The following is a 115,343-nucleotide window of genomic DNA, read 5'->3' as shown; positions in this document are numbered from 1 at the left end:
GGCGGCAGCCGGTGACCCACCAGGGCGTAGAGCTGGGGCCGGTTCTGGCGGCCGATCTCGATCACGTCCTCGAAGCCGCGGTTCGTGACCAGGTGGACGCGGCTGCCCTTGCGCTCCAGCAGGGCGTTCGTGGCCACCGTGGAGCCATGGATCAGATGGAAGGGCTCCCCGACCGGAACGAGCGCCCGCACGCCGTCCAGGACGGCCTGGGCGGGATCGTGCGGGGTGGAGGGGACCTTCAGACGCTCCAGCCCGCCCCCACCGAGGGAGACCAGGTCGGTGAACGTGCCGCCGGTGTCGACGGCGACGATGCGCAGGCGGGGAGGCGAGGACACGGGCGGGCCGTCAGGCTGGACGGACGGTCAGCCCGCGAGCTCGTCGTAGAGGTGTGCCAGGGCGCGCGTGCCCTTCTCGAAGCTGTCGAGCGGGAACCATTCGTCCGGCGCGTGCATGTTGGCGCCCGGGAGCGCGAAGCCCAGGAGGAGCGCCGGGGCGCCCAGGATCTCCTCGAACTCCACCACGATGGGGATGGAGCCGCCTTCCCCCACGAGGACCGGCGGCTGGTCGAAGGATCGCGCCAGGGCGCGCGAGGCGGCGTCCACCAGGCGGCCTTCCACCTGGCCCTTCCAGGGCCGCCCGCCGTGCAGCTCCAGCACGTCCACCTCCACGCCGGCCGGGGCCACCTTCCGGACGTGGGCCCGGAACAGTTCGGCGACCCGCGCGGGGTCCTGATCGGGGACGAGCCGGAAGCTGACCTTGGCCATGGCCTTGGCCGGGAGCACCGTCTTGGCGCCCTCGCCCTGATAGCCGCTGGAGAGGCCGTTCACGTCACAGGTGGGACGGATCCAGAGCCGCTCCGGCACGCTCCACCCCGCCTCGCCGCCCAGGCTGCTGGCGCCCGTCTCGGCCAGGAAGGACGCCTCGTCGAACGGCAGCGCCCGGATCCCTTCGCGCGTGGCTTCCTCCCACTCCACCACGTCGTCGTAGAACCCGTCGATGGCGACGCGCCCCCGCTCGTCGTGGAGCGAGGCCAGGATGCGCGCCAGCGCGTTGGCCGGATTGACGACGGCCCCGCCATAGGCGCCCGAGTGCAGGTCTCCGCGAGGCCCGCGCACGCGCAGCTCGAAGTAGGCGAGCCCGCGGAGCGAGAACAGCAGGGACGGCTGGCCGGGCGCGAACATGGCCGAATCCGAGATGACCACGGCGTCGCAGGCCAGGCGGTCCTTCATGGCCTTCACGAACGGCACCAGGTTGGGCGAGCCGATCTCCTCCTCGCCTTCGGCCAGGACGACGACGTTCACCGGCAGGGAGCCGCGCGCGCGCAGGTGGGCCTCGATGGCCTTCACGTGCAGGTAGAGCTGGCCCTTGTCGTCGGCGGCGCCCCGGGCATGGATGCGGCCGTCCCGGACGGTGGGCTCGAACGGCGGCGAGCTCCACAGGTCGTCGGGGTCGGACGGCTGGACGTCATAGTGGCCGTAGACCAGGACGGTGGGGGCACCTTCGGGGGCACCCCGCCACTCCCCCAGCACCACGGGGTGGCGGGCCGTCTCGTGGAGGGACGCGGTGAGCCCCGCGGCCTCCATGCGCTCCTGCAACCAGGTCGCGGCGCGGCGGGTGTCGGCGTCGTGTGCGCTCGAGGCGCTGACGGAGGGGATGCGCAGGAACGCGAAGAGCTCGTCCTGGAAGCGGGCGAGCTCTCGGCCGATGTACTCCTGCGGGTCGGAGCTCAAGTGAGCCCCCGGACTCCCCAGCGATAGATGAACGTGAACAGGACGGCCAGGAAGAGGCCGCCCGCCATCCCGCCCAGGGAGAGCGCCCGCGGATCGAAGAAGTGGAAGATGCCCACGCCCAGCATCCCGCCGATGACCGCGGCGAAGGCGCCCAGGACGGCGATGACCGTGGCGTGTCCGGGCGTTTCGTCCTCGAGCTTGACGACTGCCTTCATCAGCAGGCCGATGACGGCGCCCATGACGATCCAGATCCCGATCCCGATCCAGTTTTCCATCGATGACCCTCGGGCCTTTATCTCAGCGAGACACGTGCTACCGCGGCGGGAATCTAGAAAGGCCGGGCGGGCTCGGCCACCGGGGCGGCCTCGGCCGCGTACCCGGGCCGGGCGGCCTGCGCCCTACCGCCCCATCCGGCGCTTCAGCTCCTCCAGCCGCTCCTCCACGCTCGGCTCCGGCGCCGAGCGGCCCAACGAGTCGAGCTCGGCCGCCAGGTCGTCGTAGCGGGGCCGCTCCCCGAGGGCGTCGGCCACCTCGTCCGCCGCGGCGGTCTCGTGGTCCGTGCCCTCGATCTTCGACTCCATGCGGTCCAGCTCCGCGAACAGGGCGTCCGCTTCGCCGAGCGACCCCCGGGCCTGGCTGCGACCGGCCGTGGCGGTGAGGCGCTCGCGCTGGGCGCGGGCCTCCTTGAACTTGACCGTCATCTCCTCGATCTCGGCCGTGCGCACCGTCCGCTCCTGCCGGAACGCGCTGAGCTTCTGCTCGAGGATCTCCACGTGGCGTGCGTGCTTCTGGGCGAACTGGAGCGCGATGGCCGCGGTCTCCTCGTCGCCGATCCCCTGGGCCATGGCCTGGCGCCGCAGCGCCGTCTTGGCCTGCTCCTCCTCGTGCGCCAGCCGCTTCTCGGCCACTTCGATGTCGGCGTCGAGCTTCTTCACGTAGGCACGCGTATCCGTCATCTCCTGCACCATCTGCTGGAGCAGGCGATCGACGACCTCGGGCACGTCCTCGCGTCCGAGCTCCTCCTTGAAGTTGGAGACGGCCTCGCGGAACGCGCGCCGGAGGTCCTCGAACATGGACATCCGGCGCGCGCTAGTTGAGGAAGGGCTCGATGCGCTGCGCGAAGGAGTTGCGCGCGCGATGCAACCGGCTCTTCACCGTGCCCAGGTTCACGCCGGTGATCTCGGCGATCTCCTCGTAGCTCTTCCCTTCCAGCTCCCGCAGACGGAAGACGAGGCGATGATGCTCCGGCAACGTCTCCACCGTGTCCTCGACCAGGCGACGCAGATAGCGCTTCCGGTAGAGGTCGTCGGGCCGGAGGCTCAGGTCCTGGAACTGGAGGGGGCGATGGTCCTCGTCCCAGTTGCTCGTGAGCTTCTGGAACAGCACCAGCGGCGAGCGCGAGCGATTCCGCAGCTCGTTCTTCGCCAGGTTGCTGGCGATGGTGTAGACCCAGGTCGAGAACTTCTTGGACGTGTCGAAGCGGTGCAGGTGACGCGTGACGCGGATGAACGCCTCCTGCACCAGGTCCTGCGCCCGGTCGGAGTCCCCGGTCTTCCGGGTGATGAAGTGGATGAGGCGGTCCCGGTAGCGGTCGTACAGCTCCTGGAACGCACCGGGGCGTCCCTCGAGGTGCGCTTCGACGAGGCCCTCGTCGGTCAGCTCCCCCAGGGGCACGAGGTCCCGAGGGGACTCCTCGTGTGCTTCGGTCGGATCGATCAGCCCCGCAGGGTGGCCGTCCGTGAGAACGCTAGGCATAATTCGGCGTCCGGGTTCAGTGGATCCGGATCCCCGTGACAACAGGGCCGCTGGCGTGACGCTTCGAGCGGCGCTCGAAGGTGCGCCGGACGACCCTGGTGCGGTCGTACCGTGGCGGGCCGGGTTACCGGCTACGGCGAACGGGAATATGGGGGAACAAACCGGGCACTTCAAGGGATAACTGACGGTTTTCCTTGAAATTAGGGCACTCTCGGCCCCGTGGGCCGGCCCTGCAGCGCGGCGAGCACCCCACCGCTACCGAAGCCTTCGTAGACCGCCGCGGTTCCCTCCGGCGCCCGCTCGCGGGAGCGGAGCGCCTCGTCCGCCGCCGCTTCGACCTCCGCGGTGGCTTCGGCCTCGACGGCCCGGAGCCGCTCCTCCGGCATCCCCAGGCGGGCCAGCACGGCCTCGTACATGCCCACCGGGTCGCGCTGCCCCCACCACTGGAACAGCTCGGCCGGGAAGGTCTCGCGGGCCTCGCGCTCGTCGTGGGTGGCGTGCCCGCCCATCCGGAAGGTGGTGGCCACCAGGGCGCGCGGGCCCTCTCCCCGGCGACAGGCCTCCGCGGCGAGCCGGGTGGCGACGTACATCTCCAGCAGGTTGTTGCCGTCGCAGGTCTCGCTCGGGATGCCGTACATGGCGGGCCAGGCCTCCAGCGACCCGGCGGTGTGTTGCTCTGCCCGGGTGCCCAGGGCCACCTGGTTGTTCTGCAACACGAAGATGACCGGGAGGTCCTGGACGGCGGCCAGGTTGGCGCCCTCGTGGGCCTCGCCGCTGCGCGACGCGCCGTCCCCCACCCAGGTGAGCGCCACGCGGGATTCGCCCCGGTTGCGGAAGGCCAGGGCCACCCCGGCCATCACGGGCACGTTGGTGCCCATGTGGGAGATGGGCTGGTAGACCCCCTTGGCGGGATCGCCCACGTGCAGGTCCCGCCCCCCGTTGGGTGAATCCGACGTGGCCAGGTAGGCGCGGAACAGGTCCGCGATCGGCAGGCCCATCAGGATGCACGCGCCGGCATTGCGGATCATGGGCATCACCACGTCCGTGCCGCGGTGCAGCGCGGCCACCGGGCCCACCGTGGCGGCCTCCTCGCCCGTGCCCAGCCAGGCCTTGGAGATCACGCCGGTGCGCACCCAGCGCTTCAGGCCGATGTCGTGCAGCCGGGTGCGGAGCAGTCCCCGGTAGAGCTCCAGGAGCTCGTCCGCCCCCAGGGCCGCCAGGATCCCACGGCGCTCCGGGGTGCGGCCCGCGCCGGCCAGGTGCTCGTCGACCAGCGCCGGATCGGCGCTCCAATCGAGGTATTCCGGGGGATCGAAGGCAGGGTAGCGTCGCATCAGGGACCCAAGTTAGCAGGTCGGGCTGGACGGGGAATATCTCCCATGCGTTGCCCTCGCGGGGAGCGCGCCCGAGATTGCGGCCCCCATCGTTGGGTCGCCTACCCCCCGGATGCTCGACCAGACGTGAATTCGCTACAGAGGCGCGTTTCGGCCGTGGTGGGGCTTTCCATCCTGGAAGCCATGCGCTCCCTGGACCGGCCGGAGGAATACCTCACGGAGGAGGATCCGACCGTCACGCTTCCCCGGCGGTTCGGGCTGAGTGACGTCATCGGGTCCCGGATCCGCTACTACGAGCAGGCCGTCCGCAAGAAGAGCCGGGTGGCCGGCGCGGAGATCAACGATCTCGTGGCGTTGGTGGTCCGCCGCCCGGACTCGGACCAGGTCTTCCGCTGGTCGGGACGCGCGCTCGTGGATCGCCTGGGCGGCCCGCGACGGTACCGGCGGGTGATGAAGAAGGGGCTGCTGGGTCGTCTGGCCCGTCGGCGCCTCTCCAAGGACCTGGCCCAGATGTTCGGCGGATCCATCGGGACCTTCGAGGCGGGATCGCTCACCTTCGTGAGCCGGGACCCGCTGTTCCTGGAGACCGATCCCGGAGGGGACCCCTGCAACCTGGTCTCCGGCGTCCTGGAGGCCATCCTGTCGCGCGACGCCGGGGAGCCGGTCAAGGTGAGCTACGTCCGCGAGGTGGGCGTGCACGGGCCCCAGTACCGCTGGTCGGTCCGGGACGCGCCGCCGCTCCCGCTTCCCGGCCCCGAGCCGGTCCCGGCGGCCCGCGCCGACCGCGGCACAGGGGTGCCGGCAGCCGATCCCGTGCCCGCGGCCGACCCGGTGGCCGCCGCGGAGCCCGTTCCCGCAGTGGACCCGGAGGAGGAATGATCGAGGAAGGCGACAAGGCACCCGCGTTCGCGCTCCCCGCCGACGACGGCACCACCGTCCGGCTCGCGGATCTCGAAGGACGCAAGGTGATCCTGTACTTCTATCCCAAGGACGACACGTCCGGCTGCACCGCCCAGGCCTGCGAGTTCCGCGACACGCGCACGCGGATCGACGAGGCCGGTGCCGTGGTGCTCGGCGTCTCGCCCGACCCGGTCGCGTCGCACCAGAAGTTCAAGAAGAAGTACGACCTGAACTTCCCCCTCCTGGCCGACACCGACCACAGCGTGGCGGAGGCCTACGGCGTGTGGAAGGAGAAGTCGATGTACGGCCGCACGTACATGGGCATCGAGCGCAGCACCTTCGTCATCGACGAGAAGGGGGTGGTGCGGAAGGCCATGCGGAAGGTGAAGGCGAAGGGCAACGCGGCCGAGGCCCTGGCGGCGCTGGACTGATCGGTTCGGCGTGGAAGGGGGCGTGCGCGGTCGGTGCCCGCCTCCCGGCCCGCCGAGGGTTCCCCCCCCGATCCCTACCGCTCCGCCGCCGGGCGGGGCGCGGTCTCGTGCAGGGCGCGGTGGGCCTTGTAGAAGCAGAGATCCTGCACCACGGTCAGCCCGGCCGCCCGCGCCGCCGCGGCGGCCACGTCCGCGCGGATCCCCTCCTGCAGCCAGATCACCGGGCGCTCGCTGCGGGCCGCGGCGACGTCGACGATCCGGCGCGCTTCCTCGGAGGGCCGGAAGACCACGACCATGTCCACCGGCTCCGGCACGTCCCGCAGCGACGGACGCGCTTCGCGTCCCAGCAGCCGGTCCGCGTGCGGGTTGACCGGGATGATCTCGTAGCCCTTCGCGGCCATGTACGAGGGCACGCGACGGGCCGCCTTGGTGGGGTCACGACTCAGCCCCACGACCGCCACCCGGTGGACGCGGTCGATGATCCCGGCCACCGCTTCCGCGTCGGGATTGGCGGGATCGCTGGAGCTGGCCAGCACGGCGCGCAGGCGTTCGATCGGATCCATGCTCGTCGGGGACGGGGGGCGGGTGGCCGGAGGTTACCGCGCCGGCAGGGATGGAAGCAAGCGGTTCCGGTCGGTAGAATGGGGCCATGACGCTCAATCTCTGGCTCGCCATCGTTGCGGGCGTGGTCTTCGGCTTCCTGGGCTGGATGCTGGGTCGCGGTGCGGGACGCGCCCAGTTGGTCGCGGCGCTGCGACGGTACGCCGCGGATGTCTCCGCGGGCGCGCCCGCCCGGCCCGACGCTCCCGAGGTGGTGGAGCTCGACCGTGCGATCCGCACCCACTGGACCCCACGGGGCACCGAGTTCCGGGAGGCCGCGTCCCGGGCCCTGGACCGGGTCACCGCCTACCTGCACCACAACGTGGAGCGGCCGCTGGCGCTCGCCGCCGGCGGACCTCCCGCCGTGCTCAAGGACGGCGTGGAGGAGGCACTGGGCGCGCTGGCCGACCTCGAGTTCTTCGCGGCGGTGCCTTCGGCGGACGTGGAGACGCTCGACCTGGGGCGGGTCGTGTCCGAAGTGGCCGCCGAATACAAGGACGATTCCGGCGCGGACCTGCGGGTCCACGAGCCCGGACGCGCGGTGCGGGTGCTGGGAAATGGGGAGCGGCTCAAGGACGCGCTCTTCCTGGTGCTGCACAACGCCGGGCACTTCGGTGCCGGGGAGCCGGTCGAGCTGCGCATGGGCGAGCACGACGGCAACGGTCGCGTGATCGTGTCCGACCGCGGACCCGGCTTCACGGCCGAGGCGCTCTCGAAAGCCTACGACCCCTTCTACACGACCGTTCCCTCCGGTCTGGGGTTGGGCCTGACCCACGCCCGCCGCCTGGTGGAGGCGATGGGGGGCGGCATCCATCTGCGCAACCGGGACGGTGGCGGCGCCGAGGTGGAGATCGGCCTGCCGTCCGCCTGACGGGGTGCCGGGCTGCGGCGCGTCCCTACACCCAGCCGTACACGTGGTACAGCATCACGTAGACGACCAGACCCGTGACCGAGACGTAGAGCCACATCGGATACGTCCAGCGCGCCAGGCGCCGGTGCTCCGGGAAGCGCTGCCTGCGGGCCAGGAACAGCAAGCGCAGCACCAGCGGTACGATGACCACCGCCAGGACCATGTGTGAGAACAGGATGGTCAGGTAGGCCGTGCGCGCGAAGCCCGTTCCCGCGAACTGGTGCGTGCCCGTGAGCGAGAACCGCAGCACGTAGAACACCAGGAAGAGCGCGGAGGCGGTGACGGCGCCCAGCATGGCCCTGCGATGCGCCTCGATCCGCCGGCCGCGGATCAGCACGAAGCCCGCCACGAGGAAGCAGGCGCTCGAGAGGTTCAGGAGCGCGTTGAGGGGGGCGAGCAGGTCCCCCAGCCGTTCCGGATCCATGTGGACGATCGGGCGCGCGTGGGTGGATCAGGCGTGCGTGAGCGCCCGCTCGGGCGGGGTCGCCACGGCGGGCGCGTCGCGGTCGACCGTCGTGGCCGCCGTCCCCACCAGGGTGGCGAGCAGACCGGCCGCGACCACGGTGTGGAGCGACACCGGCACCACGGCCAGGAAGGTGTGGACCGACAGGAAGCCGAGGCCCACCTGCGTGAGCACCAGGACCGACGCCAAGGTCATCCCCCCGGCGGCGCCGCGCGCGTGCGCGCGCCAGACCCGCGCCGTCCCGTACAGGATGAAGACGGCGGTCAGGACGGCGACCAGGCGGTGGGTCCAGTGCAGCGCGATGGGCCACTGGTCCAGCGGAGGGACCCACTCGCCGATGCAGAGGGGGATGTCGGGGCAGGCCAGCCCCGAATCGGTGTGCCGGACGGCGGCCCCGAGCAGCGATTGCACGAACACGAGCGCCGCGCCCGTCAGGGCCACGAAACGGACCTCCCGGCGGGCCTCGGGGAGAACCCCGGTGCCGCCGGAGCGCGAGACGACCGCCAGCCAGGTGGCCAGCGACAGGAACAGGAACGCCAGACCCAGGTGCGTGGTGCTGACGGCGTCCGGTAGCTTGAACAGGACCGTGAGGCCGCCGAACACGGATTGCACCAGGAGGAGCCCCAGACCCGCCACGGCGCCCGACCGGACCGCGCGGGACACGCCAGGCTCGCGGAACGCGAACCAGGTTCCCGCCCCCCACAGGAGCAGCAGCCCACCGGCCACCAGCCGGTGCAGGTGCTCCCAGAAGATGCCCCCCTCCATGACCGGGACCATGGTCCCGTAGCAGGTCGGCCAGTCGGGGCACGCCAGGCTGGATTCCGTGGCGTGCACGACGCTGCCCAGCAGCAACAGCCCGAGCGTCCAAGGCAACGAAAGGACGAAGGCGCGACGATGCAGACGTGGAGACATGGCAGCAGCCGGTACCCAGGCGCTCAGGCCCCGTTCCTCGCGTGGGCCCCCCGGGCGTCCCACCTGTGCAGCGCTTCCTGAGGGGGTAGCTTCGTGGAGATGCAGGAGAGCAAGCGGAAACTGACGGCCCGGGAGACCCTGGGGTTCATCCGCCGCGTGATGCCGCGGGTGCGGCCCTACCGGCGCGCCTTCTGGGGCGTGGCGTTGCTGCTTCCCCTGTCCACCGCGATCGGGCTGGTCTTCCCGCTGATCGTGCGCGGCCTGCTCGATGCCGCGTTCATCGCGCGGGACGGCGCGCTGCTGAACCGCGTCGCGATCGGGCTCATCGTCCTCTTCGCGATCCAGTCGGTCCTCAACTTCGGGCAGAGCTACCTGTCGGCCTCGGTGGCCGAGCGGGTCGTGGCCGATCTGCGTCGCGACATCTTCAACCACCTCGTGCTCCAGTCGCCCGGTTGGTTCGCCACGCGTCGCGTCGGGGAGCTGAGCTCGCGGCTGGCCTCCGACGCGGGGCTGGTGCAGGGCGTGATCCGCTTCGGTGTGCCCGAGATCGTCCGGCAGGGCGTCTTCCTGGTGGGCGCGCTCGTGCTGCTCACGCTGACCCATCCCGGCCTGACCCTGATCACGCTGGTGGCCGTGCCCTTCGCGGCCGTGGTGGGATGGCTCTTCGGGCGGCGCGTCCGCAGCATCAGCGCGCGGATCCAGGACCGCCTCGCGGACGCCATCGCGCGCGCCGAGCAGGTGTTCACGCAGATCTACACCGTCCAGAGCTACACGCGCGAACGGTGGGAGATCGCGCGCTTCCAGGAGGACGTGGACGCCACGCGGGACCAGGGCCTGGAGCGCGCCGTGGCGCGCGCCGCGCTGACGGGCGCCGTGACGTTCTCGGCCTCGGTGGCCATCGTCGCCGTGGTGTGGCAGGGCGGTCGTCTGGTGCTCCAGGACGCGCTGACGCCGGGCACCCTGGTGGCCTTCCTGCTCTACGTGGTCACGATCGCGGGGGCCGTCACCTCGCTGGCCGGCTTCTGGGCCAACCTGCAGGAGGCGGCCGGCGCGGCGGGCCGGATCTTCGAACTCCTCGACGAGCCGCGCGAGCTGAACGATCCGTCCGCTCCGGCGCCGCTGCCCGCGCCGCTCGAGGGGGTCGTGCGCTACCAGGGTGTGTGGTTCCGGTACGGGGACGACCTGCCGTTCGTGCTGCGGGGCATCGACCTGGAGGTGGGCGCGGGCGAGCACGTCGCGCTCGTGGGATCCTCCGGGGCGGGCAAGACGACCATGTTGTCGTTGCTCCCCCGCTTCCACGATGTCGTGGGGGGCCAGGTGCTGCTCGATGGTGTGGACGTGCGCGAGTTCGGCCTCGCCGACCTGCGCGGCGCCGTCGGGGTCGTGCCGCAGGAGCCCATGCTGTTCGCGGGCACCGTGCGCGAGAACCTGCGCTACGGAAATCTGGAGGCCACCGACGAGGAGGTGGAGGAGGCCGCGCGCGCCGCCCATGCCCACGAGTTCATCGCCGGCTTCCCCGACGGGTACGGACAGACGATCGGGGAGCGCGGCGTCACGCTGAGCGCCGGACAGCGGCAGCGGATGGCCATCGCCCGCGTGATGCTCAAGCGTCCCTCCGTCCTGATCCTGGACGAGGCCTCGGCGTCGCTCGACTCGGAGAGCGAGGCGCTCGTCCAGGATGCCCTCGAGCGTCTCATGGAGGGGCGTACGACGCTGGTCATCGCGCATCGTCTGAGCACGGTGATGCGCGCGCACCGGATCGTGGTCCTGGACGGCGGCCGCATCGTGGACGAGGGCACCCACCTGGAGCTGCTCGATCGCTCGGAGGTGTACGCCCGGCTCTACAAGCGGCAGTTCGATCAGGTGTCGGGCGCGGCCTGAGGCCGCGCCGGCCGCCGGCAGGCTCCGACCCGCCCTTCACCCCGCGACGGCCTCTTCGCGGATCAGGGTGAAGGAGGCGAGAGCGCTCCCGGCCGCCAACGCCGCTCCGACCCATGCGGCCGAAGCGAAGCCCGCCACGAGATCGACGTCCGCCTCCCCCGCACCCACCAGGACCAGACCCAGGAGCGCCGTGGCGATCAGACCCGCGGTGCGGGAGATGGCGTTGTTCACCCCGGCTGCGATGCCCACGTAGTCCTGCTCGACGGCGTTCATGACGGCGGTGGTCAACGGCGCGACGCTGATGGCCATGCCGGAGGCCATGACGAGGAGGCCTGGCAGGATCCCGCTCCAGTAGGTCATGCCCGGTCCAGCCAGGACCGCGAACAGCATGAAGCCCGCGGCGACGAGCAGCGGACCGACGGTCAGGGTGGTGCGGATGCCGATGCGGACGGCCCATCCACCGGCGCTGCGCGACAGCGTTCCCATGATGAGCGGGAACGGAAGCATCGCCGCTCCGGCGCCGGTCGCGGAGAATCCGAGGCTCGTGATGAGCACGTAGGGCAGCAGGACCAGCACCCCTCCGAGCGCGCCGTAGAGCAGCAAGGTCAGGATCGAGATCCCCGAGAAGCTGCCCGACCCGAAGATCCCGAGCGGCATCATGGCCTCCTGCCGCTTGCGCCGTTCCACGATCAGGAACGCGGCCCCGAACGCCAGGCCGGCCACCGCGGCAGCGAGGACCCGCGGGTCGCGCCACCCGGCCGCCGGAAAGCGGATCAGGGCATAGACGAGCGTGGCCAGCGTCAAGGTCGCCAGGAGCGCGCCCTGCAGATCGGGCGGGGTCCGCTCCTCTCCGGGTTCCTTGGACTCGCGGATGCTGCGCTGCCCGACGATTCCGGCCGCGAGCGCGGGCGGGACGACGATGGCGAAGGCCCAGCGCCAATCGAGCGCGTCGATCAGCAGTCCTCCAAGGAGGGGCGCGGCCGCCCCCGCGATGGCGCCTGCCGCGGCCCAGGTGCCCACGGCCTCGCCGCGCTCCTCACCGGAGAAGCCGTCCGCGAGGATGGCCAGGCTGTTGGGCGCGAGCAGCGCAGCGCCGATGCCCTGGAGGAAGCGGAATCCGAGGAGGATCGGTAGCGTCGGGGCCAGCGCGCAGCCCAGCGTGGCCAGCGTGAACCCGAGCAAGCCGAGCATGAAGAGGCGCTTGCGGCCGAAGCGGTCCCCGAGGGCCCCACCCACCAGGACCAGCGCCGAGAGCGGAAGCAGGTACGCGTTGACGATCCACTGCACCCCGGTGGCGTCCACGGCGAAATGCCGCTGCATGGAGGGGAGTGCCACGTTGATGATCGATCCCACCACGAACGCGAGGCTGGAACCGAGGATGGTCGCCACCAGGGTGCCGTTCTTCGATGGGCACCGGCTCGCGCCCGGCGGTCGGGCCCGCGTCTCGTCACATGGCGGAGGGATCGCGGTTGCCACGAGGCGGCTTCCTGTTCGAGGGAGTCTTCGCAGGCGGGTGCGGCCGGCGGATCCGTCCGTCCCCGGTACCGCGCGAGATCGCCGCTCGGGAGGCCCGGGGGGTGAGGGCGGGCGGCCGACGCGGACCCCGGGCCCCGGACCGGTCAGGCCCGAAGCCGCGGGGCCGGCCCCACCTTCGCGGGGCTACCGCTTCGGGCGGAAGGCGCCGCGCAACGTACCGGCATCGAAGCCGGCGGGCGCCTCACCGGTGGTGGCGTAGCGGTACAGCGCGGCCGAGTACACCGTCGACAGCGCCGAGCTGACCAGCGAGGCCAGGAGGATGGCGCCGATCAGCGATACCACGGCGGCGATGGCCAGCGCAGGGGAGATCGAGGCGGCGCCGATGATGCCGAGCACGCCGACGACCGCGATGACGATGAATACCGGGACGAAGACCAGCGCGATGCTGGCGCTGCCGGCGACCTGCTCCCCCCAGGTGCGACGGAACAGGGCCGCACTCTCCTTCACGGCCTCCAGCGGATCGACGTCCTTGCTCACCAGGACCGGGACGGCGAGGTAGGTGGCCACCGACCAGGCGCTCCCCACCAGGCCGGTCAGCAGACGGCCCAGCACGCCCACCCGCTCCGCGATCATGCGGATGACCATCCCCACCGTGGCGGCCAGGACCGCGTAGCCCAGGATGGTGCCGATCCGTTCCGTGGCGATCCGGAACCCGTCCGCGATGGTGGGATCGCCGCCGTCGAGCCGGATCAGAGCCGCACCCACCAGCGCCGAGTTGAAGAAGAAGATGATGGTGTAGCTCACCACGTAGAACAACACCGCCAGGATGCCACTCAGGGCGCTCCCGCCGTCGCTCGCGACCGACGACTGCAGGTCCGTGAGCACTCCGGCTCCGAAGAAGCTCGCGCCGACCACGGCCAGCGCCAGCCCGGAGAGAGCGGGGAAGATCAGGAGCTCGGGGTCCTGGGTCAGCACGCGGCCGCTGGCCTTCACGAGGGTCCAGCTGTTCCGGAGCCGGCTCAACATTCGCAGTCCTCCAGGGCGGGGGTTCCAGGGCGGGCGCACGACCGGGCGTCCTCCCTTCGCTGTACGCAAACCACGGGCCGGTCCTTCACGGGGGGTCCAAGGCGCGGGCGGCCCGGCCGGCGCGGGTCACCGCCCTTCGTCCGTGGCCGCCGCGGGTGCCTTCAGCCAGCGCTCGTACCATTCCAGGATCCGCTCGTGGTAGTCGCGCACCGCCGCCTCGTCCGTGCGCGGCATTCCGTGCCCCCCGTCGACGTAGCTCACCCACTCCACCGTCTTCCCCAGCCGCCGCAGGGCGTAGTACATCTCCATGGTCGTGCGCTCGGGCACGTTGTGGTCCTGGCCCCCGGTCATGAGCAGGAGCGGCGTTTCGATCCGGTCGGCGGCCATGATGGCCGAGTGCGCGATGTACTTCTGGGGCTGCTCCCACAGCGTGGCGCCCAACCGGTCCTGGCTGTTCTCCGGTGCGTGGATGTTGCGGACGCCGAGCCGGGGGCTGTCCGTGTAGAAGCTGATCATGTCCACCTTGCCGGAGATGTTGATCGCGGCTGCGAAGCGGTCCGTCTGTGTCACCAACAGATTCGTGGCATACCCGCCATAGCTGGTGCCGTGCACGCCCAGCCGCTCGGGGTCGGCGATGCCGCGATCGATCAGCGCGTTGGCGGCGGCGCTGACCCCCTTCAGCCACGCTTCCCCCGGATAGCCGGTCTCCAGGTCCACCGACGGTTGCAGGACTGCGTAGCCCTGGGCGTTCAGCAGCGCGATGGTCGAGTTGAAGCGATCGTCGAAGAAGGTCTCGTAGACGATCAACACGGTGGGGACGGGACCGGCGCTCCGGGTCCCGGCCGGGTGGTAGAGCACGCCGTGCATCCGGTCGCCGTCGACGTCGCGATACTCGATCAGCTCGGTGGTGCCCAGCGCCCGCTCCGCCAGCCACGGATTGGATTCCACGAGGCGGACCGGCCTCGTGAGGTCGGCATCGGCAGCCCACACGTCGTAGGGTCGGTTGCCGCTGGCCGCCTCCCAGACGAGCGTGCTCCCGTCCTCGGAGAGTTGGACGGATCCCTGCAGGTCGGGACCCATGCGCAGCTCGGTGCGGGTGTCGGCCTCGACGTCGTAGCGGACGAGCCCGCGCTCCCAGGCCGTGCGCGAGGCGTAGCGGAAGTAGAGCGCCTCGCCGTCGGGGCTCCAGCCCACCAGGTCCCAGGAGGGGGCGCGCTCCGCTTCGTCCTCGTCCGTGGGACGTTCGACGATGCGCCTCCGGCTCCCATCGGCCGCGTCGATCAGCCACAGCCCGCTGCGGCTCGACGCCAGCACGTGCGTGCCGCCGGGCGCCACGCCCTGCACCGTGTACCGTTCGGGGCCGTCGGCGGAATCCCCGGCGGCCCGGGCGCTGGAATCGGCGGCCACCTCGGGCGTGAGCGGCCGGGCCTCGCCTCCCGACAGGTCCCCGAGGAACACCCGACCCTTGTCCGCCCAGGCGTGGTGGGTGTGACCGTCCGACCAGACCAGCCTGCGGTCTTCGGGCACGCGCGTCACCGTCCGGGCCGCGGTGTCGCCAGGGGCCTGCACGCGGACCTCCACGGTCGCCCCGAAGATCACCTCGTAACTGGTGCGCTCGGTCACGTCGGCGTCGAAGACCACTGTGTCGCCCACGAGCTCGAATCCGCCTCGTCCCAGCGTCGTGGCGTCCAGGCGGTCGGTGGCCCGACGTGTGCCCGGATCCCACTCGAGCAGCTCCACCTCGCTGCCCATGCGGCGCAGGCGCTCCCAATCGAGGAACGGGTCTTCGCCCTTGTAGACGGTGATGGGACCCTGCGTGAGTCGTCGGAACTCCGCCCGTGCCTCCTCCAGCCAGCCGGCGCGCCGGACCGGGAGCACGAGGGTGCCGCGGGACGACCAGCGCGGGGCGAACCCGCTCTCGCCCGCGAGGCGACGTCCCTCCGGCAGCGCTTGCCAGCGCAGCCGGCGCGCCGCGATGTCGTAGAGGCCGAGGCGGAACCCGTCGTCTTCGTGGACGATCAAGGCGAGCTGCCCACCATCGGGGGAGAAGCGCGCCGTCACGAGGTTCACGCGGGTGCCGAACACGTCGTGGAGCGCCCCGCTACGTGTGTCGACCAGGTCGATCCGCTCCGCGGCGGGCGCCGTGTAGGTGGGATCGCCGGTGCGGTAGGAGTCCACACCCAGGCGGTCCGCCAACGAAGCGCGCGCGACGACCAGCCAGCGGCCGTCGCGGCTGAGATCGACGACGTCGGCGCTGGCCACCCGCAGCACATCGTCGACCGTGAAGGCGGACTGCGCGACGGCCGCAGCGGCGGACGCCAGCAGCACCGGAGGCGCGGGAAGGGCGGCCAGCAGGACCGCGGCCAGCCGGGAGCGGGATCGGAGCATGGGTCGCCTCGCAGCGGGAGTCGGTGCCTGAATGTGCGACCGTCCCCGGGTCGCGGCCACCGGTGCGGGCGTCCCGCGCGGAGCGTCAGGCCCGGGGCAGACGCGTCCAGGCCGACACCGTCGGCCAGAGCACCCGGAACCCCCCCTCCGACAGGGCCTCCTCCCGCAGGCGCGCCTCCAGCGTGTCGAGCGGCTCGAGCGGATCGGTGGACAGACCGGCCGCGGCGGCCTGGGGGGCCATGCTGCGCACGCTCTCGACCATGTAGCGGTCGAGCGGGCTGTCGGGCCCTCCCTCCAGCCGGGCCTCCAGCCTCAGCGTGGGCCGGGGCAGGCCGGCCTCGACGAAGACCTCGCCCAGGCGCAGCCCCGCTTCGGTGTCGGCACCGGCGCTCGCGATGACGCGGGTCTTCCACTCCACGACCGCCCGGTACAGCGGGGCGTCGGGGCGGGACTGCAGGCCGTCGCGCAACGTGACCGCGGAGGACTCCACGAACGCCACCAGCGCACCCGGACGCAGCAGCGGCAAGAGGGTGCGCAGCATGAGCGCCGGGTCGGCCTGATGCATCAGGATGAAGCGACCCACCAGCGCGTCGAAGGGTGCCTCGTCGAGCTGCGTTCCGGCCGCGGCGGTCTGGAAGTGGACATGGTGGAGGCCGGCCGCCGCCGTGCGTGCGCGCGCCGTCTCCACGCTGCCCGCGTCGCGATCGATCCCGAGCACGTAGCCGGTGGAGCCCACCATCCGTCCCGCGAGACGGCTCACGTCGCCCGAGCCGCACCCGACGTCCAGCACACGCATACCCGTCTCCAGGCCGGCGTCCCCGAAACAGCGTTCCGTGGTGTCGCGGTAGAGCAGGCCCTGCAGGTCCAGACGATCCAGCTCACGGCCGGTGTGCCCCAGCACATACGTGTGCGCCATCAGTGCTGCTCCTCGAACAGGGTGCGGAGATCCGGCTTGACCACCTTGCCCATCGCATTGCGCGGCAGGTCCGCGGTGACGACCAGCGCGCGCGGGATCTTGTAGGGTGCGAGACGCTCCTTGGCCCAGGCGCGCAGCGTCTCCAGCTCCAGGCCCTCGCTGCCCGTGGTCACGACCGCCGCCGCCACGCGTTCGCCCCACTCGGGGTCGGGCAGGCCCACCACCGCACACTCCGCGATCCGCTCGTGCTCGCGCAGCACGGCTTCGATCTCCAACGCGGAGATCTTGTACCCGCCCGACTTGATGATGTCCACGCTCTGCCGTCCGAGGATGCGGAAGTAGCCGTCCTCGACGATCGCTTCGTCCCCGGTGCGGAACCACCCGTCGTGGAACGCAGCCCGGGTGGCGTCGGCACGCTGCCAGTATTCGCGGAAAAGCTGTGGACCCCGGATCTCGATCTGTCCCGGGCTGCCTTCGTCCAGCGGCAGGCCGTGTTCATCCACGAGGCGTGCCGCCACGCCCGGCAGGGGCATCCCCACGGTGCCGGGTCGGCGTTCGCCGTGCAGCGGGTTGGAGAGCCCCATCCCGATCTCGGTCATGCCGTAGCGCTCGAGGAGGACGTGACCCGTCATCTCCTGCCAGCGCTCCAGCACCGGGACGGGCAGCGCGGCGGATCCGGAGACCATGAGGCGCAGCGAGGCGGCCCCCTCGGACCAACGGCGCCGCCGCTCGGGCGGCGCCGCCTCCCAGGCGTGGATCAGGCGTCGGTAGATCGTCGGGACCGCCATGAAGAGCGTGATATCCCCCTCCGTCAGGCGATCCCAGACGCGGTCGGCGTCGAAGGGGTGGGCGAACGCACAGGACGCGCCGGCACCCAGCGCGCAGGACAGCGCATTGATGATCCCGTGCACGTGGTGCAGCGGGAGCACGTGCAGGATGCGGTCGTCCGGCGTCCAGCCCCATGCATCGATGAGCGCGTCCACCTGGGCCCGGATCGCACCGTGGGTGCTGACCACGCCCTTGGGTCGGTTGGTGGTACCGCTCGTGTAGAGGATCATCGCGGCCCGTTCCGCGACCAGCGCGCTCGGGGCGTCCCCTGCGGGCGGAGCGGCCCCGTCGTCGAGGGTCACGAGCGGCAACCCGCGGCTCGCGCACAGGGACCTCAGGCGGGCGCCGTGGGCCGCGTCCACCAGCACGGCGCTCGGGCGTGCGTCCTCGAGCACGTACGCGAGCTCCCGCTCCGGATGCGACACCGCCAGCGGGACCCAGACGCCTCCTGCCCGCCAGGTCCCCCACTGCGCGGCCACCCAGCGGGGGCCGGGCGCCAGGAGGGCGCAGACCCGCGGCTCGGGCTCACCGCCCCCCAGCAGGGGGATCAGGCGCGCGCGGACGGCCTCGGCGGCCTGGTGCAGCTCGCCATAGGTCCAGACGGTCCCGTCGTCGAGCAGCGCGGTGCGCTCGGGGCGTCCGCGTCCGCGCTCGACCAGAAGGGCTCCCACCGGTACGACTCCTCGCTCGGGGCGCTGTAGGTCCCGCAACCTCCAGCGGACGGCCGTGTCCCGGCAAGGGAGCCTTTCGTCTTCCCGCCTCTGCTTGCGGCCCGCGCGCCGAGGCTTGACGATGGTCCATGGTCTGGCAGCGCTTCGCCGCGGATGCGCTGGTCGTCGTGCACCTCGCGTTCGTGGGCTTCGTCCTCCTGGGCGCCCTGCTGGTGGCCCGATGGCCCCGATGGGCGTGGGTCCACCTGCCGTCCGCCGCCTGGGGCGTGTGGATCGAGCTGAGCGGCGGGGTCTGCCCGCTCACCCCGCTCGAGAACCGACTCCGGCGCGCGGCGGGGGGAGGTGGGTACGAGGGCGGCTTCGTGGAGCACTACCTCCTGCCGGTGCTCTATCCATCCGGCCTGACGCCCGACGTGCAGACCGTCCTGGGCCTTCTCGTGCTCCTGCTCAATGCCACCCTCTACGCGTGGGTGCTGTGGCGCCACCGCGCCTCGCGGAGCGCCGTGTGACCGGCCGGGGCGGGACCGGGCTCGCCGTGTGCGGGGCCGAGGCGCTCCCGGCGCCGTGCTGCGCGGCGTCGCGACCGGGTGGTCCGGAGTAGGCGGATTCCCCACTGGCGCGGAGGAGAACGCCGGATCGAAGCTGCGGAAGAGGGTCCCGAACTTCAGTGCAGATCACCTGCGGAAAGGGACACTCCGATGCGCACGACACTGCTGCTCGCCCTGGGGCTCCTGCTGAACGGCTGCGGCATCGCCATCCGGGCCGGGGCAGACTACCGGCCGGGGACTTCGCTCGAGACGTATCGTACGTTCGGCTGGGGTCCGGCCGACGACATGCCCACCGGCGACGCGCGCCTCGACAACAACACCTTCTTCCACGAACGGATCAAGCAGGCGATCGCGGAGGAGATGACGCGCCGCGGCTTCACGTATTCCGAACGGGCGCCCGATCTCCTCCTGCACTACCACGCGTCCGTCCGGGAGCGCGTCGACGTGTACGCGGCGGACGAGGAGCTGGGGTACAGCAGCGAGTACGGCCGCGGCACCCAGGTGGTGCAGTACGACGAAGGGACCCTGCTCGTCGACATTGCACGGGCGGATGGCATGCACATCATCTGGCGCGGCTGGGCGCAGGGGGATCTCGGAAGCGTCATCGACGATCCGGAGGCGCTGCAGGAGCAGATCCGGGAGTCGGTGCGCCTGATGTTCGACCGCCTGCCCACCTGAGCCGGCGGTCGCGTCCAGGCGGGACGGCGTCGCGCGGTACTCAGCGGGGCGGAGGGAGCCGGCCCGTCGTGTCGCGGGCTGCCTCCCGCGCCCGGGCATGCGCCACGACGTCTTCGATCCGGTCCGCGAGCCGGGCCAGGGCGCGACGCCGGCCCCCGACGATCCGACGGAAGATCGTGCGCGCGGTCACGTAGGCGATCCCGACGGCGGTGAACGGTAGCATCCCGGTGAGCAGCGCCGATCCGATCGCCTGCCCGATGGCCACGCCGGCGCCGACGCCGAGGCCGACCCCTCCTCCGCCCACGATGCCGCCGAAGAGCGCGCCGGCGGTGTTCCCGAAGCGTTCCTCGATCCGCAGCCGGGTCTCCCCGTCGCGGCTGCTCACCATGATCTGCGTCATGCGCGGGTGCTGCCCACCCGCCGTGGACGAGAAGTTGAGCGTCCGGCCCACGAGCGACACCTGTCCGGTCGTGTTGGCCGCGGCATTGATCTCCGGCACCAGGCCTTCGAGCTCGTCCGGCGTGAGCGTGCCGGCGAACGTGCGCTCGATCAGCAGGGTCGGGCGCTCCCCCAGGAAGATCCTGGCGGCGCCGCCGGTGGGGGGATCGTGATCCAGCTCGTGGACCGCGCGGCGGACGAGGGCGGCGTCGATGCCGGCTTCGCGAGCGATGGACTCGAGCTCGGCCAGGGTCAATCCGTCTCGCGAGGGTGCCGCGGACTCGTGACGCTGCAGCTCCGTGGCCCGCTTGAGCAGTCGTGCCACCTCTTCGTCGCTGTAGCGCCGCGCGGGCAGGTCGGTCTCGCTCATGTCGGATGTACGGGGAAGGGGCCTGCGGCGTTCAGGTGCCTGGATCAGCGCGGCGCCGGCAACGTCTCCAGCAGCCGGCCCGCCTCCACCCAGGCCTCCTCCAGCGCCGCGTCGATCCGGTTGCGCTCACGCAGGAGGGATGTCTGCGCGGCGTGGTAGCGTCCGCTCTCCGGGGCCGCCTCCGCCAGGACCCGAGCAGGGGCCAGACCGGGCAACGGCCCGTCGGAGATGCCCGGATCGGGATGGTGGATCGAGCCGGGTACGTACAGCACCTGGTGGAGGGGCCGCAGGATGCGCACCAGCGCCAGGTCCACGGCGGGATCCGCGGACGCGGCGGTGAGCCGCTGTGCGATCTCGCCTGCCCGCTCGCGTAGACGCTCGAGCCGGGCCGCCGAACCCTCCAGCTCCAGTCGCCCCGTGGACGCGGCCGAGCGCAGCTCGAGCGCGCGCCGGAACTCGTCCATCTGGGCGATGAGGTCCACCGGGTAGAGCGGCGCGTTCAGCAGCGTGGCGAGGGTCGCGGCGTAGAGCCGGGTGTCCTCGAGGAGCACGTCCGGTCCGATCTTGTCGAACGTGTCCTCCGGTGTGTGCCACCACCAGTAGCCGCCTTCGGAGGCCGGGCGGGTCCGGTTGAGCTGCAGCAGGGGCAACGCGACGCCGTTGAAGCTCTGGTCGGAATCCCGCCCGGGGCGGCCGGGATCCACCTGCTGTCCCGCGAGGGACCCCAGGGTGGTGACGGCCAGCGGAGCCAGGGACGCCGTCGTGGTCGCACGCAGGTCGGTCGCCCCCATCTGCCCGATCCCGTCGACGTTCACATAGGCCAGGGCATGGTCGCGCAGCTCCATGAAGTGGGAGTCGGCGTACCACGTGGAGCCCGAGTAGCGGCCGGTCGAGTGGCCGGGCCACCAGGCCACGCGCAGCCCCCGCCGCAGCTCGGCGCGACGCGCGTGGAACTCCAGCGCGAGGGCGAGCATCGCCGCATTCGACGCGCCCTCGTCGGTGGCGCCCTGGTGCCACGCATCGATGTGGCCGCCGAAGAGCACGAACGGCGCGTCGGCGTCCCGCTCGGGAACGATGTGCGCCACCGGAAGCCGCAAGGTCGTCCAGCGCGTCCGCAACCAGGTGGAGAGCCGCACCTGCGTGTCGGGCTCGCGCGCGAGGAGCGCGCGGAGGGAGTCGCCGTCACTCCGCCGCACCTCCACCACCGGGATGCGTGGTAGACGGTGCACGTTCTGCAGCGAGGGATTTCCCCACGTGGTGGTGACGATCAGGTCGTTGAGTCGCTCCTCCGGCGCGACGAAGATCACCCCGACGGCGCCGAGGGACTGGAGCATGCGGGTGGGCACCCCGCGCGGTTGGCCGGTGACGAGCGCGATGCGACCGCGCACGCGTCCGAGCGGACCGGTCGTGTCGTACGGAGCGGGGAAGACGAGCTCACCGGTGCCCGTCTCCGGGCGCGGCAGGTCGTCGAGGGCACCCACGTCCACGAGCGACCCGGTGAGCGAGTCGGTGGCGACGGAGAAGGAGGGCGTGATGGCATAGGGACGGAAGGCGCTGCCCACGTGCTCGACCCGCGCCGAGTCGGGAGTGCTGATCAACCCGTCGAACTCCAACACCTCCGAGGGCACGCCGGCGGAGTCGAGCCGGGCCAGGATGTGCTCGATGGCCGCGGCCTCACCCGGACCGCCGGACGAGCGCTCCTGCGCGACGATCACGCGTGCGTCCTCCAGGAGTCCCTCGGCGGTGAGGGCCGCGGAGACGGACGCGCCCAGCTCGGAGCCGGACGGCAACGGAGGGCCCTGGGGTTCGGGCTCCGCGCAGGCAGCGATACCACAGAGGAGCGCGGCCGGCAGGGAGAGACGTCGGATGGCTGGCACCGTGCATCCTGCGGGGGGAGGACGTCGGAGGCGATCGGCGCCAATTGACCGTATGGCCCCGCCCCTGCGCCAGAGGCGGACCGTCGTCAGCGCGCCGCGGCTCCGATCGTGGGACGCATGCGACGCTCCGCTTCCTCCAGGGCATCCAGCGTGTCCACGTCGATCCAAGGCAAGCCCGTGACGTCGACGGCACGGGCCAGGCCGGCGCCCGCCAGCGTGCGGATGCCGTCGGACAACTGATACCGTCCGCGGCGCTGCGCCTCGTCCAGCGCGGTGACGACCCCGTGGGTGCAGAGGAACGCGCCCGTGTCCACGCCGTTCCAGTCGTCCAGCGTCTTGCCGATGGCGTCGAAGTGGTCGCCGCGGACCCGGACCTTGGTGGCGTCGTCCAGGTCGTGCACGGCGGCGGGGTCGAGGTCGACCGCGAGGGCCACCCCGCCCTTCGGCGGAGGAGACGCCGCGAGGGCCGCCAGCACGCCCGGCGCGACGATGTGGTCGCCCATCAGCAGATAGAAGTGGGACGCATCCGCCGCCCGCGCGGCAGCGTGGGCGCTCACGCCGTTGCCCTTCTCCCAATCGGGGGCGCGCACGCAGTCGATGGCGAGACCCAGAGCGTCGGCCGTCTCCCGCGCGTGCCGCTCCAGGAGGTCGGCCTCGTACCCGAGGGCGAAGACCACGCGTCCCACGCCGGCCTCCCCACACGTCTCGAGGACGCGGCGCAGCAGGGAGCGACCGGCGACCGCGGTCATCGGCTTGGGAACCCCGGAGCGGAGGCGCGCACCTCGACCGGCCGCGAGGATGACGGCCGGAAGCGGGTTGCGAACGGGGGTGGCGAAGGCGTAGTCCATGGCGTCACGGAACGGTAAGCGGTCCGTAACGTAACGGTCGACAGTCGGGATGAGAAACGTGACGGCACGCGCGGTCCTGTTCGGAACCCAGAGCTACGCCGTGGGGGTCCTGGCCCCGCTGGCGGACGCGCTGCGCCGGCGAGGGTCCGAGGTGGCCTGGCTCTTCGAAGGCCCGGGCGCCGAGCACGTCCCGCGCGGCGAGCACGTCCTGGAGGGCATGGCCGATGCGCGCCGTTGGGGCTCCGACGTCGCCTTCGTCTCCTCGGACAGCGTGCCCCACTTCCTGCCCGGGCTCAAGGTGGCCGTCTTCCACGGCCTCGATGCCCGCAAGCGTCCCGACGATCGGGGGCACTTCCGTATCCGCGGGTACTTCGACCTCTACTGCACGCACGGCCCGTCCACGACGGGACCGTTCCGGGCGCTGGCCGCGCGCCACGGGCACTTCGAGGTGGTCGAGACCGGCTTCCCGAAGCTCGACCCCGCGTTGCGCGCGCCAAAGCCCCGCACGACGTCCGAGCCCATCGTGCTCTACGCGCCCACCATGACGCCCGGCCTGAGCTCCGCGGACGCGTTGCTCCCCACGCTCGCGTCGCTCGCCGCGAAAGGACGGTGGCGCTGGCGGGTGAAGCTGCACGCCAAAGCCGAGCCGCGGCTCCGTGACGCGTACGGCGCACTCGTCGGCCCGCACCTCGAGCTCGTGGACGATCCCGACCTCGTGCGTGTCATGACCGACGCGCATGTCATGCTTTCGGATACGTCCTCGGCGCCCGTGGAGTTCGTCGTGCTCGGTCGACCCGCGGTCACCTTCCGACACCGGGAGCCGGGCCCGTGGTTCATCGACGTGCGGGAGCCCGCCGAGGTGGAGGGTGCGATCATCCGGGCTCTCGCCGATCCGCCGGATCTGCGCGCTGCCATGGAGCGCTTCGCCTCGGAGGTGCACCCGTGGCGGGACGGCCGTTCCGCCGATCGCGTCGTCGACGCAGCGCTGGATCTCCTCGGGCGCGGGACGGGTCACCTGCGGCGGAAGCCCCTCAACCTCTGGCGCAAGGTCCAGGCGCGCTGGCGGTGGCGCTGGTGGGGAGGGGCGGGCTGGTCTGGCTGATCGGCGCGCGACGCATCATCATGGTGCGTCAACAGAAGGAGCCGTGCCGGTGTACATCCGCTTTCGACGCCGTCCGCGCGCGCCACTCGGGCTCGCGGGACTGGCCATGCTCTACGCGCTCTGCGCGTCCTCCGCCTCCGCCCAGACCCCACCCGCCGCAGTCGCCAACGACCAGCTACCTCGCCCCGATCTGACCGCCGTGCGCGCCAGCACGCCGATCCGGCTGGATGGTCGGCTGGACGAGGAAGCCTGGGCGGCCGCCGAGCACGCCGTCGGTTTCGTGCAAGCCGAACCCCGCGAGGGCCAGGAAGCGTCGGAACGCACCGAAGTGACCGTGCTCTACGACGACGAGAACCTCTACGTCGGCGCCATGCTCTGGGACAGCGATCCGGCTGGGATGGTCGTCGGTGAGATCCGCAAGGATTTCAACGAGCAGGAGCAGGATCTCTTCGCCGTGGCGTTGGACACGTTCCACGACGGCCTGAACGGCTACGTGTTCATGACCAATCCGGAAGGCGCGCGGGGGGACCGGCAGGTCGCCGGCGAGGGACGGGAGGTCAACACCAGCTGGGACGCCGTGTGGGACGTGCGCACGCAGCGTCGGCCCGACGGATGGTCGCTGGAGATGTCGATCCCGTTCCGGGCGCTACGCTTCGACCCGGCGGCCGGCGACACGTGGGGACTCAACTTCATGCGGCTCATCCGCAGGAAGAACGAGATCGACTACTGGGCGCCCATCCCCCGGGCCCTGACGTTCAACCGCCTCACGCTTGCGGGTGAGCTGCACGGGCTACCGTCCGCGGGCGCCAGCAGGGACCTGCGGGTGAAGCCGTACGTTCTCGGCGGCGCCGTGCGTCCGGTTGCCGGAGCCGCCTACAGCCGCCAGACCGAGGCGGGCGTGGACGTGAAGTACGGACTGACCCAGGGCCTGACGCTCGACCTCACGGCCAACCCCGACTTCGCCCAGGTCGAAGCGGACGAGCAGCGTGTCAACCTCACGCAGTTCTCGTTGTTCTTCCAGGAGAAGCGCGAGTTCTTCCTGGAGAACTCCGGCCTGTTCTACGTCGGGGACGCAGCACGCAACACGCGTGTGCGCCTGACGCCGACCCCCGACGAGGACCTGTTGCTGTTCTACAGCCGCCGCATCGGGCTGTCCGGGGGGGCGGCCGTCCCGATCCTGGGCGGCGCCCGCCTCACAGGCCAGGCGGCGGGCATGTCCGTCGGTGCGCTCGCCATGCGCACGGACGGGCTCGGAGACGTGAGCGGGAACGACTACGCCGTGCTGCGGGTCCGCCGAACCGTATCCACGGGCTCGGACGTCGGCGGCATCTTCATGTTGCGTCGCGCCACCGAGGATGGGGCCACCGACTTCAATCGTGTGTACGGGGTCGACTCCTACATCCGCCTTCCGGGTGCGATCGACTGGAGCACGTACGTCGTACGCACGCAGACCTCCGGTCTGGTGCTCGACGGCGAGTCCGATCCCGGCACGTGGAACGGGCAGTATGCCTGGCGCACCTCCCTCAACCGTGAGGGCAACTTCCACCACATCAAGTTCGGTGCGATGCAGCTCGGCGAGAACTTCAACGCCGACCTGGGCTTCTTCCGCCGGACGGGAATCCGGAAGTACTTCATCGACTGGGGTCTGCGGCCGCGGCCCGAGGCGCTGCGGGCACGGGGTGTGCGCGAGATGCACCCACACATCGTGTGGAGTTACTACGAGGACCTCGACGGCCGGATGCGCGCCAAGAACCTCCACACCGGCTACACCTTCTTCCTCAACAACGGAGGGTTCTTCGAGCTGTCGGTGAACCCCGCGTCGGAACGCATCGACGCGCCCTTCCAGATCGACTCCCGCTACGCGCCGATCCCGGTGGGCAGCTACGACTGGACGACCGTGCAGCTGCGCGCCAACTCGGATGCCAGCCGGGCCTTCTCCGCCAACGCGACGCTGGTCACGGGTGGCCTGTGGAACGGGGATCAGAAGTCGGTGAACGCAGGGGTGACGTTCCGCCCGACCTACCAGTTTCGCGCGCAGGTCTCCGTGGATCGTACCTGGGCGGACCTGCCGATGCCCGACGCCCGCTTCACCACGACGTTCTGGACCGCGCGCACCAACTACTCGTTCAGCCGCGACATGTTCGTGGATGCGCTCGTCCAGTACGACCCCGTCAGCGAGCAGTTCAATTCGAACATCCGCTTCAACTTCATCCACCATCCGCTGTCCGACCTGTTCATCGTCTGGAACGAACAGCGGTTCTTCGATGGGACCGGCACGCTCCCGGGACGGAGCCTGCAGATCAAGGCGACCCAGATGGTCGCGTTCTGAGCTCAGCCCAGCCGTTCGTACCGGCGGCGGATCTTCTTGCGCGTGAAGACGTGGAAGTCTTCCGCGAAACGACGGCGGTCGTCGACCAGACGCTCGGTGAGGGCGCGCATGACCTCGCCCATGGCCACGAGCGCGCGTGGTGACCCGGCCAACTCTCCGGGAGAGCGGGCCAGCTCCATCAGCATCGCGTGGTGGACCCGCCGATCGTTGATGCTCCCGAGCCCGTCCTGGATGCGCTTGAGCTCCGCGATCACCTCGTCCACCAGCTCGGCGGGGTAGAGGTCACGGAAGAACTCCACGAGGTAGCGGAGCTTCTTGAACTCGATGCGCAGCCGGTGCAGGTCGGCCGCGGCGACGTCGGCGTCGATGCGGCCGCGGCGGCCGAAGATCCTGCGGACCTTGTGCCCGATCCGACCGTGGGCGACGTCCGCGACGGACCGACCCGCGTCCTCCGTGAGGGGGACGTAGGGAAGCGGCGCTGCCAGGAAGGCCTGCCACTCCCGCACGAGCATGCGGTAGCGGTCGCTCTCGAGCACGTCGACCAGATGGGCGTGCGCGTCGCGGCGGAGGGTGATCAGATGGCGTGAGATGTCGGGGAGGCCGCCGCGCAGATCCGCCGAGACCCAGGGAGCGTACCCTTCGAGCGCCTCGAGGAGCACGTCCAGGTCGCGGGTCCTCCCGGTCTCATCCGCCAGCCACCGGAACTCCAGGTCGAAGTGCCGCTGCACGTCCGCGAGCAGCACGCTCCGCAGCTGTCCCAGGAGGCTGCGCGTGCGCCGGACCGCGACGCGGAAGTCGTGGACGTGTTCGGGGTGCAGGTCCAGCACCACGCCGCTCTGGGCCGCCAGCAGCTTGCCGAGTTGATGCCGTCCCAGCAGTTGCAGGGCCTCGTCGGCGCGCATCTCGGGGACGAGGCGCGGCGCCGGCGGGGGCTGGAGCGGCTGATAGAACGTGCGGGAGCGGAGTCCGCGGCCGAGCGCGGCCTGACTGGAGCCGCCGTTGTCGCGACGGGCTGCCGTGAGGTCGTCTGTGGACATGCCGGGCTCGGATGGGTCAGGGGGACCGGGCACGCAACGTAACCGGACGGCGACGACGCGGACAACGCGCACCCCGTGATTGTTACGATCGCTGTTACATGTGACGCTGCGGGTCGGCCCGAACCTCTACCCGTTGAACGCGCCTCACCTCCGTGCGTGCTGGACCAGCTCTGCGAGGGTGAGCAGCACCACCAGCGTGTCGCGCCGAGCCAGCGTGCGCGCAGACCGATCCGCTTCGTTGTGCGTCAACACGAGGCGGAAGCGAGCCTGTCTTCCGTATCCGTAGCGGGTATGACGCAGCGCTTCGGAGACCCGCTCCAGCGCCGCGGTGGCGTCCGTGTCTCCCCAGGCCACGTCGCCGTAGCACACGGCGCCGTTCAACAGCGTCGCGGCCACGGGAAGATCGTACCCGTCGCCCCACAGGCCGCCGGCCTCCCGGACGGGGGCTCCCAGGATCGCCTCCGCATGGTTCGACACCGCGTCCTCCGCGAGGCGTGGAGCCGAGCCCTCCAGGTGGGCGGCGAGTGCAGGCCGGAGCGCGGCCAGCGCATCGTCGGCGCCCAGGAGACCGGTCCCGAGGTCGCTCCGGAGCGGCGCGACGACGCTCCACCAGAATGAGTCGAAGGGGTCCGACAGGCGGTAGCGTCGCTTCCGGCTGCGAACGGGGGCGTCCAGCGACCGCTGCACCTGGACGCGCCCGAGGTCGCGCAGCCGGGTGACATAGGGCGCCAGGGCATTGGCGGCGATCTCGTCCTGCAGCTCCTCGACGAAGTCGCGCCATTCGCTGCCCCCGTTCGCGAGCGCGCGCTCCAGCGCAGCATAGCGGGCCGGGCTCTGGAAGCGGGTCCGCAGCTCGCGCAGGGGACGATCCCACAGCGGGCCGTCGGGGTCGAGGACGAGCCGGCGCAGGTTGGTCACCGGTCGCACGGACGGATCGATCGCGGACAGCACCTCGTCGGAGGTGCCGAGGAGCGCCCAGCCCAGCGCCACGTCCGTGGGAGACCACGCCGCACACCGACGGGCGAGGGCGGCGAAGCCCGGGATGGACAGGGGCGCCCATCGCCCCGGCGGGCCCGCCAGATCGGGGCGGAGCGCCTCACTCGGGTGTCGGAAGGCTCCTCCCACGTCGCGCAGCGCGGCCAGCACCTGCGCATCGCGTTCCATCAGTACCAGCACGATGGGCGCCGAGGTGGTCCGGATGCGGCTCCAGTACCTCCCGACCTCGCGCCCCCACCGCTTCTCCGCATCCAGGAGAGCGGCGATCCCCAGGAAGGAGAGGACCAGGGGGCGGTCCTCGGGGAGGGCCGAGAGAAGCTGCTCCCAGGAGGCACCCGCGGCGCTCTCGCGGCCGAGCACGGCGTGCGCCTGACGGGCCCACAGCTCGCGGGCGTGCCGGTCCGGCAGGGAGGGCGCGGACAGGTGCAGCAGCGGCACCTCACCTGCCGCGTCGCGCAGCCGGGCGAGGGGGTCCATGCCCGCGTCGAAGGGCACCCACAGCAAGTGTGGGCCCCCGCTGGAGATCGCTTCGCGGAGCGCGTTTTCCATGACGCGGTGGATCCGGTTCGGAGGTCTGGAGGTGTCTCGGCCGCGCAACGGCGCGCGTCGACAATGAGCGTAAACAGGATTAGCAAAATAAAACTACGGCAAATTCAGGGTTCACGCCACTGCGAGGGAGGTGTACATTCGGCCACGCGAATGGGCTCCCCGCTCGGGGCTCCGCGCGCCACGCTCCCCCCTGGAGGAACCGCACACCATGAAGACCGCGTCCCGCTTCGACGCCCTCGCCGCCGCGCGCGGCTGGGCTGCCCCCGGCTCGGCCAACGGAGGGTCGGCTCCGGCCGACCCCGTCGAGATCTTCGGCTCGGACACCTTCGGCCTCAGCGAGATGAAGGCCCGTCTCCCTGCCCAGGTCTTCCAGCGGCTGCTGGGCACCATCGAAGAGGGGACCGAGCTCGACCCGACCGTGGCGGATGCGGTTGCGGGCGCGATGAAGGATTGGGCCATCGCGCGGGGCGCGAGCCACTTCACCCATTGGTTCCAGCCGCTCACCGGCCTGACCGCCGAGAAGCACGATTCCTTCCTGGTCGTCAAGGACGGGCGCGCGCTGTCCGAGTTCCGGGGCAAGGAGCTCATCCAGGGTGAGCCCGACGCCTCCTCGTTCCCCTCCGGCGGCCTGCGCGCCACCTTCGAAGCGCGCGGCTACACGGCCTGGGACCCCACGTCCCCCGCATTCCTGATCGAAGGACCGGGCGGCGCCACGCTCTGCATCCCCACCGCGTTCAGCTCCTGGACCGGCGACAGCCTCGACAAGAAGATCCCGCTTCTGCGCTCGATGGACGCGCTCGACCGCGTCACCCGTCGTGCGCTCGCCGTCTTCGGGGAGAGCAGCAGCCGGGTCACGGCCAACATGGGTCCCGAGCAGGAGTTCTTCCTGATCGACCAGGAGTTCTACTACCGCCGTCCCGATCTGGTCACCACCGGCCGCACCGTCCTGGGCGCCAAGCCGCCGCGGGGCCAGGAGCTGGAGGACCACTACTTCGGTTCGATCGACGAGCGGGTCCTGGCCTTCATGCAGTCGGTGGAGACGGACCTCTACAAGCTCGGCGTGCCCATGAAGACGCGCCACAACGAGGTGGCCCCGAACCAGTTCGAGATGGCGCCGGTGTACGAGCAGGCCAACCTCGCGGCCGACCACCAGCAGCTCATGATGCTCACGCTGCAGCGGAACGCGCGGAAGTTCGGGCTCGTCTGCCTGCTGCACGAGAAGCCGTTCGCCGGCGTGAACGGCAGCGGCAAGCATCTGAACTGGTCGTTCGGCACGGATCGGCACAACCTGCTCGAGCCGGGCGAGACGCCGCACGACAACCGGCTGTTCCTGTTCTTCTGCACGGCGGTGCTGCGTGCCGTCTACCGGCACCAGGACCTGCTGCGGGCATCGGTCGCCCATGCCGGCAACGACCACCGGCTGGGTGCGAACGAGGCGCCTCCGTCCATCATCTCGGTGTTCCTGGGTGACCAGCTCGAAGACATCTTCCGCCAGCTCGCCGAGTCCGGCACGGCGGCTTCGAGCAAGGGCGGTGGCCTCCTCGGCCTCGGTGTGAAGGTGCTGCCTCATCTCCCCCAGCACTCCGGGGACCGCAACCGCACCTCGCCGTTCGCCTTCACCGGCAACAAGTTCGAATTCCGCGCCCTGGGTGCTTCCCAGAGCGTCTCGTGGCCGGCCACCGTCCTGAACACCATCGTGGCCGAGGCGGTGGACGACATGACCACCGAGCTCGAGCAGGGGATCGCCAGTGGCACCGAGCTCACGGCAGCCCTGAGGGCGCTGTTGGCCAAGGAGATCAAGGAGCTCGGCCCCATCATCTTCAACGGGGACGGCTATTCGCAGGAGTGGCAGGACGAGGCGGCGCGGCGTGGGCTGCTCAACCTGCGCACCACGATCGACGCGCTGCCGACCATGACGTCGGCGAAGAACGAGAAGCTGTTCGAGAAGTACGGTGTGCTCTCGCCGCGGGAGCTCGAGTCCCGGCTCGAGGTCAAGATCGACCAGTACTTCCGCAAGATCAACATCGAGGGGGAGACCACCGCGCGTCTCGCTCGCACGCTGATCCTGCCCGCCGCGGCGCGCTATCTGACCGAGCTGGCACAGGCGGCGTCGGCGGCCCAGGCCGCCGTGCCGAGCCTCACCGGGCTGGGTGGCGAGGTCGAGCGCCTGGCGGGACTCGTCGACACCCTCGTGACGCGGCTCGTCGCCCTCGATGCGCAGAACGCGGAGCTGGGCGGCGACGACGTGCACTCGAAGGCGCTGCACATGCGGGACAACGTGATCCCGGCCATGAACGGCGTGCGCGAGGTCGCGGACCAGCTCGAGCGGATCCTGCCCGAGGACGCGTGGCCTCTGCCCACCTATCGGGACATGCTCTGGATCAAGTAGTCGATCGCGAGGATGGGGTCCGGGCGTCGGGCGGAAACTCCGCCCGACCCCGGAGATCCGAAGGGCTCCCGGTCACCGACCGGGAGCCCTTGTTCTTGTGTGCCCCATCCCCATGCACGCTCCGGCTCTCCGTCTGAGCTCCGGAGACCCCCCACGTCACGCGCTGGGCCACGGACGACGGATCCGGGATGCAGGCGACCGGTGTCCGCGATGTACCTGTCGACGGTGGTTTGTCCCATTGATCTGCTTCAACAGATCAATCCGCCGGAACGCCTCTCCGGCACAAGGATCCGCCAGCGTCGCGCGCCGCGGTCCGGGCAACGCCACGCGCCCCGGTCCCGGGCGACCCCGCCCCCCGGTCCGGGCACAGCCGTGCCCCGCTCCCGGGCACGGCTGCGGCCCGGCGGCCGGTCGAGGGCCCCTATTCGGCCCGCATGGCGGACGTGGGATCCACCCGGGTGGCCCGTCGTGCAGGGATCCAGGTGGCCAGGAACGCGCCGGCCATCAGCACCGGAACGGCCAGCAGGAAGGTCAGCGGATCGGTGCTTGCGACGCCGTAGAGCATGCTCCGGAGCGTGGAGCCCAGGGCGAGCGCCAACAGCACCCCGACGACCAGCCCGCCCGCGACCATGCCGAGGGCGTCCCGGATGACGAGGCGTCGGACCGCGGCGGTCCCCGCACCCAGGGCGATCCGCACACCCACCTCCCGCGTCCGCCGCGCGACCCGGTACGAGACGACCCCGTACAGACCGATCAGCGCGAGCAGGAGCGCCGTCGCCGCGAAAGCGCCGAGCAGCACGACGACGAAGCGACGCTGGCCCACCGAGTCACCGATCCGCGTGTCCAGCGACTCGATCCGGGGGGGCAGGTCGGGATCGAGCGCCCTGAGTGTCGTGCCCAGGACCTGCCCTGCCGCCGAGGCGTCTCCACCGACGCCGCGGGCCACGACAGTCGAGTAGGTCCGGGCCCGGTAGGGTCGCTGCGGCAGGTGGAAGTAGAAGGTGGGCTCCGCCGGCTGGGCCAGACCGCGATAGCGCACATCGCCCACCACGCCCACCACCGTGGCGAAGCTCGGCTGCTCCCAGTGGTCGTCCATGCCGCCGCCCGTGATCTGGCGGCCGATGGGGTTCTCCCCCGGCCACGCTTCCTCCGCGAACGAGCGGCTGACGAGCGCCACGTGCGGGGCGTTCGCGTGATCGCGGCCGTCGAACATGCGTCCCTCGAGGAGCGGGATGTCGAGGGCGGCGAAGTAGCCCGCGGTCGCCGTGACGTACCAGCCATAGGCCTCCCGGCTCATGTCGCCGTCGAGCTGGATGGTGCCGTTCCCCATGCCGCCGGACACCGGATAGGCGTTGGCGACTCCGACCGCCTCGATCGCGGGGTGATCGTCCAGCTCGCGCGCCAGCCGCTCGTACCACGCCACCACCTCGGGCATCGAGCTGTACCGGACCGGGTCCAGCGCCAACTGGGCCATGGCCACCCCGTCGCTCGAGACGCCCGTCTCCTGGCTCACCAGGGCGCCGAAGCTCCGGATCAGGAGACCGGAGCCCACGAGGAGGAGCAGGGCCAGCGCCACCTCGGCCCCGACGAGCAGCCGCCAGGTGCGTGCGCGCTGAGGCGATTCGCCCGCCCGCGTCCCACTCCGCGTCTCCGCGGCCAGGTCGTCCGAGGCCAGGCGCAGGGCCGGGAAGAGCCCGAACAGCAGCCCGGTGGCCACCGTGGCCAGCAGGGTGAAGCCGAGCACGCTGCCATCGAGGGAGACGTCCGCGAGGCCGGGTACGAATGCGGTGCCGTACCGGAGGACCGCTGCGAGGACGACCCAAGCCACTCCGATCCCCACCCCTCCCCCGACGGCCGCGAGGACCATGCTCTCGGTCGCCAGCTGTTGCACGAGGCGGGCGCGGGAGGCGCCCAGGGAAGAGCGGACCGCCAGCTCGGTGGCACGAGCGGCACCGCGGGCCAGGACTGTGCTGGCCAGGTTGACGCAGGCGATCAGCAGGATCAGGGCGGACGCGCCCAGGAGCACCAGCAGTGGCGTCCGGGTGGCACCGGTCAACGTCTCCTTGAGCGGGGTGACCACTCCGCCGACCGCGTCGTAGTCGTCCGCGGGCAGCTCCGCCGCCAACGCCGCCGCCAGTGCGTCCGCCTCACGATCGGCGTCGGCTGCCGTCTGACCGGGAGCCAACCGCCCGACCCCGCTCCAGTTGTGGGCCGTCCGGCTGTCGGACTGGGGAAGCAGCTCCATCGGGACCCAGATCTGCGCCTGCCGGGGGAAATCGAAGCCCTCCGGCAGGACGCCTACGATCTGCAGGGAGCGGCCGTAGATCTGGAGGGAGCGTTCTAGAACGTCCGGATCCTGTGCGAGCTGGTCCCGCCAGAACGAATGGGCCACCACCGCGACGGGCGCTGCGCCGGGGCGGTGGTCGTCCGGGAGCGTGGTGCGTCCCCGTTGGGCGGTGGCCCGGAAGGCCGGAAAGAAGTCCTCGCTGACGGGGGCGACCTCCGCCCGGACGGGCTCGGTCCCGCCGAGCACGGTGGTGGTTCCGCCGCCGTAGAGCGCGACCTGCTGCAAGGACCGCGAGCGGGCGCGCCAGTCCTGATAGTTGGGCCAGGGGATCGGGCCGGGCCGCCCGCCTTCGTGCTCCTCCGCCAACGTGACGAGGCCGTCCGGCTCGGCGTACGGGAGAGGCGCCAGCAGCACACCGTCGATGAGGCTGAAGATGGCCGTGTTCGCGCCGATGCCGAGAGCGAGCGTCCCCACGGCCAGTGCCGTGAAGCCAGGGCTCCGCGCGAGGCGCCGGACCGCATATCCGACGTCCTGCCGGATGGCCTGCCACCCGCGGGTCCGGCGGGTGGCGCGCCGCGTCTGGCGGGTGATCCGCTCGCAGTCCTCCTGCACGGCCCCGACTTCCCCGAACCGACGGAGCGCCTCGGCCCGCGCGCTCTCCGGGTCCCAACCCGCGCGGACCAGCTCCTCCTCCTCCGCGCGCAGATGGGCCTCGATCTCCTTGCGGACGTCCTCCGGGACGGGCAGCTCGTGGAGTCGTTCGCGCTTCCGACGCCCGGTTCCGCTCATCGGACCCCCTCGGGCGCCAGGGGCACCCGCTCCATCAGGTCCACGTAGCGCGACCACTCGGACTGGAGCCGGCGGAGGTGCGCCCTCCCCCCCGGCGTCAGCGAGTAGACCTTGGTGTCGCGCCCGGTGTCGGAGACCTCCCATGCCGACGCGAGGTGCCCCCCGGCCTCGAGGCGGCGAAGCGCGGGGTACAGGGCGCCCTGGGTGAGCTCGAGCACGTCTCCGGACCGCTCACGGATCCAGCGCGAGATGGCGTAGCCGTGCATCGGGCCCCAGCTCAGCGTGCGCAGGATGAGCAGGTCCAGCGTCCCTCGGATCAGTTCCACCCTTCCCCCTTCGGCCCCTGGTGGCGGGCACACCGTCTGGCTTCCTACAGGTAAGATGCTTACCTATGACGGCGCCGAGGGCTGGAAGGTTGGAACGGGGGGAAGCCCGGTCGGGCCCCGGGGGACCGCGACGGCATCCCCGCGGCAGGTCCCCACATCCGCGTCAGGACGTTCAGGCGGACAGGATCCACCACCCGATGAGAATCGCCACGCCCAGCGACAGGGCCAGGCCGGTGACCTGGAGGACGCGCAGCGTGGGGCCGCGCACGCTGGTCGGATCGGAGCGGGAGCGGGTGAGCCCATCCGACCCCACGTCGAAGATCCAGGCGAGCACGAGCGCAACCGGGAAGGCCGCGAGGATGGTGGCCACCAACGCCGTGTAGGCCCATTCGGGCACGGGAAGCGCCGGGAGGATCAGCTCCCCCACCTGGAGCAGGCCGAAGGAGGCTACGGCATACACGGCCGCCACGTTGAAGACCCGGCGCCGCTTCAGCTCCTGGAGGAAGCTCTGGAGCGCCGGGAGCTGTTCGACCGCCGCCTCCAGCGACTGGGTGCGGCCCCGGGCACCGCTGGCGCTCACGAGAACGTCGTCCGGCCGCTCGAGGTGGGCCACCAGGTCGGCCATCCGGGGTCGCTGCTCCGGCCGCTTGGCCAGACAGGCGGTGAGCAGGCGTGCCAGGGCCGGCGGCAGATCCGGACGGAGGGAGGACAGCGGGACCGCCTGCTCCCGGAGGTGGGCGGCCGCGATCCGCGCGGAACCCTGGGCCGCGTAGGGGCCCCGCCCGGCCAGGAGCTGATAGCCGACGATCCCCAGGGCATAGACGTCCGATGCGCCGGTGACGGGATCGCCCACGAGATGCTCGGGACTCGTGTACTGCGGATCCCCGAGCACCTGACCGGCGCGGGTCAGGCGGGTCGCCGCCTCGCCGCCGGTCTCGAGGACGCCGGCGATGCCGAAGTCGGTGAGCACGGCACGGCGGCGCCGGGGGTCCCAGAGGATGTTCGCAGGGCGGACATCGCGGTGCACGATACCCCGCTCATGCGCCGCGCCCAGGGCCGACGCGACGCCACGCAGGACCTCCCGGGCCATCCCGGCGTCCACGGTCCCGGCGTGCAGGGCGTCGGCCAGGTTCTGACCCTCGACGTACTCCATCACCAGATACGGACGGCCGTCGGGAAGAGCGGCGACGCGGTGCACCTCGACCACGTTGGGATGGGAGAGGCCTGCCGCCGAGCGGGCCTCCCGCTCGAACCGGGCGCGGGCCTCGGCGTCGCTGGCGAGCGTGTCCCGTACCACCTTGATGGCCACGAGACGGCCGAGCGCAGCCTCGCGCGCCAGGAACACCTCGGCCATGGCGCCCTCGCCCAATGGGCGAAGGAGCGTGAACTCGGGCTCCAGCCCGCTCAGGCCTGGGACATCCACGCGCACTCCCGGGGAAGGACGCACATACCTTCGGTGCCCGACCGGCTCCCAGCAAGACGGCTCCCTTGCTCCGGTCGCCGGTCGCGCCGTACCGTGCGTCAGGGCCTGAATCCCCCCTGAGGCCTTCCCCATGAGCTCCAACACCCCACCGGATCCGTCCGGGCAGACCATCGGTGCCTACCGGCTCATCCGGCCGCTGGGCGCGGGCGGGATGGGTGAAGTATTCCTGGCCCACGACGACCGGCTGGATCGGTCGGTCGCCATCAAGCGGGTGCGCTCGAGCGCGGCGGTCGATGAAGCCCAGCGCCAGCGCCTACGCCGGGAGGCGCGCGCGGTCGCCACCCTGAGCCATCCCGCCGTCGTGCAGATCTACGACATCGTCGAGGACGGCGCGGGCGACTCCATCGTGATGGAGTACGTGGACGGCACTCCGCTCTCCTCGCTGCTGGTGGACGGCGGGCTGACCGCCGAGGCGGGCCTGCGGATCCTCCTGCACGTCTGCGACGGCCTCGCCGCCGCGCATGAACGAGGGCTCGTGCATCGGGACCTCAAGAGCGAGAACATCGTGGTGACGCCGGACGGCGCCGCGAAGATCCTCGACTTCGGTCTCGCGCGCTCGTTCGATCCTTCCGCCGAAGACCCCGCGCTCACCGCCGCCGACGCCGCGGTGGGAACGTACCGCTCGATGGCTCCGGAGCAGTGTGAAGGGCGCGCGGTCGACCCGCGCACCGACCTCTGGGCGCTGGGCGTGGTGATGTACGAGATGCTCGCGGGCCGGACGCCCTTCCAGGGCCGGACCCCCTTGCACACGCTGGGCAACGTGGTGGGCTTCGATCCGCCCGCCGTGCGCGAGCTGAATCGCTCGGTCCCGGAGCCGCTGTCGCGCCTGGTGGCGGCACTGCTGACCAAGGATCCGGACGGGCGCCCCGGATCCGCCGCCGACGTGGCGGCGCGTCTCGAGGAGATGCAGGCGAAGCGCCTCCTCGGCGGCCTGGTGCTCCCGCGCCTGACTCCGACACCCGACTCCGGCATCGATCCGATCCGGGCGCTCGAACACGCTTCGGCGCCCGATCGCGGCCGGCGCCCGGGTCGGATCCGCCCCCCGCCCCGTCGCCGCGCCGCGGTGCTGCGCTCCGGCGCCGCGTTGCTGGTCCTCGCCGTGGCCGCCCTGGGGGGGCGGCACCTGTTGGGGCGAGGCGCGGCCGACCCGGGCGCGCCGACCCGCATCATGGTCTTCCCGCTCGTCTCCTCCCTCGCCTCCCAGGGCGGCGCCTCGGTGGGCGAGGACGTCGCGACCGTCATCGGTCATGCGCTCGACGGCGTCGAGCCCCTGCAGTGGTTGGATGGATGGCCACTCCTGGACGCCGAGGCCCGCAACGATCCCCGCCGGCTGGAGCTGGGTCGGATGGCCGAGCTCGCGCGCTCGCGTGGATGCAGCTTCTTCGTCTGGGGTCGGGTCATCCAGCAGGGGGACTCGGCGCGCGTTCTGCTCGGGCTGCACGGGGTCCGGGACGGCGACGCGATCGCCTCCGCCGACGCCGGAGCCGCGTTGGGGGACGCCTGGCGGGCCGGGCTCCGAGCGCTCAACGGACTCCTGCCCCGCCTCATCGAGACGGAGGTGCCCGACGTCGAGGCAGACCTGGGAAACCGCCCGCCCGAGGCCGTCGCCCGCTTCCTCCTCGGCGAAGCGGCGCTGCGGCGGGCGAAGTTCAGCGACGCGCTCGGCCACTTCCGCGAGGCGTTCGCCTTCGACTCCACGTTCGGCGTAGCCGGCATCCGCGGAGCCCAGGCGGCGAGCTGGATCCACGATCCGGCAGCGGCGTCCGCGCTGATCGACCGGGCGCTGACCCTGCCGCTGACCGGACGCGCCGAGAGCTTCGCGCGCGGGGTCCAGGCGTACGTGGCCAACGACGCGGAAGCCGCCGTCCGGCATCTCGAAGCGGCGCTGGCGGAGGATTCACTCTTCTCCGTGGCCTGGGCGCAGTTGGGGGAGACCTATCGGCATCTGGCGCCCCGCATGGTGCCCTCCTCCGCTCCCGGACCCTTCGAACGTGCGCAGGGCCTCGACTCGCTCGCCGGCTATGTCCTCTTCCACCGCCTCGAGGAGCTCACACGCGCGGGGGACCTGGAGCGGGCCCGCAGAGCGCGCCAGCAGTTCGTGGACGGTTCACCCGACGCCGCGTTGCAGGCGCAGATCGATCTCATGATCGGCTGCGCCGACGGAGGAGCGGCGACGCTCGACCCGGGCCCGCGGCTGCGGGAGTGGCCGTGGGAGGTGCTCTATGCGGCCGCCCAGCTCGGCATGGACGGCGACCAGCGCGCGTGCTCCGAGGTGCTCTACCATGCCCTCCTGGTCGGCGACACGGTGGCCGATCCCAACGCGGGGTACCGGAGCTGGAACGCCCTCGTGGGTCTGACCGGCTCCTTCCTGGTCGGCAACCGCGTCGAGGACGCCGGGCGGCTCCTGGAGGCGATGGCCGACGGCTTCGAATCCGTGCAGGCCCTTCTCGACGCCTCTGCAGCGGGCGCGTCCGGTGTGACCCTGGCGGCCGCCGCTCCTGCGTGGAGCAAGGGCCGACCGGCCTGGCGCGCCGCGCGGGAGGCCGAGCTCACGCGCTGGTCCGAGCTGGCGGTGCTGGTGGGCGCGCTGTACCCCCAGCTCGAATCGATCGGCCGGCGCGGGGCCGACGACATCGCGGCCGCGGCCGGCCCCGACCTGACCGGGATCGACTACCGCACGTCCTTGTGGCTGCTCGGGTTCTGGGCATCCCGCAACGAAGACGGCGCGACGGCGGAGCGCGCGCTCGAGCGACTGCGGGAGATCGCCGCGGGGCAGGATCCCCTCGACCAGGCCTACACGAGCAGCCTGGCCGACGCGTTGGCGGCACACATCACGTTGAGCACGGGGGACTCCACCGCCGCCCTCGAGCAGTTCCGCGCGCTCACGGCGCAGGCGCCCCCGTCGTTCCTGTATTGGGAGCTGCTGGCGCCGCTGAGCGTGGAGCGGCTGGTTCGAGCCCGACTCGAGCTGGAGGCCGGGGAGCCCGAGGTCGCCGACCGGCTCCTGCGGGGCTTCGCCGAGCCGAACGCACAGACCAATCCCGTCTTCCTTCCGCTGGCGCTCGAGAGTTGTCGGGTGGCCGCCGGAGGAGACGCTCGTCGGGCGGAATGCGCCCGCACGCTCGAACGGCTGGGCTGGCCCGGCCGCGGGCCCGCAGGCACAGACACGTCGATCGCACCGTCCTGACCTCAACCGAGGGTGGAAACCATGTGGAGCTACGAAGACGCTGGTCGTGAACTGGACGACTATCTGCACCGCCTCACGGACTTCCTCGACACGATCTGCGACCGCCTGGAGGCCCTGGAGGCGCAGGTGGGGACCGCGTCCGACGCCGAGGAGTGGGCGCAGGCCGACGACGAGGCGGACGGCTCCGGCTCCCGCGGCGCGGATCCCCGTTCGGGCAGCGGCGGCCGCGGTGCCGATCCGCGTTCAGGCAGCGGGGGCCGTGGTGCCGACCCGCGATCGGGCAGCGGCGGTCGCGGTGCCGACCCGCGTTCCGGCAGTGGGGGCCGCGGTGCCGACCCGCGCTCCGGCAGCGGGGGTCGCGGTGCCGATCCGCGCTCCGGCAGTGGCGGGCGGGGCGCCGACCCGCGCTCGGGCAGCGGGGGCCGTGGTGCCGACCCCCGCTCCGGCAGCGGCGGTCGGGGCGCCGATCCCCGTTCGGGTCGGGGTGGACGGGGTGGGCCCGGCTGGGCCGAGCACCGGAACGGCCAGGGTCCCTCCATCCTCGATCGGCTGGCGGCGCTCGAAGAGCGGCTCGGCTAGGAGCAGTCCATGACGTCGGATCCGCCGCGGGGCCGTCGCGCGCTCGTCATCGGCATCGATCGCTACGCGAGCGACAGCGTCGCCGATCTCTCCGGGTGCGTGAACGACGCGCGCCTGATGCGGGCGTTGCTCGAGGACAAGTACCGCATCCCGGCTGCGAACGTCCGCTTCCTGGCGGACGAGGACGCGACGCGCACGCGGATCCTGGAGGCGTTCGACGGCCTCATCGAGGAGACGTCCCCCGGGGACATGGTGGTGGTCTTCTACGCCGGCCACGGCTCGCGCGTGGCCGACCGCGACCTCGACGAGGCGGATGGCCACGACAGCACCATCGTACCGTCGGACGCGGTGCGCTGGTCACAGCCCGACGAGTTCGCGGATCACCCCGAGGTGCTCGACATCACGGACGACGAGATCCACGCGAAGCTGCTGCGGCTCGGCGAGCGGACGCACAACATCACGATGATCTTCGACTGTTGTCACTCGGGCACCATCTCGCGCGGCGGCGACCTCGTCGCGCGCGCGGTTCCCGCGGACCGGCGCCCCGCGCAACTGCTCGAACCGCTGCGGCTGTCGCCCGAGGACCGGGCGGCGCTGGAGCGGTCCCGCCAGCGCAGCGGGTCGGGGTGGCGCTCCCCGCAGGGTCACTACGTATTGATCGCCGGTTGTCGCGATACGGAGTTGTCGTACGAGCACGAAGTGGGCGGCCACAGCCCGCCCGTGAAGCACGGGGCGCTCACCTGGTTCCTGCATCAGGCGCTCCTGCACGCGGCGCCCGGCGCGACGTACCGCGACGTGTTCGACGAGGTGGCCGTGCAGGTCACCAGCGCGGCGCGGGCCAAGAGCGCGAGTCAGCATCCCCAGATCGAAGGCGCGGAGCATCGGCTGCTCTTCGACACCGAGGAGATCGAGCCGCTCGCGTTCGTGAAGGTGGCGGACCGGCAGGGGGCGCAGGTCACCCTGGCCGGAGGTGCCGCGCACGGGCTGCAGGTGGGGTCCGTGTGGGCCGTCCATCCGGCCGGTACGCGTGAGGCAACGGAGGCGTCGCAACTGGGCACGCTGCGCGTGACCCGCGTGGGTGCCGTGCAGTCGTTCGCCGACGTGGAGGGGGACGACGCGGGTGCCATCGCCGCCGGGGCCTGGGCCGTGGAGGTGGCGCGCGACTTCGGAGATCGCCGTCTGCGTGTGCGCATGCTGGGCGCGGGCCACGAGGATCCGGCCGCCTGGACCGAGATGGCGCGCAGGCTCGATCAGGAGCGGCGCCTGCTCGAGCGGGTGGAGGACGGCGAATCCGTGAAGGTGGTTCTGGTGGCGGGCGAGCCCCCCGCGGAGCTCTCCGGACTCCCCCGGCTGGACGGACCGCACTGGGTGGTGGTCTCCGAGGGAGGCGAGTTCATGATGCCGCCGAAGCCGGCGGACGAGCGTGGCGCCGCGCAGGTGGTGGAGAACCTCCGCCTCTGGTCGCGCTACCGCTTCACCCTCGCGATCGACAATCCGGGCAGTCGCGTCGCCCGGGAGGTCCGGGTCGATCTGGTGCGCCAGGCGGCGGACGGATCCTGGGCGCCCGTCGTGCCTGCGGACGGCGAGTCGTTGCCGGCCCTGACGGCCGGTGAGCGGATCGACATCCGCCTGGTGCACACGGGGGTGGAGAAGATCTGGGTGACCGGCTTCGACTTCCGGATGACCGGCGAGGTGGTCCCGATCCTGTCGGGCGTGTGGCTGCACCCCAGCAGCCCGCAGAACCCATGGGTTTCGTTGACGGCGGGCCAGGGCACGACCGTGAGCTGGGAGGACGGCTTCCCGTACGGCGCCAATCCATGGGTCGCCTCACCGCAGGAAGGCATCGAGGTCCTGAAGTTCTTCCTCACGCGGCAGGAGACCGACCTGGACGTCTCCCAGCGGGCCGCCAGCCGCGGCGGCACGAGCCCGTTGGCGGAGCTGCTGGCGTCGCCGGCGGCGGCGTCCCGTGGGCTCACGCTGGTCCCGGCCGACGACTGGGGCACCGTGTCGGTGGGATTCGTCCTGCGCGCTCCGGAGGAGAGTGCGGCGGAGCCCGTCGTGGAGGCTGCCCGGGTCCAGGCCGAGGCCGCGCCGGAGCCGGAGAGGGCGGAGCGCCCGACGAGCGGAGCGTCCGACACGACGACCGCCGCCGGTCCGTCCCCGTCGACGGCGTCGCCGCGACGTCAGAACGGAGCCACCTCGCCGTCCGCGTTTCCTCCGTCGGACAGTCCGGCGGGTCGCTTGCAGGCCTTGATGGCCGAGCACGGCTTCGTCTCGGCGGACCGCTTCCCGGTGGAGAGCGGGACGGGCAGCCGCGGGGCGCCGATCGAGTACGTCGCACCGGACGCGGAGGAGGGCTGGAGCGAGCTGCTGCTCACCACGGACGACCGGGGTCTGGTGCGCTGGCATCTCCCGGAGCCCGGACTGAGCAGCGCGCGGGGCGCGGACCCGGCGGCAGAGGGCACGCGCGGGCGTCGGTATCGGATCGCCGCACCTCCGCCGGCAGCGGTTCCCGAGGATGCGCGCGGAGCCGACGGCCGGGATGCGCGGGGAGCCGTCGGCGCGCTTGCGGGAAAGCTGCTCGTGGACCGGGTCCTCTTCCCTCTCGCCGAACCCCTGATCGGGAATGCGGTGGCGCGCTGGGAGACGCGCCGACGGCCGGGCCGCTGGATGTGGATGGACGCGGACGGAGACGCCGCGACGGTCCGGCCCGTCCAGGCAGAGGAGTGGCCGGTGCTCGGCGAGGGCCCGACGCTGGTGCTCCTGCACGGCGTGTTCGGCGGCGCGACCCGCACGGTCCGGGACCTGACCCCGGCCTTCCTGCAGGAGGTCGCGGGCCGGTATGCAGGACGGGTGATCGCCTTCGAGCACGCGACCCTGTCCCAGGACCCGGACCAGACCGTCGACGCGATGGTCGCGAGCCTGCCCGCCGGCCTCCGGCTCGACGTGGACGTGCTGGGCCATTCGCGCGGCGGCCTCGTGGGTCGGGCGCTCGCTGCACGGGGGCGCGCGAGCGAAGCGCCGCTGTCGGTGCGGCGGCTCGTGTGCGCGGGAAGCCCCGACGGGGGGACGCCCCTCGCGGACCTGGCGCACCTGGAGACCCTGCTCAGCGTGCTGACCAACCTGCTGGCGCTGGCCGATCCCACCGAGCTCGGAGGAACCGTCCTGGAGCTGATGAAGCGGCTCGCGGTCGGTGGCCTGGGCGAGCTGCGCGGCATCCAGGCGATGGCGCCGGGCTCCGCCTTCCTCTCCGGCCTGACCCCGCCACCGCCGTCTGTCGAGTGGTACGGGTTGGCCTCCGACATCACGTCGGCGACCCGCCCGGGGATCCTCCGTACGCTCCTGGATCGACAGATCGGGGATCTCTTCGGCGGCGCCAACGATCTGGTGGTGCCCGCCGCGTCGGTCGGTGCGGCGGCGGAGGAGTCGTGGACGTTGCGGGGAGGGGAGGCGGTCTCCCACCTCGGCTATCTGTCGCGGCCGGAGGCGCGCGGTCGGATCGCGACCTGGCTGCTGCGGGACGGGGCGCCGCTGCAGGTGACGACCGCGCCGACCGCCGGACGTGCGGAGACAGGCTCTCCGGTCCCGGCCGCTCCGGCGCCCGACGACGCCGCGCCGGAACCGCCCCGGGTCGAACGGGACGATCCCCCGGCCGCCGCGGACGCGGTCGAGCGTCCCGTCTCGACGCTCCAGACCCGGCCGCCGCGGCCTCCCGGGCCTCGGCCGCTCCGGCCGCCGCGGGCCCCGGGACGACCGCGATCGCCGTAGAGGGAGGCCCCTGCCCGAGCCGGCCGGGCCTCGGGACAGCCCCTCGATCGGACCCGGAGGCCGACCTTCAGCCGATCGGACCCTCGGTCAGCACGATCGTATCCCCTCCATGGCTGGGTAGCGCGCCATAGGAAGGGGTCTGCCGCGGCGCGCCCGCGCGCCGGGCATCGAGCGGGACGTGGCGGGCGAGATATCCGGCCAGCTCCAGCTCGAGGATGGGCCGCTGCAACGTGCTGTCCTCCGTCAGGCCGTGCAGGAGGCGTCCCGTGAAGATGGAGTGGTTGGGCCACAGGTCGCCCCCGTCCGCCACCTTCTGATTGGGCGCGCCGGCGGTGATCACCCGCCGCGCAAACCCGGGACGGCCGCCGCCCCCGCCGCCCGTGGTGGCCAGCCCGGAGAAGCACGAGTCGAAGATGAACAGGACGTGGCGCGCAGCCAGGTCGTCGGTCCACTCGCGCACGGTCGACATGCGCAGCAGCGCGGAGCGTCCCACGCGCGGCGCCTCCCAGGGCACCAGGAAGCCGATCTCCGCGTCGTCCTTGGCGCGGCGCTCGGTCTGGCCGTGTCCGGCGAAGAAGAGCACGACTAGGTCGTCGGCCTGCACCCGACCGCTCGCGCCCTTCCCCTCGACGAGCCCGCCGATGAACGCCTCCTCGATCGCCGTGCGGGTCGCTTCCTCGTCGTAGAGGGCCGTGGAGAGCGTGAAGCCGAAGCGATCCTGCAGCACGCCGGCAACGGCGGTGGCATCGCTCCGGGCGTTCTCGAGTCGATTCCAGTGACGGTAGCGATCGATGCCGATCACGAGCAGGTGGCGGGTGCGATAGGCGCCCGGGAGACGCTCCGGTTCGGTGTCGACGGCGACCTCGAGATCGAGGGCACGCAGGCGTGGGGCCGCGCCCCCGCCCTCGGCTGCGCGCGGCGCGGCGTCGCTCGTCGCGGCGTCGGCCTCCGCTTCGGCGGCCGGCGTCGGATCCGAGCGATCGGCCGCGTCGAGGCGCAGCACATCGGTTTCGAGCCCTTCATCCCGCGCGGCCTGCACCACGTACGCCTCGCGCGCCCTGCGCGCATCGCCGTCCCAGAAGGCGATCAGCGTGGCCCGCTCCTCGCGTCGGCCGGCGAGCTCCATCGCCCGATCCAGGGCGGCCGCGGCCGCGTGCATCCGCGCGGCCGCGGCGTCCAGCGGCCGTGTGTCGCTCAGCTCGATGAGGCTGCAGCGCTCATGGCCCACGACGGCATCGAAGCGCTCGCGCCAACGGGCATCGGGGAGATCCGCGCGGAAGAGCCGACGCGGATAGGGCAGGAGGATCTCCACCTCTCCGGAGCGCTCGAGCAGCAGCTCGGCGCAGACCAGGTCCGCGCCCGCCTCCCCGCAGCCGCAGCCGACCGCGATGTCGTGGCGCTCGAGCGCCTCGCGCAGGGCGCGGCGCACCCAACGCTCGCGCTCCAGCGGAAAACCCTCCTGTACGCGCAGTCCAGCGAAGACGCCGACGTGCCCGACGTCGAAGAGCTGTGCGAGCACGCGCGCGGTGTCGTCCGCCGACGGATCCTGCGATCCCTCGAGGATCAGCGGGATCTGTCGTCGCATGGAGACGAGTGCCCGCCGATTGCGCTGCTCGAGCGCTTGCACCACGGCGCTCTCGTACGCGCGGACCGCGGCGTCGTGATCGCCCAGGAGGAGGTGGGCCTCGCCCAGCGTGGCCTCGTCCCAGAAGTACAGGTCGTTCTCCGCGCTCAGCCGGTCGCGCAGGCGGGTCGCGAGGGCACGCGCCTCGTCCTCCTTGCCCAGCAGACGCGCCAGGGTGGCGGCGTTGATGCCCGGGTAGTAGTGGAGGGTACGCGCATAGGTGTCGCGGTACGTCTGGTAGGCACGGAGCAGCAGGGAGCGGCGGCGCTTCCCCAGGGCCAACCACTGCCGCTTGTAGACCCCCGCCAGGATCCCGCCCGTCCAGGCGTCCAACGGCTCGGCCCGCGACAGCGCCTCCAGCGCGTCGAGGGCTTCGTCCGTCCGTCCGAGCTCGGCCAGGGCCTCGCCGCGCGCGCGCTGCAGGCGCGCGAGATCCCGCGGCTCCATTCCGCGGTCCGCGGCCTCCAGCGCTTCGTCCAGCACCTCGAGCGCCCGCTCCGGGTCCGACGCCGCCATCAGGAGGCGGGCCGCCTCGACGGGCACGTCGCTTCCTCCGAGCCCGGTCTCGATCCAGCGGAGGGCCAGGGCGTGGATGGAGCGGGGATTGGACGGCTTCTTCCCGCCGCCCGCCCGGCGGACCTGCGTGAGGTCCTCCAGCATGGTGTCGACCAGGCCGCGCACGTCGCGCTGGGCGACGTCCGGCGCGGGTGTGCCGGGCCCGGCGGAGGGTGCAGCCGCGGACGTGGGCGCGTCCGGCGTCACCAGCCCGCGCAGGGACCGGGCGAGCGTCTCGACGGCGCCCCAGCTCGGAGCCGAGCGTCCGTCGAGGCTGAGGCGCAGCGGTGCCAGGTCGATGAGGGGAAGGCCGGCGAGTGCCGGCGGCAGTGGAGCCTCGTCCAGTCGGCCCACGGCCACCGTCAGCACCTCGGGCTTCTTGCGCGCCCGCCGCAGGAGGGGCTCCACGACGGGGAGTGGGTCCATCTCCCGGCTCCACTGGGCGCTGTGGAGGAGGACGGCCACGCGGACCGAGCGTGCAGCCGTCTTCACGGCGCCGGGGGACGGGTCCCCGAAGAGGATGTGGGGCTCGAGCTGCGCCTCGATCCCGAAGGTGCCGAGCCGGTGGAAGAGCGACTTCGCGAAGTCCTCGTCGGAGCCGCCGCGCGCTTCCACGGCCCGGTAGCTGAGCAGGACGCGGAGCGGGGCGGGAGGGGGGGGCGGCCGGTGAGCGGCCCCCTCGGTTCCAGGGGCCGGCCCCGGGGCAGGGGGGAGCGGCCGATCCGCGGAGGGCCGGTCCAGAACGGGTGCGGGAGCGCAGTCGATCAGGCCCAGGAACGAGCGCGTGGGATCGTTCGGATCCTCGATCGCGTCCACGGTGTGCCCGACCACCGCGCCATCCACCAGGACCGGGACCCCCGCATAGGGGTGGCCGGTGGTCAGCATGGCCTCCGCGAGCTCGGGCGCGTACACCAGGAGGCGACCGGGCCGCCGGCCCACCGACGGGTCGACCCGCACGACGGTCCCCTCCCTGGTGGGGCCCGGGGCGCCGGCGTACACGAAGGAGCACGGGCCGGGCCGGGCGGGCGCGACGGTCCACGGGTCCGCCCCGGGCAGCGGCCCGGCGAGCCGGAGCAGGGCCACGTGGGTCGTCGTGTCCAACCGCTCCAACGAGCCCGACACGCTGTGGGGTCCCCACACCAGGCGGGCCACCCCGGACGGGACGTCCGCCAGGTGCTGGACCACGTGCCCACACGCCACGGCCAGGTCCGGCTCCAGGAGCCAGGCCGTTCCCACGGCCGCGTCCACCTCCACCCGCCCACAGCGGAGGCGGAGGGCCGTCCCCACGGCCTCAAGCACGCTCGGCCTGCATCCGACCCTCCAGATCGGCGATGAGCGCCACCAGCCAGTCGGGGGCCGCGCCCTCCCGCGCCACCCAGGCATCGGCGATCAAGCGGAAGTTCCGCGTCGTGGTCTCGACCTGCCAGACCACATGGTGGGTGTCAAGGGCCGCGTCCATGGCCGAGCGGGCCTCGTCGGGGTTCCGATCGAGCACCGCGAGCTCCGCCCGGGTGGCGTGCACCCAGTACGCAAAGGCCGTCCGCACCGCGTCCGTCCAGGTCCCGCACTCCGCGGCCTTCCGACGTGCTGCGTCGCGAACCTGTTCGTGCAATCGGTCGCGCCACGCCGGCGCCCCGTCCAGGAACCCACTCAGTGTGAGCGCGTTCAGACCGGGGTAGGGATTGGCCGGATCGGCGTCGTGTCCGCGTCGATAGGTGGCGATGGCTTCGTCCAGGAGGCCGCGGGCAGCGGGATCGTCGGGATCGGTGGTCCGCGCCTCGTCCCAGGCATCCTTGTGGATCCGTCCCAGCTGACCGAGCGTCGAGGCTCGCGGCCCCTGCGTGCGCAGCAGGTCGCGCAGCTCCGCCTCCGCGCGGCCGCTCTGGCCGTCGCGGTGGAGCGCGAAGGCGTGCAGGCGCCGCACGATCGGCTGGCGGGCCAGGGCGGGAGGCATGCGGGCGATCAGCAGGTAGATCTCCGACCACGCCTGATGATCCCGGTAGGCGTGCAGCATCTCCACCGTGATCCGCCAGTCCATGCACGGCTGCGGTCCCAGCCGGTCGTGGAAGCGCCGGATCTCGTCGAGCCCGCGGTTGCGGGGATCCCGCAGGTCCCGGAGATGGCCCTCGATCTCGGACCCCCGCAGGAACGTGAAGCGCCGGAAGCAACGGGCGAACACACGCCCGTAGCGGCGCTTCCGGTAGATCCCCCAGGCGGTGAGGAGGAGCGCGAGCAGGAACAGCAGCCACCAGAGCCAGGGGGGCACCCCGCAGAGCGCACAGGTGGAGGTGCCACAGCAGGCCACCGAGAGCGTGTCCTGGAGCATGACCATGACCATCGCCTGGTTGTTGGTGGAATCCGCGTCGGCGGTGCTGCTGCGGACGCGCGCGTGCAGGGGCCCGCCCCCGTCCGCGCCGAACCGGATCCGCAGCGTGTCGGTCCGGGAGGCGCCGGGGGCAAGCGGGGTGGGGCTGCTCCATTCAGCGGGCCTGCGTCGGACGCGACCGGACGCGTCCAGCAGCCGTGCCTCGACGGGCAGTGAGACCGTCCAGGCCAGCCCGTCCGCGGAGCCCGATCCGCGGTTGGTGGTGACCAGCAGGAGCCGGGAAGGGCACTGATCCAGAACCAGAGCTCTGATGCTGATCTCGAGGTCGGGGATCGGGTCGCGCGAGACCACGATCGCGACGGAGTCGCGGTTGTTGTCGTATCGCCGCTCGGGGCTCGCCGAGGCCACCCGGGCATGCACCCAGAACGTGCTGTCCGGCGCGATCAGGAAGACCGAGTCCGTGCTGGTCTCGCGCGGCTCGAACCGGTCCCAGGGCGGCGTCCACTCCACCTGACCCCCCTGTGTGGAGGCCAGCCGGGGCGGCCGGGCCGAGCCCCGTTCGAAGGCCGCTCCCCCGGGGCGACGGGCGGACGTGACCATCCGGAGCGCCGGCACCTCGCCCAGGTTGTCCGAACGGACCAGGAGGGCCACGCGCTCGCCGGGCCGGACCACGGTGCGGTCGGCGGCGGTGAGGTCGACCGCCAGGTCGGTGGTATCCGTGGCGGGTGGAGGGGTCGGGCAGTCGGCGTCGATCCACCAGGTGGCGGAGGCCTGTCCTTCCGGCAGGGCGCGGCCCCGGTCCCGGGCCGCCACCCGGAAGGGCAGCTCGAAGTCGACGCGGCCCCGGACGCCGTCCGCGCACGGCACCGTCACCGCCACCCAGTCCCGCAGCGAGTCGCCGGGCGCCAGCGTCGCATGGAGGGGCCAGCGCACCGCCCCGTCCAGCTCCACTCCGGGCCGGGCGGAGGCCCCGGAGGGATCCAGCGACGCGGTCACGAAGCGGGGGAGGAGGCCCGTGGCCGTGCGCACGGTCCCGGGAACCGATCCCGTGAGGGCGACGTCGCTCGCGGGAGCCCTGCCTGCGTTCCAGGTGGTGACCTCGAACCAGATCGCCCGATCCGTGGTCCGGTCGGTCGAGACCGGGCGGGCCTGGATGCGGAGGTCGGGCAGCGGGTCGCCGTCGGTGTCGCCGCCCGGCCGGGGCCGGTTCCGCGGGTCGAGGCCGGGCCCGGGCGGATCCACGGGCGGAAGGTCCGGGCCCCCGTCGGAGCCGGGATCATCGTCCAGGACCGGCGGGGACGCGGTGTCCGGTGGCGTCGGAAGCGTGTCTTCGGTCCTCGGGGTCGTATCCGGCGGGATGGACCCGCATCCCGCTGCGTCCGCGCGCAGGTCCAGGGTGGCCCCGTCCTCGTTGTCCGACCGGTCCTCGGGCGTTCGGGTGGTCAAGACCGCCCGGACGTGGCCGGGGCTCACCTGACCGCACGACGCGCGCACCACCAGCGTGTCGACCCGCTCGGCGCCGCCGGGGAGCCGGGGCATCGTCCACCCCAGGCCCCCCGCGGCCCCGCCCAGGCTCCGGCTGGTGGAGAGCACCTCGAGCGAATCCACCCGGACCTCGAGCACGACGGCCTCGGCCGGCGCGGTGCCCTCGTTGCGGGTCACCACCCATACGGTGTCCAGGGTCTCGGAGACGCCCTGGGGCAGGACGTGGACGCTCAGGGCCGCCGGATCGGGCTCGTCCGCGCAGGCGCAGGCGGGATCGACGACCGGGATGACGGGCTCGGGCCCGAGCCCGAAGAGACCCTCATCGAAGCGGAAGCCGAGCTGGACGTAGAAGCCACGCGCGGTGCGCTCGTCCGCCACGGGGTCGCGGTCCCGGAACCCGAAGACGTTGTAGCCGGCCGCCACCCGGAGATCCCCGCGGATACGCAGGCCGAGCTCGGCGCCGAGCCCGTAGCGGACGCGGTCGGACAGGGACGCCAGCAGCGCCCGCCCGATCAGGCCCACGTCCAGACGGCGGGTGACATCCAGCGTGCCCCGGGCGCCCAACAGGTGGGCGGTCTCGGAGACGTCGAGGAGAGCGGTCTCGGCGCGGTTCCAGGTGCTCGACCAGTCCGCCCGCAGCAGCAGGTCGGGCCGGGGCAGCACGTTGACGTGGGCGGCGAAGACGTGGGCCAGGCTACGCTCTTCGAGGCCGTCCAGGTCGGGCGAGCGCTCGTAGTGATGCTCATACCGTCCGAGCGCGTTCCAGCGGTTGCGCCCGACGTCCCGCCAGGCCAGCCCGACGCGGGTGCGCTCGAACGAACGGGCCCCGCCGATTCCCACGCTGAAGACCGAGCTGCCCAACAGGGAGAGGCGCTCGTTCAGGCGGCGCGCGTAGCCGAGCGACCCCAGGAGGTTGTCTCCGCCTTCGGCGTCGTAGTACTCGGCGCGGGCGGTGGCCTTCCAGAGCGAGTCCGTGGTCAGCTCCAGCGCGCCCGTGATGGCCAGCGCGTCACCGCTCGATGACCCGCTCAAGGGGGCCAGGCGCTCGAACGATGTGTTGAGGCGCACACCGGGCGCCAGGCTCCACCGGTTGCGGAGCCCGATGGCCGCCTGGGCCTCCCGTCCGGCGAAGGCATCCCGGGCCCGGTACTCGGAGAAGAGCGCGGAGCCGGCCGGTCCGTCTCCCGCGATGCCCAGCACCGTGGTGTTGCGCTCCTGGCCGGCCGCGAGCCCGTACGGCCCCGTCAGGGAGGAGAGCAGCTCGTGCCGGGCGTACAGGCGCACGCCGCTCCGCACCCGCCAGTCCGCGCCCAGCTCCAGCCGGCGCCGCTCCGCGTCCACCACGTCCTGCTCGAACTCGGCGTGCACCCGCCCCGCGCCCTCCGCGAGCTCCGCGCCCAGACGCACGCCGAGGGCACGCACGGGGTCGGGGTCCCCCGCCGCCTCCGGAAGCGGATCCGCCACGGTCTCGTCGGCCACCCGGAAGCCCACCCGGGCCGTCCAGCGCGCCCCGAGGCGCTGTTCGAGCGCCAGCAGCCCGCCGCTCCGCTCCCCGCCCGTGGTGCGGTCCCGGGTCTGGATCCAGTCCGCGAGCGCCCGGGTCCGCTCACCGAGAGCCGTGACGGAGCGGAGGCCCGCCTCCCGGCGGCCGGCGCGGAAGACCGAGGTAGGGTTCTCGAAATCCGGATCGGTACCGACGAAGAACGCGTCGAGCGCCACGCGGTCACTCCGGTGACGGAGCTCCACGCGGCCGGCGTCGCCCTGCCGCCCGCTGGCGCCGCCGTCCCGCCGGGCCAGCTCACCGATCAGGTACGTGGCGTCCAGCACCTCCACGGCGGCGTTCACGCTGGCCAGGTCGAACCGGCCCACCGGATCGTCGTCGCGGATCCACCCGCCTCCGAGCTCGACGCGGTCGTGGGCGCGCACCTGCGCGAACCCGCCCACGGTCCAGAAGGCGTCGGTGTCGCCCTCCACCTCGTACCCGACCCGGAGCACGAGCGGATTGAGCGCCGCGTCCACGGCCGGGACCGGCCGCCGCAGCAGGAGGCGTCCCGTGAAGGGCTCGAGCGTGTAGTCCTGGAAGCGCTCCAGGCGCTCCACGGCGACGACGCGACCCGGCTGGTTGCGGTCGTAGGTGACGATCTCCACCAGCTCGCTGTGCAGGAGCCCGTCCGCGCGGCTCAGCGAATAGGGCCCGCTCACGCCGCGGGCGGGGATCTCGTCCACCACGCGCGAGGAGCGGCCGCGGCGGGCGAAGGCGTCGACCTGGACGCGCTCCGTCTCGAGGTGCTGGATCGCGCCGGTCAGGACCCGGTCGTAGGCCCCAAGCGCCACTCCGCCCGTCGCGAGCCCCGGACCCGTACGGAAGTCGCCGTAGGTGAGGGAGGAGGCGCCCCGCCGCACCTCGCCGAAGAAGCGGCTGGTGCTGCGCGCGCCGAAGCGGGACAGCGAGGCGTCCCCCCAGACCGGGTAGAAGGCGTCCGGCTCGATGTCGCGGAACACCCGGACGTCGGGGATGGGCTCGGTGTCGAGCCGGGCGGTGACCGTATACCCGTCCCCCAGCGCCCCGTGTGCGAAGAGCGAGCCTCGTGCTCCGGCCGTGCGCTCGTGGGTGTCGTCCGACCACGTGAGCCGCGTCAGGCGGTCCTGGAAGGCGTCGGCCCCGGCCAGGGCCACGCCGGACGACCGCAGGTCGATCCGGGCCTCGAGCAGGCCCGACAGCGCCAGCGGCTCGGGCGCGGGCAGATCCCGCTCGACCTCGGCCTGCACCGCACCGGGCACGGCGGTGGAATCGAGGCCGGCAGCCGCGGGCATCGCGGGGTCGGGCGGCGCGAGCGGGCCCGGCACACCCACGGGCCCCTCCGTGGCGGGCACCAGGGACCGGAAGGTGGTCCCGCGCACGAGCACCGGGGCGGGGGCGGGTAACGCCGAGGTGACCTGCGGCTGCCGACGCCGCGCTTCGATCTCACCGGCGAGCCTCTCCGAGCGGGTCACGCCGAAGTCCGCCCGGTGCATCTCCCCCCGCGTCAGATCCACGAGGGCGCTCACCCCGTCGTCCGAGTGCCGGTTGGAGAGGCGCACCAGGGCAGCACCGGCCGGCAGGGTGGACCGATCCACCCGCACGATCCAGTTCCGGGGCCGCAGCCCGTAGAGGCTGTAGCGGCCATCCGAGTCGGTGATGGCGGCCGTCCCGTCCTGCAGGTAGACCCGCACACCGGGGATGCCGGGCTCGCCGTCCAACTGGGCCGGGTCGCAGCCGCAGTCCAGGAAGACGGAGCCGACGATCACGCCCTCCTCCCGGAACGCGCCCCGGACACGCACCCGGGCCTCCGACTCCTCCGTCGTGGGGCCACCCCGGACGCGCACCCGGTTCACGCCTTCCCCGACCGGGGCCGACGGACCGATCTCGGCCCGGTAGGTCAGCGTCAGACGGAGGGTGCCGGTGACGGGATCGGTCGGGAACGTGCCGAAGTCGAGCCAGCCGCCGGCCGCGGGGGTCGGATCCGCCGCGATCGTGCCCCCGATCCGCGTGCTTCCCGGCACGTAGAGGAACCCAGGGGGCAGCAGGTCCTGCACGTCCACCCCGGGGACGCCCTCGGCCTCGACGTCGATCCGGTACTGGACCACGTCTCCGACCTGGGCCTCGCTCCGGCCGGCCTCCTTGGTCACCCGCAGTCGGGTCGAGCCCGTCGAGGCTCCCCCGGTCTCGGTGACGGCGGTGTCCGCGTCGTTGGTGGGGTCCGAGTCCGGCGTGGACGAGCGCACCGACGCGATGTCGGCGACCCGCGCCCCCGGGACGGGCAGCCGCAGCCGCACCTCGTAGACGACGCTGTCTCCGGGGCCCAACACCGGCAGCGCCGGCCATTCGATCACGGCGGGCGGGGTCGGATGGGCGCTCGGAGCGGGCGACGCCGAGACGAACTGCGCCAGGGCCGGGTCGGGGAGCGTGTCCGCCACCACGACGTCGAACGCGGACTGCGCACCCCGGTTGCGGGCCACGATGCGGTAGACGGCCACGGCCCCGGGATCGACGCGCGCAGGCCCCGACTTGCGTACCTCCAGATCCGTGGATCCGCCCGCCGAGCCCTGCACCCGGGTCTCCACGCGCGCCGTGTCGTTGGCGGGGTCGACATCCCCGGGCGTCGTGACGATCGCGATCCCCTCGAGGGTCCCCGTGCCGGGGGCCCGCACCGTGATCGTGAAGCGGAGCCGGCCTCCCACCGGAAGCACGGCGATGGGGGGCCAGGCGAGGAGGGCCCCGTTGAGGATGGCTCCACCGGACGCGGAGACGAACGCCGCGTTGGGGGGCAGCTGGAACTGGAGCGAGACCCCGCGCGCCGGCACCGACCGTGTGTTCACGACCTCCACGGTGTAGGTGACCAGGCCCCCGGCGGGAACGCTCAACGGGCCCGTCGCCGTCACCCCGACGTCGATCTCCGGCGGGACCGGGGGCTCCACCGTCGTGCGCACCGAGCTGGTGTCGTTGGTGGGGACGGGGTCCGACGTGCCGGAGCGGACCGTGGCCCGATTGGTGAGCTGGCTCGGCCCGGTCGGGGCCTGGAACTCGACCGTGAAGGTCCGTTGGGCGCCCGGCGCCAGGAGGGGGATCACGGGCCAACGGATCACGCCACCGGCGTGGGTGCCGCCGCCCGAGGCTCCGACGAAGCGGCCCGCGGAGGGCAGCACGTCCTCCACCACGACGTCGACCGCGGGGTCGGGGCCGCCGTTCCGGACGGTCAGCGCATACGTGAGCGTCCCTTCGCTGGCCACCACGGGGGGGCCCGTCTTGAGGATGCTCAGATCGGCACCCGACGGGGGAGGGGGAGGCGGAGGGCCCGCCGCCACCACGGTGGTGAAGGACGCCACCTTGGGCCCGTCCAGGTTCGGCTGGGCCGACAGCACCACGGCCGTGTTGGTCAGGGTGGCGGCGCCGGCGGGGGCCTGGACGGTGACGGTGAGCACCACGGGCGGTCCCCCGACCGGGAGGGACGCGATGGGCGGCCAGCGGATCACCCCACCGCTTTCGACCCCTCCTCCGGAGATGGCCACGACCGTGGCCTGGGCGGGCAGCGTGTCGACCACCACCACGTTCCGACGCGAGCGGGCCGCCGCGTTGCGGACGGTCACGGACCACGTGAACACCTCTCCGGCCGCGACGGTGGGCGGCCCGTCCACGGCGACGGTCACTCCGGACGGGACCTGCCCCACGGCACCCCGGGGAGCGGACAGGAGTCCCAGGAAGACGACGCCGAGGCCCATGGCCGCGCGAGCGTACGCCGCACACCCGGCCAGGCCATGGCGCGGGCGGGCCAGCCGGATCACTTCCGGGGAGCGCGAGGGGGAGCTGAGCGGTGCCACCGCCTTACCGGACCCTGGGGGGACGGCCCGCCGCGGAGGGCGGGTGGAGCATCATCCCGGGCGCGGACGAGCCGCGCAAGGAAGCCATTCCCGAGGCCATGACCGACCCGTTCCAGGGTGGTTGAGTCGTTGATCGGTGACGTCATCCAGCCCGCGCCCGGACGACCCTCGAATCAAGCCTGATCAGCCTTTCCGGGCAGGGCGTTCGCTCGAGGCTCCGCACCAGACGGGTGCTGCTGCATCACCGATCGGTGACGCGTCGGGATCGACGGCCGGGATTCACAACCATCGTCCGAAGCCCTAGCGTTCCCGTCATGGATCGCACGTGCGCGCTTCTCGTGATCGCGGGCGCCCTTTCGGCCGTCGGCTCCGGGGCTGCCGGTCAGACCCATCTCTACGACCGCGAGTACCCGGACATCCACTACCTGCGCTCGGAGGCGGCCGACCCGGTCGCTCGTCTCGGACGGCAGCTGGCCGTGGGGGAGCGCACCCTCGCCTGGGACACGGAACGGGGCTATCTGCCCGCCCTCCTGGACGCCCTGGGCATCCCCGTCTCCTCCCAGGTCCTCGTCTTCTCGCGTACCAGCCTCCAGGCCGACCACATCTCGGCGGCCACGCCGCGGGCCCTCTACTTCAGCGACGACGTCTACGTGGCCTGGGTCCCGGGCTCGGACGTCCTGGAGATCGCCGCCCTCGACCCGCGGCTGGGACCCGTCTTCTACCTCCTGCCGCAGCAACGGGAGGGCGGGGCGCGGGCTGCGCGCCAGAACGATCTCTGCCTGCAGTGCCACGACACCTATTCGCTGGGGGGCGGGGGGGTGCCACGCTTCCTGATCGGGTCCGGGCCCACGCTGCGCTCCGGGGTGAGCGCCGGACACGGCAGCTGGCTGCTGACCACGCCACGAACGCCGGTCGAGCACCGCTGGGGTGGGTGGTTCGTCACGGGGCGGGCGGAGGGCCTCCGCCACGGCGGGAACGTCGCCCGGGCGCCGACCGGCGAGGCGGTGTCCCTCCTGCCCTCCGCGCTCCCGCCGGACCTGACGGGCGGCCCCATGTCCGAGGTCCCGTACCTGGGCGCCCACAGTGACGTCGTGGCCCTCCTGGTCCTGGAGCATCAGCTGCACGTCCAGAACCTGATCACACGGGCTGCCTGGGAGGCGCGCGGGGGCGGTCCATCGGAGGCGCCGGCACGCCTGGATCGGGCGGTTCGCGAGCTCGTGGCGGCGCTCACGTTCACGGGGGATGCCGGACTGCCCGTCCCGGTGCAGGGCACGTCGGGCTTCGCGAGCGCGTTCGCAGGCCGCGGGCCCGCGGACGGGCAGGGACGCACCCTCCGGGCGCTGGATCTCGAGACGCGGGTCTTCCGCTATCCGCTGAGCTGGCAGATCCAGTCGGAGGCCTTCCGGGCGCTCCCGGATGGGATCCGCGACCGGGTCTACGCCGGGGTCACGGAAGCGCTCGAAGGCCGCGGGCCCGGCGCCGCCGACGCCGCTGTTGCCGCGCTGGAGGTCCTGTCCGCGACCTCGCCCGACTATCGGGATTGGAAAGGGCGGCAGCTCCGGTAGACCGCGGCTGGCCCGGACCGACCCCACGTACGCTGCTACCCTCTGCGGCGCCCTGCGCCGGGGTCAGGCCTGCAGATCCATCCCGTCCAGGGCGCGGTCCAGCTCGGCCTGGAGCTCCTTGGCGAGGTTCCGGCTGTCACCGTAGAGGGACAGCCACACCCCGAGGTGGAACCGGTCGCCGCCGGGCTCCAGCTCGAGGAACAGGAGCGCATCCTCCAGGTCCGGAACCAGCGCAGCCACGTGGATGCCGGGCGTGACCTGCCGGATCCGGGCTGCCGGGCCGCTCCAGATCCGCGCCGAGGCACGCACCGCGGCCTCCCCATCCGGGCGATCGGGCCCGCCCACCCCCTCGGAGAGCTCCAGCAGGCCATCCTTCCCCAGGATGCGGTCCCAGCATGCCTGGCGGCCGAGGGTGACGGGGCGGCGGGCCCAGACCATGGTGCGGTCCCGCCCCGGGTGGCGCTCCAGGGCGTGGGCCAGGTGGTCCAGGAAGTAGCGCCAGCCCGACACGAGCGTGTCCAGGTAGGCGTCCCAGGACTCGGCGTCGAAGCCGGCCTGGACCACCCGGACCACGGTGCCGCCGGCCCGCCCTTCCACGTGGAGGTCGACCGTGACCTCGACGTCCCCACCGTGGGACTCGATCCACCCGAGGCGGCGCCCCTCCTCCCAGGCGCCGAGCCGGGCCGTCCCCCTGGCGTCGGGCCCCCAGGCCAGCGTGATGGTCCCGGGATCGCCGGCGTCGATCGAGGCCTCGAGCGGGAACCAGCGCTCCAGGCCGCGGGCGGTGCTGATCGCCTCCCACGCACTCGCGGGGTCCGCCTGGATCTGCACGGCTACCTCCACCGACCGGGGTCGAGCCCCGTGGAGTGTGGCTCGCGAGGGGGCCGAGGTCGGGGCGGCGGACGGGCTGCGCTCGTCAGCGAACGGGGTGTGCTCCTCCGCGGACCGGCTGTGCTCGTCGGCGGATGCGCTGCTCTCGTCACCGGATGGGCTGCGCTCGCCGGCGGATGCGCTGTGCTCGGCGGCGGACGCGCCGCGCTCGTCCCGCAGGTCGTGGGGGTCGGTCATGGCACCTCCCGGGCGGCAGCGGTGTCGGCCGCGGCCGCCGTTGGGCGGGGGTAGGCGTGGGCCAGCACGCGGAACGGACGGCCACCAGGGGCGTCCGCGTCGTGGTGTCGGGCCACCAGGGCCGCGACGGCGTCCTGGAGCTCCCGGGCGAAGGCGGCCTGGCTCTCCGGGTCCCGGAAGCGGACGACAGTGTCGACCGTCAGTGTTGCGAGCTGCTTCCCCTGGGCGTCCGCCCGGTCGCGCAGGGCTCCCAGCTCAGTGAGGGTCCGCCCCGCGGTCGCCGCGAGGTACTGGGAGGAGAAGCGGTCGCGCAGACCTGATGGATCCAGCGCGGCCGGGCCCAGCACCCTGGGAGAGACGGCGTAGGCGGCTGCCGAGGACTGGAGGACCTGGGCCACGAAGTTGCCGGTCCGGCGCTCGGCGACGGTGTCGAGCAGGCCCTGCTCCTGGAGCGCCCGCACATGGTGCCCCACCTGCTGCCGCGGCAGCTCCAGCCAGCGGGCCACCCCGGCAGCGGTGTGCGGCTCCCGGAATCCGGCCAGGATCCGGGCCCGGAGCGGGTGGGTGAGGCCGGCCACCACCTCGGGAGCCTCCAAAACGGCGAACGGTGTCTGCATACGGGGATTGTACCATAGACAGAAACCTCTGTCTAGGAAGCGTATCATGTCTACACGACTCCCCCACCCGTCGAACGGGGGGGGCTATCGCGGCCCGGGGCGGCCCCGGGATCGATCCGAGCGACCCGCCGGGCGGGGCTACGCGCGCGCTCGACCTATCGACCCGCAGGCCAGACGCGCCGGGCGGGGCTGCGCTCGCTCGATCCATCGACCCTCGGGCCACACCCGCCAGGCGGGGCTACGCGCTCGCTCGATCCATCGACCCTCAGGCCAGACGCGCCGTGCGGGGCTCGCTCGCTCGATCCATTGACCCTCCGGCCAGAACTGCCGGCTGCATCCCAATCGGGTCCGGAGCCGCGCTCCCTCAACCCGCCGCACTGATCCCCAACTCCTCGCGCATCTGCACGACCTCCTCCCGCGTGCGTCGCTTCAGCGGCGGCACGACCGGGATGGGCTTTCCGGTCGGACCCCGGAAGGTGGCGCGCCCATCCGGCTCCAGTTCCACGCGCCAGCCCCCTTCGTGCAGCAGCCGGTGGTGCGTGCGACAGGTCAGGATCAGGTTGTCGAGCGCAGTGGGGCCGCCGTCGGCCCAATGCAGGATGTGATGTGCGTCTGTGAACCGCCTGCCGCAGCCGGGGAAGCGGCATCCCCGGTCTCGGGTCTCCAGCGCCCGTCGGATCGAGGCCGGGACGCTCCGGGTCCGCCGTCCCACATCCAGGACCCGTCCGACCGGGCTCTTCGTGATCGGCACCACGCCGGCGTCGCATGCGATGCGCCGAGCCGTTGCCGCGGCAACGCGAGTGCCGTCCTCCATCTCGGACAGGCCCGGCTCGGACTCGGCGCTGAGGGTCTCCGCCTCCACATGCAGCACCACCTGGTAGCGGCCGGCCCGCGTGCCGCTGATCGGGGCGTCCGGGCCGCCCCCCTCCTGGTCGAGGCCGGCCGCCAAGGCGCGCTCGGCCAGCAGGCCCACCGCGTCGGCACGCCGCTGCTCGGGGGTCACCCCCTCCTCGACGCCCTCCAGGTCGGGGCCCTTCCAGAAGAGCGCGTCCGCGGCTGCCTCCAGCGCTCGCATCAGCAGCACGCCCACCTCCGGGTCCAACCGGCCCTTCACGACGTACATGCCGTCCCCGTCGGGGAAGATCGCGAGCGCACGACTGCGATGACGCAGCCGCTCCCGTTCGGATTCGTCCAAACGGTCGTGTCGCTTCCAGCCGCGCACGACGCGTTCCAACTGATGGGCGGTCGAGCCGAGCGCGATCTCGAGCAACTCGGTCTCGTTGTCCGCATCGGCCACGCGCGTGAGCGCGCGGACCTTGGAGAACGACAGATCTCCCTGCTGCAGCGCGGCACTGATCTGCGGTAGCCCCGGCAGCGCGCGCGCCGCCCGCACCTTCTCGCGCGCAGAGCCCAGATCGATTCCCGTGCGCCACGCCAACCAGTGGGCGCACGTGATGTGACCCGACAGCTCCCAACCCCGTCGCTGGTCGAAGTCCGCGATCAGGGTGAGCTGGCGGTGCGTCGCGGAGTCGATCTGCGCGGCGAGCGACGCGATCTCGTCGCTCAGGTCTTCGAGCGCGTCCAGCTCGGCGTTGGACAGTTCGAAGGGCGAAGGATGGAGTGGAGGACCGACGTGTGCGGGCGCACCGGCGGGAGGAGTCGAGGGATGCTGCGCGAGGGCGTGCGGACGCGAGCGTCTGGAAGAAGAAGCTGGAGCGAAGCCCATGATGACACCCGAGGGACAAAGCGGAGGAACGGCGAGACGAGTCCGACGAGGCGCCGAGCGACTCGCAGGGTGCTCAAAGATAGGAGGGGGTTTCGCCGCTCTTCAGGCTGGCCTGTGGCGCACGAAGTCGCGCAAGAAGGATCGGCGCATCGGGTGGATGCGCCCAGGCGCGCGACACGCGCGGCCAAGCCGCTTCAACGCGATGCGAGCAGGCAGGGTGGGACTCCTGTCATCGCGCGCACCGTAGAGACGTCCATGGCAGAATGGGACAACATCACGCGCGGGCCAGCAGATCCGCCGAGGTGACGGGCGATGGCGTCGTGCGAGCGGTCCGTGCCGAGGCGGAAGCGCTCGGCGATCATCCTGCGTGTGTCATCATCGATCAACGAGAGATGGCGGGTCAGCCCGCACGTCGCCGCATCGATCAAGGAGAAGCGGCGGGTGAGCCTGCGTGTCGCCGCATCGATCGAGGCGCAGGAGAAGCGGCACGTCCGCCGGCGGAACGGGGGCCGCTTGCTCCTCACCCCCCGTCCGGTCGTAGCGGAATGACCTGCGGCACCCCCGCATCCGGCCCCGGCCCCGGATGGGGCTGCACGGTGAGCGGCCAGCGATAGACGGGCTGGAGGATCTCGTGTCGGACGACGTCCGACGGCGGGCCCTCCGCCACCACCCGTCCCCGGTCCAGCAGGACCAGCCGGTCCGCGTAGCGGGCGGCCAGGTTGAGGTTGTGGGTCACCATCAGCACGGTGACTCCTTCGGTCCGGCGGATGTCGTCGAGCAGGTCGAAGATGGCCATCTCGTGCCGCACGTCGAGCGCGGCGGTGGGCTCGTCCAGCACCAGGGTGGTGGGTTCCTGCGCGAGGGCCCGGGCGATCCGTGCCCGCTGGCGTTCGCCCCCCGACAGAGTGGCCACGGGTCGATCGACCAGGTCCGTCAGGTCGCAGCGCTCCAGGGCCGATCGGGTCGCCTGCCGGTCCTGGGGGCGCTCCGGTGACCACAGGCCCAGGTGGGGGTAGCGGCCCATCGCCACGAGCTCGCCCACGGTGACCGGGAAGGTCAGGGACTCGATCTGGGGGACCACGCCGATCCGGGCCGCCAGGTCCTTGCGGCTCCACGCCCCGACCGGCCGGCCTTCGTACCGCACCGTGCCCGATTCCGGCATCAGCGCGCCCAGCATGAGGCGCAACAGGGTGGATTTGCCCGCCCCGTTGGGCCCGACCAGCGCGACGATGGCCCCTGCGTCCACCCGGAAGCCCACGTCCTCCACCACGGGAGGACGATCCGGGCCGTACCGGAATCGTACGCCGTCGAGTGCGAAGGCGGGCCCGGTCACGGGCGCCCCCCGACGGGCCGGCTCGCAGCGGGCCCGGTCACGGGCGCCCCCGGACAGGCTGGCTCGCAGCGCGACCGCTCACGGGCGCCCCCCGAAGGGCCGGCCCGCACCCCGGCCGCTCACGGGCGCCCCCCGACCGGCCTGCTCGCACCCCGGCCGCTCACGTGCCCCTCCGGACCAGCAGCAGAAGGAAGACCGGCACGCCGATGAGGGCCGTGATGACGCCCGTGGGCAGCTCGACCGGGGAGACGAGCGTGCGTGCCACCGTGTCCGTGGCGATCAGGAAGGCCGCCCCGCCGAGCGCCGAGGCCGGCAGCAGCAGGCGGTGATCGCTCCCCCACAGCAGCCGGAACGCGTGCGGGATGACCAGACCCACGAAGCCGATGATCCCGCTCACGGCCACCGCTGCGCCCACCAGCACCGAGGTGACCGCCAGCGCAGCGGTACGGGTGCGCTCCACGGACACGCCGAGGTAGAGCGCGGGCTCCTCGCCCAGCGCCAGCAGGTTGAGCGGACGGGCCTGGGAGACGATCCACAACAGCGCCGGGGCGGCAAAGCCCGCCAGCATGCCGACGGCGCCCCAACTGGCCCCCGACAGGTTGCCCATCATCCAGTAGAGCGCCTGCCGGAGCCCCTCCGTGCTGGACAGGGCCAGCAGGAGCAGGATGATGGCGTTGAAGAAGGCGCTGACCACCACCCCGGCCAGGATCAGGACGCGGGGGCTGAGCGCCGGCCCCACCGCGCGGGCGATCCGGAGCACGGCGGCCGTGGCCGCCAGCGCGCCCACCGTCGCGGAGAGCGGGACCAGGCCGGGCACGAACGAGCCGCCCAACCCAATGGCCAGGACCGCACCCACCGCCGCCCCACCGGAGACGCCCAGCACGAACGGCTCGGCCAGCGGGTTGCGGAGCAGGGCCTGCAGGACCGCGCCGCTGATCCCGAGCGAGCCCCCCACCAGACCGGCGAGCACGACCCGCGGAGCCCGGATCCCCAGGAGGATGTCGCGGTCGATCCCGGTGGCGGTGCCCCGGAGGACATCCAGCACGCCGGCCAGGCCCAGCCCGCTCGCTCCGATCCCGAGTCCGAGTAGAGCGACGGCCGCGACCGCGACCGTCAGCGCCACCAGGCGGAAGATCACCGCTCCGGTTCCGGGTGCAGCGTCTGGAAGAGCGTCTGCGCGGCCTCACCGAGGCGGGGTCCGGGGCGACCGAACAGCGTCGGGTCCAGCGCCACCCGGCGGCCGCTCACCACGCTCCAGCCTCCGCTACGCAGGGCTGAGTCGATCCCCCCCGCGCTCGGGACCAGGACCACGTCCGGGCGCCCGCGGGCCACGGCCTCCATGCTCATCTGCGGCCAGGGCTGGGGGGCGGAGCCGAAGACGTTCCGGCCGCCGGCCACCGTCACCAGGCTGTCCACGAACGTCCCGGAGCCCGCGACGATCGGCGGCGCCGCGGAGGCGACGTAGACGACGCCCGGCCGCGCCTTGCCTTCCACGTCCCGACCGATGCGCGCGAAGGTGGAATCCAGCTCCGCGGCCCAGCGGTTGGCCTGGGGACGGGCGCCCAGCAGGGAGGCGACGCCGATGGCGTGGCGCCGGGCGTCGGCGATGGTCTCCACCCGGGCCTGATAGACGGTGATGCCCAGCTCCTCCAGCCGCGCCGCGACCGACCGATCCCCGACGTCGGGCCAGACGATGACCAGGTCGGGCTTGAGGAACACGATGCGCTCGACGCTGGGGTCCAGTCCGCCGCCCACGGAAGGGAGGTTGGCCAGGGTGGGATCCTCGTCGTAGCGGGTCCGGGCGATGATGCGCCCGCTCTCCCCGAAGGCCACGATGAAGTCCGTGATGGCCGGGACCAGCGAGATGACCCGGTCGCGGGCGCGCCCCATGCGGTGTTCGTAGCCCGCGTCGTCGGTCACGATGCGCCGGAGCGCCTCGATGTCGATGGGCTCATCGGGTGGGGGCGGCTCGGAGCACGCGCCGGCGAGCAGGGCCAGGGCCAGGGCGCGGATCGCGCGCCTTCCCCGGACGGATGGCAGCCTCATGGAGATCGGTCCTCTTTCCCGCGAAAGAGTGGTCACGCGTGCGGGCGGACAGGTCTCCTGGCTCGAGGCGGGTGCGTCCTCGCCTTCCCGGGGGCTCCTGCCCCCAGTGGCGTCTCCGAGGCCACCCGGCGGGGCCGGCGTCGAAGCGCCGGTCCGCTGCCTCTCACAGTGGCGGGGCCGCGCCGGATTCGCACCGGCTTCCGGGATGCCTCGCCCGCGTGGATGTCAGGCCGCAAGCTCAGCCGGCGGACGCACCGGGTCAATGGCACCCTTCGGGCCGGCCGGCCGGGGCGGTCGCGCCGGGAGGCGCCGCGCGCCTCCCGGTCCAGGACCCGGGCGTCAGGCGGCTCCCACGGGAGCGCCGGTCCGCGCGCCGGTGGGCGCGGGCGTCTCGGGCCGCTCCGTCAGGCTCTCCGTCACCCGCACCACGCCCTCTTCCAGCCAGACATAGCGGCCTTCCATGGCGCGCTGCGCCACCCGGTATGTGCCCGCGTCCGCGTTGCGGAAGACGTGCCGGAAGCGCTCTTCCACGCGTAGCCGCGCCAGGCGGCAGAACGCATCCGCCAGCTCCCGCGGTGACGTGTCGCTCGGGTCGTCCTGCACGCGCTTCTCGGCGTAGGCGCAGCTCGCCGCCATGGCGAAGAGCTCGGCGCCGATGTCCACCACGCGTCCCAGCACGGCCTGACGCCGCTCGAGGCCACCGCCGAAGCGCATCATGCAGTAGAAGAGGGAACGCGCAAGCCGGCGCGAGGCCCGGTCCACGTACCGCATGTGCGTGGCGTTGGACCCGAACTCCGCGTAGCGCGGCCAGCGTCCCCAGCCCATCCAGCGCGTGGGGTACCACCAGGCGTAATAGAGCCCCGCGCGCAGCGCAGCCGCGACGCGCTTGCCCATGGGTGCGCGGGCGTCGACCATGTCGCCCGCCACTTCGAGATGGTGGTCCACCGCCTCTCGCGCGATGAACAGGCGCATGATCTCGCTGGAGCCTTCGAAGATCAGGTTGATGCGCAGGTCGCGCAGCCAACGCTCCACGGGGACGGGCTCGTCTCCGCGGCGTGCCAGCGATTCCGCGGTCTCGTAGCCCCGGCCGCCGCGCACCTGGAGCGCATCGTTGACCACGTCCCAGGCGCGCTCCGAGTTCCACATCTTCGCGATGGCGGCTTCCAAGCGGATGTCGAAGGTCTTGGCGTCCGCCATGGCGGACGTGAGCGCGACGATGGCATTCATGGCGAACGTATCCGCCGCCATGCGTCCGACCTTCTGCGCGATGGCGTCGTGCTTGCCGATGGGCTGCCCCCACTGCACGCGCCGCGCGGCCCAGTCCCGCGAGATCTCCGTGCAGCCCTTGCCGGCCGCCGCGCAGAACGCGGGCAGGGCCAGGCGTCCCGTGTTGAGCGTGATGAGCGCGAGCTTGAGGCCCATGCCCTCGCCCCACAGCAGGTTCTCCTTCGGGACGCGCACGTTGGTGAAGTGGAGCACCCCGTTGGACAGCCCCTTCAGCCCCATGAAGTCGCAGGTGTGCGCGACCTCCACACCGGGCCAATCGGCTTCCACGATGAAGGCGCTGATGGGCTTGCGCTTCTTGCCCGGTGCGGCGGGTGTGCGCGCCATCACCACCATGAGCTCGGCCCGGGGGCCGTTGGTGGTCCAGAGCTTCTCGCCGTTCAGGATCCAGTGCGTGCCGTCTTCGCTGGGCACGGCTTCCGTGGACACGTTGGCGGGATCGGAGCCGACGTCCGGCTCCGTCAGCGCGAAGGCGGAGAGCGCACCCGCCGCCAGGCGCGGGAGGTATCTCTGCTTCTGCTCGTCCGTCCCGAACATCATCAGCGGCTGCGGGACACCGATGGACTGGTGCGCCGACAGGAAGGCGCCCGTGGCGCCGCAGCGGCTGGCGACGATCTCGAGCGCGCGGTTGTAGGTGGTCTGCGAGAACCCGAGGCCGCCGTATTCCTTGGGGATCTTGATGCCGAAGCAGCCGAGCTCGGCGAGACCGCGCAGGACCTCGTCCGGGACGTGGCCCTCGCGGTCGATGCGGTCCCCGTCGATGTGGTCGCGCGCGAAGGCGTGCACGCGCTCCAGGAAGGCGTCCGCGCCCTCCTCCTCGGCGCCCGCGCGGGCCATCAGCGGTTGGATGAGGCCCAGCTCCACGCGGCCGTCGAACAGGCCCCGGGCGAAGCTGGCGTGTTCCCAGTCCTTCTCGCGTGCGGCCTCGGCGACCTCGCGGGCCTCGCGCTCGCTGGCGAGCTTCTTCGGTTCGTTCATGGCTCCTCCGCTGCTCGGGACGGCACGGTCGACCGGGCGGCCGCCGCTCCGTCCTGCCGGCCGGGCACGAGGCCCGTCTCGGCGTCCTGCTAGACCCCCCGGCCGGGGGGGCGTTCCGGCCCTTCTCCTACCCCTCCAGGAAGCGGTCGATCTCGTCCGCGCGGGCCTCCCCGTCCTGTTCGCCGATCTCCATCAGCCGGTTCAGATACCCGGGCTGGAAGAGCAGGAGGCTCAACGAGTCGGGGCTGACGGTCCGGCGCGTGCCCAGGTTGCGGGTCAGGAAGCGGAAGGCGGACGGCAGCTCCGATTCGTAGTCCTTGGCCAGACGCCCCAGGTCCACGGAGGGCCGCACCAGCAGGAGCTGGACCGGGCGCAGGCCGTTGCGCTCGGCGGGCGGCACCTTCTCCAGCAGCCGGTTCATGCGTTCGAGGCGGTAGGCGTCCTGGTCCAGGAGGTCCAGGAACACGGAGTTCATCAGGACGCCCAGGACCTGCGCCGGCGGGGGGTACCCTTCGATCTGGGGCGCGCGGGCTTCCTGCCCGCTGCGGTCGTAGCGGGTGGAGATGGCGATGATACGGTCCGCCCCCAGGTGCAGGACGGGGGAGAGCGGGGCCACCAGCCGCATGCCGCCGTCCCCATACCACTCCTCGGCGATCCGGACCGCCGGGAAGAAGATGGGGATGGCGGCCGAGGCCATCACGTGCTCCACGGACAGGACGGTCTGGACCGAGATGCGGTTGGGCCGCTCCCACAGCTCGATCCCCTTGCCCTGGACGAACGTGACCGAGCGGCCGGTGGTGTAGCTGGCCGTGCTGAGCGCCACCGCCTTCAGCGCCCCCCGGGCCAGGTTGTAGGCGATGCCGGTCAGCTCGCCGTCCACCGCGTGGAGCACCTCCCCCAGGTAGCGGCGGAGCGGGTCGGTATCGAGGAGCGCCATCCCGCCCCCTTCGGTCTCCCGACCGGCGCCGAGGGCCAGGCGCATGCCCCAGCGCAGCACGTTCCGGCCGAGCGAGCCCGCGTCCACGCGGAAGACGTCATCCACGTGCAGATCCGACCAGAGGCCGGACAGCTCCTCCACGGACTGGCCGAAGGAGCCGTGGTGGGCGGCCAGGTGGGCCGCGTTGATGGCCCCGGCCGAGACCCCGGTGATGTAGGGCGTCGTCAGGTGCGGGTGCCGGCGGGCCAGGACCCGCAGGAAGCCCACCTGGTAGGCGGCTCGGGCGCCCCCACCCCCCATCATGAGGCCCAGCTCCCCTCGCGCGGTGCGAGGCGAATCGGCGGGTCCGGCGATGGCGGTGGTGGCGGTCATACGGTGGGGTCGGGGAACGGCGCGTCCGGGAGCGCGCCGCCCGAATGTGGCGTCCCAGCCGGAGGGCGTCCACCGCACTGTGACACCGCGGCGCTCGCTCCGGGGTAGCAGCCCGCCAATGCCGCTCCGGCGATTCCATCCCGAGGAGAGATCCGAATGAAAGCTCGCGCGTCCGTGTGGGGTGTCCTCCTGGCCGGATCCGCCTTGTGGGGTGTGGCGGTCGCCTGCTCCGACTCCTCGGTGGAGGTGGGCGGTGGGGAGCTGGCGATCACGCTGACCGTGACCCCCCAGTCCGTGGAGGTGGGGGACACGGTGTTCATCACCACCGAGGCGGTGGGCACCAGCCTGGCCGGGACGATCATCGACTACGGGAACGGCCGGTTGGACTCGCTGAACGCCTTCGGGGCCCAGACCCAGGACAACCGGATCCGGGACCACTTCTATTCGGCCGCGGGCACCTACACCATCCGGGCCACCGTGGTGGATCTGAGCCAGGGCACCCGTTCCGCCGAGGCGACCGTCCAGGTCTCGGATCCGTAGGCGGGCCGAGGCCGGGCCGGCTGACGTCGGTCCCGCTCCTTCGCAGCGGGTCCGCCCGGGCCGTCCCGCCCTCGGGCCACCTCCACCGCCCCCGGGCTCCCCCTACCCCGATGGGGGAGCACGACCGGAGACCAGCTCGACCCTTCAGGATCGGGGTCCCGCCCTCGTCGCGGGCCGCACCTCCACCGCCGTTTCCGCCCGCTCGCGCCATTTGACAAGCCTCAACCCCGCCCCCACTATGCCCCGGTTCAGGCACAGTAAGGCGTGAGGTGGGCGTGCGGCCGATAACCCCCGGCAGCGGCCACCTCGGCGTAGCGGGACGGTTCCTCCGACGACTCCGGAACCGTCCCCAGGCGTAGGAAGAAGGGGCCGTCCGAGCTGTCGGCGGTCAACTCTCAGGCGCAGTGGGCGGTCCCTTTCGAGGGGCCGTCCTTTCGCGTGGCCCCCTACCCGAGCCCGGCTGTGAGAGTCTTCAACGCTCGGAGGAGTACGCATGAACGTACCCATGTTCGCTTCGCAGGGGGCTCGGACCTTCGTCCGTTCCCTCGTGGCGGGCGGCCTCGCCCTGGGTCTGGTGCTGGGAGGCGCGCGCGACGCGGCTGCCCAGGCAACCGGAACCGTCACGGGGCGCGTGACCGACGCCGCCACGCAAGCGCCGATGGGGTCCACCCAGGTCTTCCTGGTCGGGACCGGCCTCGGCACCCTGACCTCCCAGAACGGGAGGTTCATCATCCTGAATGTTCCGGCCGGCACCCACACGCTGCGCGTCGAGCGCATCGGGTTCACGACCATCGACCGTCAGGTCACGGTCGGCGCCGGTCAGTCCGTCACCGAGGACTTCCAGCTCGCCACCGAGCCGCTCGGTCTCGACGAGATCGTCGTGACCGGCACCGCGGGTGCGGCGCGTCGGCGCGAGGTCGGCAACTCGATCTCGCAGGTGGACCTGTCGGACGTGAAGCAGCCCGCCCAGAACGTGGACGCGTTGCTGCAGGGCCGGATCACGGGCGCCACGATCTCCCCCAGCTCGGGTGGCATCGGCGGCGGATCGCAGATCCGCCTGCGCGGCAACGTGTCCGTGGCCATGTCCAACCAGCCGATCCTGTACGTGGACGGCGTGCGCGTGCGCAGCGACGGCTTCGCCAAGAACGTTCCGGCGTCCGGCTCTCAGCTGCGCTCCAACAACGACATCTCCAGCCCGCTCAACTCCATCGATCCCGCCGACATCGAGCGGATCGAGGTGATCAAGGGCTCGGCGGCGACGACGCTGTACGGCACCGAGGCCGCGGCTGGCGTCATCCAGATCTTCACCAAGCGCGGCCACACGGGTCAGGCCCAGTGGACGGCGCAGGTCGAGACCGGGGTGGCGCGCAACTGGGCGTTCGGGCCGGACCTGAGCAACGGCGTCCCGCAGAGTGAGGCGGGCGTGGACGGCAACGGCATGATCGAGTCCGGCGGTACGCCGGAGTTCATGTACATCGACCCGTGGCTCCGCGGGAACCTGCCGAGCTGCGACATCGCTACGCTCAAGCCCAACCAGCCCTGCGACAGCGGCCTCTTCAGTGACTGGGGCGCGCTGCAGCAGCGCTACTCGCTGTCCGTCTCCGGCGGTGGCGAGGCCTTGCGCTACTTCATGTCTGGATCGTGGGACAACGACGAGGGCGTGCTGCCGCTGGACAAGGAGAAGAAGTTCACGGTCCGCGGCAACTTTACGTTCAACCCGATCGAGAACCTGCAGCTGCAGTGGAACACGTCGTACACCAACGACGACCTGACGCAGACGCCCGCGGGCAACAACGCGCAGGGCATCACGCTCAACTCGTTCCGCCGCGATCGCAACTACGCCAACGACGACGACTTCGACGTCGTGAACACGATCGTCCGCAATGCGGACGGCTCGCCGGCGCAGAGCATCACGACCCAGATCGACCACATGATCACGGGTCTGACGGCCACCTATACGCCCCGGACGGGCTTCTCGAATCGGTTGACGGTCGGGTACGACCTGGCGCAGCAGGACAACCGCAACCTGCGGCCGTTCGGCTATCCGCAGCAGCCGGCGGGCGTGCTCAACAACGGCCGTTTCGAGTTCAGCAACCTGACATTCGACTACGTGGGCTCGCTGGACTTCCACCTGACGGAGGCCGTCCGCTCCAGCTTCTCCTGGGGCGGGCAGAGCGTGGCCACCGAGCGTCTGGAGACTCAGGCCTACGGAGAGAACTTCCCCGGTCCCGGTGAGCCGGACGTGGACGCCGCCGGTACGACGCTCGGCTTCGAGGAGCGTATCCGGGTGGTGAACGCCGGGTTCTTCGTGCAGAACCTGTTCGACATCAGCAACAAGTACTTCATCACCGCCGGTCTGCGGGTGGACGGCAACAGCGCCTTCGGTCAGGATCTGGGCCTCCAGGCCTACCCGAAGGTGTCTGCCTCCTGGGTCGTGTCCGACGAGGACTTCTGGAGCGACGACCTGGGCCAGCTCAAGCTGCGCGCCGCCTGGGGTCAGTCGGGCCGTGCGCCCGGCGCCTTCGACGCCGTCCGGACCTACGATCCGGTCGGCTGGGGCGGCAACCCGGCCTTCTTCCCGAACAACGTCGGCAACTCGGAGCTGGGCCCCGAGCGCACCACGGAGCTCGAGATGGGCTTCGACGCCTCGGTGTGGGACAGCCGTCTGTCGATCGAGTACACCTACTACAACCAGCTCACGACGGATGCGCTGTTCGACGTGCGCCAGATCCCATCGCTGGGCTTCCTGAGCTCGCAGCTCCAGAACGTGGGTGAGTTGAAGAACACCGGGCACGAGCTGGCCATCAACGCCACCGTGTTGCAGCGCGAGTCCTTCCAGTGGGACCTGGGCACGTCGGTCTTCACGAACAAGGGCGAGGTCTCCAGCCTCCCCTCGGACGTTCCGTCCTTCTCGCTCGGCAACTTCGGGTGGGTGGCGCAGGGTCAGCCGGTCCCGGTGATCCAGCCCAACTACTGCGTGACGAACCCGGACGAGATCGCCGCGCCCATCATCGAGAACCCGGTGGAGCGCTGCAGCCTCGGCCCCAACCTTCCCACGCTCACGCTGGGCGGGAACACCACGCTGTATCTGCCGGCGGGCCTGACGTTCACGGTCCGCGGCGAGTATCAGGGCGGCCACTACATCTCCAACGGTGCCGCTTCGGCAGCGCTGAGCCGCTCCGTCCGCTGGCCGGGCTGCTTCGAGGCCTATCGCCTCGAGGAGACCGGTGGCATCAACACGGTGCCGGCCAAGCTGCGCGCCATGTGCTTCGAGTCGCCGTTCCGGTCGGACTACACCATCGACAAGGCGGACTTCTTCAAGCTGCGCGAAGTCACGCTGAGCGTGCCGGTCCCGGATCGCTTCCTGTTCGGGGGTGCCCAGAGCGCCAACCTCACCCTGTCCGGCCGCAACGTCTGGCGCTGGGTGAACAGTGACTGGAACACGCTCGATCCCGAGATGGGCAACAACGACGGGTTCGACTCGGCGGTGCGCTCGCTGCTCGAGCACATCCCGGCGCCCGCCTACTACACGGCCGCTCTGCGGCTGACGTTCTGAGACGGAGACGAACGATGAACTTGACCAAGATCATTCGGATCGTCCCGGTCCTCGGCGTGGCTCTGCTGCCGCTGGCCTGCGACTTCGACGTGGTGAACCCGGGACCCGTCCAGGAGGCCTTCCTGGACGACCCGAGCTCCCAGCCGGCCCTCGTGGCCGGCGCGGGACGGGCCACGGCGCAGGCGCTGAACTACCTGGCCTACACCAGCGCTGCCATCGCCCGTGAGATCCACCCGGCCGGTTCGACCGGGAGCTTCGGGATCGACCAGCGCTGGCAGGACGGTGAGCTGCCGGACGACGTGGACAACACGCACTGGAACTGGTCGCAGCGTGCGCGCTGGTTGGCCGAGAAGGCCGTGGACGTGATCGAGGAGCAGGGCGGCGAGTCGCAGCCCGGCCTCCTGGCCCAGGCCTACCTCTGGGTGGGCTATGCGAACCGCATGAACGGCGAGCACATGTGCCAGGCCGTCATCGACGGGGCCGCGCCCACGTCCAACAACGAGTACCTCAACCGGGCGGAGGCCGCCTTCAGCCAGGCCTCCACGTTGGGGTCGGGGGCCGTGAAGGACGCGGCCATCGCGGGACGCGCCTCCGTGCGAGCCCAGCTCGGCAAGTGGGCCGAGGCGGCGGCGGATGCGGCCCAGATCTCCGATGGCTTCTCCTACATGATGCCGTACTACGACGGGTTCGGGGACGACCTGCGCAACCGGATCTACTGGGCCACGGGGAAGACGCCCTACAAGGCGCACAGCCAGTGGAACACGTGGATCGAGGGCTACGGTCTCAACCCCACCACCAACCCGAATGGCGACCCGCGGGTGGCCTACCGGGACGGCGGTGAGACGGGAGACGCGGCGGTGCAGGGCTGTCTGCCCTTCTGCCCGACCTCCCCCGGCCGGGTGCCGTGGTATCCGACCACCAAGTACACGAGCTCCGGGGACGACATCGAGCTGTCCTCCGGTCCCGAGATGCGTCTGATCGAAGCCGAGAAGATGCTGATGGACGGCGACTGGCAGGGCGCGATGGACAAGGTCAACGCGCTGCGCACCGCAGCGGGGATGTCGGCCGAGACGGCGACCAACCTGGCCGAGGCGTGGGGCTTCTTCAAGCGTGAGCACGCCATCGAGATGTGGCTGGAGGGGCGGCGTCTGCCGGCCCTGCGGCGGTGGAAGGATGCCGGGCTGACCGAGGACGACCTGCAGCCGCTCGAGAAGGTCTCGGGCAGCCGCGATCTGGGTTCGCACCTGGTCACGCGCGACTACTGCTTCCCGATCGCGCTGTCGGAGCAGCAGACCAACACCAACGTCGGGACGGGCGGCTGAGCCGCACACACCCCTGACGCTCCTTCGGGAGAAGGGCCCGGGTCGGCATGTGCCGGCCCGGGCCTCGTCGGTCATGTGAAGGCGTAACCCTCTGCCTCACATGCGATTGTGCGACGCGGGCCGGACGCCCGTTTGACAAAGCCGTCGGGCGGGGCCTACGCTGCCCCGTTCCCCTCCCCCCGGGGTCCGGGGGGATGTCCGGAGTGAAAGCCGGCGTCCTGCCATCAGGGCATCGACCGTGCTTCGGGCGCTTCCTTCGTACTTCTTGGACGAGGAGACGCCATGATCGTCCCCGTGTTCGTGCAGCGGGGGGCCCGGAATGCGTTCCGGAGCCTCCTGGCGTGCGGGCTCGCCGTGGGACTGGTGTTGGGCAGTGCGGGATCCGCAGCCGCCCAAAACACCGGAACCGTGACCGGCCGAGTGACCGACGCCGCCACCCAAGCCCCCATGGGATCCACCCAGGTGTTCCTGGTCGGGACCGGCCTGGGCACCCTCACCTCCCAGAACGGGCGGTTCATCATCCTGAACGTCCCCGCCGGCAGCCACACGCTGCGGGTGGAGCGCATCGGGTTCACCACCATCGAGCGCCAGATCACCGTCGGCGCCGGTCAGTCCGTCACCGAGGACTTCGCCCTGGTGACCGAGCCGCTCGGGCTCGATGAGATCGTCGTGACCGGCACGGCGGGTGCAGCCCGCCGTCGCGAGGTCGGGAACTCGATCTCCCAGGTGGACCTGAGTCAGGTGCAGGAACCGGTCGCCAACGTCGACGCGCTCCTCCAGGGGCGGGTGACCGGCGCCACCATCCTGCAGAGCACCGGCCAGGCGGGCGGAGGCGCGCAGATCCGCCTGCGCGGCAACGTATCCGTGGCCCAATCCAATCAGCCGATCATCTACATCGACGGCGTGCGGATGCGGAGTGACGGCTTCGCGCGCAACGTGCCGCCCACCGGCTCGTCGCTGCGGAGTGGCAACGACATCGCCAGCCCGCTCAACCTGATCGACCCCGCCGACATCGAGCGGATCGAGGTCATCAAGGGATCGGCGGCCACCACCTTGTATGGCACCGAGGCCGCTGCGGGCGTGATCCAGATCTTCACCAAGCGCGGGCACACGGGCCAGGCCCAGTGGACCGCCACGGTGGAGCAGGGCTTCGCGCGCGAGCTGCCCTTCGGGCCGGACATCACGACGCTACCGCCGAGCGAGGTGCAGGCGAGCGTGGACGGCGAGGGTACGCTCGCTTCGGGCGCGACCGCCGACTACATGTACATCAATCCCTGGCTGCGCGGGAACCTGCCGAGCTGCGATCTGGATTCACTCCAGCCCGGCCAGCCGTGCGACAGCGGTCTGTTCAGTGACTGGGGCGCCTGGCAGCAGCGTTACGCGCTGTCGGTCGCGGGTGGCGGCGAGAGCTTCCGCTACTTCATGTCGGGCTCCTGGGAGGACGACGAGAGCGTCCTGCCGCTCGACGAGGAACAGAAATTCTCCGTCCGCGGCAACTTCACGTTCAACCCGCTCGACAATCTCCAGGTGCAGTGGAACACGTCCTACACGGACGACGCCATCCAGAACACGCCGGCCGGCAACAACGCCCACGGGCTGACGCTCAACGCGTTCCGGCGCGACCGCAACTACCTGAACGACGAGTCCTTCAACGCCATCAACCCATTCGTGTTCGACGACCAGGGCAACCCGGCGTGGGCTCTCACGACGCAGATCGACCACCTGGTGACGGGCGTCACGGCCACGTATACGCCGATGACCAACTTCACCAACCGCGTCACGGTCGGATACGACATCGCGCAGCAGGAGAATCGCAATCTGCGCCCCTTCGGCCACATCCGCGCGCCGAACGGCATCATCTCCGACGGCCGCTACGAGTTCAGCAACCTCACATTCGACTACGTGGGGACGCTGAACTTCCCCCTCACCACCGACATCCGCTCCAGCTTCTCCTTCGGTGGCCAGAGCGTGACCACCGAGCGGCTGGAGACGCTGTCCTTCGGCGAGAACTTCCCCGGCCCGGGTGAGCCCACGGTCTCGTCCGCGGGGAACACCCTCGGATTCGAGAGCCGTGAGCGGGTGGTCAACGCCGGCTTCTTCGTGCAGAACCTCTTCGACATCAAGAACCGCTACTTCATCACGGCGGGTCTGCGGGTGGACGGCAACAGTGCCTTCGGGTCCGACCTGGGGCTGCAGGCCTACCCCAAGGTGTCTGCGTCCTGGGTGGTCTCGGACGAGTCCTTCTGGTCGGTGGACGGTAGCCAGTTGAAGCTGCGGGCCGCGTGGGGTCAGTCCGGTCGGGCGCCCGGCGCGTTCGACGCCGTGCGGACCTATGATCCAGTGGGCTGGTTGGGCGATCCGGCCTTCTTCCCGCGCAACGTCGGCAACGCCGAGTTGGGACCGGAGCGGACGTCCGAGTTGGAGTTCGGCTTCGACGGTTCGGTGTGGGACGGCCGCTTGTCGGTCGAGTACACGTACTACAACCAGCGAACCACGGATGCGCTCTTCGACGTCCGCCAGATCCCGTCCGAGGGCTTCGGCGGCTCCCAGCTCTTCAACGTGGGCGAGCTCGCCAACCGTGGACACGAGCTGGCGTTGAACGCCACCGTGCTGCAACGCGAGTCCTTCCAGTGGGACATCGGCGGGTCGCTGGCCACGAACGACTCCGAGGTCGCCGAGCTGCCGGACGAGGTGCCCGAGTTCTCGCTGGGCAACTTCGGGTGGGTGGTCGAGGGTGAGCCGGTTCCGGTCATCCGCTCCGACTGTGTGACGAATCCCGACCAGGTGGCCGAGCCGATCGTGGAGCGGGACTGCACCCACGGGCCCAACCTGCCCACCACGATCCTTGGTGTGAACACCACGCTGCACCTGCCCGCGGGCATCCAGCTGATCGCCCGCGGCGAGTACCAGGGTGGCCACTACATGTACGATGGGGCGGCCGCGGCGGCCCTGTCCCGCTCGGTGAAGTGGCCGGGCTGCTTCAACGCCTACAACACCATCGAGACCCAGGGCTACGACGCGCTGACGGCGATCGAGCGGGCCCGCTGCGGCGGTGCCTCCACATTCGAGTCGGACTACATGATCTATCCGGCCGACTTCTTCAAGATCCGCGAGCTGTCGTTGTCGATCCCGATCCCCGAGAACCTGCTGGTGGGCGGGATGCAGAGCGCGAACCTGACGCTCTCCGGCCGCAACATCTGGCGTTGGGTCAACGAGGACTTCATCACCTTCGAGCCGGAGATGGGCAACAACGACGGCTTCGACTCGACGGTCCGGTCCATCCTCGAGCACGTGCCTCCGCCGTCCATGTGGACTGCGGCGCTGCGTCTGACGTTCTGAGGAGGAGATCCGAGAGATGAAGCTGAACAAGAGAATCGTCTTGCCCGGGGTGCTGGCGCTGGCGCTCGCGCCTCTGGCCTGTGACTTCGATGTGACGAACCCCGGACCCGTCCAGTCCGACTTCCTGCTCGAGCCGGCGGCGCAGCCCGCCCTGGTGTCGGGCATGGGACGGGGTGTGGCCGAGGCGCTCAACTGGGTGGCGTACACGAGCGCAGCCGTGGCGCGTGAGATCCACCCGTCGGGCTCGACGGGGAGCTTTGGCATCACGGGGCTGCAGCAGAAGGGCACGCTGCGAGAGGACGAGGTCAACACGCAGTGGTTCAATGGGCAGCGGGCGCGGTTCCTCTCCGAGAGTGGCATCGCCATCATCGAGGACGAGGGCGAGTCCGAGCCGGGGCTGCTGGCTCAAGCGTATCTGTGGTCGGGATATGCGAATCGGCTGATGGGCGAGAACATGTGCCAGGCCGTCATCGACGGCGGCAGCCCGCAGCCGAGCACGGAGTTCCTCGATCGCGCCGAGGCCGCGTTTCGCCAGGCCGCGACGCTGGGGAGTGGCGACGTGCAGACGGCCGCGCAGGCGGGCCTGGCGTCCGTTCTGGCACAGCAGGGCCGCTGGTCCGAGGTGCCGAGCGTGGCGAGCCAGGTCCCCACGAGCTTCTCGTACGTGGTCGAGTACTCGAACGACTTCGGGGACGATACCCGCAACCGGCTCCAGTTCGCTTCGGCCGAGCAGCCCTACCGGGCGCACACCCAGTGGAACACCTGGGTCGAAGGCTACGGGCTGTCCGACGACAATCCGTCGGGCGATCCGCGTGTGCCCTACATGCTGACCAACAAGACCGGGGACGCGGCGGTGGAGTGCTGCGGTCAGGTCGACTGGTGGCCGCAGGACAAGTACCCGGATCCGGGAGCGGACGTAGAGCTCTCGTCGGGTGCGGAGATGCGCCTGCTGGAAGCCGAAGCCATGCTGATGGATGGCGACTGGCAGGGTGCCATGGCGATCGTGAACGATCTGCGTACCGCCGCCGGCATGCCTACCGAGACCGCAACGTCGGAAGCGGAGGCGTGGGGCTACTACAAGCGCGAGCACGCGATCGAGATGTGGCTCGAGGGGCGACGCCTCGGAGCGCTGCGTCGGTGGAACGACGCCGGTCTCACAGAGGACGACCTGCACCCGCTCGAGCAGGTGAGTGGGGACGTGGCGACCGGGTCGCACCTCGAGACGCGCGACTACTGCTTCCCGATCTCCGAGAGCGAGAGGCAGACCAACCCCAACGTGAGCTGATCGCGGGAGCGGATCGGCTCCGGACGTGAAAACGCCCGGGTCGGCTACGGCCGGCCCGGGCGCTTTCCTTCGAAGGGGCTCCCTACCAGGGGATCGGGATCCGGAAGGGGATCCGCATCTCCGATGGCGGCGGGATTCCCGGCGGACGCTCCCCGGCGCCGCCGTGGAGCTGCGAGACGAGCAGCGCCACGCCGCCTCCGAGCGCGATGCCGAGCAGCGCGCCCGTGCGGGACTGGCTGAGCTCGCGGACCTCGACCTCCAGGATGCGGTCGGGAGTGAGCTCCAGCCGCTGGCGTAGCGCGTCCCCGCCGCGCTCGACCGAGCTCACGACGGCGACATCCAGCGTCACGCCCTCGGCGCCAGCCTCGACCACCCGCCCGTCGAGCTCGCGCCGCTCACGGCCCCCGAGCACCTCGGCCAGTCGGGCGGCCTCCTGGGCCGAGACCCGGGCACGGATCTCGGTGTTGGGCCGGACCTCGGCCAGCTCCACCGGGCGGTAGGTGTAGCAGCCCGTCCCCAGCGCCGCGAGCGCGAGGGCGAGGCTTCGGACAGGGGGTGAGACCATGCCTCCTCCTTTGGAACGGAACGCGGAGATGGGTACCCCGCCCGGGCTTCCGTGATCGCTCACAGGGTGCTCTGGAAGACCCCGCGGCCGATGGACAGGATGCCGACCACGACGAGCACGAGGGCGATCGCGGTCCCCACCACATGGGGAACGAACGAGCGGGCCTCGGGCGGACGACGGCGCATCACGGACGGTGGCAGCTGGGCCACAACCGCCGCCAGCACCATCAGCAGGAAATGCAGGTAGATGCCCGGATAGAACCGTCCGCTGAAGAGCACCGCGAACCCGAGCACGATCTGAAGGTGCAGGGTGCCCGCGAAGGCCGTAGCCAGGATGCGCATGGGCTTGTCGTAGGGACGGCGGGTCACCATCCCGAACAGGGCATACACGAGGGCCAGGATCCCGAACAGCAGGGTCAGGTAGCGGATCCCGGAATGGGCGGCGAAGAACATGACGTCGTCGTCCGTGCGGTCGTCGAACGCGGAGATCCCTGGAGGGCCCGCACAGCGGTCCGGGCGCGTCGCAGCGATCTGCCGAGGGGTCGGCGGAACTTAGCAGGTCGTGCGGCGGGCGGGGTACCCCGCGCCGGCTCAGGCCGCGCGCGACAGCAGGACCCTTCGAGCGGTCGCCGGGGTCCTCAACACGGGTCCCCGCACCGCTCCTCTCCGCACCGTTCCGCCCGTGACCGACGTCGAGCTGCCTCCCGGTCTCACCGACCGGGACCGCACGCTGACCCTCGTTGCCATCCTGCTGGCCCTGTTCCTGGGCGCTCTGGACCAGACCATCGTCTCGACCGCCCTGCCGCGGATCGTGGAGGATCTGCAGGGCGTGGACCGGTATGCGTGGGTGGCCACGGCCTACCTGCTGGCCTCCACGTCCCTGGTGCCCATCTACGGCAAGCTGGCCGACACCTACAGCCGGCGCGCCATCGAGCTGGGGGCCATCGGGCTGTTCCTGACGGGCTCGGCCCTGTGCGGGCTGGCGGGCGAGTTCGGGTCGCTGCCGCTGCTCGGGGACGGCATGGACCAGCTGATCGCCTTCCGGGCCGTGCAGGGGCTGGGCGGCGCGGGCCTCTTCGCGATGGCCTTCATCGTGATCGCGGACCTCTATCCTCCGGCGCAGCGCGCCCGCTATCAGGGCTTCGTCGGCGCCGTCTTCGGGGTCGCCAGCGTGCTGGGCCCGCTCGTGGGCGGGCTGCTCACGGACCACGGCGGCGGGCTGATCCCGGGCGTCGAGGGGTGGCGCTGGGTCTTCTACGTGAACGTGCCGTTCGGCGCGCTGGCGGTGTGGTTCGTGACCACGCGCATGCCGCCGCTGCGTCCGCCCGACGCGGCCCGCACCCGCATCGACTGGGCCTCGGCCGCCTTCCTGGTGGCGGGCCTGTCCGCGGCCGTGCTGGGCCTGCAGATCGACAAGCGCCGCTTTCCCTGGCTGCCCGGCACCGTGCCGGGGGTCGACGGGTGGGCCGGCTGGGTCACCCTGGGTCTGGTGGCGCTGGGTCTGGCCGCGGTCACCGTCTTCGTGCTGCGCTCGCGCCGGGCCGCCAACCCGGTGCTGGACCTGTCCCTGTTCGGCAATGCGGTCTTCGCGCGCGCCAACGTGGCGTCCTTCCTCATGGGCGCCGTGTTCATCTGCGTCCTGATCTTCCTGCCCCTCTTCCTGGTCATGGTGGTGGGCGTGAGCGCCACGCGCGCCGGGGTGGCGCTCATCCCGCTCTCGCTGGGCCTGGTGACCGGCTCGGTGCTGTCCGGCCAGCTGGTGGCGCGCTTCGGGCACTACCGCCGTCTCCTCCTGGTCGGGATCGGCATCCTCCTGGTGGGGGTGGCGCTCCTGGCCCGCATGACCGCCGAGACGGGCTACTGGACGGTCACGGCCTACATGGTCCTGTGCGGGCTGGGGATCGGGCCGTCCCTGCCGCTCTACACCCTCGCCATCCAGAACGCCGTGGACGTCCGCCGGATCGGGCAGGCCACGAGCGCCAGCCAGTTCTTCCGGCAGATCGGCGGGACCGTGGGCTCCGCCGTGATGGGCACCGTGCTGGTGGTCACCCTGGTGTCGGCCCTCATGCGGTCGGGTGGAGCCCTCCCGGCCGAGGCGCTCGCGGGGGAGGGGTCGGGGGAGCTGCGCCTGGCCGCGAGTGGAGGGGGGGCGATCACCGACGCCATCCACGCCCGCTTCGCGCTCCTGCGGGCGCGGGTGCGCGAGGGCGAGATGGACGAAGGAGGGGCCGGAGGGAAGGAAGGCGAGGGCCTGCTCCCCGCCGCCGACCGTGAGCGCCTCATGGCGGCGCGGGCGCGTGGCGCCAGCCCCTCGGAGCTCGAGGCCATCCTGGACGCGGCGGAGCAGGAGGCCGTGCGGAGCGCCGAGGCGGCCGTGGCCGGTGCGTTCGCAGAGGCCGTGACGCGGATCTACCGGTTGCTGCTGGGTGTGATCGTGGCCGCGGCCCTGGTCACCGCGACCGTGCCCGAGCTGCCGCTCCGGCGGACGTTCCAGCCGCGGCCGCCGGTGGACTGAGAACCGAACTCGCGCGCCGGGGAGCTCGCTCAGGGCCCCCCGCTCCCGCTTCGCAGAAAGCGTTCCGCGGCCTCCCAGGCCGTCGCTGCCGCCACGGAGTCATACCGGAGCGTGCGTTCGGGCCCGAAGAGGATGTACTCGCGGGCGTCGATCCCCGGATCGAGCTCCGGCATGTCGAACCCGTGATGGGCGCCCGGGAACGTATGGGTCTGCGCGGCGTCTCCCCACCGCTCCACGAGCGGCGTGCAGGGGTCGGGCGGCGCCACGTTGTCGTCTCCGGCGAAGAGCCACAGCGTGGGGGCAGTCGGAGGTGCGCTCAGGGGCGGCAGGAGTCGTCGGCAATCGGGATACCAGAGGACCGCGCCCCGGACCTCGGCTGCGTAGGGCGACGTGCCGAGGAAATCGAGGACGGCCGTCCCGCCGCGGGACCAGCCCATCAGGAAGAGCCGGGTCGCATCCGTCCGGGGGAACCCGGCCATGCGTTCCCAGGAGAGCTCCAGGTAGCGTACGACCTCCTCGGACGAGGGGTGCTCTCCGCAGGCACGCTTGCGACCGTGCGCGCGGACGTAGTCCACCACCATGGTCGCATAGCCGAGACGGGCGAGCTCCGTGGCCACGTCCCGGTAGTGCGAGCGGCCCTCCACGATCGACGCGCCACCGCACCCCACGACCAGGAGGACGCCGGGTGCTCCGCGCTCCAGGGCGGAGGGGTCGGCGCCGACCGGCCACACCACCTCGAAACCGGCCGGCGCGGTGGCGTCGAATGTCCCGGCGGAGACACACGCGGCCATGAGGAGTGCCTGGGCGCCTAGGGCAGAGAGCGTGCGGCGACGGGCTCGGGGCATCGGATCTCCTGCGCGGCGATGGACGTACGGCAACGATGTACGTGCGTCGCCTGGCCCGCGATCGGGCAAACGGCCGATCTTGGGGCCAGGGGCGCCGATCCGGCACATGTTCGATGGACCGCTGAGCACGGGCAGAGGGGGGATCCGATGGAACGCACGAGAAGCCGGAGCGTCCGGGTTCTGATGGTCGCAGGTCTCCTCGCGTACGGCGTGACCCAGACCGTCGTCGACGCCCGCGCCGGCGTGTTCCGCCTTGCGATCGACCCGTCCGGGCCGGCGCTGCTGGTCCTGCTGGTCGCATGGATGGGCCTGGGGCGGGGGCGGCGGCGGCCCACGCCTCCGGGGGAGGGCCCGGGCGCCGCCCCGCCCCCTCTGGGAGCGCTCCTCGACTCCTGGGACCTGTCTCCCTCGGAGGCTGCCGTGGCGCACGGGCTGATCGAGGGCCGCTCGCTCGCCGAGATCGCGCAGCTTCGGCACCGGTCCCACCGGACGGTGCGACAGCAGGCCAGCGCGATCTATCGGAAGGTGGGCGTGGACTCGCGCGCGCAACTGGCGGCGCGGGTCATTGCACGCCTGTCCGGCTCCGCGCCGGGTGCGGCCGACCGCGCGCAGGACTGACCCCGGCTCGTGGTCGCCGCTGCGCGTCGTGCCTCGCCCGGCGCCGGGCGACGGCCCCGCTCGAGTGCCGCCCGGCCGTTCAGGCCGGGAGGAAGAAGAAAGCGATCCCGAGGACGATGTAGACCGCGAGGAGCTGCAGCCCCTCCATCCAGTGCGACTCCCCGTCCTGGGAGATCTGCCCGATCACCAGGACGGAGATGCCGACCGCCAGCACCTCGAACGTGGTGAAGAGCAGGTCCATGGGCTGCGGCCCCACCGCGTAGCTCAGGAACACCAGCAGAGGGGCCACGAACAGCGCGATCTGGATGGATGACCCCACCGCGATGTTGATGGCCAGGTCCATCTTGTTCTTCATGGCCATGAGCACGGCCGTGGAATGCTCGGCCGCGTTGCCCACGAGCGCGACCAGGATCACCCCCACGAACACCTCGCTCATGCCGAACGTGTGGGCGGCTTCCTCGGTGGCCCCCACGAGCAGCTCGCTCATCACGCCCACCATCGCCGCGGCGACCAGCAGGACCACCAGGGCCACGCCCGCCGGCCAGGGCTGGTGACCTCCGGCGTGCGGTTGCGGATCGGCGCTGTGCTCCTGTGCTTCGGAGCGGATGCCCAGGTACAGGTGGGAATGCGTCTTCAGCGTGAACCAGAGGCTGGCCAGGTAGGTGACCATCAGCACGATCGCGATGTCGAGCGACAGCCCGCGCTCCGAGGCCTGGAAGCCCGCGCCCACCACCAGGTGGAAGACGGCCGGGATCACGAGACCGACCGCGCTCAACAGGAGGAGCGTGGAGCCGTTGGCGGCCGCGACGCGGTTGAACTGCTGGCGCGGATGCTTGAGCCCGCCCAGGAAGGCCGACAGGCCGAACACGAGCAGGACGTTGCCGATGATGGACCCGGTGATGGACGCCTTGACCAGGTCGTAGAGCCCGGCTCGCAGCGCGATCACGGCGATGATCAGCTCGGCCGCGTTCCCGAACGTGGCGTTCAGCAGGGCGCCGGGACCCGCGCCGAGACGCTCCGCGAGGTGCTCCGTGGCGCGTCCCATCCAACCCGCCAGCGGCACGATGGCGAGCGCCGACGCGAGAAAGATCCAGGTCGCGTCTGCGTGGGCGCCGTACTCGAGGTACAGCGCAATCGGGACGAAGAGCAGGAGCAGGGAAAGCCAGTAGTCGGCGAGGAAGCGGCGCACGTCCATGTCAGCGCAACGCGTCCTCCAACGCCACCGCCGCGTCGGTGCCCGCGTCCCGGTACTTCACGATGACCGGCACGTAGAGCTGCACGCCGTGCGCGCGCGCGAAGTCCCCCTTCGCCGGACGGCTCCCGGGCACGACCACCGCACCGTCCGGGATCCGCGGGGAGGAGCCTTCCTCTGCCGCGATGACACGGCCATGCACCAGGTCGTACACGCGCGTGGCGCGGGTGAGGATGGTGCCCGGGGCCAGCACGGCCCGCGTGCCGATGATCCACCCCTCGTAGACGCCGCAGTTGCCGCCGACGAGCACGTCGTCCTCGACGATCACCGGGACCGCACCCACGGGTTCGAGCACGCCGCCGATCTGCGCCGCCGCCGACAGGTGGACGCGCTTGCCGATCTGGGCGCAGGAGCCCACGAGGGCGTGCGAGTCCACCATGGTGCCCTCGTCCACGTACGCGCCCACGTTGACGTACATGGGCGGCATGCACACCACGCCCGGCGCCACGTACGCGCCGCTGCGGATGGACGATCCGCCCGGTACGATGCGCACGCCTTCTCCCGCGTCCATGGCGCGCAGCGGATAGGTGTGCTTGTCGAAGAACGGGAAGCCGGCCGCCGTGAAGTCCTCGATGCGGCCCAACCGGAAGCCCAGCAGGATCCCCTGCTTGACCCACGTGTTGGCCTTCCACCCGTCCGGACCGGGAGAGGCGGAGCGCACCTCGCCCCGCGTCAACCGATCGCGCAGCTCCAGGAAGACGGCCTCGGCGTCCTGCGGCAGCTCGGCGGTGGGTACGCCGGCGAGCTCGCGGATGCGGTGCTCCAGCGCCTCGACGCTCCAGCCGGATGTTGCGCTCATCGGGTCACCCCCGCCTGCACCAGACGCAGGCGGCGCAGCTCGGCGTCCAGCGCCGGCCGGTTCTTCTCCTCCAGCGGGACCATGGGCAGACGGTAGCGCTCGGCGCAGTACCCCATCATGGCGACGGCGGCCTTCACGGGAATGGGGTTGGATTCGATGAAGCAGAGCGACATGAGGCGCGACAGCTCGTGATGCAGACGACGCGCTTCGTCCCAGTCGGAGGCACGGGCCGCGCCCACCAGCCGGCTCATGCGGTCGGGATCGATGTTGGAGACGACGGACACGACACCGAGGGCACCCAGCACCATCATGGGGAGCGTGAGCGAGTCGTCCCCGGAGAGCACACTGAAGCGCCGGGGCGCGTCGCGCAGGATGTGGCCCACCTGGTCCAGGTCGCCGGACGCCTCCTTCACGCCGCCGATGTTGGGATGCTCGGCCAGCGCGAGGGTCACGTCCGCAGGCATGTTGCGCGCGGTGCGGCCCGGCACGTTGTACAGCATCACCGGCGCCGGGGCCGCGTCCGCGAGCGCGCGGAAGTGGGCCAGCATGCCGGCGGGCGTGGGCTTGTTGTAGTACGGCACCACGCACAACACCGCATCCAGCTTGATCGGCTCGAGTCGCGAGAGGAACTCCAGCACGTCGGCCGTGGCGTTCCCCCCGGCACCGGCGGTGACGGCGACACGCCCGTCCGCTTCTTCCTGGACGATCTCGATGACCCGGATCTGCTCGTCGCGGGACAGCGTGGCGGCCTCTCCCGTCGTGCCGCAGGCCACGATGCCGCTCACGCCTCCATCGACCTGGCGACGCACCAGGGCGCGCAGCTCGGTTTCGTCCACCGAGCCGTCCGCGGCGAACGGGGTGACCAGCGCGGTATGGGTGCCGCGAAACGCGTCAGGCATGGGCTTCCTCTCCGAAAAGGGCGTCCTCGAACGAGAACACTCCGGTGCGTCCCTGGATCCACTCCGCCGCGAAGACCGCCCCTTCGGCGAATCCGCGCCGGCTCCTGGCCTCGTGCACCAGCACGATGCGGTCGACCTCGCCGTCGAATCCCACCTCGTGCGTGCCGAAGGCGTGTCCGGCGCGCACGCTGCTCACCTGCAGCGCGTCCTCCGCGATGCGGCCGGCCGGGTTGCCCTCCTGCAGGTGCTCCTTGCGCTCCATCGTGTCCAGCAACACGCGGGCGAGGGAGGCCGCGGTCCCGCTGGGCGCATCCGTCTTCATGCGGTGGTGGTACTCGAGCACGTAGGGGTCGTAGTCCGGGAAGCGATCGAACAGACGGCCCGCCTCGCGCACCAGGCGCGCGAAGAGAGTGGCGCCGATCGAGAAGTTGGCGCCGTGCAGCAGCGCACCCCCGGCCGTGCGCGTGCGCTCCTCCGCCTCGGGGAGGCGGTCGGCCCACCCCGTGGTTCCGATCACGAGGGGCACGCCCGCGCGCAGACACGCCTCCACGTTGACCAGCACGGCCTGCGCGACGCTGAAGTCGATGGTGGCCTGGGCGCGCTGGCTCGCGAGCCGGTCCGCCAGGTCCGCGGGGCCGTCCTCCGAGGCGTCGATGCGAGCCACGATCTCGTGCCCGCGGGCCTCGGCGGCCGACTCCACCATGCGGCCCATCCGCCCGTATCCGATCAGCGCGATCCTCATGCCGCCATCCGTCTTCTGGAGTCCAGGGTTCCCACCGCGGGAGCGCGTCTCACGCCCTCCGACTTCGCCCGCGTCTCAGGGGTGGAGCGCGCGAGCGCCGCTCAGCCCGTGATGAACGTGGTGTGCAACGTGCGAACTGCGCCCTCCCCGTCCGCTCCCGGCACCACCACCGACAGGCTGAGCGGAGACGACCCCTGTGCGATCATGCGGATGCCGGTCCCCACCAGCGCGCCCAGCGCGCGGGAGGGCACGTCGGGTGCGTCGGCGAGGCCGGCGCCGGCCACGGAGACGAGCGCGCAGCCGTCCTGTCGCTCCAGGCGTGCGGCCCCGCCGAGCTCTTCCAGGGCGCGCTGGCCCAGGGTGCCCGCTTCCGCGACCAGGGCCACGCTGCGCTCGCTGAGCAGGGCCAGCACCAGCGTGGCGTCGTGCCGGGCCAGCACGTCCAGCACCCAGCGCGCGAAGCCCTCCGTGGCCGGCCGCCCGGGCACCGGCGCGACCCTGAGATACGTCACGTTCCGGAGCAGCGCCACGGAGCGCACGCCGCTCGGGTCCGCCTCGCCCACCGCATCCAGGAGCGTGTCCCCGGCGTCCGGTGCGCGTGAGTCCAGGATGCGCACGGAGATGCCGCGCTCGGCGGCCGGTCGCACGGCGTCCGGATGGATGACGCGCGCGCCCAGATGGGCCAGCTCCTCCGCCTCGGCGAAGGAGACGCGCGGTAGCGTGCGCGCCTCGGGGACCACCCGGTTGTCCGCGGTGAGCATGCCGGCCACGTCCGTCCAGATCTGGATCTCCTCCGCTCCCAGGACCGCGCCCATCAGGGTGGCGGTGAAGTCCGAGGCCTCGAAGCCCATGGTGGTGGGCACGCCGTCGGGGGTGGCGCCGATGTAGCCCTGCAGCACGGGGACCCGACCGCCCTCCAGCACGGGACGGACGTGTCGGGCGGCCCGGCGTTCCAGCTCCGGCCGGTCGGGTCGCGCCCGGCCGAAGCGCGCGTCCGTGACCATGATGGCGAACGCGTCGAGCAGCACGGCGTCCACGTCGTGCGCCACCAGCGCCTCGGCGAGCAGGTGCGACGACATGCGCTCCCCGAACGTGGCGAGATGATCGCGGGTGCGGGGCGTGCATTCGCGAAGGACGTCGATGCCGCCGAGCAGACGGAAGAGCTCGGCCTCGAACGCGTCGATACGGGTGCGCACGGCGCCTTCGCGCGCGCCCAGCCCCAGGTCGTGCGCGATGCGGCGGTGGCGGTCCATGAGCGCGCCCAGCTCTGCTTCCGCGTCCGCCAGCGCGCCCCGCGCGGCCGTGGCGCCCAGCCCCACCAGCGTGGCCGTGGCGCGCGCGATGGCGGAGACCACGACCAGGGGAGCCCGCTCCCGCGCGCGGGTGACGATCCCCACCACGCGCAGGATGGCCGCGGCGTCCTCGACGGAGGTGCCGCCGAACTTCTGGACGATCACGGACGTGCGCCCAGCAGACCGCGTGCGGCCATCAGCTCGGCGTTGAGCACGGAGCCCGGGCCCGCGCCCCGGATCGTGTTGTGGCCGAGCAGGACCATCTTGTAGTGGAAGACGGGGCAGGGCCGGATCCGCCCCACGACGGTGGCCATCGAGCGCTCCACCGCGAGGTCGAGGAGCGGTTGCGGCCGGTCGCGCTCGTCCAGCACCACGATCGGGTGGTCGGGCGCGGACGGGAGGCCCATCTCCTGCGGGGCGGCCCGGAACGAACGGAGGGCCTCCTTCACGGCGTCCAGCCCCGGGTCCTCGACGAGCTCGACCGAGATCGCCTCGGTGTGGCCGTCCAGCACGGCGACGCGGTGCGTGTGGGCGGAGACGGCGATCGGCGCCGGCACGATGGCCCCGCCGTCCAGCGTGCCCAGCATCTTCTGGGTCTCGCTCTCCAGCTTCTCCTCCTCGCCGCCGATGAAAGGCACCACGTTCCCCAGGATCTCCATCGAGGAGACGCCGCGGTATCCCGCGCCCGACACGGCCTGCAGTGTCGCCACGAGCACGCGCCGGACGCCGAAGCGCTGGTGCAGCGGTGCCAGCGCCATGGTCAGGAAGGTGGCCGAGCAGTTGGCGTTGGTGACGATGCCGCCGTGGCCGGGGAAGCCGCGGGCCGCGCGCTGCGCAGGCAGGAGGTCCAGGTGCCCGGCGTTGACCTCGCTGATGACCAGGGGCACGTCGGGCGCCATGCGGTAGCTGCGCGCGTTGGAGAAGACCGCCACCCCGGCGCGGGCCCATTCGGGCTCGACCGTGTCGGCGACCGCGGCGTCCAGCGCGGAGAAGGCCAGGTCCACGTCCGCCGCGGGCGTCATGTCGCGGACCTCGAGGTCGGCCACGGCGCCCGGCAGGGGGGTCGGCAGCCGCCAGTCGCAGGCCTCGCGGTAGCTCCGGCCGGCCGAGCGCTCGGAGGCCGCGACGTGCGTGATGTCGAACCAGGGATGCCCCGCCAGGTGCTCGATGAGCCGCTGCCCGACGTTGCCCGTGGCACCCAGGATGGCCACCCGCTTGCGGGACACGCTCATGCCTGCACCAACCTCTCGACCAGTCGCTCGTAGGTGGATACCGCCTGCACCAGGTCGCGCTTGAGCACGTGCTCGCCGTCCGTATGCGCGACGTGGATGGAGCCCGGCCCCACCAGCAGGGGACGGCCCCACCGGCCCAGGTGGAAGAGATCGCTCCCGAACGCGACCGGTTGGGTCGGGAATCCCTCCGCGGTGTGACAATGTACCGCGTCGCTCGCGGACACGATCCGGACCCGCAGGGCGGGATCGCCGGCCACGAGCTCGTCCAGGCGCGCGCGCGCCTCGGCCGCGGGTCCCACCAGCCGGATCGCGACCGTGGCCCGGGCGGAGGGCGCGACGACGTTCATGGCCACGCCGCCCTCGATCCGCCCCACGTTGACGGTGGCCGCCCCGAGCACGGGGTCGTTGCCCCACGGCGCGGCGCGGATGCGCGCCAGCAGGTCCAGCAGCCGGTGGAGCGCGGAATCCCCCAGGTGGGGATAGGCCGAATGGGCCGCCCGGCCCGCGACCTCGACCTCGAAGGCCAGCATCCCCTTGTGGCCGCTGGCGAGCATCCCGTCCGTGGGCTCGCCCACGATCAGGAACTCGTTCGACGGGGCCACACCGTTGGCGGCGCGCGCCCCGGCGCTGTCGGTCTCCTCGCCCACCAGGAAGAGCAGTCCCACGTCCGTACGGCCGCGTGCGCGCAGGCGCTGGGCGGCCACGATCATGGTGGCCAGGATCCCCTTGGCGTCGCAGGAGCCCCGCCCATGGATGGCCGCGTCGTCCTCGCGGCTGGGGATGAAGGGCGCCACGGTGTCCATGTGCGTGCACAGCACCACGCGCGTCCCGTCGTCCGTGACCTGCACGTTGCGCCGGCCGTCCTCCACGGTCTGCGTCTGGGGGGCGAATCCGCGCGCTTCCAGCTCCTCCACCAGGAGACGACCGACCGGGCCTTCGTCCCCGGTGACGGAGGGGACGTCCACCAGGCGGCGCACCAGCCGGAACAGATCGGCTTCGTCCACGGCGGTGTCGGGGGTGGCGGGGGACGTCACGATGCCTCCGGGGGACCGGGGAGGGGGAGGGGCTCCTGTGTGGGATCGGGGACCGGGGCATGGAGCGCCTTCTCCACCGCGATCAGCACCTCGGGATCCATGTCCTCGGCGGACAGCATCCACACCAGGTAGTCGGACTCCTGGGCCGCGATGTCCTTCAGGCGGCGCCCCCGGTGCTTGCCGCGTCGGAACACGAGGGCGCCTTCGCCATCGCGTTCGAACCAGCGGTCGAACTCTGTTTCAAAGGGCGAGATGTCGTCGCAGTAGCGGTGGAGCCCGTCCAGATCCCGCGGCAGGTGGGTGTAGCGCAGCAGCTGTGCGGCGAACACGTCGGCGGAGGTGCGGATGTCCGCGAGCGCCGTATGCGCGTCCTCGGGTGTGCGTCCGAGGTAGAACTGCGCCGCCGCGGTGAGATCGCGCGGCTCCTCGCGGTGGAAGATGAGCTGCACGTCGATGAGGCGACGGCTGCGCACGTCGAACGTGATGCCGGCGCGGCGGAACTCGGTGATCAGCATCGGCAGGTCGAAGCGCCGGATGTTGAAGCCGGCCAGGTCGCACGGGTCCAGCACCTCCGCCAGCGCGCGGGCCCGCTGCCGGAACGGCGCTTCGTCCGCGACGTCCGCGTCCGTGATGCCGTGCACGCGGCTCGCCTCCGGCGGGATGGGCATCTCGGGATTGAACCGGCGTTCGCGCTCTTCGACGGTGCCGTCCGGATGGACGATCAGGACGGCCAGCTCCACGATGCGGTCGTGCTTGAGCGAGAGACCAGTGGTTTCCAGGTCCAGGAAGCAGACCGGCCGGTCGAGCGCGGAGCCCAGCGCCCCGTGCAGCGGATGTGCGCTCATCCGGCGCTGGCCGGGCGCGGCGGATTCAGCAGGGGCGGGATGGAGACGAGCGCCCACACCCCTTCGAGCAGGATGAAGCCCCAGCGATCGTCCACCACGGCCACCCAGCCGAGCAGCAGGGCGCCCACGAGGTTGATCAGGCTGTACAGGCGTTGCTGGGGGCCCAGCCACCCGCGCTGGTTGGCCACGTAGGCCGAGAGGATCAGGAAGGCTCCCACCAGGGAGACGATCTGCATGAGCATGTCGGCTCGGTCCTGCCGTGGGGATCGGGAGCGGGAGCCGCCCGGCCTTCGGGGCGACCCGGGATGCGGACGGTTCGCGTGGCGAAAGGTACCAAACCGGAGCGACTCCGGCAGGGTGTCGCGGGGCGCGCGCCGGACGCCTTGCGACGCCATTCGCGCCGCGCCTACGTTGCCTGCGCCGGCCCCCCGGCCCTCCCCGGCCCCCCGAACCCCAGGACATGTCCGCGCGCCTCTCCGAGCTCTGGCCCTGGCTGCTCGGCGCCCTCACGGTGGGCGCCACCCTGTGCGGGCTCCTCGTCCGGGCGCGCTCCACCCACCGGCTCCGCGCGCAGGAGGACGGCTTCCGCCGTCGGGCCCGCGCCGTGGAGGAGGGCTGGCTGCTGCGGCTCGAGAACGCCGCGGAATCCCATCGGACGGAGCTGGAGCAGGCGCGCGCCCGCGTCCAGGCCGTGACCACGGACCTGCAGGCCGAGCGTGGACGCGTGACCACCCTGCGCGACGATCTGGCCGAGCGCGACCGCGCGCTCGAGGCGGCCGCCGCGGAACGCGGCCTCCTGTGCGACAAGCTCGCGCTGCTCGACGAGCGGTTGGCCGCGGCCCTGGAGCGCTCCGACCGCTACGAGGTGGAGCTCCGCGCCACCCGGACCGAGCTGGACGGACTTCTCCAGGACCAGCGGGAGCTCTCCACGCGGCTGTCGCGGCGCGGCACACGGCTCCAGGAGCTGGAGCAGGCGCTCGGTCTGCGGGAGGCGCGCATCCTGGACCTCGAGCCGCTGGTCGACCAGGTGCGCGAGCGCACCGATCAGATCGATCTGCTCCGCCGCGAGCACGATGCGGAACGCCTGCGCCTCGAGTCGGCGCTGGGGGCGCTGCGGGAGCAGCGCGACCGACAGGTGTCCATCCTGGAAGCGCGCGTCGCCCAGCTGGAGCGCGCGGCCGTGGAGGACGGCAACGCCCTGGAGCTCCAGCGGCTGCGCAGACGGGTGGCGGAGCTGGAGCAGCGACCGCGCGCCACGCCGGACGACCTGCGCGCGATCCGCGGCGTAGGGCCGGCCATCGAGCGACGCCTGCACGCGTTGGGCGTGCGTGAATACCGGCAGATCGCGGCCTGGACGGTGGAGGACGTGCAGCGGATGAACGCCACGCTACAGGAGTATCCAGGCCGGATCCTGCGCGAGGATTGGGTGTCCCAGGCCAGGTCCCTGCATTCGGAGAAGTACGGCGAGGAGCGAATCGCATGAAACCTGGGCTGCTTTCCCTCCTGGCTCTCGGCGCGCTCGCGCCCGCGCTGGGGGCGCAGGACGTTCCGCCCGACACCGACCCGCGCATCTACGCGATCGTCGAAGGCGCTTCGGCCGAGCGCATCGAGGCGGACATCCGCACCCTCGTGGGCTTCGGCACGCGCAACACGCTGTCCGACACGGTCTCCACCACGCGCGGCATCGGCGCGGCCCGCCGCTGGATCAAGGCCGAGCTCGACCGCATCTCCGCTGCGTGCGGAGGGTGTCTGGAGGTGCGCTACGAGTCCTCCGTGATCCCGGCCAGCGAGCGGGTTCCGCGCGAGGTGCGCGTCGTCAACGTGGTGGCGATCCAGCGCGGGACGGCGCATCCGGATCGCTACATCATGATGTCCGGGGACATCGACTCGCGTGCGTCCAACACGTTGGACGGGGAGACCGACGCGCCGGGTGCCAACGACAACGCATCCGGGATGGCCGGCGTGCTGGAAGCGGCGCGCCTGCTGACCCAGCATCGCTTCCCGAGCTCGATCGTCTACATGGGTCTGTCGGGCGAAGAGCAGGGCCTGTGGGGCGGTCAGCACATGGCCGAGCTGGCGCGTGACCAGGGCTGGGACGTCGTGGGGGTGCTGAACAACGACATGATCGGCAACATCATGGGCATCGACGGTGTGATCGACAACAGCACGTTCCGGGTCTTCTCCGAGCCGACTCCCGTCACCGAGGACGAGCGGGCCCGCGCGCGCTACCGGATCTACGGCGGTGAGGTGGACGGTCCCTCCCGCCAGCTCGCCCGTTACGTGGACCGCGTCACCGAGACCTACTTCACCAACCTGGACGCCATCCTCGTCTACCGCCTCGATCGCTTCGGGCGGGGCGGCCACCATCGGCCCTTCAACGACGTGGGCTTCCCCGGCGTACGCATCATGGAGACGCACGAGAACTACGTCATGCAGCACCAGGACCTGCGGACCGAGAACGGCATCGCGTACGGGGACGTGATCGAAGGCGTCGACTTCGAGTACGCCGCCCGACTCACGGCCGTCAATGCGGCCACGATGGCCGCGATCGCGTGGGCCCCACCCGCGCCGACGGACGTGCGCATCGGCGGGGCCGTGCAGCCGTCCACCACGCTGGCGTGGACGCCGGTGGACTCACCCGTGCTCGCCGGCTACCGCATCTACTGGCGGGACACGACCGCGCCGCAGTGGCAGCACAGCCGCTTCGTGGGGCGCGTGAGCGAGTTCACGCTCGAGAACCTGGTGATCGACAACTATCTGTTCGGCGTGGCGGCCGTGGGCCAGGACGGGAACGAGAGCCCCGTGGCCTATCCGCAGGGGCTCATCCAGCGTCGCTAGCGGGTCGGAGCGGAGCGGAGTCGGTCGGGCTGTCCGCCCGCCGGTCTCCACCGCCTCCGACCGGCGGGCGCACCCTCCCGCAGGACCGGAACGACAACGGGGCACCCGCAGCCGCGGGTGCCCCGTTTCCGTCTGCACAGGCCGGAGCGCCGTCAGCGGCCCTCGACGACCAGCGCGTCGTGGATGAGACGTTGCTGCTCCGTCTGGTGGTCCTGCGCCTTTCCTTCCGCCGGCGAAGCCCGCTCCGGACGGGAGACGTGGCGCAACGGGATGGTGCGCGGCACCACGATGCGCAGGCGAGGTCCCACGAAGGAGAGGGCCCCCATGTTCCGGGGCTCCTCCTGCGCCCACACCACCTCCTCCAGGGCCGGATAGCGCCGGACCAGTTGGTCCAGCTCGTCCACGGGGAAGGGATAGAGCTGCTCCACCCGCGCCACGGCCACATCGGCGGCCTGCTTGCGGTGGTCCGACTCCGACAGGTCGTAGTAGAACTTCCCGCTGCACAGGACCAACCGCCGCACGCTGTCCCGCCGGCTCTCCGCGGTCGGGTCGTCCAGGACGGCCTGGAAGGCCCGGTCGGACAGCTCCGCCGCCGGAGACGAGGCCGCGGGCAGGCGCAGCAGGCTCTTGGGCGTCATGACCACGAGCGGGCGTTCGGGCACCGCGTGGGCCTGGCGTCGCAGGAGGTGGAAGTACTGCGCCGGGGTGGTCGGATAGGCCACCCGCATGTTCTCCTCGGCACACAGCTGCAGGAAGCGCTCGAGACGGGCGCTCGAGTGCTCGGGGCCCTGCCCTTCGTACCCGTGCGGGAGCAGCATGACCAGCCGGGCGTGCTGGCCCCACTTGGTGGCGCCGGAACTGATGAACTGGTCGAGGATGACCTGGGCCACGTTGACGAAGTCACCGAACTGCGCTTCCCACAGAACGAGGTCACGGTCCGCGACGACCGTGTAGCCGTACTCGAAGCCCAGAACGGCGGTCTCCGTGAGCGGCGAGTTGTAGACCTCGAAGCGGGCCTGCCCCACATGGTGCAGCGGGATGAACTCGTCGCCGGTCTCGGAGTCGTGCAGGACCAGGTGCCGCTGCGAGAACGTACCCCGCTCGGAGTCCTGTCCGGAGAGCCGCACGGGCACGCCTTCCTCGAGCAGGGTCGCGAAGGCCAGCGCCTCCGCATGGGCCCAATCCAGGCGCGCGTCGGGCCCGAAGTCGGCGACGCGCCGCTCCAACTGCTTGACCAGCTTGGAATGCACATGGAAGCCGTCGGGCCAGGAGAACGTCCGGCGGTTGAGCTCGACGAGCGCGTCGAAGCGGACGTCGGGGATCTCCACCGCGGCCGGGGCCTCCGCCTCCGCCTTGGGAGGTGTCGGCGCCTCGTCCGCCTTCAGGGCCTCCTGGGCGTTGCGCAACCGGGCCGTGTACTCGTCGCGCAGGGTATCGACCTCCGCCTCGGCGATCACCCCTTCCTGCACGAGGCGCTCCGCCCACAGCGTGCGGACCGTCGGATGGGAACGGACCCGGTCGTAGAGACGGGGCTGCGTGTAGGCGGGCTCGTCCCCTTCGTTGTGCCCGTGCCGTCGATAGCCGATCAGGTCGATCACGATGTCGTCCGCGAACCGGGCGCGGTACGCCATGGCCAGTCGGGTCGCGCCCAGACAGGCGGCGGGATCGTCCGCGTTCACGTGGATGACGGGGATGTCGTAGCCCTTGGCCACGTCGGACGAGTAGCGGGTGGAGCGGCCTTCGTGCGGCTCCGTGGTGAAGCCGATCTGGTTGTTGACGATGACGTGGATGGTGCCGCCCGTCGCGTAGCCCTTCAGCCGAGCCAGGTTGAGCGTCTCGGCCACGACGCCTTCCGCGGCGAAGGCCGCGTCCCCGTGGATGACGACGGGGACCACGCAGCGCAGATCCTGCTCGGCGTCCTGCTCCGGACCCTTGAACTGCTGCACACGGGCCATGCCCACCACCACCGGATTGACGAACTCCAGGTGGCTGGGGTTGGGCGCCAGCCGCACGGACACCTCGCCGCCGTCTTCCAGCAGATAGGTGCCGACCGCGCCATGATGGTACTTCACGTCGCCGGTGCCGGCCTCGACGGCTCCGATGGCCTTCCGGGGCGCGCCCTCGAACGAAGCCAGCATGCTCTCGTAGGGCACACCGACGATGTGGGCCAGCACGTTCAGGCGGCCCCGATGGGCCATCCCCAGCACCACCTTCTCCGCGCCGTCGCGCGCCCCCTCCCGGATGGCTTCGTCCAGGAGCGGCACCAGCATGTCCGTGCCTTCGAGCGAGAAGCGCTTCTGTCCCAGGTAGGTCCGATGCAGGAACTGCTCGAAGCCTTCGACCTCGGTCAGTCGCTCCAGCAGACCCCGCTTCTCCCGGTCGGAGAGCGGCTGGGTGTACTCGCGCGACTCCACCGCCTGCCAGAGCCACTGGGCGCGCCCGGGATCCTCCAGGTGCTCGAACTGGAAGCCCATGGATCCGCAGTAGACCTCGCGCAGCAGCCGGAGCCGCTCGGCCAGCGAGCCCTCCGCGCCGGGACCGAAGACCACGGACGACGGGATCCGCTCCAGCTCCTCCATCGAGGTCCCGAAGAACTCGGGGTCCAGCTGCGGATGACCGGGGGGCTCGCTGCCGAGCGGGTCCAGGTGCGCGAGCTGGTGCCCGTGGTCCCGGAACGCCTGCGCCAGCGCCGACCCGCGCGCCGCGAGCTGGAGCATGTGCTCGTCCACACCGGTCGGGGCGGCCCCTGCGGCGGCCGGCGCCGGGCTGGTCTTCCCGGGTGTCGCGGGGGCCGTCGCCGGAGTCGGCGCGGCCGGCAGCGTGGCGACCACCGTGGCGTGGTGGGCGTGGGCGGCGCGTCCATTGCCCCCGAGCGCTTCTGGCTCGATCAGCCCCGACGCCCGCGCCAGGTCGGCCTCCTTGAAGATCCGGCGCCATGCCTCGGGCACCGAATCCGGGTTCCGGGCGTACCGTTCGTACAGGTCCTGGGCGTACGCCGTGTTGGTGGCGTCGAAGAGGTTGTCGTTCATTCGGGGCCGGGATCGTCCGGTCACGTGGGGAGGTGGAAGCGGAGTCGTCTTCGCTAAACCTATTGTATTCCGCGAGCAAGGCGAGCGGTCCAGGACGCGCCGCCGGCTCCGTTGCGAGGAGTGAACGCATGATGCGAGCCAACGCCGGCGCCCTTCCGCTGCACTCCCTGCACGCCTGGGAGGAGCGCTGGCCCTGGGTGCAAGCCGGCATGACGGCCCGCGGAGACGACGACGCACCGTTCGACCTGCGCTGGTTCGGCGGCGAGCGGCCGGGCGCCCCCGACCGGTGGCGGCGGCTCCGCGAGGAGCTCGGCTTCGCCACAGTGGTCCACGCACCCCAGGTGCACGGCGCGGACGTGCTGTGGCACGCCGCCCTGCCCCCGGGCATCCTGCTGACCGACCCCGCCGACGGGCACGCCACCGACCGCTTCGGGACCCTGCTGACGGTGAGCGTGGCCGACTGCGTCCCGGTCTTCCTGCTCGCTCCCGAGCACAAGGCCATCGCGCTCCTGCACGCGGGCCGGATGGGGGTGGCGGCCGGAATCCTGTCCCGCGGGGTCCGGGCGGTGGGCGCGGTGGGCGCCGGGGCGGCGGACCTGCACGTCCACCTGGGGCCCTCCATCTGCGGGACCTGCTACGAGGTGGGGCCGGAGGTGCACGAGGCGTTGGGGCTGCCCCGGCCGGACGGGCCTCGGCCGGTGGACCTCCGGGACCGCCTGCGGGCCCAGGCCCTGGCGGCGGGCGTTCCGGCCGGGCAGGTGACGGTCTCGACGGAGTGCACGCGCTGCGCTCCGGCGGGCACCTGGTTCTCCCACCGCGGGGGCCACGCCGGACGGCAGGTGGGCTACCTGGGTCTGCGCGGCTGAGATGGGCGTTCCTCCCGGCCTGTGCGCGGCCTGCGTCCATCACCGCCAGATCGAGAGCCGGCGGGGATCGGAGTTCCACCTGTGCGAACGATCCCGCTCCGATCCCCGCTTTCCGCGCTATCCGCCCTTGCCGGTGTGGACGTGCGCGGGCTTCGAGCGCAGGATGGAGCAGCCGGGGTCCGCGGACTCGCCGCCCGACCCCGCACCCGATTCCCAGGAAGGACGAAGCGGATGAGCGAGCCCCTGTACGCGAGCCGGGCGCGGATCGCCAAGGTGGAGGGTGTGCACCGGCGTGCGCGCCTCGAGACGGGCACGACGGTGGAGATGGGCGTCCATGGGCCCATCAAGCGCCTGTTCGGCCTCGAGGACGCCGTCGACCTGCCTCTGCCGGTGGACTACATCGTGGCCGCCACCGGCGGCTGAATGCTGGGAACCCTCAACGGCGCACTGGAGGTGCGCGGGATCAAGCTGGCGCCCGACGCGATCGTGGCGGACGTGACGGGCATCAACGAGGAGCGGGACCGGATCCCCACGCTGGTGGAGATCCAGGTGGCCTACCGCCTGCGGATCCCGGCCGGGACCCGGGAGACTGTGGATCGCGCGCTGGAGCGCCACGCCACCAGGTGCCCGACCGCGCGCTCCCTCGAAGGGGCCGTGCGGGTGACCTGGAGCGCGGAGGTGGAGGAGGAGCAGGCCCCGGCGCCGTGACCGGGGCGCGGGCGCCGTGACCGGGGCGCGGCATGCCCGGGCCGCCCGGGCGACCGAGCGCGGGATCAGCGCGCCAGCGGGTGCTCCGCCAGGAAGGCCCGCACCAGCGCCAGCGACGCCTCCGGACGCTCCTCCGGCACCACGTGCCCACAGCGATCGAGGACCTCGAGGCGGGCCCGGGGCAGCGTCGCGGCGAGGCGCTGTCCGATCCCGACCGGGATCACGATGTCCTGCCGGCCCCAGAGCAGCAGCGTGGGCTGGGTCAGGCGGGGGTACCGGGTGACGACCTGCGCCAGATCGGTCGGCACGATCTGACGCGCGCTCTCCAACAGGGCGTAGCGTCCCCCCGGGCGGCCCAGGGGGTCGGCGTAGTTGGCCACCTGGGTGTCGGTGAGGCCGGCGGGATCGAACACGATGGAGGAGAGCGCCATCCGGATGACCCGCTCCGGAGAGAGCAGGTGGAGCGCCAGGGTGCCCAGGAGCGGTACCCGCGCCATCGAGATGAAGCGCGGGAGGGGCTGCGGGAACGCCGGCCCGGCGACCACCACCAGCCGCCGGACCCGCTCGCTTCCCCGGTCCAGGAGGCGCAGCGCCGTGAGCAGGGCCACCCCGCCCCCCAGGGAATGCCCGACCAGGGTGACGTCACGGAGGTCGCGCTCCTCCAACCAGGCGTCGATCAGGGCGGCCTGATCGGCCGGGGCGTACCGGCCGTCCCGGGGCCGGGGCGAGTCCCCGAAGCCCTTCAGGTCCACCGTGTAGACCTGGTGGTCCGCGGCCAGCTCGGGCGTCCAGAACCGCCAGGTGCTCTGGTTCCCCGCGAAGCCGTGCAGGAGCACGAGCGGAGGCCCCTGCTCCCCGTACCGCGTCCAGGCCAGGCCCGACGCGGGCGGGCTCACCAGAGCTCGACCTGCTCCCCGTCGCCCAGACGCAGGACGCGGGCGCCGAGCGTCTGCAGCCGGTCCGCCAGGTCGCGGTGGCAGGTGAAGACGAACACCTGGCGGCGGCGGGAGAGCTCCTTGAGCAGGCGCAGGCCCTGGTCGCGCCGCTCCGCGTCCCAGTTGACGAAGCTCTCGTCCAGGAAGAGCGGGAGCCGTTCGCGGCCGTGGTCGAGGTGGTCCACCACCGCCAGACGCAGGGCCAGGTAGATCTGCTCCTTGGTGCCCGTGCTCAACGGTCCGGTGACGTCGATGCCGGGGCCGCCGTTGTGCTTGACGTACAACATGGGCTCGCCCGGCCGGTCCCCGGTGGCCAGGGTGTGGTAGCGGCCGCTGGTGATCCGGGCCACGTACTGGGCTCCCCGCCGGACCACGTCCGGCTGGTGGCGCTCCCGGAAGCGACGGTCCGCCTCCGCCAGGATGCCCGCGAGCAGCATCTTGCGGTCGCGCTCCCGCTCCTGGCGCGCCCGCTCGACCCGCACGCTCTCGATCTCCCCGTCCACGTCCGCCACCGACGGGCCCGTGCGCAGGTGGGCGATGTCCTTCTCCAGGCCGGCCACCTCGCCCCGCAGGTCCTCGATGCGCTCGGCCCGCTCCTGCTGCTCGGCCCGGGCGCGCGCGAGCGCGGCGTCCTCGACCGGACCGACCTCCCGCACGTGCTCCTCGATGGCGTGCCGCAGGCGCTCGACGCTGCCGTGGCGCTCCCGGATCTCGTCCAGCAGCCGGCGGGACTCCGCGTCCTGCGCCTGGCTGCGCACGAACCGCTGCACGCCCGCGTCGGGGTCGCCGTCCCCGAGGCGGGCCAACCGCTCGTGCAGCGCACGCGCCGCCCCGGCGCTCCGCTGCGCGCGCTCCTGCAGACGGGTCCGCTCGGTGCGCAGGGCCTCGAGGGCCTCGTCCAGGGAGCGCGCCTCCGCGCTCCACTCCCGGGCCCGGCTGCGGAGCTGCTCCAGACCCTCCAGGGTGCGGGCCAGCCCCGCGCCCTCGAAGACCCCCAGGTCGGCGGCGAGGGCCTGGGCGTCCGCCTCCGCCTCCTCCACCCGCGCGCGCAGCTCGCCCTCGCGGGCGCGCAGGCGCTCCAGGGCGGCCGTGTGCTCCTCGGCGCGGGTCCGGGCCAGCGTGTGCTGCAGCCGGGCGTCGGCCGCCGTGCGGACCGCCCCGACGGCGCGCAGGGCCAGGGTCGCCGCCCCACCCAGCAGGAGGAAGGCGACGCCGTACGCGGGGAGCCCGCCGCCCAGCCCCGCCCAGACCAGGCAGACCAGCCCCGCCAGCGCCAGGGCGGCGGCCGCCTGAGCGGGGCGGACGGGGTCGGAGAGGGCGGCGGGCGCGGGCGCGTCGGCGGGCGTGGACTCCAGCCGGGCCCGTTCGCGCTCGACCGTGGCCCGCTCGCCGTCCGCAGCCAGAGCCGGCAGCGCCGTCACGCGCAGCCGGTCCAGGCGCTCCTCGGCGTCCATCACGGGACGGGCGCGGGTGCGCAGCTCGTCGCGCCGGGCCTCCAGCCGCTCGGCGCGGGCGCCCGCCTGGACCTCCTCCTCCGCCTGCTCGTCCGCCTCCCGGCGGAGCCGCGCCAACTCCCCCGCGGGGTCGAGGGGCAGCTCCGCCGTGGACGTCCGGGGGCGGACGGCCAGCTCGTCCAGGCGCGCCAGACGGTGCGCGTCCGGAAGCAGGCGCTCCAGCCGCTCGAGGCGCGTCAGCGCGTCGGCCCGCTCCGCCCGCAGCCCGGCGAGGGCCTCGCCGCGCTCGCCCAGCCGGCGGTCCAGGTCGCGCAGGCGCGCGTCGCGCTCGCTGGCCTCACGCCGCTGCTGCTGCAGGTCGCGCAGGGTCTCCGCGAGGGCACGGCTGCTCTGATGACCCCGCCGGTTGGGGCGCCAGAGCGCCCCCGCCTCGCCCACGAGCGTCTCGGCCACCTCACGGGCGGGCCGCACGTCGTCCGACAGCAGCGAGGCGATCATGCGGTCCTGGATGGTGGACCAGGTGGCGCCCTCCAGGTGCCCCAGCTCGGCGAGCGTGAGCGCGTACACCTGGGTGAAGACCGAGCGCGGCACGTGCTCGACGAACGGAAGCGGCCGATTGCGCAGGTCGGTCTCCGCCCCCTCGACCTCCAGGCGTCCCCAGGGGCTGCCCAGCAGCCTGCGGCGCAGGGCCAGGGAGGTGCCGTTGTCCAGGCGCAGCCGGGCCTCCCCTTCCATGGACGCGCCCGACCACGGCGTGTACGGATGCTTCTCCAGGGCGACCGGCGAGAAGCCGTACAGGAGCGTGGTGAGGAACGTGAAAAACGTGCTCTTCCCGCTCTCGTTGGGTCCGGTCACGACCGTCAGCGCGCCCAGCGCATCGGCCCCCGAATCGAAGGCCTCGAAGCGCCCGAAGGCGCCGATGGTGACCCGTTCGATCCTCACGGCTCCCGCTCCCGCTCCGGGAGGTGCATCCGGGCCAGCAGCTCCACCGGCGCCCCGGCCAGGAGCGAGCGCAGGTAGGCCTCGCGCGCGGGTCCGGCCGTCGTCTCGCCGCCGGCCAGCTCGTCGGGCGCGACCCGATTCCAGTCCTCCGCGCCGCTCTCCAGGCCCGCGACCAGCCGCAGGGCCTCGCCGAGCACGTCGTCCCGGTCCCGGAAGTGCTGCACGTCCAGGACGGGGTGCGTATCCGCGAGCACCTCGACCTCGAGCGCGCCCAGCGCACCCGCCAGCTCGTCTTCGAGGATCCGCAGGTCCTCCGGCTCGGCCAGCTCCGCCGCGAGCGGGCAGGGACCGCCCAGCTCGACGCGCAGCAGCCACTCGGTGCCCGGAAGCGCCCCGGCCCCACGGTCGGCCCAGCGGGCCGCCACCTCGCGGCACAGGGCATCGAGGGAGCGGCAGTCCTCCAGCCCGTCCACCGGTAGCGTCTCGAAGCGGAGGCGGGCCGTCTCGTGGAAGGTGACCCGCGGGGCTCCCGGCGCGGCCAGGTCGACGATCTGGACCCCGCGGGGTCCCGTCTCGTTGAACGTGCGGCCCTGCGGGTTGCCGCAATAGCTCACGAGCGGCGCCGCCGAGAGGATCTGCCGCCGGTGGACATGCCCCAGGGCCCACGCGTGGTATCCGCGGCGGAGGAGGCCTTCCAGGGTCGACGGCGCATACGCGTGATGGCGCTCCGCCGACTCGGCCCTCCGCACCTGGGTGTGGAGGACGGCGACCTCCGGGATGCCGTCGGCCGGGGCGTCGGGCAGGAGCGCGGACAGGTCCCGGGTCTCGCGGGCGGACGCGTGGCCGATGGCGGTGATGGCGCCCACCGGCGTGCCGTCCCGGTCGTGCACCACCCGACGCACGGGCTCGGCCCGCGCCACCACGGTGACGTGGTCGGGCCAGGGGAGCTCGAAGGCCCGCGAGCCGAGCTCGGGGGCGTCGTGGTTGCCCGTGGCGTAGACGACCGGGATGCCCGCCTCCCCCAGACGAGCCAGCTCCGCCAGCAGGAAGCGCTCGGAGTCGAAGGACAGGCGCTGCCCGTCGAAGAGGTCCCCCGCCACGACGACCGCGTGGACGTGCTCCGCCAGCGCCACGTCCACCGCCGCGTGCAGCGCGTCCCGCGAGGCCGCGCGCAGACGCGTGCGCACCACCTCCGTGCGGCCGGGCGACGGCGTGTCCAGGTGGACGTCGGCGAGGTGCAGGAAGCGCATGCGATAAGGTACGGCGCCGCTGCGACACCATGAAGGGCGCGCGGGGCGCTCGCGCGTCGCTTCCGGCCGGAATCGCCGCCATTTGCGTGGTGTGGGCCCGTACATAGCTTTGTGCGTCTCCGTGCTGCCCACCCGAAACGGTCCTCCCCGAAGCTCATGAGCCAGGCCACCGAGGCCACACTCACCGCCATCCGGGCCTCCTCGCCCGAGGCGGGCGCCGTCTGCGATCTCCTCCTGCAACGCGTGGCCGCCGACGAGGCGGGCCTGGCCATCCGCCTGGCCGAGCGCCTCTTCGCGAAGGCGCGCCCGGAGTTCGTGCGCGAGCGGCCGCCCGAGGCCCTCGCGCAACTGGTGCTGGGCGTGTTGCGCTTCCTGCAGAAGAGCCGCCCCGACCGGGTGGACGTGCAGGTGGTCAACCCCGACCAGGACAACGAAGAGGGTTGGTACGCTCCGGTCACGGTGATCCGCACCAACGTGTCCGAACGCCCCTTCGTGGTGGATACCCTGCGCGAGTTCCTGCATTCGCAGGGGATGGAGATCGAGAACTACGTGTACCCGCTCGTACACGTGAGCCGCACGCCCCAGGGACGTGTGTACGACGTGCGTCCCGCGGACGATCGGGAGCTGGAATCGATCATCCACTGCGAGGTGGCCCGCGTCACGGACCCGGACACGCTCGCGTTCCTGGAGCGCGAGATCCACCGTCGCCTGTCGGACGTCGTGGCGGCCACGGACGACTTCGACGACATGGTCGGCGCCGTGAACCGGGTGGTGGAACGACTGGATGCGTCCGCGGAGGAGCAGCCGGCGCTCGCGTCCGAGCTCGAGGAGATCGAGGAGTTCCTGCGCTGGCTGCGCGACGGCGGCTTCGTGTTCCTGGGCTACCGCGCGTACGCCATCCACGGCGATCCGAGCTCGCCCACGAAGACGGTGCAGGTGGAGGACGGGTCCGGATTGGGCATCCTGCGCGACGAATCGCGCTCCACGTTCTCGGAGCCGGTGTCCGTCGGCGACCTGCCGCAAGCCATGCGCGCGTTCGTGGACAGTGGCCCCACGCTGATCATCAGCAAGACCAACGCCGAGTCGACGGTGCACCGCCGCGCGCGGATGGACTACATCGGCGTCAAGCGGCTGGACGAACGAGGCCGGATCGTCGGCGAGGATCGGTTCCTGGGCCTGTTCACGTCCAAGGCCTTCGGTGAGGACGCGGCCCGGATCCCGATCCTGCGCACCAAGCTGCAGGAGATCCTCACGTCCTCCGGTGTGAGCAAGGGCTCCCACGACTACAAGGAGATCATCACGATCTTCAACTCGATGCCCAAGGAGGACCTGTTCCTCTCTCCGGCATCGGTGGTGGGCTCCGAGATCCAGACCATCCTCAAGGCCTACCACACCCACGAGGTGCGGGTGACCACGCGCGAGGATCGCCTGGGCCGGGGCGGAGTGGTGACGGTGATCCTCCCGCGGGAGCGCTTCTCGGCGGATGTGCGCAAGAGCGTGGAGGCGCTCCTGGTGGAGCGCTTCGCTGCCGAGGTCCTGAACTACCATCTGGCGCTGGGGTCCGGCGACCAGGCGCGGCTGCACTTCTCGCTGGCCGGTCCGGCGGAGCGGTTCCAGTCCGTCGATCGCGACGCGCTGGAGACCTCCATCCTGGCACTGATCGTCAGCTGGGCGGACCGGGTGGCGGAGGGACTGGCGCGCGTGCGTCCACCGGACGAGGCCCGGCGACTGGCGCAGTGGTACGGGGACGCGTTCAGCCGTGAGTATCGGGTCGCGACCGACGCCGAGACCGCGGTGCGGGAGATCCTCGAGGTCGAAGCGATGCGCGCCGACGAGCGCAGCGAATCGATCCTGTTGTGGAACCCGGACACCGAGGCCGAGGGGGAGCGCTGGACGTCGCTCAATCTCTATCTGCGCGGAAGCCGTCTGGTCCTGTCGGACTTCATGCCGATCCTGGACAATGCGCGCATCCGTGTGCTGGGCGTGACGCCGTTCGACGTGACCGATCTGGGCGGCACCAAGACGGTGATCTACGCGTTCCAGATCCAGGGCGCGGACGGAGAGCCCATCCCGGTCACCGACGTGGGGACGCTGCTCTCCGACCTCCTGCTGGCGGTGCGGGCGGGCGACGCCTCCAACGACAGCCTCAACGCGCTGGTGCTCAAGGCGCGCCTGACGTGGCGTGAGGTGGAGGTGCTGCGCGCCTACGCCACCTATGCGTTCCAACTGGGTGCCGTGCCCTCGCGCCAGATCCTGCCGGCGACGCTCGAGCGCTACCCCGAGCTGGCGGCGCTGCTGTTCGAGGCGTTCCGTACCGCGTTCGACCCCGAGGGCGCACCCGACCTGGAATCGCGCCAGACGGAGATCGCCGCGATCGAGAGCCGGTTCCGCACCGGCTTGCGGAGCGTGGATCTGCTGGCCGAGGACCGTGTCCTCCGGAACGCCTGGACGCTGCTCCGCGCGACCGTGCGGACCAACTACTACCGGCACGGCGGTCAGGCGGCCACGGGTCGCTCGGGCGGAGTGCCGTACATCTCGCTGAAGTTCGATTGCACGCGCATGCCCGACCTGGCCCGGCATCGCCTGCTGTACGAGGTGTGGGTGCGCTCGCCGCGCATGGAGGGTGTGCACCTGCGCGGAGCCAAGGTGGCGCGCGGCGGCATCCGCTGGAGCGATCGCCCCGACGATTTCCGTACCGAGATCCTGGGTCTGGTGAAGACCCAGATGGTCAAGAACGCGGTGATCGTGCCGGCGGGATCCAAAGGCGGCTTCGTGACCTTGCGACGCCTGCCGGACCGCGAGGCCCAGGCGGAGGAGGCCAAGGAGCAGTACCGCACCCTGATCCGGGGCCTGCTCGACCTCACCGACAACCTGGTGGACGGTCAGCCCGTGCCCCCGCCCGCGGTCTTCGCCCACGACGAGCCCGATCCCTACCTGGTGGTGGCGGCGGACAAGGGCACGGCCACCTTCTCGGACGTGGCCAACGCCATCGCCGCCGACTACGGCTTCTGGCTGGGGGACGCCTTCGCGTCCGGCGGCTCCAACGGGTACGACCACAAGGCGGTCGGCATCACGGCCCGCGGTGCCTGGGAGTGCGTGAAGCGTCACTTCCACGAGAAGGGGAAGGACATCCAGACCCAGCCGTTCACGGTCGTCGGGATCGGCGACATGAGCGGGGACGTGTTCGGCAACGGCATGTTGCTGTCCCGTCAGATCCGGCTGCTGGCCGCATTCGATCATCGGCACATCTTCATCGACCCCGATCCGGACCCGGAGCGTTCGTTCCGCGAGCGCGAGCGGGTGTTCCAGCTCGGACGCTCGAGCTGGGCCGACTACGACAAGACCGTCATGAGCACCGGCGCCATGCTCATCCCGCGCGGCGCCAAGGAAGTGGAGCTGACCGCGGAGGCGCGTACCGCGCTCGGGCTCGCCCCGGACGACGTGGTGGCCGACGGCGAGGCGCTGGTGCGCGCGATCCTGAAGGCGCCGGTCGAGCTTCTGTGGAACGGCGGCATCGGGACGTACGTGAAGGCCTCGACCGAGAGCCATGCGCATGCGGGCGATCCGCCGAACGATGCGGTGCGGATCGACGCGCCCGAGCTGCGGGTGGAGGTCGTGGGCGAGGGGGGCAACCTGGGCCTGACCCAGCGCGCCCGGATCGAGTACGCGCTACGGGGCGGACGGCTGAACACCGACGCCCTGGACAACTCGGGCGGCGTGGACCTGTCCGACCACGAGGTCAACCTCAAGATCCTGCTCAACGCGGTGGTGGCCAGCGGTGCGCTGTCCCTGGAGCAGCGCAACGCGCTGCTCGAGGAGCTCACCGACCAGGTGGCCGACGCGGTGCTGCAGGACAACTCGTCGCAGAGCCTCGCGGTGTCGTTGGACGAGCTGCGCTGTCCCGAGCAGCTGGACGACTTCCGTACCTTGATCTCCGGCCTCGAGCGCGAGGGATTCCTCGATCGTTCCGCGGAGACCCTGCCGAGCTGGGAGGAGCTGTCCGAGCGTCGGGAGCGCGGTCAGTTCCTGACCCGCCCCGAGCTGGCCGTCCTGCTGTCCTACGCGAAGATCTACGCGACGCGCGCGGCGCTCGACAGCGGTCTGCCGGACGATCCGGCCACGGCGGCCTACCTGGTGCGCTACTTCCCGCCGCGGGCGGTCCAGCAGGCCGGCCCGGAGATCCTGCACGACCACCGCCTGCGGCGCGAGATCATCGCGGGACAGCTCACGAACGACCTGGTGGACCTCATGGGGGCCACGTTCGTGTACCGCATGGTGTCGGAGACCGGCCGCAGCGCCGCCGAGGTCCTGCGGGCCTGGCTGATCACGGCCCGTCTGGCCGACCACCACCTGATCTTCCAGGCCCTGGACGGTCGGGCCGACCTGAGCGCCGCGGCCGCATACGCCTGGCGCCTTCGGCTGGCGCGCGTCTTCGAGCGCACCACGCGGTGGGTGCTGCAGAACGCGAGCCCGGACGAGGCGGTGGCCACCATCGCCGAGCGCAACGCCCAGCCGCTGCATGCGCTACGCAAGGCGTTCCCCGACGTCGTGCGCGGGCTGGACAAGGTCGTCTACGAGCAGCGCGTCGCCGAGGCGGTGGCGCAAGGCGCCGACCCGGCGTTCGCGCGCGACGCCATCACGCTCCGGTTCCTGGACCACCTCCTGGAGATCCTCGGCATCGCGCGCGGCACCGAGGCCGAGCCCATCGACGCGGCGCGCGCGTTCTACGGGGCGTCGGAGCTGATGCGCCTGCCCTGGCTGCGTCAGGAGATCTTCCGGGCCGCGGGGACGGGTCATTGGGAGCAGCGGGCGGCGCAGGCCCTCAGCGGAGACCTGGGCCGGGCGCACCGCCACGTGGTGGCCCACCTGATGGAGCGCGCGCACGCGAGCAGCGTGGACGCCGCGCTGGCCGAGCTGCAGCGGGCCGAGCGCCGGGGCGCCGTGCGCATCGCGAAGCTGGTGGAGGAGATCCAGAGCGAGAGCGCGCAGGGGTTGGCGCCGCTGTCGGTGGTGGTGCGCGAGGTGAGCACGCTGGCCGATCGCGTGGTGTCCGGCCAGGTCTAGAGGGAGCCCGACTACCGCGCCCGGACCTTCACCTTCAGGCCGAAGGTCTCCTCGAAGAGATTCTTCTTCTTGGCCAGCGCCCAGCGCTCGAGCAGCAGGTCCCCGCGGCCTTCGAGCTCGAGCTTGAGCACCATGCCGTCCACCCGCGCCCGCACCTCCTCCACCATCCCGGAGTGTTGGCGGTCGAGGGCGTCCGCCAGCCGTAGCAGCGACCCCAGCGCGGTGACCCGCATGCGGTCCTCGTGGGGAAGCTCCATGTAGTGCTCGTGATGGGGCGCCGGGCCGGACTTCCGGTGATACCGCGCCACGTTGGCCACCACCTTCATCTCCTCGGGTGAGAAGCCGGGCAGCTCCGAGCCCGTGAGGATGTACAGGGAATGGTGGTGGTGGCGCTTGTAGGAGATGAACAGCCCGATGTCGTGCAGGATGGACGCGGCCCTGAGGACGAGACGGTCGCGGGCATCCAGCCCGTGCAGGGCCTCGAGCTGGACGAACAGGGCGTCGGCGTGCCGGGCCACCGTGGTGCCGTGGGCCTCGTCGAACAGGAAGCGGCGCCCGAGTGCCACGGCGGCCGTGGTGACCTGCGCGAGCTGACGCTCCTCGTGCTGGCGGCTGGAGAGGATCTGGTCGACGAGGTCGAGCAGGATGCCTTCCTTCACACCGACGAACGGCACCTGGATCTCCTCCACCTGCGCGAGCTCGGCGACGCGGGCGTAGACCATGGCAGCGGGCAGGATGACGTCTGCCCGGTCCTCGCGCATGCCGAACTGCTCCTTCTTGTCGTGGAAGGAGAGCCGGGCCAGGAGCTCGATGGCCGACGTCAGGTCGTCCACCGTCAGCTGCGCCACACCCCGGTCGTCCGGAGCCGCGTACACGAAGTCCGCGAGCGCTTCGATGTTGCCGCCGGTGGCGATCAGTCCGGCCGGCTGCCAGTAGGCGGCCGCGGACGGCAGTCGGAGCACGGAGACGTACTCGCCGAGGAGCCGGCGGAAGCGACCGGGATCGTCCCCCGCTCCGGACAGCTCCTCCAGCAGCCGCACGGAGCCCATCGTGTGCGACTGCGACCACAACATGCCGACGTCGTCGGCCAGCGACACCTCCACCGATCCGCCGCCCACGTCCACGAGCAACCACTTGCTCTGGCTCATGTCGATCCGACTGGTCACGGCCAGGTGCACCAGCCGCGCCTCCTCGGAGCCGCTGATGGCCTCCAGCTCGATCCCCGTCTGCTGGCGGATGCGCTCGATGAGCGCCTCGCCGTTCTGGGCCTCGCGCACGGCGCTGGTGGCGACGGCGCGGAAGTGCTGGATCTCCAGGCGGTCCAGGTGCTCGCGGAACCCCGCGAAGGCCTCGACGCACGCATCCATCTGGGAAGACGCCAGCTTGCCGTTCAGGAAGACCTGATGACCCAGGCGGATGGGGACGCGCTCGTAGTGTACGGGATGCCAGCGGGTGGGGCTGAAGAAATCGGCAGCCAGGAAGCGGATGGCGTTGGACCCCGTGTCCACACAGGCCACGCGCACAGGGAAGGGACTTTCCTCCAGCAGCGCGGCGGTGCCGGTCCCGATGTCCGGGCTCGTCTCCATCAACGCCGCTCCACGGAGAGGGACACCGAGAGCGACGGCCCGTGCAGGTCGTCCGCGGACAGCCCGGCCAGGTCCTCCACGCCCCACACCATGCGGTAGGCCAGCGCGACGCCGCCGTGGAGGCGATCCTCCCACAGCGAGCGTCGGAGGCGCAGGGCGGGCTCCGAGACCACCAGGTTGTCCGCGCCCTGTTCGATCCCGACGAGGGCGTCGCGCAACCGGGCGCGGCCGGCGCCGACGAGCAGACCCACGTCGATGTCGAGCGTCGGTGTGGTCCAGGTCCGCACCCGGACCTGCAGCCCGCCGTACCCGAAGTCGAGTCGCTCGGGGTCCCGCCCGGGCCGGTCGAGCTCGAGGGCCGTGGGGAGGCCGGCGCCGCGGCCCCCGAGGAACAGACGGTCGCCCATCCAGATCCCGACGCCCAAGCCCCACAGGGGGCTCGCGGTGCCGGCGAGCGTGGATGCAGCCAGCGAGGCTTCCAGGGATCCCTCCACCCGGGTCGGTTCGTCCGTTCGGTCCTGCGCGGCGAGCCCGGAGGGCACGATCAGGGCGAGCACCTGGAGGGTGCAACGTGCGACCCGGGACATGCGGGGCCGGACCTCAGCCGGTGGGGTCCGGGCGCCCGAGCGGTCCGTACCCCCGCCTGGAATCTCGCGGTCCCTTCCGACCGCGCGCGGTCACGGCCCCGAAACGACTGGGATACGATCCTGGCATGACCGGCCTCCGGCTGGGCACATTGGGGGACGCCCCCCGAACGGGGCAAAGGTACCGACGCAGGTCGGTCGCGACCACGGCTCGCACCCCCACGCGGAGGCGTTCGTGCAGATGGAGGGACTGCCGGTCCCGACGGGTCGGAAGGGTCATGTCGGGGACACGCGGCGCGCGTTCCTGGCCCGGATGAGGGACTTCGCCGGCCTGCTGGCCCTGGGGTCGCTGCCCGGGTGCGGCCGGGAGCGCCCGGTGCGCCTGGGACTGGATCCATTCGGCCTCGGGGTGGCCTCGGGCGATCCCACCCCGGACGGCGTGGTGCTCTGGACGCGGCTCGTCGCCGACCCGCTTCAGGGCGAGCGCCTGCTGGAGGGCCCTCTGTCCGTGGGGTGGGAGCTGGCCACCGATCCGTCGTTCGGGCGCATCCTGCAGCACGGCACCGTCACCGCCATCCCCGAGCTGGCGCACGCCGTCCACCTGGAGGTGGCTGGCCTGGAGCCCGGGCGCGAGTACTGGTACCGCTTCTCGACGCGGGACGCGGAGAGCCCGGTCGGGCGGGCCGTCACCGCTCCGGCGCCGGGCGCGTTGCCGGAGCGCTACCGCTTCTCCTTCGTCTCCTGCCAGCACTGGGAGCAGGGGCTCTACACCGCCTACGAGCACCTCGCGCAGGAGGACATCGACCTCATCGTCCATCTGGGCGACTACATCTACGAGGACGGCACGGACGAGCGGGTCAGGGGCCACAACGGGCCGGAGATCGTCACGCTGGACGACTACCGACGCCGCCTGGCCCAGTACAAGAGCGACGAGCACCTGCGCGCGGCCCATGCGCACGTGCCGTTCGTAGCTACGTGGGACGACCACGAGGTGGACAACAACTACGCCGGGGCGGTCTCCGAGCGGAACGCGCCCCGGGACGAATTCCTGCTGCGGCGGGCTGCCGCCTATCAGGCCTACTACGAGCACATGCCGCTCCGCCGGGCCCAGATGCCCCGGGGACCGGACCTGCTGCTCTATCGGCGCCTCCAGCTCGGTGGCCTGATCGAGCTGAACGTGCTCGACACCCGGCAGTACCGCACCGACCAGCCGTGCGGAGACCGACGCCGTCCCCGCTGTGCGGAGGCCTACCTGGAAGACGCCACCATGATGGGTGCCGACCAGGAGCGCTGGCTTCTGGAGGGGATGGCGCGCTCGGAGGCGCGCTGGAACGTGCTCGCCAACCAGGTGATGCTGGCCGAGGTGCGCAGCCGGCTGGACGGCGAGCTCACCTACCCGCTGGACCAGTGGGCGGGGTACGTGGCCCCCCGTCAGCGGCTGACGGGCTTCCTGGCGGAGGCCAAGCCGGCCAACCCGGTGGTCCTGACCGGCGACATCCACACGCACTGGGTCGCGGACGTCAAGGTGGACTACGAGAGCGCGCGCGCGCCGACCGTCGCGACCGAGTTCGTCGGGACGTCCATCAGCTCGGGTGGAGACGGGCAGGACCGCTACGACTCCACGGCGGACATGCTGGCGCTCAATCCGCACGTGAAGCTGTTCAACGGCCAACGCGGCTGGGTGTCCTGCACGGTCTCTCCGACCGAATGGCGGGCCGACTACAAGGTGCTGGAGTACGTCTCGCGGCCCGGCTCGCCCGCGCACACGCGGGCGAGCTTCGTCGTGGAGGACGGGCGGCCGGGAGCGGTGGAGGTGTAGGGCCGGGACGCGCCCACGGGTCCCATCCCGTCGCGACGCGAAACCGGGCGGCCTCCGAAGAGACCGCCCGGTCCGTTGTCCAGCATCCGGACGGACCTACGAGCGAGAATTACCGCAGACCTGCTGGTAATTGTTGCCGTTGCCGACCACGCCCGGGCCGACGATGGAGCACCCATCGTTGGCACCGGTCCAGCCCACCATCGTGAGCTCCCGGAGGGACCCGAAGGCCTGTAGGACAGGCCGTTCGTACCGATTCTGCATCCGAACCACCAGGGGTGCAGTGACCCTGACACGGCCGGAGACTCCGGCCACCCGGACGCCACGGTCGCAGGGTACCCGCCGCCGCGCAAGAGGCGCCAGGTCCGTCCCCGCACATCAGGCGTCCGTGGCGCTCCGGACGGCGGTCAGCAGCTCCTCGCGGGAGACGGGCTTCAGCAGGACGGAGCGGAAGAGCTCGGCCGTCTCACCGATCCGGTCCTGCACCCGTCCCGTGAGCGCGATGCGGGGGATGTGGCGGGTCTCCTGTACGCCGTCCAGGTGTCGGGCCACCGCGATGCCATCCATGCGCGGGAGGCCCAGATCCGTGAGCACGGCTGCGGGCAAGGTGCGGATCGTGGCTGCGACCCCGGTCTCGCCACTGGCGGCCGTCATCACCTCGAAGCCCTCCTGCTCCAGGATCGCCTGGAACACGAAGGAGAGGTCTGCATCATCTTCGATGAGCACGAGGCGGACACGGCGCGGAGCGTGCCGCTGCAGCACACCGTCGGTGTCGGGGAGCGGATCCGTGGCGGTCTGGAGCGAAAGCGGGTCCACGGTCGGAGATTCGGAGCGGAGGAGGGGCGAGTCCGCCGAGTGCAGGCTCATGGGTCACCTCCGGGATGCAAAGGGCGCCCGTCGTCGTGGTGCGCCGCGGCGGCGGCGCCCTGCCGCGCGGGGGAGCCGAACGGTCGCAAGGCGGATGCCGACGGGAGGGTCCCCGCTCCCATCCAGCGTGCACAAGCCGTTGCCACCGTGTGTCTTGCCCTCCCGTCCCGGGAGCGGCCCACACGGTCCCGTGCAGCGCGCCGGCGGCCGCGAGTGCCCTCGAAACGAGGCAGGGACGTCGCGAAGCGGCTCAGAGGTCGGGCGGGCCCTCGCTCCCGAGGCTTCCCGGTGGTTGGCACACCGGGCAGAAGTAGGTCGAGCGCGCCTCCTCCCCCTGCCGTCGCATGCGGATCGGGGTGCCGCAGCGGCGGCACGGCTCCCCGCTCCGTCCGTACACCCAGAGTCTTCCCGGATCGAGCGAGCGCCGCGTGGTGCGCGGGCCTGGGCCCAGGTTGGCCAGCAGCAGCGTGCGCGCCTCGCGCGCGAGCAGACGCAGCGTTGCGCGCGGCAGGCCCCCGGTCTGCACGAAGGGATCGATCCCCAGCAGGAAGAGGAGCTCGGACTTGTAGACGTTGCCGATCCCCGCCGCGAGGCGTTGGCGCATGACCGCGACGCCGATCGGTAGCGACGGCTCCGATGCCCAGCGTGCCGCGACCCCGTCCGCGTCGAACTCCTCTGCGAGCAGGTCGGGCCCGAGGCGGGCATCGAGCTCCGCATCCAGACGACCACTCCGCTCGAGCTCGATGTCGGGCGCGTTGAAGCACACGGCGGTCCACGCGTCCGTCTCCAGGACCACCCGCGCGCGAGCGGCGGGTTTGCGCCACCGCTCTCCGGGTCGGTAGAGGTGCCAGGAACCCGTCATGCGCATGTGCGTGCGCAACGTCTGCCCGTCGTCCAGGTGGATGAGCAGGTGCTTCCCGCGTGCCTCGACCGCGGCCACGGTGCACCCGCTCAGCGCCGAGACGCGCGAGCCGAGGCCCGGCACGCCGCTCCGTGCCGCGACGACGCGCTGCCCCACGAGCGCGCGCGACAGCGTCCGCGCGGCCCGATGGATGGTGTCGCCTTCGGGCACCGCTATCCGCGTCGCTTCAGCCACCCACGTGTCGTGGGCGTGAAGCCGGCGGTCCGCAGGGGATCCGCGAGCGGGGAAGCGTCCGGCGTCTCGCCGTCCACACTGGTCAGCAGCAGAGCGCCACGACCCCGCCGGTCGGGCAGGTCGGAAAGCGCCTCCGCCAGAAGCCGCCACTCGTCGGGAGGCGCGTCGGCATCGAGGAACGTCAACACACGTTTGGCCGCGGGCGAGATCCACGCGGCGGCCCGGCCGCCGATCAGGATCACCTGGGCGCCGGCGGCGCGGGCCGGTCGTGCCCCGGGCCGCTCCGGCCAGGGGAGCTGCGCACCGTAGGGATTGGCGGGGTCGGTGGCCCACACCACGTCGACCCGCGCCTCGGCTCCCTCTTCGTCCCGGGAACGCCGCAAACGGTCCTCGACCCCGGCGCGCGCGAACTGGGCGCCGCCCAGGCCCTCGACGAAGTATCCGCGACGGAGGCGGCCGACCTCCTCCATGCTCCGCAGCACGGGATAGACGCCCGAGAAGCCGCCGCGCACGCTTTCGGCGCGCGCCACCTCGCGGGTCACGAGCGCGTGCCGTTCCAGGAGTTGCTCCACCAGGGCGGCGGCGCGCTCGGTCTCGGTGGGCCAGGGGTCGGGCTGCGGAAAGAGGGACCAGCGCCCGAGGGTGCCCGGCGGGAGGGCGCTCCCGCCCCGCGTGCGGCGCCCGCGTCGAGCGGCAGCGCGCGCCCGGCGCAGCGAGCGCAACGGAGCCAGCGTGTCGTTGGTCACCTCACCGGCCCAGACCATCCGCCAGAGGGCAGCGATGACCTCGGGCTTGAATCCGCCGCACAGGGCATGCAGCTCGGGGAAGAACAGCGCGCCCCGTTGGATCAGCGCCGCGCGGATCCGTTCCTCGACCTCGCCTCCCAGGCGCGTGGGCACGGCGGCCAGGAGGGGCGCCTCCGCGCGCAGGAAAAGCGCGATGCGACCGTCGTGCTCTCCGATCGGCTCCACGCCCTGCCACACCACCTCGCCCGACGTGAACAGCTCGTCCAGATCGCGCGGGTCGTAGTCGCGGACCCGGGCGGGAAGCAGACCGCGCTCGAGGTCCGAGGCCGGGACCGCGGCCCCCTGCAGGCGTTGCACGGCTTCGTAGACGGCGTCGACGCCCCGGGTCGGGTGGGTCAGCCCGTGCCAGTCGTGCAGGAAGCGCGCGAGCACCGCGGGCTCCACCGGTTCGACCTGCGCGCGCAGCCGGGCCAGGGACCGCCGCTTGATGTCGCGCAGCACTCCCGGATCGCACCATTCCCGCCCTTTCCCGCCCGGCAGGAAGTGCCCGAACGCGAGGGCTCCGCGGGAGGCCAGCTCCTCGAGCGCCCGTTCCACCGGTGCCACACCGAGCCCGAACCGACTCGCGGCGTCGGCGGTCGTGAACGGGCCGTGCGTGCGCGCGTAGCGGCGCAGCAGATCGCCCAGGGGATCGGCGACGGGTTCCAGGAAGGCGTACGGCAGCCCGGGAGGCGGAGGCACCCCCAACGCGTCGCGGAAGCGCCCGACGTCCTCGGCGGCCACGAAGCGCTCCTCGTCCGCGATGCGCAGCGTCACGACCCGGCGGGCCAGGGCCAGCTCCCCGAGCGTCGCCGTCATGCGCTCGGGCTCCACGGCCCGCGCCTCGATCTCGTCCAGCGTGAGGTCGCCCAGACCCAGGAGCGCGTCGTGCACGTCGTCGTGGTCCCGCAGCGGGCGGGTCCCGTCGAGACGGGCCGCCCGGCGCGCTGCGGCCGTGATCGCGTCCGGATCCAGGAGCTCGCGCAGCTCGGGCTCGCCGAGGATCTGCTGCAGGGCTTCGTGGTCCAGCATGAGCGCCTGCGCGCGCCGTTCGGCGAGCGGGACGTCCCCCTCGTAGAGGAAGTTGGCGACGTAGCCGAACAGCAGGGACGCCGCGAAGGGCGAGGCCTTGCGCGTCCGGACCGTGGAGACGGCGATGCGTCCGTCCTCGATGCCGGAGAGCAGCTCCAGCAGCCCCGGCATGTCGAAGACGTCGTTCAGGCAGTCGCGGTAGGTCTCCAGCACGATCGGGAAGTCCGCAAAGCGCGCGGCGGCTTCCAGCAGGTCCGCCGAGCGCCGACGCTGCACCCACAGCGGCGTGCGACGGCCCGGACGCTGCCGCGGCAGCAGCAGCGCACGCGCGGCGTTCTCGCGGAACCGCGACGCGAAGAGGGCCGTGCCGCCCAACTGGTCCACGACCAGATCGCGGACCTCGTCGGAGGCGGGCAGGAACAGCTCGGCCGGAGGAGGCTCGTCGGAGTCCGGCAGACGGAACACGATGCCGTCGTCCGTCCAGAGCGTGTCTACGTCCACCTCGTAGGCGCGGCGCAGCCGGGTCGCGGTGGCCATGGCCCAGGGGGCGTGCACACGGGTCCCGAACGGCGACAGCACCGCCACGGTCCAGTCGCCTACCTCGTCGACGAACTGCTCGATCACGATCCGGTCTGCTGCAGGAGCCTGTCCGCCCGACTCGACCTGATCGGAGAGCAGCGCCAGGAGGTTGCCCGCGGCGCGCTCGTCCAGCCCGTGACGCGCGCGCAGCCGCTCCT

General features: G+C 72.0%; 81 protein-coding genes and 1 riboswitch (1 of these 82 running past the window's edge). Of the genes, 28 read left to right on the top strand and 53 right to left on the bottom strand.

Features of this window, described 5'->3' with window-relative positions; all coding sequences use genetic code 11:
• The 6 genes from R3E98_12305 to R3E98_12280 form a co-directional block, all read right to left on the bottom strand.
• On the bottom strand, positions 1-335 hold the 5' portion of the coding sequence (locus R3E98_12305) for a hydantoinase/oxoprolinase family protein (GenBank protein MEZ4424184.1). The gene continues 1,648 nt to the left of window position 1, outside the view; only the first 335 of its 1,983 coding nucleotides appear in the window; it begins with the start codon at positions 333-335; the stop codon falls past the left edge of the window.
• Positions 336-362: 27 nt separating this feature from the next.
• On the bottom strand, positions 363-1,730 hold the full coding sequence (locus R3E98_12300; protein MEZ4424183.1) for a dipeptidase: 1,368 nt from the start codon (positions 1,728-1,730) through the stop codon (positions 363-365).
• A complete protein-coding gene (locus R3E98_12295; GenBank protein ID MEZ4424182.1) occupies positions 1,727-2,005 on the bottom strand; it encodes a hypothetical protein in 279 nt (92 codons plus the stop codon). The genes R3E98_12300 and R3E98_12295 overlap by 4 nt, the downstream gene beginning before the upstream one ends.
• A 123-nt stretch (positions 2,006-2,128) precedes the next feature.
• The gene (locus tag R3E98_12290) at positions 2,129-2,803 is read right to left on the bottom strand and encodes a hypothetical protein (protein ID MEZ4424181.1); all 675 of its coding nucleotides are present in this window, start codon (positions 2,801-2,803) and stop codon (positions 2,129-2,131) included.
• Positions 2,804-2,819: 16 nt separating this feature from the next.
• Positions 2,820-3,485, bottom strand: a complete 666-nt coding sequence (locus tag R3E98_12285; GenBank protein MEZ4424180.1) for a sigma-70 family RNA polymerase sigma factor — start codon at positions 3,483-3,485, stop codon at positions 2,820-2,822.
• Positions 3,486-3,685: 200 nt separating this feature from the next.
• On the bottom strand, positions 3,686-4,819 hold the full coding sequence (locus R3E98_12280) for a thiamine pyrophosphate-dependent enzyme (GenBank protein MEZ4424179.1): 1,134 nt from the start codon (positions 4,817-4,819) through the stop codon (positions 3,686-3,688).
• 126 nt (positions 4,820-4,945) lie between these two features.
• Here R3E98_12280 and R3E98_12275 point away from each other — a divergent pair, with 126 nt between their 5' ends.
• Both R3E98_12275 and bcp read left to right on the top strand, forming a co-directional pair.
• Positions 4,946-5,698 (top strand): hypothetical protein, encoded by a 753-nt coding sequence (locus R3E98_12275; GenBank protein ID MEZ4424178.1) that lies wholly within the window; start codon positions 4,946-4,948, stop codon positions 5,696-5,698.
• Positions 5,695-6,150 carry a thioredoxin-dependent thiol peroxidase gene (bcp, locus tag R3E98_12270; protein MEZ4424177.1) on the top strand — a complete coding sequence of 152 codons (456 nt, stop codon included), beginning with the start codon at positions 5,695-5,697 and terminating at the stop codon, positions 6,148-6,150. The genes R3E98_12275 and bcp overlap by 4 nt, the downstream gene beginning before the upstream one ends.
• Positions 6,151-6,224: 74 nt before the next feature.
• On the opposite strand, the gene R3E98_12265 is transcribed toward bcp, so the two are convergent.
• Positions 6,225-6,713 carry a CoA-binding protein gene (locus tag R3E98_12265; GenBank protein MEZ4424176.1) on the bottom strand — a complete coding sequence of 163 codons (489 nt, stop codon included), beginning with the start codon at positions 6,711-6,713 and terminating at the stop codon, positions 6,225-6,227.
• 86 nt (positions 6,714-6,799) lie between these two features.
• Here R3E98_12265 and R3E98_12260 point away from each other — a divergent pair, with 86 nt between their 5' ends.
• Complete coding sequence (locus R3E98_12260; protein ID MEZ4424175.1) at positions 6,800-7,621, top strand: HAMP domain-containing sensor histidine kinase; 822 nt, start codon at positions 6,800-6,802, stop codon at positions 7,619-7,621.
• 25 nt (positions 7,622-7,646) lie between these two features.
• Here the strand turns inward: R3E98_12260 and R3E98_12255 are convergent, their stop codons facing one another.
• Both R3E98_12255 and R3E98_12250 read right to left on the bottom strand, forming a co-directional pair.
• Positions 7,647-8,084 carry a DUF420 domain-containing protein gene (locus tag R3E98_12255; protein ID MEZ4424174.1) on the bottom strand — a complete coding sequence of 146 codons (438 nt, stop codon included), beginning with the start codon at positions 8,082-8,084 and terminating at the stop codon, positions 7,647-7,649.
• Between the two features lie 27 nt (positions 8,085-8,111).
• Positions 8,112-9,035 (bottom strand): COX15/CtaA family protein, encoded by a 924-nt coding sequence (locus tag R3E98_12250; protein ID MEZ4424173.1) that lies wholly within the window; start codon positions 9,033-9,035, stop codon positions 8,112-8,114.
• Between the two features lie 99 nt (positions 9,036-9,134).
• Between R3E98_12250 and R3E98_12245 the strand changes: the two genes are divergently transcribed.
• Positions 9,135-10,916 carry an ABC transporter transmembrane domain-containing protein gene (locus tag R3E98_12245; GenBank protein ID MEZ4424172.1) on the top strand — a complete coding sequence of 594 codons (1,782 nt, stop codon included), beginning with the start codon at positions 9,135-9,137 and terminating at the stop codon, positions 10,914-10,916.
• A 36-nt stretch (positions 10,917-10,952) separates the two neighbouring features.
• Here the strand turns inward: R3E98_12245 and R3E98_12240 are convergent, their stop codons facing one another.
• The 5 genes from R3E98_12240 to R3E98_12220 form a co-directional block, all read right to left on the bottom strand.
• Entirely contained in the window at positions 10,953-12,305 is a 1,353-nt protein-coding gene (locus R3E98_12240; protein ID MEZ4424171.1) for an MFS transporter, read from the bottom strand.
• A 270-nt stretch (positions 12,306-12,575) separates the two neighbouring features.
• The gene (locus R3E98_12235; GenBank protein ID MEZ4424170.1) at positions 12,576-13,418 is read right to left on the bottom strand and encodes a DUF6159 family protein; all 843 of its coding nucleotides are present in this window, start codon (positions 13,416-13,418) and stop codon (positions 12,576-12,578) included.
• 126 nt (positions 13,419-13,544) lie between these two features.
• Complete coding sequence (locus tag R3E98_12230; protein ID MEZ4424169.1) at positions 13,545-15,806, bottom strand: prolyl oligopeptidase family serine peptidase; 2,262 nt, start codon at positions 15,804-15,806, stop codon at positions 13,545-13,547.
• Between the two features lie 85 nt (positions 15,807-15,891).
• Positions 15,892-16,722 carry a class I SAM-dependent methyltransferase gene (locus tag R3E98_12225; GenBank protein ID MEZ4424168.1) on the bottom strand — a complete coding sequence of 277 codons (831 nt, stop codon included), beginning with the start codon at positions 16,720-16,722 and terminating at the stop codon, positions 15,892-15,894.
• A complete protein-coding gene (locus R3E98_12220) occupies positions 16,722-18,221 on the bottom strand; it encodes an acyl-CoA synthetase (protein MEZ4424167.1) in 1,500 nt (499 codons plus the stop codon). The genes R3E98_12225 and R3E98_12220 overlap by 1 nt, the downstream gene beginning before the upstream one ends.
• A gap of 128 nt (positions 18,222-18,349) precedes the next feature.
• On the opposite strand from R3E98_12220, the gene R3E98_12215 reads away from it, so the two are divergent.
• Entirely contained in the window at positions 18,350-18,730 is a 381-nt protein-coding gene (locus R3E98_12215) for a DUF2784 domain-containing protein (GenBank protein ID MEZ4424166.1), read from the top strand.
• A 189-nt stretch (positions 18,731-18,919) separates the two neighbouring features.
• Entirely contained in the window at positions 18,920-19,447 is a 528-nt protein-coding gene (locus R3E98_12210) for a DUF4136 domain-containing protein (GenBank protein ID MEZ4424165.1), read from the top strand.
• 40 nt (positions 19,448-19,487) lie between these two features.
• Here the strand turns inward: R3E98_12210 and R3E98_12205 are convergent, their stop codons facing one another.
• The 3 genes from R3E98_12205 to R3E98_12195 form a co-directional block, all read right to left on the bottom strand.
• Positions 19,488-20,255, bottom strand: a complete 768-nt coding sequence (locus tag R3E98_12205) for a hypothetical protein (GenBank protein ID MEZ4424164.1) — start codon at positions 20,253-20,255, stop codon at positions 19,488-19,490.
• Between the two features lie 44 nt (positions 20,256-20,299).
• Positions 20,300-22,132, bottom strand: a complete 1,833-nt coding sequence (locus R3E98_12200) for a M28 family metallopeptidase (protein MEZ4424163.1) — start codon at positions 22,130-22,132, stop codon at positions 20,300-20,302.
• An 86-nt stretch (positions 22,133-22,218) separates the two neighbouring features.
• Positions 22,219-22,980, bottom strand: coding sequence for an NTP transferase domain-containing protein (locus R3E98_12195; GenBank protein ID MEZ4424162.1), 762 nt, complete (start codon positions 22,978-22,980; stop codon positions 22,219-22,221).
• Between the two features lie 49 nt (positions 22,981-23,029).
• Between R3E98_12195 and R3E98_12190 the strand changes: the two genes are divergently transcribed.
• Together R3E98_12190 and R3E98_12185 are read left to right on the top strand one after the other, a co-directional pair.
• Positions 23,030-24,082 (top strand): CDP-glycerol glycerophosphotransferase family protein, encoded by a 1,053-nt coding sequence (locus tag R3E98_12190; GenBank protein MEZ4424161.1) that lies wholly within the window; start codon positions 23,030-23,032, stop codon positions 24,080-24,082.
• Between the two features lie 49 nt (positions 24,083-24,131).
• A complete protein-coding gene (locus R3E98_12185) occupies positions 24,132-26,411 on the top strand; it encodes a DUF5916 domain-containing protein (GenBank protein ID MEZ4424160.1) in 2,280 nt (759 codons plus the stop codon).
• A 2-nt stretch (positions 26,412-26,413) separates the two neighbouring features.
• Here R3E98_12185 and R3E98_12180 read toward each other — a convergent pair whose 3' ends face one another.
• Both R3E98_12180 and R3E98_12175 read right to left on the bottom strand, forming a co-directional pair.
• Positions 26,414-27,448: a CHAD domain-containing protein gene (locus tag R3E98_12180; GenBank protein ID MEZ4424159.1), complete on the bottom strand. Its 1,035-nt coding sequence runs from the start codon at positions 27,446-27,448 to the stop codon at positions 26,414-26,416.
• A 144-nt stretch (positions 27,449-27,592) separates the two neighbouring features.
• Entirely contained in the window at positions 27,593-28,993 is a 1,401-nt protein-coding gene (locus R3E98_12175; protein ID MEZ4424158.1) for a hypothetical protein, read from the bottom strand.
• Between the two features lie 208 nt (positions 28,994-29,201).
• Between R3E98_12175 and R3E98_12170 the strand changes: the two genes are divergently transcribed.
• The gene (locus R3E98_12170; protein ID MEZ4424157.1) at positions 29,202-31,382 is read left to right on the top strand and encodes a glutamine synthetase III; all 2,181 of its coding nucleotides are present in this window, start codon (positions 29,202-29,204) and stop codon (positions 31,380-31,382) included.
• 421 nt (positions 31,383-31,803) lie between these two features.
• Here the strand turns inward: R3E98_12170 and R3E98_12165 are convergent, their stop codons facing one another.
• The 3 genes from R3E98_12165 to R3E98_12155 form a co-directional block, all read right to left on the bottom strand.
• On the bottom strand, positions 31,804-34,458 hold the full coding sequence (locus R3E98_12165) for an ABC transporter permease (protein MEZ4424156.1): 2,655 nt from the start codon (positions 34,456-34,458) through the stop codon (positions 31,804-31,806).
• Positions 34,455-34,784: a PadR family transcriptional regulator gene (locus tag R3E98_12160; GenBank protein ID MEZ4424155.1), complete on the bottom strand. Its 330-nt coding sequence runs from the start codon at positions 34,782-34,784 to the stop codon at positions 34,455-34,457. The genes R3E98_12165 and R3E98_12160 overlap by 4 nt, the downstream gene beginning before the upstream one ends.
• Before the next feature lie 172 nt (positions 34,785-34,956).
• Positions 34,957-36,207, bottom strand: coding sequence for a serine/threonine-protein kinase (locus R3E98_12155; protein ID MEZ4424154.1), 1,251 nt, complete (start codon positions 36,205-36,207; stop codon positions 34,957-34,959).
• 130 nt (positions 36,208-36,337) lie between these two features.
• On the opposite strand from R3E98_12155, the gene R3E98_12150 reads away from it, so the two are divergent.
• The 3 genes from R3E98_12150 to R3E98_12140 are packed head-to-tail and all read left to right on the top strand — an operon-like array spanning position 36,338 to position 43,801.
• Complete coding sequence (locus R3E98_12150) at positions 36,338-39,454, top strand: serine/threonine-protein kinase (protein ID MEZ4424153.1); 3,117 nt, start codon at positions 36,338-36,340, stop codon at positions 39,452-39,454.
• A gap of 21 nt (positions 39,455-39,475) precedes the next feature.
• Positions 39,476-40,033, top strand: a complete 558-nt coding sequence (locus tag R3E98_12145) for a hypothetical protein (protein MEZ4424152.1) — start codon at positions 39,476-39,478, stop codon at positions 40,031-40,033.
• A 9-nt stretch (positions 40,034-40,042) separates the two neighbouring features.
• Positions 40,043-43,801 (top strand): caspase family protein, encoded by a 3,759-nt coding sequence (locus tag R3E98_12140; protein ID MEZ4424151.1) that lies wholly within the window; start codon positions 40,043-40,045, stop codon positions 43,799-43,801.
• 67 nt (positions 43,802-43,868) lie between these two features.
• On the opposite strand, the gene R3E98_12135 is transcribed toward R3E98_12140, so the two are convergent.
• Positions 43,869-47,279 carry a TRAFs-binding domain-containing protein gene (locus R3E98_12135; protein ID MEZ4424150.1) on the bottom strand — a complete coding sequence of 1,137 codons (3,411 nt, stop codon included), beginning with the start codon at positions 47,277-47,279 and terminating at the stop codon, positions 43,869-43,871.
• Entirely contained in the window at positions 47,272-55,149 is a 7,878-nt protein-coding gene (locus R3E98_12130; protein ID MEZ4424149.1) for a TRAFs-binding domain-containing protein, read from the bottom strand. Before R3E98_12130 ends, R3E98_12135 begins: the two co-directional genes overlap by 8 nt.
• On the opposite strand from R3E98_12130, the gene R3E98_12125 reads away from it, so the two are divergent.
• Together R3E98_12125 and R3E98_12120 are read left to right on the top strand one after the other, a co-directional pair.
• Entirely contained in the window at positions 55,143-55,274 is a 132-nt protein-coding gene (locus R3E98_12125; protein MEZ4424148.1) for a hypothetical protein, read from the top strand. The two genes, R3E98_12130 and R3E98_12125, sit on opposite strands and share 7 nt — an antisense overlap.
• A 189-nt stretch (positions 55,275-55,463) precedes the next feature.
• Positions 55,464-56,714, top strand: coding sequence for a hypothetical protein (locus R3E98_12120; GenBank protein ID MEZ4424147.1), 1,251 nt, complete (start codon positions 55,464-55,466; stop codon positions 56,712-56,714).
• A 63-nt stretch (positions 56,715-56,777) separates the two neighbouring features.
• Here R3E98_12120 and R3E98_12115 read toward each other — a convergent pair whose 3' ends face one another.
• The 8 genes from R3E98_12115 to R3E98_12080 all read right to left on the bottom strand — a co-directional run bounded on the left by R3E98_12115 (position 56,778) and on the right by R3E98_12080 (position 67,075).
• Positions 56,778-57,782, bottom strand: a complete 1,005-nt coding sequence (locus R3E98_12115) for an SRPBCC domain-containing protein (protein MEZ4424146.1) — start codon at positions 57,780-57,782, stop codon at positions 56,778-56,780.
• Positions 57,779-58,399 carry a helix-turn-helix domain-containing protein gene (locus R3E98_12110; GenBank protein MEZ4424145.1) on the bottom strand — a complete coding sequence of 207 codons (621 nt, stop codon included), beginning with the start codon at positions 58,397-58,399 and terminating at the stop codon, positions 57,779-57,781. The genes R3E98_12115 and R3E98_12110 overlap by 4 nt, the downstream gene beginning before the upstream one ends.
• 364 nt (positions 58,400-58,763) lie before the next feature.
• Positions 58,764-60,125 (bottom strand): DUF222 domain-containing protein, encoded by a 1,362-nt coding sequence (locus tag R3E98_12105; protein MEZ4424144.1) that lies wholly within the window; start codon positions 60,123-60,125, stop codon positions 58,764-58,766.
• A gap of 520 nt (positions 60,126-60,645) precedes the next feature.
• On the bottom strand, positions 60,646-61,458 hold the full coding sequence (locus R3E98_12100; protein MEZ4424143.1) for an ABC transporter ATP-binding protein: 813 nt from the start codon (positions 61,456-61,458) through the stop codon (positions 60,646-60,648).
• 160 nt (positions 61,459-61,618) lie between these two features.
• The gene (locus tag R3E98_12095) at positions 61,619-62,596 is read right to left on the bottom strand and encodes an iron ABC transporter permease (protein ID MEZ4424142.1); all 978 of its coding nucleotides are present in this window, start codon (positions 62,594-62,596) and stop codon (positions 61,619-61,621) included.
• Positions 62,593-63,504: a helical backbone metal receptor gene (locus R3E98_12090; protein ID MEZ4424141.1), complete on the bottom strand. Its 912-nt coding sequence runs from the start codon at positions 63,502-63,504 to the stop codon at positions 62,593-62,595. Before R3E98_12090 ends, R3E98_12095 begins: the two co-directional genes overlap by 4 nt.
• 52 nt (positions 63,505-63,556) lie before the next feature.
• Positions 63,557-63,706: riboswitch (cobalamin riboswitch) on the bottom strand.
• Between the two features lie 137 nt (positions 63,707-63,843).
• Complete coding sequence (locus R3E98_12085; GenBank protein ID MEZ4424140.1) at positions 63,844-65,766, bottom strand: acyl-CoA dehydrogenase family protein; 1,923 nt, start codon at positions 65,764-65,766, stop codon at positions 63,844-63,846.
• Between the two features lie 127 nt (positions 65,767-65,893).
• Positions 65,894-67,075, bottom strand: a complete 1,182-nt coding sequence (locus R3E98_12080; GenBank protein MEZ4424139.1) for a patatin-like phospholipase family protein — start codon at positions 67,073-67,075, stop codon at positions 65,894-65,896.
• Positions 67,076-67,231: 156 nt separating this feature from the next.
• Between R3E98_12080 and R3E98_12075 the strand changes: the two genes are divergently transcribed.
• From R3E98_12075 to R3E98_12055, 5 genes are all read left to right on the top strand, one after another.
• Positions 67,232-67,615, top strand: a complete 384-nt coding sequence (locus R3E98_12075) for a hypothetical protein (GenBank protein MEZ4424138.1) — start codon at positions 67,232-67,234, stop codon at positions 67,613-67,615.
• A 493-nt stretch (positions 67,616-68,108) separates the two neighbouring features.
• A complete protein-coding gene (locus R3E98_12070; protein MEZ4424137.1) occupies positions 68,109-71,171 on the top strand; it encodes a SusC/RagA family TonB-linked outer membrane protein in 3,063 nt (1,020 codons plus the stop codon).
• A 14-nt stretch (positions 71,172-71,185) separates the two neighbouring features.
• Positions 71,186-72,493 (top strand): RagB/SusD family nutrient uptake outer membrane protein, encoded by a 1,308-nt coding sequence (locus R3E98_12065; protein ID MEZ4424136.1) that lies wholly within the window; start codon positions 71,186-71,188, stop codon positions 72,491-72,493.
• A 282-nt stretch (positions 72,494-72,775) separates the two neighbouring features.
• Positions 72,776-75,832, top strand: a complete 3,057-nt coding sequence (locus tag R3E98_12060; GenBank protein MEZ4424135.1) for a SusC/RagA family TonB-linked outer membrane protein — start codon at positions 72,776-72,778, stop codon at positions 75,830-75,832.
• A 16-nt stretch (positions 75,833-75,848) separates the two neighbouring features.
• A complete protein-coding gene (locus R3E98_12055) occupies positions 75,849-77,117 on the top strand; it encodes a RagB/SusD family nutrient uptake outer membrane protein (protein MEZ4424134.1) in 1,269 nt (422 codons plus the stop codon).
• Positions 77,118-77,199: 82 nt separating this feature from the next.
• Here the strand turns inward: R3E98_12055 and R3E98_12050 are convergent, their stop codons facing one another.
• Positions 77,200-77,682, bottom strand: a complete 483-nt coding sequence (locus R3E98_12050; GenBank protein ID MEZ4424133.1) for a hypothetical protein — start codon at positions 77,680-77,682, stop codon at positions 77,200-77,202.
• A gap of 59 nt (positions 77,683-77,741) precedes the next feature.
• A complete protein-coding gene (locus tag R3E98_12045) occupies positions 77,742-78,134 on the bottom strand; it encodes a hypothetical protein (protein MEZ4424132.1) in 393 nt (130 codons plus the stop codon).
• Positions 78,135-78,363: 229 nt separating this feature from the next.
• Between R3E98_12045 and R3E98_12040 the strand changes: the two genes are divergently transcribed.
• On the top strand, positions 78,364-80,196 hold the full coding sequence (locus R3E98_12040) for an MDR family MFS transporter (protein MEZ4424131.1): 1,833 nt from the start codon (positions 78,364-78,366) through the stop codon (positions 80,194-80,196).
• Positions 80,197-80,225: 29 nt separating this feature from the next.
• Here R3E98_12040 and R3E98_12035 read toward each other — a convergent pair whose 3' ends face one another.
• Positions 80,226-81,041, bottom strand: coding sequence for a dienelactone hydrolase family protein (locus tag R3E98_12035; GenBank protein MEZ4424130.1), 816 nt, complete (start codon positions 81,039-81,041; stop codon positions 80,226-80,228).
• Between the two features lie 183 nt (positions 81,042-81,224).
• Between R3E98_12035 and R3E98_12030 the strand changes: the two genes are divergently transcribed.
• Positions 81,225-81,659 carry a helix-turn-helix transcriptional regulator gene (locus tag R3E98_12030; GenBank protein MEZ4424129.1) on the top strand — a complete coding sequence of 145 codons (435 nt, stop codon included), beginning with the start codon at positions 81,225-81,227 and terminating at the stop codon, positions 81,657-81,659.
• Between the two features lie 79 nt (positions 81,660-81,738).
• Here the strand turns inward: R3E98_12030 and cax are convergent, their stop codons facing one another.
• The 9 genes from cax to R3E98_11985 form a co-directional block, all read right to left on the bottom strand.
• Complete coding sequence (gene cax, locus R3E98_12025; GenBank protein ID MEZ4424128.1) at positions 81,739-82,854, bottom strand: calcium/proton exchanger; 1,116 nt, start codon at positions 82,852-82,854, stop codon at positions 81,739-81,741.
• 1 nt (position 82,855) lies between these two features.
• Positions 82,856-83,710 (bottom strand): 2,3,4,5-tetrahydropyridine-2,6-dicarboxylate N-succinyltransferase, encoded by an 855-nt coding sequence (locus R3E98_12020; protein MEZ4424127.1) that lies wholly within the window; start codon positions 83,708-83,710, stop codon positions 82,856-82,858.
• Positions 83,707-84,609, bottom strand: a complete 903-nt coding sequence (gene dapA / locus R3E98_12015; protein MEZ4424126.1) for a 4-hydroxy-tetrahydrodipicolinate synthase — start codon at positions 84,607-84,609, stop codon at positions 83,707-83,709. The genes R3E98_12020 and dapA overlap by 4 nt, the downstream gene beginning before the upstream one ends.
• Positions 84,602-85,351, bottom strand: a complete 750-nt coding sequence (dapB, locus tag R3E98_12010) for a 4-hydroxy-tetrahydrodipicolinate reductase (GenBank protein MEZ4424125.1) — start codon at positions 85,349-85,351, stop codon at positions 84,602-84,604. The genes dapA and dapB overlap by 8 nt, the downstream gene beginning before the upstream one ends.
• Before the next feature lie 101 nt (positions 85,352-85,452).
• Positions 85,453-86,808 (bottom strand): aspartate kinase, encoded by a 1,356-nt coding sequence (locus R3E98_12005; protein MEZ4424124.1) that lies wholly within the window; start codon positions 86,806-86,808, stop codon positions 85,453-85,455.
• Positions 86,805-87,875 (bottom strand): aspartate-semialdehyde dehydrogenase, encoded by a 1,071-nt coding sequence (asd, locus tag R3E98_12000; GenBank protein ID MEZ4424123.1) that lies wholly within the window; start codon positions 87,873-87,875, stop codon positions 86,805-86,807. Before asd ends, R3E98_12005 begins: the two co-directional genes overlap by 4 nt.
• Complete coding sequence (locus R3E98_11995; GenBank protein ID MEZ4424122.1) at positions 87,872-88,909, bottom strand: M20/M25/M40 family metallo-hydrolase; 1,038 nt, start codon at positions 88,907-88,909, stop codon at positions 87,872-87,874. Before R3E98_11995 ends, asd begins: the two co-directional genes overlap by 4 nt.
• The gene (locus R3E98_11990) at positions 88,906-89,754 is read right to left on the bottom strand and encodes a 3'-5' exonuclease (protein MEZ4424121.1); all 849 of its coding nucleotides are present in this window, start codon (positions 89,752-89,754) and stop codon (positions 88,906-88,908) included. The genes R3E98_11995 and R3E98_11990 overlap by 4 nt, the downstream gene beginning before the upstream one ends.
• Complete coding sequence (locus R3E98_11985) at positions 89,751-89,996, bottom strand: hypothetical protein (protein ID MEZ4424120.1); 246 nt, start codon at positions 89,994-89,996, stop codon at positions 89,751-89,753. The genes R3E98_11990 and R3E98_11985 overlap by 4 nt, the downstream gene beginning before the upstream one ends.
• Positions 89,997-90,214: 218 nt before the next feature.
• On the opposite strand from R3E98_11985, the gene R3E98_11980 reads away from it, so the two are divergent.
• On the top strand, positions 90,215-91,237 hold the full coding sequence (locus tag R3E98_11980) for a hypothetical protein (protein ID MEZ4424119.1): 1,023 nt from the start codon (positions 90,215-90,217) through the stop codon (positions 91,235-91,237).
• Complete coding sequence (locus R3E98_11975) at positions 91,234-92,592, top strand: M20/M25/M40 family metallo-hydrolase (protein ID MEZ4424118.1); 1,359 nt, start codon at positions 91,234-91,236, stop codon at positions 92,590-92,592. The genes R3E98_11980 and R3E98_11975 overlap by 4 nt, the downstream gene beginning before the upstream one ends.
• A gap of 152 nt (positions 92,593-92,744) precedes the next feature.
• Here R3E98_11975 and R3E98_11970 read toward each other — a convergent pair whose 3' ends face one another.
• Positions 92,745-95,621: a 2-oxoglutarate dehydrogenase E1 component gene (locus R3E98_11970; GenBank protein MEZ4424117.1), complete on the bottom strand. Its 2,877-nt coding sequence runs from the start codon at positions 95,619-95,621 to the stop codon at positions 92,745-92,747.
• 128 nt (positions 95,622-95,749) lie between these two features.
• Here R3E98_11970 and R3E98_11965 point away from each other — a divergent pair, with 128 nt between their 5' ends.
• The 3 genes from R3E98_11965 (at position 95,750) to R3E98_11955 (ending at position 97,195) form a co-directional block, all read left to right on the top strand.
• Positions 95,750-96,487 (top strand): polyphenol oxidase family protein, encoded by a 738-nt coding sequence (locus R3E98_11965; protein MEZ4424116.1) that lies wholly within the window; start codon positions 95,750-95,752, stop codon positions 96,485-96,487.
• A gap of 231 nt (positions 96,488-96,718) precedes the next feature.
• Positions 96,719-96,910: a hypothetical protein gene (locus tag R3E98_11960; protein ID MEZ4424115.1), complete on the top strand. Its 192-nt coding sequence runs from the start codon at positions 96,719-96,721 to the stop codon at positions 96,908-96,910.
• Complete coding sequence (locus R3E98_11955) at positions 96,911-97,195, top strand: OsmC family protein (GenBank protein ID MEZ4424114.1); 285 nt, start codon at positions 96,911-96,913, stop codon at positions 97,193-97,195.
• A gap of 65 nt (positions 97,196-97,260) precedes the next feature.
• Here the strand turns inward: R3E98_11955 and R3E98_11950 are convergent, their stop codons facing one another.
• The 3 genes from R3E98_11950 to R3E98_11940 are packed head-to-tail and all read right to left on the bottom strand — an operon-like array spanning position 97,261 to position 101,776.
• On the bottom strand, positions 97,261-98,091 hold the full coding sequence (locus R3E98_11950; GenBank protein ID MEZ4424113.1) for an alpha/beta hydrolase: 831 nt from the start codon (positions 98,089-98,091) through the stop codon (positions 97,261-97,263).
• A complete protein-coding gene (locus R3E98_11945) occupies positions 98,088-100,526 on the bottom strand; it encodes an AAA family ATPase (GenBank protein ID MEZ4424112.1) in 2,439 nt (812 codons plus the stop codon). The genes R3E98_11950 and R3E98_11945 overlap by 4 nt, the downstream gene beginning before the upstream one ends.
• On the bottom strand, positions 100,523-101,776 hold the full coding sequence (locus tag R3E98_11940) for a DNA repair exonuclease (GenBank protein ID MEZ4424111.1): 1,254 nt from the start codon (positions 101,774-101,776) through the stop codon (positions 100,523-100,525). The genes R3E98_11945 and R3E98_11940 overlap by 4 nt, the downstream gene beginning before the upstream one ends.
• A gap of 156 nt (positions 101,777-101,932) precedes the next feature.
• Between R3E98_11940 and R3E98_11935 the strand changes: the two genes are divergently transcribed.
• On the top strand, positions 101,933-106,840 hold the full coding sequence (locus R3E98_11935) for an NAD-glutamate dehydrogenase (protein MEZ4424110.1): 4,908 nt from the start codon (positions 101,933-101,935) through the stop codon (positions 106,838-106,840).
• A gap of 11 nt (positions 106,841-106,851) precedes the next feature.
• On the opposite strand, the gene R3E98_11930 is transcribed toward R3E98_11935, so the two are convergent.
• Positions 106,852-108,426 carry a Ppx/GppA phosphatase family protein gene (locus tag R3E98_11930; GenBank protein MEZ4424109.1) on the bottom strand — a complete coding sequence of 525 codons (1,575 nt, stop codon included), beginning with the start codon at positions 108,424-108,426 and terminating at the stop codon, positions 106,852-106,854.
• Positions 108,426-109,013, bottom strand: coding sequence for a hypothetical protein (locus tag R3E98_11925; protein MEZ4424108.1), 588 nt, complete (start codon positions 109,011-109,013; stop codon positions 108,426-108,428). The genes R3E98_11930 and R3E98_11925 overlap by 1 nt, the downstream gene beginning before the upstream one ends.
• A 238-nt stretch (positions 109,014-109,251) precedes the next feature.
• On the opposite strand from R3E98_11925, the gene R3E98_11920 reads away from it, so the two are divergent.
• Positions 109,252-110,829, top strand: coding sequence for an alkaline phosphatase D family protein (locus R3E98_11920; GenBank protein MEZ4424107.1), 1,578 nt, complete (start codon positions 109,252-109,254; stop codon positions 110,827-110,829).
• Positions 110,830-111,204: 375 nt separating this feature from the next.
• On the opposite strand, the gene R3E98_11915 is transcribed toward R3E98_11920, so the two are convergent.
• The 3 genes from R3E98_11915 to R3E98_11905 all read right to left on the bottom strand — a co-directional run.
• On the bottom strand, positions 111,205-111,693 hold the full coding sequence (locus R3E98_11915; GenBank protein MEZ4424106.1) for a response regulator: 489 nt from the start codon (positions 111,691-111,693) through the stop codon (positions 111,205-111,207).
• A 250-nt stretch (positions 111,694-111,943) separates the two neighbouring features.
• A complete protein-coding gene (locus R3E98_11910; protein ID MEZ4424105.1) occupies positions 111,944-112,765 on the bottom strand; it encodes a DNA-formamidopyrimidine glycosylase family protein in 822 nt (273 codons plus the stop codon).
• Between the two features lie 2 nt (positions 112,766-112,767).
• A partial coding sequence (locus tag R3E98_11905) for a crosslink repair DNA glycosylase YcaQ family protein (GenBank protein ID MEZ4424104.1) occupies positions 112,768-115,343 on the bottom strand: 2,576 nt, incomplete at its 5' end.

Source organism: Gemmatimonadota bacterium, assembly GCA_041390125.1.
GTDB lineage: Bacteria > Gemmatimonadota > Gemmatimonadetes > Longimicrobiales > Gaopeijiaceae > JAGQIF01.
This window is presented reverse-complemented; position numbering and strand designations above follow the sequence as displayed.

Coding starts and splice junctions, on each gene's coding strand:
- R3E98_12295 (MEZ4424182.1), bottom strand. CDS start 2,005: ATGGAAAACTGGATCGGGATCGGGATCTGGATCGTCATGGGCGCCGTC.
- R3E98_12290 (MEZ4424181.1), bottom strand. CDS start 2,803: ATGTTCGAGGACCTCCGGCGCGCGTTCCGCGAGGCCGTCTCCAACTTC.
- R3E98_12285 (MEZ4424180.1), bottom strand. CDS start 3,485: ATGCCTAGCGTTCTCACGGACGGCCACCCTGCGGGGCTGATCGATCCG.
- R3E98_12280 (MEZ4424179.1), bottom strand. CDS start 4,819: ATGCGACGCTACCCTGCCTTCGATCCCCCGGAATACCTCGATTGGAGC.
- bcp (MEZ4424177.1), top strand. CDS start 5,695: ATGATCGAGGAAGGCGACAAGGCACCCGCGTTCGCGCTCCCCGCCGAC.
- R3E98_12265 (MEZ4424176.1), bottom strand. CDS start 6,713: ATGGATCCGATCGAACGCCTGCGCGCCGTGCTGGCCAGCTCCAGCGAT.
- R3E98_12260 (MEZ4424175.1), top strand. CDS start 6,800: ATGACGCTCAATCTCTGGCTCGCCATCGTTGCGGGCGTGGTCTTCGGC.
- R3E98_12255 (MEZ4424174.1), bottom strand. CDS start 8,084: ATGGATCCGGAACGGCTGGGGGACCTGCTCGCCCCCCTCAACGCGCTC.
- R3E98_12250 (MEZ4424173.1), bottom strand. CDS start 9,035: ATGTCTCCACGTCTGCATCGTCGCGCCTTCGTCCTTTCGTTGCCTTGG.
- R3E98_12245 (MEZ4424172.1), top strand. CDS start 9,135: ATGCAGGAGAGCAAGCGGAAACTGACGGCCCGGGAGACCCTGGGGTTC.
- R3E98_12235 (MEZ4424170.1), bottom strand. CDS start 13,418: ATGTTGAGCCGGCTCCGGAACAGCTGGACCCTCGTGAAGGCCAGCGGC.
- R3E98_12230 (MEZ4424169.1), bottom strand. CDS start 15,806: ATGCTCCGATCCCGCTCCCGGCTGGCCGCGGTCCTGCTGGCCGCCCTT.
- R3E98_12225 (MEZ4424168.1), bottom strand. CDS start 16,722: ATGGCGCACACGTATGTGCTGGGGCACACCGGCCGTGAGCTGGATCGT.
- R3E98_12215 (MEZ4424166.1), top strand. CDS start 18,350: ATGGTCTGGCAGCGCTTCGCCGCGGATGCGCTGGTCGTCGTGCACCTC.
- R3E98_12210 (MEZ4424165.1), top strand. CDS start 18,920: ATGCGCACGACACTGCTGCTCGCCCTGGGGCTCCTGCTGAACGGCTGC.
- R3E98_12205 (MEZ4424164.1), bottom strand. CDS start 20,255: ATGAGCGAGACCGACCTGCCCGCGCGGCGCTACAGCGACGAAGAGGTG.
- R3E98_12195 (MEZ4424162.1), bottom strand. CDS start 22,980: ATGGACTACGCCTTCGCCACCCCCGTTCGCAACCCGCTTCCGGCCGTC.
- R3E98_12190 (MEZ4424161.1), top strand. CDS start 23,030: ATGAGAAACGTGACGGCACGCGCGGTCCTGTTCGGAACCCAGAGCTAC.
- R3E98_12180 (MEZ4424159.1), bottom strand. CDS start 27,448: ATGTCCACAGACGACCTCACGGCAGCCCGTCGCGACAACGGCGGCTCC.
- R3E98_12175 (MEZ4424158.1), bottom strand. CDS start 28,993: ATGGAAAACGCGCTCCGCGAAGCGATCTCCAGCGGGGGCCCACACTTG.
- R3E98_12170 (MEZ4424157.1), top strand. CDS start 29,202: ATGAAGACCGCGTCCCGCTTCGACGCCCTCGCCGCCGCGCGCGGCTGG.
- R3E98_12165 (MEZ4424156.1), bottom strand. CDS start 34,458: ATGAGCGGAACCGGGCGTCGGAAGCGCGAACGACTCCACGAGCTGCCC.
- R3E98_12150 (MEZ4424153.1), top strand. CDS start 36,338: ATGAGCTCCAACACCCCACCGGATCCGTCCGGGCAGACCATCGGTGCC.
- R3E98_12145 (MEZ4424152.1), top strand. CDS start 39,476: ATGTGGAGCTACGAAGACGCTGGTCGTGAACTGGACGACTATCTGCAC.
- R3E98_12140 (MEZ4424151.1), top strand. CDS start 40,043: ATGACGTCGGATCCGCCGCGGGGCCGTCGCGCGCTCGTCATCGGCATC.
- R3E98_12120 (MEZ4424147.1), top strand. CDS start 55,464: ATGGATCGCACGTGCGCGCTTCTCGTGATCGCGGGCGCCCTTTCGGCC.
- R3E98_12115 (MEZ4424146.1), bottom strand. CDS start 57,782: ATGACCGACCCCCACGACCTGCGGGACGAGCGCGGCGCGTCCGCCGCC.
- R3E98_12110 (MEZ4424145.1), bottom strand. CDS start 58,399: ATGCAGACACCGTTCGCCGTTTTGGAGGCTCCCGAGGTGGTGGCCGGC.
- R3E98_12105 (MEZ4424144.1), bottom strand. CDS start 60,125: ATGGGCTTCGCTCCAGCTTCTTCTTCCAGACGCTCGCGTCCGCACGCC.
- R3E98_12090 (MEZ4424141.1), bottom strand. CDS start 63,504: ATGAGGCTGCCATCCGTCCGGGGAAGGCGCGCGATCCGCGCCCTGGCC.
- R3E98_12085 (MEZ4424140.1), bottom strand. CDS start 65,766: ATGAACGAACCGAAGAAGCTCGCCAGCGAGCGCGAGGCCCGCGAGGTC.
- R3E98_12080 (MEZ4424139.1), bottom strand. CDS start 67,075: ATGACCGCCACCACCGCCATCGCCGGACCCGCCGATTCGCCTCGCACC.
- R3E98_12075 (MEZ4424138.1), top strand. CDS start 67,232: ATGAAAGCTCGCGCGTCCGTGTGGGGTGTCCTCCTGGCCGGATCCGCC.
- R3E98_12070 (MEZ4424137.1), top strand. CDS start 68,109: ATGAACGTACCCATGTTCGCTTCGCAGGGGGCTCGGACCTTCGTCCGT.
- R3E98_12065 (MEZ4424136.1), top strand. CDS start 71,186: ATGAACTTGACCAAGATCATTCGGATCGTCCCGGTCCTCGGCGTGGCT.
- R3E98_12060 (MEZ4424135.1), top strand. CDS start 72,776: ATGATCGTCCCCGTGTTCGTGCAGCGGGGGGCCCGGAATGCGTTCCGG.
- R3E98_12055 (MEZ4424134.1), top strand. CDS start 75,849: ATGAAGCTGAACAAGAGAATCGTCTTGCCCGGGGTGCTGGCGCTGGCG.
- R3E98_12050 (MEZ4424133.1), bottom strand. CDS start 77,682: ATGGTCTCACCCCCTGTCCGAAGCCTCGCCCTCGCGCTCGCGGCGCTG.
- R3E98_12045 (MEZ4424132.1), bottom strand. CDS start 78,134: ATGTTCTTCGCCGCCCATTCCGGGATCCGCTACCTGACCCTGCTGTTC.
- R3E98_12035 (MEZ4424130.1), bottom strand. CDS start 81,041: ATGCCCCGAGCCCGTCGCCGCACGCTCTCTGCCCTAGGCGCCCAGGCA.
- R3E98_12030 (MEZ4424129.1), top strand. CDS start 81,225: ATGGTCGCAGGTCTCCTCGCGTACGGCGTGACCCAGACCGTCGTCGAC.
- cax (MEZ4424128.1), bottom strand. CDS start 82,854: ATGGACGTGCGCCGCTTCCTCGCCGACTACTGGCTTTCCCTGCTCCTG.
- R3E98_12020 (MEZ4424127.1), bottom strand. CDS start 83,710: ATGAGCGCAACATCCGGCTGGAGCGTCGAGGCGCTGGAGCACCGCATC.
- dapA (MEZ4424126.1), bottom strand. CDS start 84,609: ATGCCTGACGCGTTTCGCGGCACCCATACCGCGCTGGTCACCCCGTTC.
- dapB (MEZ4424125.1), bottom strand. CDS start 85,351: ATGAGGATCGCGCTGATCGGATACGGGCGGATGGGCCGCATGGTGGAG.
- asd (MEZ4424123.1), bottom strand. CDS start 87,875: ATGAGCGTGTCCCGCAAGCGGGTGGCCATCCTGGGTGCCACGGGCAAC.
- R3E98_11990 (MEZ4424121.1), bottom strand. CDS start 89,754: ATGAGCGCACATCCGCTGCACGGGGCGCTGGGCTCCGCGCTCGACCGG.
- R3E98_11985 (MEZ4424120.1), bottom strand. CDS start 89,996: ATGCTCATGCAGATCGTCTCCCTGGTGGGAGCCTTCCTGATCCTCTCG.
- R3E98_11980 (MEZ4424119.1), top strand. CDS start 90,215: ATGTCCGCGCGCCTCTCCGAGCTCTGGCCCTGGCTGCTCGGCGCCCTC.
- R3E98_11975 (MEZ4424118.1), top strand. CDS start 91,234: ATGAAACCTGGGCTGCTTTCCCTCCTGGCTCTCGGCGCGCTCGCGCCC.
- R3E98_11970 (MEZ4424117.1), bottom strand. CDS start 95,621: ATGAACGACAACCTCTTCGACGCCACCAACACGGCGTACGCCCAGGAC.
- R3E98_11965 (MEZ4424116.1), top strand. CDS start 95,750: ATGATGCGAGCCAACGCCGGCGCCCTTCCGCTGCACTCCCTGCACGCC.
- R3E98_11960 (MEZ4424115.1), top strand. CDS start 96,719: ATGAGCGAGCCCCTGTACGCGAGCCGGGCGCGGATCGCCAAGGTGGAG.
- R3E98_11955 (MEZ4424114.1), top strand. CDS start 96,911: ATGCTGGGAACCCTCAACGGCGCACTGGAGGTGCGCGGGATCAAGCTG.
- R3E98_11940 (MEZ4424111.1), bottom strand. CDS start 101,776: ATGCGCTTCCTGCACCTCGCCGACGTCCACCTGGACACGCCGTCGCCC.
- R3E98_11935 (MEZ4424110.1), top strand. CDS start 101,933: ATGAGCCAGGCCACCGAGGCCACACTCACCGCCATCCGGGCCTCCTCG.
- R3E98_11930 (MEZ4424109.1), bottom strand. CDS start 108,426: ATGGAGACGAGCCCGGACATCGGGACCGGCACCGCCGCGCTGCTGGAG.
- R3E98_11925 (MEZ4424108.1), bottom strand. CDS start 109,013: ATGTCCCGGGTCGCACGTTGCACCCTCCAGGTGCTCGCCCTGATCGTG.
- R3E98_11920 (MEZ4424107.1), top strand. CDS start 109,252: ATGGAGGGACTGCCGGTCCCGACGGGTCGGAAGGGTCATGTCGGGGAC.
- R3E98_11915 (MEZ4424106.1), bottom strand. CDS start 111,693: ATGAGCCTGCACTCGGCGGACTCGCCCCTCCTCCGCTCCGAATCTCCG.